General features: G+C 62.4%; 100 protein-coding genes and 1 tRNA gene (1 of these 101 running past the window's edge). 47 read left to right on the top strand and 54 right to left on the bottom strand.

Annotated features, from left to right (window positions below; translation table 11 throughout):
* Positions 1–1,212 carry the 5' portion of an NADP-dependent malic enzyme gene (locus tag KHO23_RS20175; RefSeq protein ID WP_211613020.1) on the bottom strand. It extends 1,128 nt beyond the left edge of the window, so 1,212 of the gene's 2,340 nt are visible here — the first part of the coding sequence; the start codon lies at positions 1,210–1,212; the stop codon falls past the left edge of the window.
* Between the two features lie 207 nt (positions 1,213–1,419).
* Between KHO23_RS20175 and thiL the strand changes: the two genes are divergently transcribed.
* From thiL to KHO23_RS20155, 4 genes are all read left to right on the top strand, one after another.
* On the top strand, positions 1,420–2,418 hold the full coding sequence (thiL, locus tag KHO23_RS20170; protein WP_211613019.1) for a thiamine-phosphate kinase: 999 nt from the start codon (positions 1,420–1,422) through the stop codon (positions 2,416–2,418).
* A complete protein-coding gene (locus KHO23_RS20165; protein WP_211613018.1) occupies positions 2,408–2,980 on the top strand; it encodes a phosphatidylglycerophosphatase A family protein in 573 nt (190 codons plus the stop codon). Before thiL ends, KHO23_RS20165 begins: the two co-directional genes overlap by 11 nt.
* An 84-nt stretch (positions 2,981–3,064) precedes the next feature.
* Entirely contained in the window at positions 3,065–3,565 is a 501-nt protein-coding gene (locus tag KHO23_RS20160; protein ID WP_211613017.1) for a CinA family protein, read from the top strand.
* Between the two features lie 32 nt (positions 3,566–3,597).
* Entirely contained in the window at positions 3,598–4,119 is a 522-nt protein-coding gene (locus KHO23_RS20155) for a cupin domain-containing protein (RefSeq protein WP_211613016.1), read from the top strand.
* 133 nt (positions 4,120–4,252) lie between these two features.
* Here the strand turns inward: KHO23_RS20155 and pyrF are convergent, their stop codons facing one another.
* The 16 genes from pyrF to mpl all read right to left on the bottom strand — a co-directional run bounded on the left by pyrF (position 4,253) and on the right by mpl (position 23,012).
* Positions 4,253–5,068, bottom strand: a complete 816-nt coding sequence (gene pyrF, locus KHO23_RS20150) for an orotidine-5'-phosphate decarboxylase (protein WP_211613015.1) — start codon at positions 5,066–5,068, stop codon at positions 4,253–4,255.
* Between the two features lie 136 nt (positions 5,069–5,204).
* The gene (locus KHO23_RS20145) at positions 5,205–6,254 is read right to left on the bottom strand and encodes an aldose 1-epimerase (protein ID WP_211613014.1); all 1,050 of its coding nucleotides are present in this window, start codon (positions 6,252–6,254) and stop codon (positions 5,205–5,207) included.
* A 209-nt stretch (positions 6,255–6,463) separates the two neighbouring features.
* Complete coding sequence (locus KHO23_RS20140) at positions 6,464–7,396, bottom strand: SMP-30/gluconolactonase/LRE family protein (RefSeq protein WP_211613013.1); 933 nt, start codon at positions 7,394–7,396, stop codon at positions 6,464–6,466.
* Positions 7,393–8,193 (bottom strand): SDR family NAD(P)-dependent oxidoreductase, encoded by an 801-nt coding sequence (locus KHO23_RS20135; RefSeq protein WP_211613012.1) that lies wholly within the window; start codon positions 8,191–8,193, stop codon positions 7,393–7,395. The genes KHO23_RS20140 and KHO23_RS20135 overlap by 4 nt, the downstream gene beginning before the upstream one ends.
* A gap of 64 nt (positions 8,194–8,257) precedes the next feature.
* A complete protein-coding gene (araH, locus tag KHO23_RS20130) occupies positions 8,258–9,274 on the bottom strand; it encodes an L-arabinose ABC transporter permease AraH (protein WP_211613011.1) in 1,017 nt (338 codons plus the stop codon).
* A gap of 54 nt (positions 9,275–9,328) precedes the next feature.
* Entirely contained in the window at positions 9,329–10,864 is a 1,536-nt protein-coding gene (araG, locus tag KHO23_RS20125) for an L-arabinose ABC transporter ATP-binding protein AraG (protein WP_211613010.1), read from the bottom strand.
* Between the two features lie 222 nt (positions 10,865–11,086).
* Entirely contained in the window at positions 11,087–12,085 is a 999-nt protein-coding gene (locus tag KHO23_RS20120; RefSeq protein ID WP_211613009.1) for an arabinose ABC transporter substrate-binding protein, read from the bottom strand.
* A gap of 164 nt (positions 12,086–12,249) precedes the next feature.
* Positions 12,250–13,026, bottom strand: coding sequence for an SDR family oxidoreductase (locus tag KHO23_RS20115; RefSeq protein WP_211613008.1), 777 nt, complete (start codon positions 13,024–13,026; stop codon positions 12,250–12,252).
* Positions 13,023–13,703 carry a 2-dehydro-3-deoxy-6-phosphogalactonate aldolase gene (locus KHO23_RS20110; RefSeq protein WP_211613007.1) on the bottom strand — a complete coding sequence of 227 codons (681 nt, stop codon included), beginning with the start codon at positions 13,701–13,703 and terminating at the stop codon, positions 13,023–13,025. Before KHO23_RS20110 ends, KHO23_RS20115 begins: the two co-directional genes overlap by 4 nt.
* 36 nt (positions 13,704–13,739) lie before the next feature.
* Complete coding sequence (locus tag KHO23_RS20105; RefSeq protein ID WP_211613006.1) at positions 13,740–14,819, bottom strand: 2-dehydro-3-deoxygalactonokinase; 1,080 nt, start codon at positions 14,817–14,819, stop codon at positions 13,740–13,742.
* The gene (locus KHO23_RS20100; RefSeq protein ID WP_211613005.1) at positions 14,816–15,796 is read right to left on the bottom strand and encodes an IclR family transcriptional regulator; all 981 of its coding nucleotides are present in this window, start codon (positions 15,794–15,796) and stop codon (positions 14,816–14,818) included. Before KHO23_RS20100 ends, KHO23_RS20105 begins: the two co-directional genes overlap by 4 nt.
* Positions 15,797–17,078: 1,282 nt before the next feature.
* Positions 17,079–17,801 (bottom strand): monofunctional biosynthetic peptidoglycan transglycosylase, encoded by a 723-nt coding sequence (gene mtgA, locus KHO23_RS20095; RefSeq protein ID WP_211613004.1) that lies wholly within the window; start codon positions 17,799–17,801, stop codon positions 17,079–17,081.
* 61 nt (positions 17,802–17,862) lie between these two features.
* Positions 17,863–18,726: a shikimate dehydrogenase gene (gene aroE, locus KHO23_RS20090; protein WP_211613003.1), complete on the bottom strand. Its 864-nt coding sequence runs from the start codon at positions 18,724–18,726 to the stop codon at positions 17,863–17,865.
* The gene (locus tag KHO23_RS20085; protein WP_211613002.1) at positions 18,723–20,843 is read right to left on the bottom strand and encodes a ribonuclease catalytic domain-containing protein; all 2,121 of its coding nucleotides are present in this window, start codon (positions 20,841–20,843) and stop codon (positions 18,723–18,725) included. The genes aroE and KHO23_RS20085 overlap by 4 nt, the downstream gene beginning before the upstream one ends.
* 175 nt (positions 20,844–21,018) lie before the next feature.
* Positions 21,019–21,621, bottom strand: coding sequence for a YqiA/YcfP family alpha/beta fold hydrolase (locus tag KHO23_RS20080; RefSeq protein ID WP_211613001.1), 603 nt, complete (start codon positions 21,619–21,621; stop codon positions 21,019–21,021).
* Positions 21,618–23,012, bottom strand: a complete 1,395-nt coding sequence (gene mpl, locus KHO23_RS20075; protein ID WP_211613000.1) for a UDP-N-acetylmuramate:L-alanyl-gamma-D-glutamyl-meso-diaminopimelate ligase — start codon at positions 23,010–23,012, stop codon at positions 21,618–21,620. The genes KHO23_RS20080 and mpl overlap by 4 nt, the downstream gene beginning before the upstream one ends.
* Positions 23,013–23,226: 214 nt before the next feature.
* Between mpl and KHO23_RS20070 the strand changes: the two genes are divergently transcribed.
* From KHO23_RS20070 to KHO23_RS20025, 10 genes are all read left to right on the top strand, one after another.
* Positions 23,227–23,880 carry a UDP-N-acetylmuramate--alanine ligase gene (locus tag KHO23_RS20070; RefSeq protein WP_211612999.1) on the top strand — a complete coding sequence of 218 codons (654 nt, stop codon included), beginning with the start codon at positions 23,227–23,229 and terminating at the stop codon, positions 23,878–23,880.
* A gap of 11 nt (positions 23,881–23,891) precedes the next feature.
* Positions 23,892–24,440, top strand: coding sequence for a TlpA family protein disulfide reductase (locus KHO23_RS20065; RefSeq protein WP_211612998.1), 549 nt, complete (start codon positions 23,892–23,894; stop codon positions 24,438–24,440).
* A 194-nt stretch (positions 24,441–24,634) separates the two neighbouring features.
* Positions 24,635–25,090: a type II 3-dehydroquinate dehydratase gene (gene aroQ, locus KHO23_RS20060; protein ID WP_211612997.1), complete on the top strand. Its 456-nt coding sequence runs from the start codon at positions 24,635–24,637 to the stop codon at positions 25,088–25,090.
* Positions 25,091–25,159: 69 nt separating this feature from the next.
* Positions 25,160–25,630: an acetyl-CoA carboxylase biotin carboxyl carrier protein gene (gene accB / locus KHO23_RS20055; RefSeq protein ID WP_211612996.1), complete on the top strand. Its 471-nt coding sequence runs from the start codon at positions 25,160–25,162 to the stop codon at positions 25,628–25,630.
* Positions 25,631–25,759: 129 nt separating this feature from the next.
* On the top strand, positions 25,760–27,127 hold the full coding sequence (gene accC, locus KHO23_RS20050) for an acetyl-CoA carboxylase biotin carboxylase subunit (protein WP_211612995.1): 1,368 nt from the start codon (positions 25,760–25,762) through the stop codon (positions 27,125–27,127).
* A gap of 3 nt (positions 27,128–27,130) precedes the next feature.
* Positions 27,131–28,033 carry a 50S ribosomal protein L11 methyltransferase gene (gene prmA / locus KHO23_RS20045; RefSeq protein WP_211612994.1) on the top strand — a complete coding sequence of 301 codons (903 nt, stop codon included), beginning with the start codon at positions 27,131–27,133 and terminating at the stop codon, positions 28,031–28,033.
* A 48-nt stretch (positions 28,034–28,081) separates the two neighbouring features.
* On the top strand, positions 28,082–29,449 hold the full coding sequence (locus tag KHO23_RS20040) for a zinc-ribbon and DUF3426 domain-containing protein (RefSeq protein WP_211612993.1): 1,368 nt from the start codon (positions 28,082–28,084) through the stop codon (positions 29,447–29,449).
* A gap of 73 nt (positions 29,450–29,522) precedes the next feature.
* A complete protein-coding gene (gene tpx, locus KHO23_RS20035) occupies positions 29,523–30,023 on the top strand; it encodes a thiol peroxidase (protein WP_211612992.1) in 501 nt (166 codons plus the stop codon).
* Between the two features lie 94 nt (positions 30,024–30,117).
* Positions 30,118–31,056, top strand: coding sequence for a carbohydrate kinase family protein (locus tag KHO23_RS20030; protein WP_211612991.1), 939 nt, complete (start codon positions 30,118–30,120; stop codon positions 31,054–31,056).
* A 25-nt stretch (positions 31,057–31,081) separates the two neighbouring features.
* Complete coding sequence (locus KHO23_RS20025) at positions 31,082–31,558, top strand: outer membrane lipoprotein (protein ID WP_054040737.1); 477 nt, start codon at positions 31,082–31,084, stop codon at positions 31,556–31,558.
* Between the two features lie 261 nt (positions 31,559–31,819).
* On the opposite strand, the gene KHO23_RS20020 is transcribed toward KHO23_RS20025, so the two are convergent.
* The 7 genes from KHO23_RS20020 to KHO23_RS19990 form a co-directional block, all read right to left on the bottom strand.
* Positions 31,820–32,452 (bottom strand): histone H1-like DNA-binding protein, encoded by a 633-nt coding sequence (locus tag KHO23_RS20020; RefSeq protein ID WP_211613088.1) that lies wholly within the window; start codon positions 32,450–32,452, stop codon positions 31,820–31,822.
* Positions 32,453–32,482: 30 nt separating this feature from the next.
* Entirely contained in the window at positions 32,483–32,809 is a 327-nt protein-coding gene (locus tag KHO23_RS20015) for a hypothetical protein (RefSeq protein ID WP_120347518.1), read from the bottom strand.
* 85 nt (positions 32,810–32,894) lie between these two features.
* Complete coding sequence (locus KHO23_RS20010) at positions 32,895–34,127, bottom strand: ribonucleotide-diphosphate reductase subunit beta (RefSeq protein WP_211612990.1); 1,233 nt, start codon at positions 34,125–34,127, stop codon at positions 32,895–32,897.
* Between the two features lie 680 nt (positions 34,128–34,807).
* On the bottom strand, positions 34,808–37,804 hold the full coding sequence (locus KHO23_RS20005; RefSeq protein ID WP_211612989.1) for a ribonucleoside-diphosphate reductase subunit alpha: 2,997 nt from the start codon (positions 37,802–37,804) through the stop codon (positions 34,808–34,810).
* A 541-nt stretch (positions 37,805–38,345) separates the two neighbouring features.
* The gene (gene ampD / locus KHO23_RS20000) at positions 38,346–38,942 is read right to left on the bottom strand and encodes a 1,6-anhydro-N-acetylmuramyl-L-alanine amidase AmpD (protein WP_211612988.1); all 597 of its coding nucleotides are present in this window, start codon (positions 38,940–38,942) and stop codon (positions 38,346–38,348) included.
* Positions 38,939–39,271: a PP0621 family protein gene (locus KHO23_RS19995; RefSeq protein ID WP_211612987.1), complete on the bottom strand. Its 333-nt coding sequence runs from the start codon at positions 39,269–39,271 to the stop codon at positions 38,939–38,941. The genes ampD and KHO23_RS19995 overlap by 4 nt, the downstream gene beginning before the upstream one ends.
* 10 nt (positions 39,272–39,281) lie before the next feature.
* Positions 39,282–40,208, bottom strand: coding sequence for a cytochrome C assembly family protein (locus KHO23_RS19990; protein WP_211612986.1), 927 nt, complete (start codon positions 40,206–40,208; stop codon positions 39,282–39,284).
* Positions 40,209–40,289: 81 nt separating this feature from the next.
* Between KHO23_RS19990 and ffh the strand changes: the two genes are divergently transcribed.
* Positions 40,290–41,657 carry a signal recognition particle protein gene (ffh, locus tag KHO23_RS19985; RefSeq protein WP_211612985.1) on the top strand — a complete coding sequence of 456 codons (1,368 nt, stop codon included), beginning with the start codon at positions 40,290–40,292 and terminating at the stop codon, positions 41,655–41,657.
* Positions 41,658–41,800: 143 nt separating this feature from the next.
* A complete protein-coding gene (locus KHO23_RS19980) occupies positions 41,801–42,352 on the top strand; it encodes a hypoxanthine-guanine phosphoribosyltransferase (RefSeq protein ID WP_211612984.1) in 552 nt (183 codons plus the stop codon).
* A gap of 136 nt (positions 42,353–42,488) precedes the next feature.
* Here the strand turns inward: KHO23_RS19980 and KHO23_RS19975 are convergent, their stop codons facing one another.
* Together KHO23_RS19975 and KHO23_RS19970 are read right to left on the bottom strand one after the other, a co-directional pair.
* Complete coding sequence (locus KHO23_RS19975; protein ID WP_211612983.1) at positions 42,489–43,088, bottom strand: MarC family protein; 600 nt, start codon at positions 43,086–43,088, stop codon at positions 42,489–42,491.
* Between the two features lie 12 nt (positions 43,089–43,100).
* Positions 43,101–44,837, bottom strand: coding sequence for a proline--tRNA ligase (locus KHO23_RS19970; RefSeq protein WP_211612982.1), 1,737 nt, complete (start codon positions 44,835–44,837; stop codon positions 43,101–43,103).
* Positions 44,838–45,210: 373 nt separating this feature from the next.
* On the opposite strand from KHO23_RS19970, the gene KHO23_RS19965 reads away from it, so the two are divergent.
* Both KHO23_RS19965 and KHO23_RS19960 read left to right on the top strand, forming a co-directional pair.
* On the top strand, positions 45,211–45,957 hold the full coding sequence (locus tag KHO23_RS19965) for an RNA pyrophosphohydrolase (RefSeq protein WP_211613087.1): 747 nt from the start codon (positions 45,211–45,213) through the stop codon (positions 45,955–45,957).
* Between the two features lie 76 nt (positions 45,958–46,033).
* Positions 46,034–46,591, top strand: coding sequence for a CNP1-like family protein (locus tag KHO23_RS19960; protein WP_211612981.1), 558 nt, complete (start codon positions 46,034–46,036; stop codon positions 46,589–46,591).
* A 113-nt stretch (positions 46,592–46,704) separates the two neighbouring features.
* Here KHO23_RS19960 and proB read toward each other — a convergent pair whose 3' ends face one another.
* The 4 genes from proB to rplU all read right to left on the bottom strand — a co-directional run bounded on the left by proB (position 46,705) and on the right by rplU (position 49,849).
* On the bottom strand, positions 46,705–47,823 hold the full coding sequence (proB, locus tag KHO23_RS19955) for a glutamate 5-kinase (RefSeq protein ID WP_211612980.1): 1,119 nt from the start codon (positions 47,821–47,823) through the stop codon (positions 46,705–46,707).
* A gap of 74 nt (positions 47,824–47,897) precedes the next feature.
* The gene (cgtA, locus tag KHO23_RS19950; protein ID WP_211612979.1) at positions 47,898–49,019 is read right to left on the bottom strand and encodes an Obg family GTPase CgtA; all 1,122 of its coding nucleotides are present in this window, start codon (positions 49,017–49,019) and stop codon (positions 47,898–47,900) included.
* Positions 49,020–49,248: 229 nt separating this feature from the next.
* The gene (gene rpmA, locus KHO23_RS19945; protein WP_007180330.1) at positions 49,249–49,512 is read right to left on the bottom strand and encodes a 50S ribosomal protein L27; all 264 of its coding nucleotides are present in this window, start codon (positions 49,510–49,512) and stop codon (positions 49,249–49,251) included.
* Between the two features lie 25 nt (positions 49,513–49,537).
* Complete coding sequence (gene rplU / locus KHO23_RS19940; protein WP_007180329.1) at positions 49,538–49,849, bottom strand: 50S ribosomal protein L21; 312 nt, start codon at positions 49,847–49,849, stop codon at positions 49,538–49,540.
* A gap of 239 nt (positions 49,850–50,088) precedes the next feature.
* Here rplU and KHO23_RS19935 point away from each other — a divergent pair, with 239 nt between their 5' ends.
* The 26 genes from KHO23_RS19935 to yacG all read left to right on the top strand — a co-directional run bounded on the left by KHO23_RS19935 (position 50,089) and on the right by yacG (position 81,104).
* Entirely contained in the window at positions 50,089–51,081 is a 993-nt protein-coding gene (locus KHO23_RS19935) for a polyprenyl synthetase family protein (protein ID WP_120289437.1), read from the top strand.
* Positions 51,082–51,119: 38 nt separating this feature from the next.
* Positions 51,120–51,196, top strand: a tRNA-Pro gene (locus KHO23_RS19930).
* Positions 51,197–51,969: 773 nt separating this feature from the next.
* Positions 51,970–53,037, top strand: coding sequence for a type VI secretion system protein TssA (tssA, locus tag KHO23_RS19925; RefSeq protein WP_211612978.1), 1,068 nt, complete (start codon positions 51,970–51,972; stop codon positions 53,035–53,037).
* A gap of 51 nt (positions 53,038–53,088) precedes the next feature.
* Positions 53,089–53,655, top strand: a complete 567-nt coding sequence (gene tssB, locus KHO23_RS19920; RefSeq protein WP_211612977.1) for a type VI secretion system contractile sheath small subunit — start codon at positions 53,089–53,091, stop codon at positions 53,653–53,655.
* 47 nt (positions 53,656–53,702) lie between these two features.
* Complete coding sequence (gene tssC / locus KHO23_RS19915) at positions 53,703–55,217, top strand: type VI secretion system contractile sheath large subunit (protein WP_063497396.1); 1,515 nt, start codon at positions 53,703–53,705, stop codon at positions 55,215–55,217.
* A gap of 36 nt (positions 55,218–55,253) precedes the next feature.
* Complete coding sequence (locus tag KHO23_RS19910) at positions 55,254–55,736, top strand: Hcp family type VI secretion system effector (protein ID WP_063497397.1); 483 nt, start codon at positions 55,254–55,256, stop codon at positions 55,734–55,736.
* A gap of 77 nt (positions 55,737–55,813) precedes the next feature.
* The gene (gene tssE, locus KHO23_RS19905) at positions 55,814–56,365 is read left to right on the top strand and encodes a type VI secretion system baseplate subunit TssE (RefSeq protein WP_211612976.1); all 552 of its coding nucleotides are present in this window, start codon (positions 55,814–55,816) and stop codon (positions 56,363–56,365) included.
* Positions 56,365–58,236: a type VI secretion system baseplate subunit TssF gene (gene tssF, locus KHO23_RS19900; RefSeq protein ID WP_211612975.1), complete on the top strand. Its 1,872-nt coding sequence runs from the start codon at positions 56,365–56,367 to the stop codon at positions 58,234–58,236. The genes tssE and tssF overlap by 1 nt, the downstream gene beginning before the upstream one ends.
* Positions 58,233–59,285 carry a type VI secretion system baseplate subunit TssG gene (gene tssG / locus KHO23_RS19895; RefSeq protein WP_236066932.1) on the top strand — a complete coding sequence of 351 codons (1,053 nt, stop codon included), beginning with the start codon at positions 58,233–58,235 and terminating at the stop codon, positions 59,283–59,285. Before tssF ends, tssG begins: the two co-directional genes overlap by 4 nt.
* A 54-nt stretch (positions 59,286–59,339) precedes the next feature.
* Complete coding sequence (locus KHO23_RS19890) at positions 59,340–61,568, top strand: type VI secretion system Vgr family protein (RefSeq protein ID WP_211612973.1); 2,229 nt, start codon at positions 59,340–59,342, stop codon at positions 61,566–61,568.
* A gap of 24 nt (positions 61,569–61,592) precedes the next feature.
* On the top strand, positions 61,593–64,145 hold the full coding sequence (locus KHO23_RS19885; protein ID WP_211612972.1) for a DUF2169 family type VI secretion system accessory protein: 2,553 nt from the start codon (positions 61,593–61,595) through the stop codon (positions 64,143–64,145).
* Entirely contained in the window at positions 64,142–65,224 is a 1,083-nt protein-coding gene (locus KHO23_RS19880) for a pentapeptide repeat-containing protein (protein WP_211612971.1), read from the top strand. Before KHO23_RS19885 ends, KHO23_RS19880 begins: the two co-directional genes overlap by 4 nt.
* Positions 65,225–65,250: 26 nt before the next feature.
* Positions 65,251–65,910 (top strand): DUF3540 domain-containing protein, encoded by a 660-nt coding sequence (locus tag KHO23_RS19875; RefSeq protein WP_211612970.1) that lies wholly within the window; start codon positions 65,251–65,253, stop codon positions 65,908–65,910.
* 9 nt (positions 65,911–65,919) lie between these two features.
* Positions 65,920–66,309, top strand: coding sequence for a DUF4150 domain-containing protein (locus KHO23_RS19870; protein ID WP_211612969.1), 390 nt, complete (start codon positions 65,920–65,922; stop codon positions 66,307–66,309).
* Between the two features lie 18 nt (positions 66,310–66,327).
* The gene (tssJ, locus tag KHO23_RS19865) at positions 66,328–66,846 is read left to right on the top strand and encodes a type VI secretion system lipoprotein TssJ (RefSeq protein ID WP_211612968.1); all 519 of its coding nucleotides are present in this window, start codon (positions 66,328–66,330) and stop codon (positions 66,844–66,846) included.
* Positions 66,846–68,213 carry a type VI secretion system baseplate subunit TssK gene (gene tssK / locus KHO23_RS19860; RefSeq protein WP_211612967.1) on the top strand — a complete coding sequence of 456 codons (1,368 nt, stop codon included), beginning with the start codon at positions 66,846–66,848 and terminating at the stop codon, positions 68,211–68,213. The genes tssJ and tssK overlap by 1 nt, the downstream gene beginning before the upstream one ends.
* 4 nt (positions 68,214–68,217) lie before the next feature.
* Positions 68,218–69,420 (top strand): type VI secretion system protein TssL, long form, encoded by a 1,203-nt coding sequence (gene tssL, locus KHO23_RS19855; protein WP_211612966.1) that lies wholly within the window; start codon positions 68,218–68,220, stop codon positions 69,418–69,420.
* Entirely contained in the window at positions 69,417–73,001 is a 3,585-nt protein-coding gene (gene tssM, locus KHO23_RS19850) for a type VI secretion system membrane subunit TssM (protein ID WP_211612965.1), read from the top strand. Before tssL ends, tssM begins: the two co-directional genes overlap by 4 nt.
* Before the next feature lie 29 nt (positions 73,002–73,030).
* Positions 73,031–74,251: an FHA domain-containing protein gene (locus tag KHO23_RS19845; protein ID WP_211612964.1), complete on the top strand. Its 1,221-nt coding sequence runs from the start codon at positions 73,031–73,033 to the stop codon at positions 74,249–74,251.
* Between the two features lie 94 nt (positions 74,252–74,345).
* On the top strand, positions 74,346–75,650 hold the full coding sequence (locus tag KHO23_RS19840; RefSeq protein WP_211612963.1) for an HlyC/CorC family transporter: 1,305 nt from the start codon (positions 74,346–74,348) through the stop codon (positions 75,648–75,650).
* Positions 75,651–75,780: 130 nt separating this feature from the next.
* Positions 75,781–77,088 (top strand): GspE/PulE family protein, encoded by a 1,308-nt coding sequence (locus KHO23_RS19835; RefSeq protein WP_211612962.1) that lies wholly within the window; start codon positions 75,781–75,783, stop codon positions 77,086–77,088.
* The gene (locus KHO23_RS19830) at positions 77,085–78,314 is read left to right on the top strand and encodes a type II secretion system F family protein (RefSeq protein WP_211612961.1); all 1,230 of its coding nucleotides are present in this window, start codon (positions 77,085–77,087) and stop codon (positions 78,312–78,314) included. Before KHO23_RS19835 ends, KHO23_RS19830 begins: the two co-directional genes overlap by 4 nt.
* Positions 78,315–78,342: 28 nt before the next feature.
* Entirely contained in the window at positions 78,343–79,284 is a 942-nt protein-coding gene (locus KHO23_RS19825) for a prepilin peptidase (RefSeq protein ID WP_211612960.1), read from the top strand.
* Positions 79,285–79,287: 3 nt separating this feature from the next.
* A complete protein-coding gene (gene coaE / locus KHO23_RS19820) occupies positions 79,288–79,890 on the top strand; it encodes a dephospho-CoA kinase (protein ID WP_211612959.1) in 603 nt (200 codons plus the stop codon).
* A gap of 152 nt (positions 79,891–80,042) precedes the next feature.
* Positions 80,043–80,798, top strand: a complete 756-nt coding sequence (zapD, locus tag KHO23_RS19815) for a cell division protein ZapD (protein ID WP_030100922.1) — start codon at positions 80,043–80,045, stop codon at positions 80,796–80,798.
* A gap of 108 nt (positions 80,799–80,906) precedes the next feature.
* On the top strand, positions 80,907–81,104 hold the full coding sequence (gene yacG, locus KHO23_RS19810) for a DNA gyrase inhibitor YacG (RefSeq protein WP_211612958.1): 198 nt from the start codon (positions 80,907–80,909) through the stop codon (positions 81,102–81,104).
* Positions 81,105–81,196: 92 nt separating this feature from the next.
* On the opposite strand, the gene KHO23_RS19805 is transcribed toward yacG, so the two are convergent.
* From KHO23_RS19805 to secA, 4 genes are all read right to left on the bottom strand, one after another.
* On the bottom strand, positions 81,197–81,619 hold the full coding sequence (locus KHO23_RS19805; protein ID WP_211612957.1) for an NUDIX domain-containing protein: 423 nt from the start codon (positions 81,617–81,619) through the stop codon (positions 81,197–81,199).
* Entirely contained in the window at positions 81,616–82,485 is an 870-nt protein-coding gene (locus KHO23_RS19800) for an ATP-binding protein (protein WP_211612956.1), read from the bottom strand. Before KHO23_RS19800 ends, KHO23_RS19805 begins: the two co-directional genes overlap by 4 nt.
* Before the next feature lie 42 nt (positions 82,486–82,527).
* Complete coding sequence (gene argJ, locus KHO23_RS19795; RefSeq protein WP_211612955.1) at positions 82,528–83,769, bottom strand: bifunctional glutamate N-acetyltransferase/amino-acid acetyltransferase ArgJ; 1,242 nt, start codon at positions 83,767–83,769, stop codon at positions 82,528–82,530.
* 151 nt (positions 83,770–83,920) lie between these two features.
* Positions 83,921–86,731, bottom strand: a complete 2,811-nt coding sequence (secA, locus tag KHO23_RS19790) for a preprotein translocase subunit SecA (RefSeq protein WP_211612954.1) — start codon at positions 86,729–86,731, stop codon at positions 83,921–83,923.
* A 290-nt stretch (positions 86,732–87,021) separates the two neighbouring features.
* On the opposite strand from secA, the gene KHO23_RS19785 reads away from it, so the two are divergent.
* Positions 87,022–87,507 (top strand): DciA family protein, encoded by a 486-nt coding sequence (locus KHO23_RS19785; RefSeq protein ID WP_211612953.1) that lies wholly within the window; start codon positions 87,022–87,024, stop codon positions 87,505–87,507.
* An 80-nt stretch (positions 87,508–87,587) separates the two neighbouring features.
* Here the strand turns inward: KHO23_RS19785 and lpxC are convergent, their stop codons facing one another.
* The 18 genes from lpxC to coq7 all read right to left on the bottom strand — a co-directional run bounded on the left by lpxC (position 87,588) and on the right by coq7 (position 108,036).
* Positions 87,588–88,505 carry a UDP-3-O-acyl-N-acetylglucosamine deacetylase gene (gene lpxC / locus KHO23_RS19780; protein WP_211612952.1) on the bottom strand — a complete coding sequence of 306 codons (918 nt, stop codon included), beginning with the start codon at positions 88,503–88,505 and terminating at the stop codon, positions 87,588–87,590.
* A gap of 289 nt (positions 88,506–88,794) precedes the next feature.
* Entirely contained in the window at positions 88,795–89,298 is a 504-nt protein-coding gene (locus tag KHO23_RS19775) for a peroxiredoxin (RefSeq protein WP_074282120.1), read from the bottom strand.
* Positions 89,299–89,557: 259 nt separating this feature from the next.
* Positions 89,558–90,760, bottom strand: a complete 1,203-nt coding sequence (ftsZ, locus tag KHO23_RS19770) for a cell division protein FtsZ (RefSeq protein ID WP_211612951.1) — start codon at positions 90,758–90,760, stop codon at positions 89,558–89,560.
* 121 nt (positions 90,761–90,881) lie between these two features.
* Entirely contained in the window at positions 90,882–92,114 is a 1,233-nt protein-coding gene (gene ftsA / locus KHO23_RS19765) for a cell division protein FtsA (RefSeq protein ID WP_007180311.1), read from the bottom strand.
* Between the two features lie 27 nt (positions 92,115–92,141).
* Positions 92,142–92,894 (bottom strand): cell division protein FtsQ/DivIB, encoded by a 753-nt coding sequence (locus KHO23_RS19760; protein ID WP_211612950.1) that lies wholly within the window; start codon positions 92,892–92,894, stop codon positions 92,142–92,144.
* A gap of 35 nt (positions 92,895–92,929) precedes the next feature.
* On the bottom strand, positions 92,930–93,871 hold the full coding sequence (locus KHO23_RS19755) for a D-alanine--D-alanine ligase (RefSeq protein ID WP_211612949.1): 942 nt from the start codon (positions 93,869–93,871) through the stop codon (positions 92,930–92,932).
* Between the two features lie 5 nt (positions 93,872–93,876).
* A complete protein-coding gene (murC, locus tag KHO23_RS19750; protein WP_211612948.1) occupies positions 93,877–95,280 on the bottom strand; it encodes a UDP-N-acetylmuramate--L-alanine ligase in 1,404 nt (467 codons plus the stop codon).
* Positions 95,277–96,395: an undecaprenyldiphospho-muramoylpentapeptide beta-N-acetylglucosaminyltransferase gene (gene murG / locus KHO23_RS19745; protein ID WP_211612947.1), complete on the bottom strand. Its 1,119-nt coding sequence runs from the start codon at positions 96,393–96,395 to the stop codon at positions 95,277–95,279. The genes murC and murG overlap by 4 nt, the downstream gene beginning before the upstream one ends.
* Positions 96,392–97,669, bottom strand: coding sequence for a putative lipid II flippase FtsW (ftsW, locus tag KHO23_RS19740; protein ID WP_211612946.1), 1,278 nt, complete (start codon positions 97,667–97,669; stop codon positions 96,392–96,394). The genes murG and ftsW overlap by 4 nt, the downstream gene beginning before the upstream one ends.
* Entirely contained in the window at positions 97,666–99,180 is a 1,515-nt protein-coding gene (gene murD / locus KHO23_RS19735; RefSeq protein ID WP_211612945.1) for a UDP-N-acetylmuramoyl-L-alanine--D-glutamate ligase, read from the bottom strand. The genes ftsW and murD overlap by 4 nt, the downstream gene beginning before the upstream one ends.
* A gap of 23 nt (positions 99,181–99,203) precedes the next feature.
* A complete protein-coding gene (gene mraY, locus KHO23_RS19730) occupies positions 99,204–100,373 on the bottom strand; it encodes a phospho-N-acetylmuramoyl-pentapeptide-transferase (protein ID WP_120289387.1) in 1,170 nt (389 codons plus the stop codon).
* A 17-nt stretch (positions 100,374–100,390) separates the two neighbouring features.
* Entirely contained in the window at positions 100,391–101,797 is a 1,407-nt protein-coding gene (locus KHO23_RS19725) for a UDP-N-acetylmuramoyl-tripeptide--D-alanyl-D-alanine ligase (RefSeq protein ID WP_236066931.1), read from the bottom strand.
* A gap of 17 nt (positions 101,798–101,814) precedes the next feature.
* Positions 101,815–103,392: a UDP-N-acetylmuramoyl-L-alanyl-D-glutamate--2,6-diaminopimelate ligase gene (locus tag KHO23_RS19720; protein WP_211612943.1), complete on the bottom strand. Its 1,578-nt coding sequence runs from the start codon at positions 103,390–103,392 to the stop codon at positions 101,815–101,817.
* Positions 103,389–105,254 (bottom strand): peptidoglycan D,D-transpeptidase FtsI family protein, encoded by a 1,866-nt coding sequence (locus KHO23_RS19715; protein ID WP_211612942.1) that lies wholly within the window; start codon positions 105,252–105,254, stop codon positions 103,389–103,391. Before KHO23_RS19715 ends, KHO23_RS19720 begins: the two co-directional genes overlap by 4 nt.
* Complete coding sequence (ftsL, locus tag KHO23_RS19710) at positions 105,251–105,601, bottom strand: cell division protein FtsL (RefSeq protein WP_211612941.1); 351 nt, start codon at positions 105,599–105,601, stop codon at positions 105,251–105,253. The genes KHO23_RS19715 and ftsL overlap by 4 nt, the downstream gene beginning before the upstream one ends.
* Positions 105,598–106,551, bottom strand: a complete 954-nt coding sequence (rsmH, locus tag KHO23_RS19705; protein ID WP_120289377.1) for a 16S rRNA (cytosine(1402)-N(4))-methyltransferase RsmH — start codon at positions 106,549–106,551, stop codon at positions 105,598–105,600. The genes ftsL and rsmH overlap by 4 nt, the downstream gene beginning before the upstream one ends.
* 15 nt (positions 106,552–106,566) lie before the next feature.
* A complete protein-coding gene (mraZ, locus tag KHO23_RS19700) occupies positions 106,567–106,995 on the bottom strand; it encodes a division/cell wall cluster transcriptional repressor MraZ (RefSeq protein ID WP_211612940.1) in 429 nt (142 codons plus the stop codon).
* 408 nt (positions 106,996–107,403) lie between these two features.
* Positions 107,404–108,036, bottom strand: coding sequence for a 2-polyprenyl-3-methyl-6-methoxy-1,4-benzoquinone monooxygenase (coq7, locus tag KHO23_RS19695; RefSeq protein ID WP_211612939.1), 633 nt, complete (start codon positions 108,034–108,036; stop codon positions 107,404–107,406).
* Between the two features lie 302 nt (positions 108,037–108,338).
* Here coq7 and KHO23_RS19690 point away from each other — a divergent pair, with 302 nt between their 5' ends.
* Positions 108,339–109,535, top strand: a complete 1,197-nt coding sequence (locus tag KHO23_RS19690) for a porin (protein WP_211612938.1) — start codon at positions 108,339–108,341, stop codon at positions 109,533–109,535.
* A gap of 221 nt (positions 109,536–109,756) precedes the next feature.
* On the opposite strand, the gene KHO23_RS19685 is transcribed toward KHO23_RS19690, so the two are convergent.
* Both KHO23_RS19685 and KHO23_RS19680 read right to left on the bottom strand, forming a co-directional pair.
* On the bottom strand, positions 109,757–111,430 hold the full coding sequence (locus KHO23_RS19685) for a long-chain fatty acid--CoA ligase (protein WP_211612937.1): 1,674 nt from the start codon (positions 111,428–111,430) through the stop codon (positions 109,757–109,759).
* 147 nt (positions 111,431–111,577) lie between these two features.
* Positions 111,578–113,656, bottom strand: a complete 2,079-nt coding sequence (locus KHO23_RS19680; RefSeq protein ID WP_211612936.1) for a molybdopterin-containing oxidoreductase family protein — start codon at positions 113,654–113,656, stop codon at positions 111,578–111,580.
* A 178-nt stretch (positions 113,657–113,834) separates the two neighbouring features.
* Between KHO23_RS19680 and KHO23_RS19675 the strand changes: the two genes are divergently transcribed.
* Positions 113,835–115,031: a M20 aminoacylase family protein gene (locus tag KHO23_RS19675; RefSeq protein ID WP_211612935.1), complete on the top strand. Its 1,197-nt coding sequence runs from the start codon at positions 113,835–113,837 to the stop codon at positions 115,029–115,031.
* Positions 115,032–115,343 lie beyond the last annotated feature (312 nt).

Genomic DNA, 115,343 nt, shown 5'->3' with positions numbered 1-115,343 from the left:
CGGGTCGAACGGCTTCGGAATCAGATAGGCCGGGCCAAACGAGAGATCCTGGATGCCGTACGCCGTCGCGACGATATCGCTCTGCTCCTGGCGTGCCAGTTCGGCAATTGCATTGACCGCGGCGATTTCCATTTCACGCGTGACCGTTGTCGCGCCCGCATCCAGCGCGCCGCGGAACAGGAACGGGAACACCAGAACGTTGTTCACCTGGTTCGGGTAGTCCGTGCGGCCCGTGCACAGCACCGCGTCCGGACGCACTTCGAGTGCCAGTTCAGGCAGGATTTCCGGGGTCGGATTGGCCAGCGCCAGGATCAACGGCTTGTCCGCCATCTGCTTGACCATGTCCTGCTTCAGCACGCCGCCGGCCGAAAGACCGAGGAAAATGTCCGCGCCGCCGATCGCCTCAGCGAGCGAGCGAGCGTCGGTTTCACGCGCAAAGCGTTCCTTGTCCGGGTCCATCAGCTCGACGCGGCCCTTGTACACCACGCCGGCCAGATCGGTGACGGTGATGTTCTCGAGCGGCAGGCCGATGTCGACCAGCAGATCCAGACACGCCAGCGCCGCCGCGCCCGCGCCCGACGCCACCAGCTTGACCTGCTTGATGTCCTTGCCGACCACCTTCAAACCGTTGGTGATAGCCGCCGCGACAACGATCGCCGTGCCATGCTGGTCGTCGTGGAAAACCGGAATCTTCATGCGCTTGCGGCATTCACGCTCAACGATGAAGCAGTCCGGCGCCTTGATGTCTTCGAGGTTGATACCGCCGAAGGTCGGCTCCAGCGCGGCGATCACCTCGACCAGCTTGTGCGGATCGGACTCGTTCAGCTCGATATCGAACACGTCGATGCCGGCGAACTTCTTGAACAGGACGGCCTTGCCTTCCATGACCGGCTTCGAGGCGAGCGGGCCGATGTTGCCCAGACCCAGCACCGCGGTGCCGTTCGTGACGACGCCGACGAGGTTGCTGCGCGCCGTGAAACGGGCGGCGTTCAGCGGGTTCTCGACGATTTCCTCACACGCGAACGCGACGCCCGGCGAGTACGCCAGCGCGAGGTCGCGCTGGTTGATCATCTGCTTGGTCGGGGCGATCGCGATCTTCCCAGGGGTCGGGAACTCGTGATAATCGAGGGCGGCTTCGCGGAGTTTGCTATTGACGGGAGTCGACATAAGGCGGGCTTCGAAGTGCGGATTAGAATAGATGTTCGACGGCATTGTAGCCCCAATTGCCGGCTCAATTCCTTCAATACGGGTACAACTGCCGCGACTGAAACAATGCGAAAGTCAGACGTAGCGCGTTTCAGGCCAACCACTCGTCGAATCGGAATTGAATGCAGATAGGGTGTCGACCCGCGCGCATTTCCATACAATGCGCGCCGTTAGCGGTTTTTCGTTGCACTTATCCGTTCACCCATTGCCACCATGCTCTCCGAGTTCTCGCTGATCGATCGCTTCTTTGCCCGCCGCGCCGCCGCTGCGGCGTCCCGTGCTGATGAAGGCACGCTCGGCATCGGCGACGACTGCGCCCTGCTCGCGCCGCGCCCCGGGGAAATGCTGGCAATATCGACGGACATGCTGGTAGAAGGCCGTCACTTCTTTCCCGATATCGATCCCGAGGCGCTCGGCCACAAGGCGCTCGCGGTGAACCTGTCGGACCTGGCCGCGATGGGCGCCAGACCGCAAGCGTTCACCCTTGCGTTCTCCTTGCCAAAAGCCGACGAAGCATGGCTTGCCGCCTTTAGCGCGGGCCTCTTCGCGCTGGCCGAGCGCTACGGCTGCGATCTGATCGGTGGCGACACGACGGGCGGCCCGTTGAACCTATGCATTACCGTGTTCGGCAGCGTGCGTCCGCAAGTTGCGCTGCGCCGCGACGCCGCGCAGCCCGGCGACGACATCTGGATTTCCGGTACGCTCGGCGACGCCCGCGCGGGGCTGGGCGTGCAGCGCGGTGAGTGGTCGGCGGATACCGGCGACGCTGCGACGTTTCGTCGCGCCCTCGAACGCCCGGAGCCGCGCGTCTTCCTCGGGCTTGCGTTGCGGGGCATCGCGCATGCAGCGCTCGATCTATCGGACGGGCTCGCCGGGGACCTGCAGCACATTCTGGAACGCTCGAACGTACGGGCGACGGTCGACGTCGACGCCGTGCCGCGTTCGGCCGCGCTGCGCCGCCTCTCGCCGGAGATCCAGCGGCGTTGCACGCTAGCCGGCGGCGACGATTACGAGCTGTGCTTTACCGCACCGGTCGCGGCGCGCGCCAAAGTCGAAGCAGCCGGCCGCGACGTAGCGATTCCGGTCACTCGCATCGGTACAATAAGCGCTCTTCAATCGGCGGGCGACCGCCCGGCGATCGGCTGGCGCAATGCCGCCGGCGCGCCGCTCACTCTGACGTTGCAAGGCTTCGACCACTTCCATGCAGACTGATCCCCCGCTGGTCCCCGCCGACGATCTCATCGGCAATTCGCAGCCCAACGCCTCCGGCCCGCGTGCGCCACGCCCCCAGCCGCGCCGCGCCACCGCGCGCTTTATGCTGTCGCACCCGCTGCACATTCTGTCGCTAGGTTTTGGCAGCGGCCTGTCGCCGATTGCGCCGGGCACGGTCGGCACGCTGTTCGCGTGGGCATCGTTCGCCGTCTTGAGCCGTTACCTGACTGTGGTCGAGTGGGGCGTGCTGATCGTCGTCGGCTTTTTCGCCGGCATTGCGATTTGCGGCTTCACCGCAAAAAAACTGGGCACCGAGGATCCGTCGCCGGTCGTCTGGGACGAAATCATCGCGTTCTGGCTGGTGCTGCTGATGGTCACGCCGGTCACGCTGACCGGCCAGATCTGGGCGTTCATCGTGTTCCGCTTCTTCGACATGGTGAAACCGCCGCCGATCGGCTATTTCGACCGCCGACTGAAAGGTGGCTTTGGCATCATGTTCGATGACCTGGTCGCCGCGTTTTTCACGCTGCTCGTGGTTGCGCTCTGGCGCATGTCGGTTTAACCGTCGCCCGTCGGCCGGTGTCGGCCAACGCGCTACCCGTCGGCCGGCCGCCCTCCGCAGTTCCTCGTTTTCCGGATTGACGTCATGCCTACCGATTCCGTGGTTCACCAGCTCGCGATTCGCGTGAGCAACCGCCTGCGCGACGAGCGCCTGATGCTCGTCACCGCAGAATCCTGCACAGGCGGCATGGTAGCGACCGCGATCACCGATATTTCCGGCAGCAGCGGCTGGTTCGAACGCGGCTTCGTCACCTATTCGAATCAGGCGAAGTCCGAAATGATCGGCGTGCCAGCCGACCTGATCGAAAAGCACGGCGCGGTCAGCGAGCAAGTCGCACGCGCGATGGCCGAGGGCGCGCTGCGCAACAGTCGCGCGCAGGTGTCCGTCGCGATTACCGGCGTTGCCGGCCCGGGCGGCGGCACTGAAACCAAGCCGGTCGGCATGGTTTCATTCGGCTGGAGCAATCGGCTGCATACGTCGGTGGAGACCAAGACCTTCAAGGGCGACCGCGAAAAGATCCGCGTGCAGGCCGCCGCGCACGCATTGCGCGGCGTGCTGGCCCTGCTCGACGAGCGCGAACATTAACCCCCGGTTCAAAACCTGAGGCGCCGCCCACGATGCCCACCACGTCTACTTCACCCGCAGCCAAAGACGCGTTGATCCGCCGCTTCGATCTGAAGCCGCATCCGGAAGGTGGATTTTTCAGCGAGACGTATCGGTCCGCCGAGGCCGTCCGTCGCGACGACGGTTCAACGCAGTCGCACTCGGCGTCCACCGCGATCTACTACCTGCTCTGTGACGGCGCGCATTCGGCGTGGCATCGGATTAAATCCGACGAGGTCTGGCATTTCTATGCCGGCGAGCCGCTGAACGTCCACGTACTCGACGAAGCGGGCTCGCTGATTACGCATAAGTTGGGCAATGCGCTGACGCATCCGGATGCCGTGTTTCAGGCAGTGGTGCCTGCGGGTCTGTGGTTTGCCGCGGAATGCGCGAACCCAGCAACGTTCGCGCTAGTGGGCTGCACGGTGGCGCCGGGTTTCGAATTCAGCGAGTTCGAACTGGCGGATGTCGAGGCACTGAAGGCGCGACATCCGCAGCACGCAGCGTTGATTGAGCGGCTGGGACCAGGCGCTTAGCCCGTCTGCACAGACGCAGTTGGGGCAGGTTGCCTGACCGGCCTCGACAAAAGCGACAGTTCGGGCAAGTTGGCCCAGCCGAACAAAAGCAGAAACCGATTCAAAGGCCGTCGCTCACGACGGCCGTCCTCCATCACCGGAACGCATTGATCCGGTCACGCGTTTCCATGGCGGCTTTTGCTGCGGCCTCGGCGAAATCGTCGTCCTTGCTGGCGTAACTAATCGCCCGCGACGAGTTGATCAGCATGCCTGCGCCGTTCGCCGTGCGGCCGGCATTGACCGTCGCCTGAACATCGCCGCCTTGCGCGCCGATGCCCGGAATCAGCAGCGGCATATCGCCGACGATTCCACGCACCACTTCAATCTCTTTCGGGAAGGTCGCGCCGACCACGAGGCCCAGTTGGCCGCTCGCGTTCCACTTGTCCGCCGCCAGTTGCGCGACGACCTGATACAGCGGACGCCCACCCGTCTCCAGAAACTGCAGATCCGAGCCGCCCGCGTTCGAGGTCCGGCAGAGCACGATCACGCCCTTGCCCGCGTGCTCCAGATACGGCTCGATCGAGTCGAAGCCCATATAGGGATTCACCGTCACCGCATCCGCCTGATAGCGCTCGAACGCCTCGCGCGCGTATTGCTCGGCGGTGCTGCCGATATCGCCGCGCTTCGCGTCCAGAATCACCGGCAGGCCCGGATGGTTCGCATGAATGTGCGCGATCAGTTGCTCGAGCTGGTCTTCCGCGCGATGAGCGGCGAAGTACGCGATTTGCGGTTTGAACGACGACGCATACGGCGCGGTCGCATCGACGATGGTGCGGCAGAAGTCGAAAATCGCTTCGGGACGGCCCGCGAGCGCGCCCGGGAATTTGTTGGGCTCGGGATCGAGGCCGACACACAGCAGCGAATTCGTGCGCTGCCAGGCGTCGTTGAGTGTCTGGATGAAATTGGACATGGTGGGTCTCGCGGCGAGCCAATAACGGAAGAGACGCGTATTTTACCCGTCCTGCGCGGCAGACCGCGGTCAAGCGTCATACCGGCTCGGGCCCGAGCGTGACGGGTACGTCGTGCCGCTCCGCCCGGCTCAGCGGCTACTGCCGCCGCGTGCCACGCGCACCCGGCATCGAGCGCAAACCGGTGCGCTCGACGCTGAAGCGGAACGTGCGCGTCAGGCGCTCGCCGCGTCCCAGCATCGTCATGCCGTTCTCGCACGCGCCGCCCGCCAGATTCATCGCGTTGATCGGGTGATCGACCGGCTCGAAGCAGAAGAAGTCTTCACCCGGTGGCGTGTACAGCACGTAGTAGTCGGTGTCGGCGGCAATATTCAGCGACAGGCGACGCTTCGGCCACACCACCGCTGCCTGCCCGCTCCAGCCCGTGAACGCGTGATTGACGATGGTTTCCGGCAGCGGATACGCCACGCCGAATTGCCACGCGGGCGGCGCCGGCACGTGACGCACCGGCAGCCAGTCATCACCGGAGAGCCACAGGCCGCCGGCCGCCGCGGACAGTTCGGTGTGCCCGTCGCGCACGAAAAAAGGATGCACGCCCAACCCGAAAGGCAGCGCCTCGCGGCCGGCGTTCTCGATTTCCAGCGTAATGACGAGCGCGGGGCCGTCCAGCGCATAAGTTTGCGATGCGTGGAAAGCGTACGGTTTGCCGTCACGGCGATCGAGCGTCAGCCGGACATTCTCCCGGTCCGACTCCGCCACCTGCCAGGCGGAGAGCCAACCGTCGCCATGAATCGGCAGGGGTTCGTCGGCGCGATTCTGCGGCACCTCGACACGGCGCCCCGCCACATTGAAATGACCGCCGCCAATCCGGTTCGAATACGGCAGCAGCGGATAGCAGGCTAGCTGGTTCGGCTGGGTATCGGCCGCGACATTGCGGCAGCGCCGGAAGATCGGCGTGAGCGCGCCGTCGTTGCGCCAGTCGAAACGGGTGACGCCGCCGCCGAGCGTCGGCGCGACGTCGAGGCGCAAATGCGCGTTGGCCAGCGTGACGCATGCAAGCTCGCCGCCACTCGTTTCACCGACCGCAACCGCTGACGTACTGGGACCCGGAAGCACCGGATTGGCCGCCGCGTTGAGTCGCGCGCGTCGGCTTTGCGAAGAAGCGGAAACAGGATTCGCAACAGTCATATCTGGCTCCATCGAGAGGCGTGGGACATTGCCGTCATTGCTGACGGATGGTGTTGGGCGAATTTTTTGAACCGCTCGCCTCTGGGTCCGAACTGCATGCTGCCGATTTGCTGCCACTGGTTTTGCGACATCAACGCCTGATGCACTTTCTCAATCACGGCTCGACTACCCGCTGCTGCCGCCTCGACGCCGAGCTGCGTCATTTTGCGCTAGGCGGGCGCGCCTTGAAACACCGGCTCCGGCAAACCTTGTCGCCCGGGCGTTGCGATAAACACGCCGCCCGCATGCGAATCGCTCGCGAGCGCGCTTGCGTCGAGATCGATGCGTGCGCTCGTGATGTATAGCGTGTCCAATTCCACGAAGCCCTGCGCGGGAAGTCCGCTTGGCGGACCGCCAAACGCAACGCAACTCGGCTGCGCGGTCGGCACATCGACGCGCTCGGTTTCCACGCCGTCGGGGCCATATCGCACCACTCGCCTGCCACCCCATTGCGCGTTCCACAATCCACCGTCGCGGTCGATGGTCGAGCCGTCGGGCTCGCCGGTCGCGTCGGTCAATGTCGTGAACACGCGGTCGTTGGCGATGCTGCCGTCCGCGCGATAGTCGCAGACACGAATTTCACGCGTCGGCGAATCGCAGTAGTACATTGTCGCGCCGTCAGGGCTGAACGCGATGCTGTTCGAGATCGCAGGCGCGGGCAGCGGCAAACGCTCCAGCGACAAATCGTGATTCAGGCGATAAAACCCGCCAACCGCCTGCAGCGGCGAGCCTTCGTCTTTCGTACCGAACACGAAACGCCCCTGACGGTCGCAGCGGCCATCGTTCACGCGCGTATTCAAACCAGGTTCGACGTCGGCGATACGCTGCGTCTCGCCGGTTGCCAGATCGAAGAACGCCAGATGGGTCGCCAATCCAAGCAGCAGATAGCGCGGATTGGCGCACAGCGCAAACGTGGCGAGCCGCTCCGGCATGCGCCAGGACGTGCTGCCCCCTTCGCTCGGGTCATAGCGCCACAGGCGCGCGCCTTCGATATCGGTCCAGTAGAAGCGGCCGGTCTCCGCGCACCACGTCGCGCCTTCGCCGAGCGTGCATTTCGTGTCGAGCAGCAGCGCCGCGCTATGTGCGCGCAAACCCGCACTCACGCCCAGCCTCCGTCGACGACGATGTCCTGCGCGGTGATCATCCGGCTGTCGTCGGCGGCGAGAAACAACGCCATGCGGGCGAGATCGGCGGGTTGCAGTTCAGCGTCGATGCACTGGCCTTCCTTGATCGAGCGGCGGCCCGCGTCGTCGAGCCACAAACGCTTCTGCTTTTCCGTCATCACCCAGCCCGGCACCAGCGTATTGACGCGGATATTGAAGTGACCGAGGTCGCGCGCGAGACCCCGCGTCAAACCCTGCACCGCCGATTTCGACATCACATACACCGGATAGCCGCCGTTCTTCAGCATCCAGCTGATCGAGCCGAGGTTGATGATCGAGCCGCTGTTGGCGGCTTTCATGTCTTCCATCACCGCTTGCGCCGCGAAGAACTGATGACGGATATTCACCGCGATGCCGGCGTCGAAAGACTCGCGCGTCACTTCGCCGATCGTGTGGCGTTTGTCGTTCGCCGCGTTGTTCACCAGCACCTGAATCGGGCCGAGCGCGGCCTTCACGTCGGCGATCGCTTTTTGCAGCGCGTCGACGTCGGTCAGATCGCAAGGCAAAAACAGCGGTTTGTGTTTCGAATCGCCGAGCTCGTCGGCGAGCACTTCGCCCGCGGCCGCGTCGATATCGAAGAACGCGACGCGCGCGCCCTGCGCCGCGAAATGCTCGACGAACGACGCGCCGATACCGGTCGCGCCGCCCGTAATCAACACGGTTCGGTCGACGAGACTCGGATAGCGGGCAAACGTGTTATCCGCGAGACGGTCGTTTGCATTGGCCGGAGACGACATCGTTCGATTCCTTTAAGAGCAAAGTGAGTAAGTCGCGAACTGAGTCGCGACTCGGGTCGCGGATTTAGTCCCGTGAGCCGCGGTTCTTCAACTGGTCGAGCAGCACGGCGGCAAGCAGAATCGCGCCGCGTACGAGGTACTGATAGAACGCGTCGATGTTCATCAGGTTCATCACGTTCTCGACCGTGCCCATGATCAGCACGCCGATCACGACACCGGAAATCGTCGCGCGACCGCCGAGCAGCGACACGCCGCCCAGCACGCACGCCGAAATCACGTTCAGCTCGAAGCCTTCCGCCGCATTCGGCTGACCCGACGTAATCCGCGAAGCCAGAATCACACCGGCCAGCGCAGTAACTGCGCCCTGAATCAGGAAGATATAAACGCGCGTGCGTTCGACGTTGATACCGGCAAGCCGCGAGGCTTCCGGATTACCGCCGATGGCCAGCGTATTGCGACCGTACACGGTCTGATTGAGCATCACGCCGAACACGATGAAGCACAACAGCGTGACCCAGATCGGCAGCGAAACGCCGAAGAAGCTCAAACCGCCCAGCGCGATAAACGTATCCGACGACACGCCCACGGCCTGCCCGTGCGACACGATAAAGCCGAGACCGCGGACGATTTCCATCGTCGCGAGCGTCGTAATCAGCGCGTTGATGCGCAGATACGCGATCACCGCGCCGTTGACGAAACCGATCACAGCGCCTGCCGCCACCGCGGCGATGATCGCAATGAACGTGTTACCGGTTGCGTTGAGAACCATCGCGCAAAGCACGCCCGCGAACGCGACCGTCGAGCCCACCGACAAGTCGAAATCGCGCGAGGCCAGGCAGAACATCATCGTGCACGCGACCATGCCGATCTGCGAAATCGACAGCGCGAGGCCAAGCATGTTCTCGATCGAAAAGAAGTGATCGACCGTCAGCGACATCGTGATGAACATCACGACGAAGATCAGAATCAGGCTGTACTCGGTGATCTGCTGCCACCATTTCGCCTTGTCGTTCGACTGCGGAATCAGCGCTTCGGCCGCGCTTTTCGCGGCTTGTTGCGCGAGGTTTTCTCTGGCTTGCATTTTGAAGACTCCTCCCGTTCCCCACGGGTTGCCGGACTTTCGTCCAAATAATGTTCAGGCCGCTTGCTCGGTGGCTGCGGTTCCGGGCAGCGCGGTCGAGCTTTGCGGCAACGCGAGGCCCAACACCGCTTGTTCCGTTGCTTCCTTGCGCGACAGCTCACCGGAAATCCGGCCCTGACGCATCACGACGATCCGGTCGGACACACCGAGCACCTCCGGCAATTCCGACGAAATCATCACGATCGCGCAGCCGCGCTCGGCGAGCTGATAAATCACGTTATAGATCTCGTGCTTCGCACCGACGTCGATCCCGCGCGTCGGTTCGTCGAGAATCACCACTTTCAGATCCGGTTCGGCGAGCCAGCGCGACAGAATCGCCTTCTGCTGGTTACCACCCGACAGGAAGCGAATTTTCTGGCGGCGGCTCGGCGTCTTGATCTTCAGCAGCTTGATAAAACGGTCGGCGGTTTCCGCTTCCTTCTTGCGGTCGAGGAACATCCCCGCGCGCAGATAGTGACGGCGGCAACTGATATTGATGTTCTCCGACACGGTCGCCATCGCGACAATGCCCTCTTCCTTGCGGTCTTCCGGGCACAGCACGATGCCGTGCCTGATCGCCTCACCCGCACTGCGCACCTTGATCGGCTTGCCGTCGAGCACGATTTCGCCGCCCTTCTTGTGATCGGCGCCGTACACGAGGTGCATCAGTTCGCTGCGGCCCGCGCCCACCAGACCGAAGAAGCCGAGAATCTCGCCGCGCCGCACTTCGAAGCTGGCCGGTTGCGCGAGCGCATGGCCTTCGATCGCTTTCGCCGCGAAGCGCACGTCACCCAGCGGACGCGCTGAATAGTTATAGATGTCGGCGATTTCACGTCCCACCATCTCGCTCACGATGGTGTCGCGCGACACGCCTTCGAGCGTCGGATGCGAGGCGATCTTGCGGCCGTCGCGGAAAATCGTGCAGGCGTCGCAGAGCTCGTAGATCTCGTCCATGCGGTGCGAGATGTAGATCATCGCGCGGTTGTCGGCACGCAGATCGCGCACCAGCTTGAACAGCACTTCGGTCTCGCGATGCGACAGCGAGCTGGTCGGTTCATCCAGTGCGATCACACGCGCGTTGCGCAGCAGCGCCTTGCAGATTTCCACCATCTGCCGTTGCGCGATCGAGAGCTTCCTCAGCTTCGCGTTTGGATCGAGCGCCACGCCCATCGCTTCGAGGCGTTCACTCACGAAGCGTTTTGCCTCGCGCTTGTTGACCCAGCCAAGTGAGTTCGGCAACTGACCGAGCAACAGGTTTTCCGCGACCGTCAGATCGGGCACGTATTGCAGTTCCTGGTGAATCACCGCGATCCCCGCCGCGATCGACGACGCCGCGCTCGAAAAGCGCACCTCGTTACCATCGATCATCACGCGACCGGAGTCGGGCTGGTATTCACCGCCGAGAATCTTCAGCAGGGTCGATTTCCCTGCGCCGTTTTCGCCCATCAGGCCGTGCACCTGGCCGACGTTGACGTCGAAGGACACACCGTCGAGCGCGCGCACGCCTGGAAAGACTTTGCCGATATTGTCAAAACGTAGCGTCGCTGACACTTCGCCTCCTTTGTCGACCGGAGTGAGTGCTTCAACACTTACTCCGGTCCCATGCAATTAATTGCTGCTTCGTGTGAACCGTGCTTCTTTGGCGCCGCATGGGCGCAAAGCGTGGCCTGTCTCAACTGCTCATCTTCTATTGCTATTGCCGGCGCGCCCAATCCTTGGAGAAACGACGCGCCGGCAATTCACTTCATGTCACCGCGTGCTGAATCAAACCGCTTAATTTGCCGCGAGGCCCATCTTCTGGCGCACATCGGCGACGTTGTCACGCGTGGCCAGCATGCCGCTCGTCAGCGTAAGCATCGGCGGTTCCTTGCCTTGCGTGATCCAGTCGTACATGAGCGTCGAGGTTTCTTCGCCGTGACGCTTCGGGCTGATGATGACCGTGCCGAAGAAGCCGGTCGGCGTCGGCTTCTTGAACTCGTTCAATGCCGATTCCGAACCGCCGATGCCGATACCGATCATGTTGTCCGCCTTGAAGCCGCGGCCTTCCGCTGCGCGCACGGCGCCGAGCACGCCTTCGTCGTTCAGCGCGTAAGCCACCCAGTGCTTGAACTGCGGGTTCTTGGTGAACGCGATGTTGGCTGCGTTGAAGGCGTTTTCCGTGTCGGTCTTCGCTTGCGGCGCTTCAATCACGTTGGCCTTCGGGAAACCGGCGGCGACGAGCGCAGCGGTTGCACCGGTGGTGCGGTCAACTGCGGTGGGCAACTGGTTGTAGGTCACGTCGATCGCGCCGACGTCCTTCATGTCCCAGCCGCGCTTCTTGATTTCCGCAGCCAGGCCGTCACCCACCTGCTTGCCGATGTTGTACGCCGAGATGCCCATATGCGGCACCGAGGCGATCGGCTTGCCCGCGCCGTCGACGAGGCGGTCGTCGACCGTCATCATCTTCAGGCCGTCGGCCTTCGCCTTGGCGACGATGCCCGGTCCGAGCTTGACGTCAGGCGTGCAGATCACAAAGCCTTGCGCTTTCTGAGCCGACAGGTTGTCGATAGCGCTCATCACCTTCTCGCCCGACGGCGCACCGATCTTCACCAGCGTGAAGCCCTTCTCCTTGGCGGCCATTTCCGCGAACTTCCACTCGTCCTGGAACCATGGCTCTTCCGGCTGCTTCACGAGGAAACCGATCTTGACCGGATCCGCGGCTTGCGCCACCGGCGCGTTGAAGAGCACACCCGCCGCCGCTGCTGCCAGCGTGAGGAAAATTCTTCGTTTCATGATGCGTGTCTCCTGACTAATTGATAACGAGAAGGTATCGGCCGCGTCTTCTTGTACCGGTTGTGACACACGCGGCCAGCGCGTCGTCCGGTGAAACCTGGCTATCGGTTATGACTCGTTCTTGCTGCGGGTCCTGCTTGCTGTTGCGTGGCGGTTCGCTACGGTCAGTCGTGATAGAGCGCCGAGCGGCCGCCATCCACGGTGATGCAAGTGGCGTTGATGAACGGCGCTTCATCCGAGGCGAGGAACACGGCCGTCATCGCCACTTCTTCCGGGCGGCCGATGCGCTTCATCGGTTGCAGATCGAGCGTGGCCTGTTTCGCGGCGGCCGGATCGGCTTGTTCGTTCCACCAGTTGTGTGTCAATTGCGTTTCGATATACCCCGGCGCGATTGCGTTGACCCGCACATTGCGCGGCGCGTATTCGATGCCAAGCGCACGGGTCAAGCCAATCACGCCGTGCTTCGCGACCGGGTACGGAAAACAGCCCGGAATGATCTTGAATGCATGCGTCGACGCGATATTCACGATGCTGCCCGCGCCGCGTTCGACCATGCCCGGCAACACCGCGCGGCAGCCGTTCCACACGCCATCGAGATCGACCGCGAAGCAACGGCGCCAGTCGTCGTCGGTCATGGTCAGCGGATCGCAGAACACGTTGATGCCGGCGTTGTTGACCAGCACGTCGAGCGCGCCGAACGCGTGTTCCGCCTCGCTGACCGCGTGCTGAACCGAGGCCGATTGCGTCACATCCGTCTGCACCGCCAGCGCGCGTCCACCGGTTTGCGCCTTGATCTGCTCGGCTGTCTGGCGCGCCGTTTCGATATCGAGTTCCGCCAACACGACCGCCGCACCTTCGCGCGCGAACGCGAATGCGATCGCCGCGCCGATGCCGCGCCCGGCGCCGGTGATCAACGCGACTTTGTCGGCGAGGCGCTTCATTTCTTCGCGCCTGCGCGGGCGATGCGCAAGCCATTGATGAACGCCTTCGCATGCGAGGCCGTTACCGCCGCGCTCTGCCCCGGCTTATACAGCGCCGAACCGAGACCGAAACCGTTCGCACCCGCAGTCAGAAACGGGCCCATGTTGTCCGGCGTGATCCCACCGACCGGCACCAGCGGCACTTCCGCCGCGATCACCGCGCGCCATGCCTTCACGACCTGGCAGCCGAGTTGTTCCGCAGGGAACATCTTCAATACATCCGCGCCGTTTTTCAGCGCGATGAAGGCTTCGTTCGGCGTCGCGACGCCCGGCGCGCAGGCCATGCCTTGCGCTTTTGCTGCGCCGACGACCTCCGGATCGCTATGCGGCATCACGATCAATTCGCCCCCCGCCGACTTCACGTCGCTGACAAAACTCGGATGCAGCACCGTGCCCGCACCGACGATCGCATCGGCCGGCAACGCCTTGCGGATTGCCGCGATGCTGTCGAACGGCTGCGGCGAATTCAACGGCACTTCGACGATGCGAAAGCCGGCTTCGTATAACGCCTGACCATGCTCGGCGGCATCCGCGGGCGTCACGCCACGCATGATCGCGATCAGTGGGCAGACCTCGAACGCCGCGATCAGACCCGCGTGCGGCATGTACGGGGCGGGCAGATTGATGTGAGGTTGCATGTCGGTTCCTTGTTTCGTGAGCGACGGCGCTGCCGGTTAGCCGGCGTGCGCCGTTTGCGGCGTGGGATTGACGAGCCCCGCCTGGGTCGCGACTCGCCACAAGCCGCGCTCGGTGGCGTGCTTCACCAGTTCTGCGCGAGTGCAGCCGAATTGCGCCAGCGCCACGCGATAGCGCTCGCACAGCGCTTCATTGCCGATCAGGCGCAAGTGCTGCCCGGCGAGCGAGTTTTGCTGTTGTGCGAGCACGGCTTCGAGACCGGCCAGTTCGTGCCCGATCAGCAAGCCCGACAGATAGTCCGGCTGCTGTTCACGCGAGAGTTCTCCCGTGAGCCCGAGCGTGCGAGCGCTGAACACGGTGGCCAGCATTCCCGCCTGACCTTTGTCGCGGGCGATGTTCACGCCGTGAAGGAATGCATCGGTATCCGGACGATCGGGCGTGACCATCGTGCGACCGAGGATGGTGTGCTCGCGCAATGCCGCGAACACTTCACCGGTCATGAAGGTATGAAAACGTTCGATGCGGCCCGCCTGCACGACAGCCCATTTCGCGTGGGTGCCAGGCAAGCCGATCAGCGCGCGCTTGCTGCTGTCTTTATCGTCAGGTTTTCCACTATCTGTCGCGCTTGCGTCCTCGCTGAGCGCGCCGAAAATCTGCGTTTCTTCGCCGCGCATCACATTCGGCAATTCGCCGCGTTGCAGGACGCCCGGCACGATATGCAACGTCACGCCGCACGCTGCCTTTACGCGCACAATGCCGGCGACGAGCGCTTCGGCATTCGCCGGCGCGTCGATATACGGCACTTCGACCCAGCCTTGCGCGCTGCCGACCATGCCTGCTGCGATGACTGGCAAGCCCGGCGTCTGGTCGAGCCAGGCACGGCATGTATCGTCGAAAGCGGCGTCGAAGCCGCCTTGCTCGGCGCTACGCGGCAGATTCATGATGCCGGCCGTCGAGGCGCGCGTGTCCAGCACGTTGCCCGCGGCGTCGAACAGATAGGCGCGCAGCGATGTCGTGCCCCAGTCGAGCGCGATCAGCGCTGCGTACTCTAGGTTCGTTTCGACGGCACCGGCTGCGGCGTAGTTGACTGCCGGCGTGGGAGAACCCGCATGCTTCATCGCTTGATCCTGCGCGTGGCCGGCTGCGGGGCGCGCCAACCGAGTTCTTCCGAGATCGAGCGCGCTTCGCGCTGCACGACCGGGATCAGTTCATCCATGCGTTCGAGCGACATATAAGGAATCGTGCTCGCCACCGATAGCGCCGCCACGACCGCGCCGGACGCATCTCGCACTGGCGCTGCGACGCAACGGATCGACGCTTCGTTTTCTTCGAGGTCGAAGGTGTAGCCGCCGGCGGCGTAGTTGGTCATGCGTTGCATGAAGGTCTGTGCGTCGGGACGGTTATCCGGCTTGAAACTGACGCTGGCGAGCGCGCGCCGCGATGCGTCGAACAGCGACTGCCAGACGTCGGGCATGAGGTCGAGCATCATGGCTTTGCCGATACCCGTCGACGCGAGCGGCATCCGGTGACCAACGCGCGAGCGCATTTCCAGACCGCGGGTGCCGGGAATCTTGTCGATGTACAGGACGTCGTCTCCGTCGCGCACGCCGAGGTGGATCGTGTCGAGCGTTTGTTCGGCTAGCGATTCGAGATGCGGGCGAGCGACCGCGGTGAGCGGCATCTGTTCGAGCGCGATGGTGCCGAGTTCGATCAGCTTCGGGCCGAGCAGATAGCCGCCTTGCACCTGACGCAGATAGCGCGCTTGCACGAGGCTGCTCACCAGCCGGTGCGTGGTGCTGCGGGTCGTGCCGAGCGCGGCGCCGAAGGTGCGCAGATCGCGCACGCCGGCGGCGGCGGCTTCCAGAATCGCCAGCCCGCGCAACAGGGTTTGGGTGCCGGCTTGTTGCGGTGTGATGTCGAGCAGCGTGCTCGGCAAGGCGATTTCGTCGGACACAGTCGGTTGCTGAACGCTGGCGCGTAAAACCTTCGCAGCGTTGGCAGCCTGCCGCGGCGCGGCGCTGGAAGCGTGATCGACCTGCGGCGCAAGATCGGCGTCAGATTCGCTTACGGCGTGAGTGGGCATCGCTTTGTTCATGGCGATTCGCTTTCAGGTAGTTTTTTGCGCTTACAGCGCGGGGCCGGAGAGGAGGCCTGTTTTGCTCGCGGCGCAGTGCGTGTTGCCACTGGCGCAGGCATACGGTTGCTGCCTTTGGGTCTTAGGCATGGTTTGGCTTGTCTCCGGTTTTTTTCTTGCTGCTGATCGCGGCCGGTTTTTTTCGGCTAGCGATGCGTGTTGGCTGGATTGTAGGGCGGTTTTTGAGAAAGCTCCAATATGTGAGTGTTGAATTCATATAATGGGATTTGTGCCTTGCCAGGGGGCTGGGTTTGGGTTGTTTGCTTGGGGTGTTGGCCTTTCCTTGATGTGTTTGCCTGCGCGGCGCTTTTGGGTTGTTCGCCTTGGGGTGTTGGCCTTTCCTTGCTTTGTTAGTGGTTTATTAGCGTCGCCCCTGTGCGGGGCGGCACTCACTTCTCTTTGCCTGCCGCAAAGAGAAGTAAGCAAGAGAAAGCGGCTCAAACCGCTAATTCTTAAGCGGGGCCCCCGCGCAGCCACGGTAGTGGTGCATCTGGAATCCGTGTCTTCGCACATTAGGCGTGAGTGACTAAGCGCTCATCAGCTCCCACTCCGCACGGCGTGCGTCGCGGATGGGTGTGCTTGGGAAACCAAGGCTTCGTTTGGGCGTGGTGGGGGCCATCGTCTTCGCCTCGGCGCGCTCGGGTCTACGTTGGAAACTCGGGACTTCGGTTGAGGTGCGTGGCGACCATCGGCTTTGTCTGAGCGAGACAAAAAAAATACATCGGTTTCGGGAGCGACGCTCCGCGCGCCGAGCGACGACAAACCGTAGTAGCGCCTGCAGGTGTGAATTCGTACTTCGAATGAAGCGCCAGCGCATTGCAGAAACGTTGAGATGCCCCGGTCAGCCGCGGCGTTGAGCGATGCGCGAGAAACCGAACAGATGGGTTTTATGAAGTAGGTGTCGGCGCGCGGAGCGCCGCCGGAGGTATGACTGCTGTGTCACTCACGCCGAATGTGCGAGGACACGGATTCCAGATGCACCACTACCGTGGCTGCGCGGGGGACCCGCTTAAGAATTAGCGGTGTGAGCCGCTTTCTCTTGCTTACTTCTCTTTGCGGCAGGCAAAGAGAAGTGAGTGCCGCCCCGCACAGGGGCAACGCTAATAAACCACTAACAAATCAAGGAAAGGCCAACGCCCCAAGGCGAACAACCCAAAAGCGCCGAGCAGGCAAACACATCAAGAAAAACCCACCGCCGCAGGCATACAAACGAACAACCGCCGAACAGGCAAAAACCCAAACCTCAGTCAGGCAACTCAGCCGCCCCCATCCGCCGCGCAATCACACGCGAACGTTGAGCCAGATACCCCGAGCCCCTGTGCTCGTCAAAATACTTAGGCTGCGGCAGCATCACCGCCAATCGGGCCGACTGCCCCGCAGTCAACCTGGCAGCAGAAGTCTTGTAGTAATAATGCGCGGCCGCCTCAGCGCCATAAACCCCATTCCCCCACTCAACGGAGTTGAGATAAATCTCAAAGATCCGCTGCTTATCCATCAGGGTCTCGAGCATCCACGTAATGATCAATTCCTGACCTTTGCGGATATAACTCTTCTCCCGGGATAAAAACAGATTCCGCGCCAGCTGCTGGGTAATCGTCGAACCGCCGCGAACAATCTTGCCCTTGGCCTTATTGCGCTCCCACGCCTGCAAAATGGCGTCCGTCTCGTAACCATTGTTGTTCACGAAGTTCGCGTCTTCGGAAGCAATAATCGCCCGCTTCAGATTGTGCGAAATCTGCTCATACGGCACCCACGTATGCTGCACCGAAAGATCAGGCCGATCCTGCGACAGCCGCCATGCATCCGAGCGCATGAAAGCCGTCGACTGAGGATTCACATAATTCCACACGGCGATCTGCGCGAAGTAAAACACCTGCGTCGCAAGCCACGCGATCGCCACCACAGCGCTCATATAAAACACCCATCGCCCTAGACCGGGCCGGCTCGCGCGCCGCGTTGCTGTCATCGTGCGTGAAGTCCTCAAGTCGGTGAATCGGTGAGTTGGCGTATTCCGGAAAAAAGACAGTCTAGCCGTGCGACGGCGCCGTCAACAACGCTCGCAATTCGGCCAGCACCGGTGCGCCGTCAGGCCGCACGCCTCGCCACACATAGAACGATTCGGCCGCCTGCTCGACCAGCATGCCAAGACCATCGGCGCCGCGCGCACCCAGCTTCCGCGCGTGCTCCATGAACACCGTCGGATGCGCGCCGTACATCATGTCGTAAGCGAGCGTGCCGCTACCGAACGCGCGATCGTCGCACTCGGGCAACGAAGCATCCAGACTGCCCGCCGTCGCGTTGACGATCACGTCGTATGCGCCAGCTTCGATCGCTCGCGCGCTGCCGCCGGTCAGCCGGCAAGCGGCGTCGCGCGCGGCTTGCGCGAACTGGTCGACGAGCGCGTCCGCCTTCGCCGCCGTACGGTTGACGACGGTCAGCGTGTGCGGCGCACGGTCCAGCATCGGCAGCACGACGCCGCGCGCGGCACCACCCGCGCCAAGCAGCAAAATTCGCGCGCCCTTCAGCGAAACGCCGAGATTCACCTCGATATCGCGCACGAGGCCGAAGCCGTCCGTGTTGTCGCCGTAGACACCACTCGCATCGAATCGCAGTGTGTTCACCGCGCCCGCTGCCGCTGCTCGCGGCGACAGGGTATCGGCGAACGCGTGGGCGTCGAGCTTGAACGGGACAGTGACGTTCATGCCGCGTCCGCCCGCTTCGATAAAAGCCTTCACGTGGGGCACGAAAGCATCGACCGGTGCGAGCAAGTGGCCGTACTCGATCGGCTCACCAGTCTGCGCGGCAAAGCGGCCGTGAATGAACGGCGATTTGCTATGCCCGACCGGGTTCCCGATAACCGCGTAGCAGTCACGTGACTCATTCGCGCTCATCGTCCTGGCTCCGCGACATGCTGCTGATCGGCTGCGGCATCGTCGGCGCCCGCGCCCGCGCCGTTTTCGGCGTCGCCCTGCTCAGCCGCACCGCCGTCGAGGTCGGCTTCCGCCTGAGCCTCGGCTTCGCCTTCGGCACTTTCATCCGCCACGTCGATGATTTCCTCTTCGCCCTCGTCGGCTTCTTCAGCCTCGCTGCCGCTCGTCACCGTCGGCGCGTCGAGCACGTGCAACAGACGCACAGACGCTTCGACGGTCAGTTCGTCGATCGACATCACTTCCATCTGCAAGCGCGTGCCGCGTGCGTGCACGCCGAGACCCGGCACGTGCAGCAGCAGCGGAATTTCTTCCAGGCGCACGAGATCACCCTTCACCACCGACGCCACCACCTGCTTCCGGTTCTCCTGCTTCAACCAGCGCAGGCACCAGAAGTACTCCATGCGGCGCTGGTGATCGGCATACGCGCTGTAGGTGTCGTCGAAACCTTGCACGACGGCGAACAGATCGGCGTCTTTAGGCTTGAACGGCGCGGCCAGTTTTGCGGTCACGCCATGCTGCACACAGGCGATCAACTGCCACTGGTTCACGAGGTCGACATAGCGGCGCAGCGGCGACGTGCTCCACGCGTATTGCGTGACGCCGAGACCTTCGTGCGGCGCGGCGTTAGTCTGCATGCGGGTGCGCTTCGGGCCGGTCGGCGCGCCGAACGCGCGTTGCGAGCGATAGATGCCCGGCACGCCGTGATCGTGCAGGAACGCGCCCCACGACGAGTTGGCGAGAATCGCAAGCTCGGCAACGATCGTGTCGAGCGGCGACCCGCGCCGGCGCGGCGTGATCGTGATCTGCTCGCCTTCCACGTAGAAATTGAAATCGGTGTTGCGCTGCACTTCGCGCCGCAGGCCGTAACCGGCGCGCGCGGTTTGACGCTTTTCGAACAACGCCTGCGCGAACGGCCACAGCACGGCGATGTCTTCCTTGTGCGGATAATCGCCCGTGCCGGCGGCCAGCGCCTCTTCGGTAACCAGTTCGTCCAGCGTGTTGTGGCGCAAATTATTCTTCACGAACACGCGCTCCGCGCGCGTTTCGCTCGCCACGATTTCCTGCGTTTCGCGATTGATGATCACATACAGCGACAACGCCGGCCGCAAGCCGCCTTCAGCCAGGGTGAACGCCTCGACGACGCTATCGGGCAGCATCGTGATCTTGTCGCCCGGCATATAGACGGTCGACAAACGCGTGCGGGCAATCGCATCGATATCGTCACCACGCGCGATGCCGAGCGCCGGCGCGGCGATGTGCACGCCGATCCGCACGCGGCCGTCGGCCAGATGCTCGACGGAGAACGCGTCGTCGATTTCCGTGGTGGTGATGTCGTCGATCGAGAACGCCTCGACCTCGGCTTCCGGCAGATCTTCCGGCAACGTGCCAACCGTCACCGGCGGAAAACCAGTGCCGTGCGGGAAAAACTCGGAGAGGAATTTTGCCTCGTGCAACGCGCGTGCCGACGGAATACCGCCGCACTCGAGCATCAGCCGCGCCTGCGAAATGCCGCGCGCCGCAGCCGCGCCTTCGAGCGCCTTGTATTCGATCGTGTTCTTGTCGGGCCTCGTGAGCAAAGCCAGCGCCTTGCTGCCGCTGAAGCCTTCCGGCAGGCGGCCCGCTTTCAATTCATCTTCGTAACCGGCCTGCACCAGCGCCTGCTGACGTTTGCGCTCCAGCCCGGCAAGCGCCATCTTGAGCTGCTCTTGCGGCGCGCGCTGGTACATGCCGCGGCCCTTGCGGCGAAAGTACACCGGCGAGCCGTGCATGCGCAGCACCAGCGCCGCGCGCTCGATGGAGCCATACGCATCGCCGAAGTACTCGGCGCCCAGCGTGGCAAACGGGAATTCGTCATCCGGCGCGCATTCCCACAGGAAATCGAGATCGATGTCCTGTGCGGCGGCGTCAGCCTGCTGCATCAACTCGGCCGCGCTGGGTTTTTCGAATTCGATCAGCACGTCTTTCGCGCGCACCTTGGCGCGCCGCCCGCCCGGCAACTCGACCTGAAAAGCATCGCCCTGGCGCGACAGCACGCTGCCCGCCTTGAAACTGCCCGATTCCTCGAAGAAAACGTTCACTCAATACTCTCGTTCTGACTTGCATCCGCCGGCGCGCCCGATTGGGTTCAGCTATCGGTCACTGCGTGCGCGGCACGGCAACGTGTTCGTGGTAGTGGATCCGCGGCACGATTCGCGCGCCCGCGGGTTGAATCTGGCGATCCGCAACGGCCTCGCTGCTGGATCGTCGGCGTTGTCAGGCCGCTTCGCGCGGCGCCGGCGGCTCGACGTCTTCGGCGTCGCAAAAGGCCAGCACCTCGTCGACGTATTGCGCGAACTCGCTGATCGCGTGGTCACTCCCTTCGATCAGCGTAGTGCGCGCACCCGGATAGTGCCCAAGCATTTCGCGGTAATCGAGCACTTCGTCGCCGGTGGCGGCCATCAAATAATAGCGTTCGGGCCGCGTGATTGAAGCGACACCGAGGGCGCGCAGCTCGTCCAGATGATGCGGCTCGACCGTAATGCTGCCGCCGCCGTGCCACAACGGCTGCTCGCCGAGATAGGCGCTCAGGTCGCGCTGCGGCACCACCGCCGGGTTCAGCAACACCGCCGGCCAGCCATGTTTCTCGGCGAGATACGTGGCGAAATAACCGCCGAGTGAACTGCCGATCACCGTCACGTTGTTCGGTTTCGCGGCCGCCACCAGCGATTCGGCGAGCGCCACGGTCTCGAACGGCGAGACCGGCAGCATCGGGCAGCACCATTCGTCGCTACGGCCGAGTTCGACCAGACGTGCGGCCAGCACGCGCGCCTTGAACGAATTCGGCGACGAGCGGAAACCGTGCAGATAAAGGATCACGAAGTGCCTCGTTTGGACAGGGCGTCGAGCAGCTTCTGATGCACGCCGCCGAAGCCGCCGTTGCTCATCACCAGAATCTGATCGCCGGGGCGCGCTGCGTGAACCACCGCTTTGACCAGGGCGTCGAGATTGTCGAAAGCCTGCGCCTTGCCGCCGAGCGGCGCGAGCGCCTCGCCGAGATTCCAGCCGAGTGCGTCGCGGCCGGCCGGCGCACCGTAGCCGAACACCAGGTCGGCGTCGGCCAGACTCGCCGGCAGTTGCGCTTTCATCACGCCGAGCTTCATGGTGTTCGAGCGCGGTTCCAGCACGGCCAGGATGCGCGTGTTTTCGTGGCCAACGCGTGCGCGCAGTCCGGCCACCGTGGTCTCGATGGCCGTGGGGTGATGGGCAAAATCGTCGTAGACGGTCACGCCGTCGACGCTGCCGCGCACTTCCATGCGGCGCTTCACATTGCGGAAGCTCGCCAGCGACTTCGCGGCTTGCGCCGGCGGCACGCCGACATGGCGCGCGGCGGCGATCGCGGCCAGCGCGTTCATGCGGTTGTGCTCGCCCTGCACCTGCCACTCGACCACGCCAACGCGCTCGCCGTTGTGATAGACGGCGAAACGCTCGTCAACCGGCACGCCGTCTTCCGCCGGCAACGTCTCCCAGCCGCCCTGCACGCCGAAACGCTCGACTTCGCTCCAGCAACCGCGCGTCAGCACGCGCTCCAGCGCGTCTTCACGACCGTTCGTCACGATTCGACCGATGCCCGGCACGGTTCGAATCAGGTGATGAAACTGCGTTTCGATCGCCGCCAGATCCGGAAAAATGTCGGCGTGATCGAACTCGAGGTTGTTGAGAACCGCGGTTTTAGGCCGGTAGTGAACAAACTTGGAACGCTTGTCGAAGAAAGCCGTGTCGTATTCGTCGGCTTCGATCACGAAGAAGCTCGAATCGGTCAGCCGCGCCGACACCCCGAAATTCAGCGGCACGCCGCCGATCAGGAAGCCCGGATTGAGACCCGCGTCTTCGAGCAGCCAGGTCAGCATCGAACTGGTGGTGGTCTTGCCGTGCGTGCCGGCCACCGCCAGCACCCACTTGCCGTTCAGCACATGCTCGCCGAGCCACTGCGGACCGGAAACATAAGGCAGGCCGCGATCCAGGATGGCTTCCATCAGCGGGTTACCCCGCGAGACCACATTGCCGATCACGAACAGATCGGCATTGAGGCCGTTCAACTGCTCGGCGTCATAACCTTCGATCAGACGAATGCCTTGCGCCTCGAGTTGCGTGCTCATCGGCGGATAGACGCCGGCGTCGCAGCCCGTCACGGTATGACCCGCGCCTCGCGCGAGAACCGCGAGTCCGCCCATGAACGTGCCGCAGATACCGAGGATGTGGATGTGCATAAGCCTGTCGTGCCGCGCGGGCGTATTTTTTGCGAGAGTTGGGAGCGCAGAGGAGCGGTCGAAACGACCGTCTGCAAAGGACGCTATTGTAACCGACGCCTCTGAATCGCCCTATGAACGGGGCCGCCAGGGTGGCCGGCTGCCCCACTCGGGCGACGCACCCGGCCCGAACCGGCCGGAAAGGGCTGTCATCATTCTCTAGTATGATTGAGAGATGGTTCGCAAATCACATTTCGATCCGCAGCGCGTGCGCGAGGAAATCGCCATCGCGGCTGCCCGGATGATCGCTGAAGACGGTCTGGACTACGCAACGGCCAAGCGTAAAGCGGCACGGCAGGTAGTCGGCGAGAGCCGTATTGCCGGCGAATGGCTGCCGGATAATGACCAGATCGAAGAAGAAATCCGCGAATATCAGTCGCTTTTCCAGGGCGACAGCCAGCCGGCGCTGTTACGGCGGCTTCGCCGCATTGCGATCGACTGGATGGAGCGGCTCGCGGCGTTCAATCCATATCTGACCGGCGCGGTGCTCGGCGGCACGGCCGGCGAGCACTCGGATATTCACCTTCAGGTGTTCTGCGACAACCCGAAAGAGGTCGCGATCTACTTTCTGAACGCCAACATTCAGTACGACGTTTCAGAGACGCGGCATTTTGCCGGCCGTGGCTACGTCGAGACACTGAGCTTTCTCTGGCGCCCCACCCATGAAGGGCGCGACGCGGAACCGGTCGGGATCCACGTCGCGCTGTACGAAACGGACGACCTGCGCGGCGCGGTACGGGCCGACGCGCGCGGCCGCACTGCCCGGGCGAATCAGCAGGCGGTTCAGGCGCTGCTCGACAGCAGCAGCGTCACACCCTCAACTAATTAGACAGACCTGGAATGAATACGAGTCGGATTCTGGCAGGCGCGCTTGTCGCAATCGCCGCAGCGGGCGGCGGGGTGCTGGCCAATCATTGGCTGAACGGCAGCCAGGAAGTCGCCCATGCGGCGCAACCCGCGTCCACACAAAGCGCGGTCGAACAACTTTGGACCGCGCCCGTCACGAACGTGGACGGCAAGCCGCAATCGCTAAGTTTGCTCAAAGGCCACCCAATCGTCGTCAACTTCTGGGCGTCGTGGTGCGGGCCGTGCGTCGAAGAGATGCCGGCTCTTTCGCAGCTTCAGCGCGACTATGCAAAAAAAGGCATCCAGTTCGTCGGACTTGGCGTCGATTCGGAAAAAAATGTGCAGGCGTTCCTGCAGAAGGTGAAAGTAGCCTACCCCATCTATGTGACCGGGTTCGGCGGCGCCGACCTCGCGCGCGCGTTCGGCAATACCGCGGGCGGCCTGCCCTTTACCGTCGTCATTGACGCAAAAGGCAACATCCGCTCGACAAAATTAGGCCAAATCGACCCGCAAGCGCTGAAACAGACGCTCGACGCGCTCTAATTTTCACATTCTTTTGACGATCGAATAGGGACAAAAGGCGCGAAATTACGCGCAAATCGCTCAAATTTGAGAGAAGATGGGCGCCCGGAGAGGCCGCGAAAGGTCGCCGAGATCAATCCTAACGCGCAGGAAACTAGACAAGTTTCTCTAATCAGCGCTAAAGTGCGCCCAATTCCACGGAAAAAGAAGCGACCATGACGCGACTGCTGGTACTGCACGGCCCCAATCTCAACCTTCTCGGCACCCGGGAACCCGAGGTCTACGGCCACGTCACGTTACCGCAGATCGATCAGGCACTGGCGGACCGCGCAGCGGACGCTGGCGTCGAACTCGCGTCGTTCCAGAGCAATCATGAAGGCGCTCTTGTCGATCGCATCCAATCCGCACGGACTGAAACAACCGATTTCATACTGATCAATCCCGCCGCGTACACGCACACCAGCGTGGCTATTCGGGACGCACTGGCGGGGGTCGGCATCCCGTTCGTCGAGATTCATCTGTCGAACGTACATCGCCGCGAACCGTTCCGGCATCACTCGTATTTTTCCGACCAGGCGGAGGGCGTCATTTGCGGCCTCGGCTGGAAGGGATACCTGTACGCGCTCGAATTCGCGCTCGACCGGCTGTCCGCCGGTTCGTCGCGCGGCTGATTCCAAACACGTCTAATTTGAGCCGGCTGCGTATGCGCCGGCACTTTACGCATTGAAAGGGGCTTCCTGATGGATCTACGTAAACTGAAAACTCTGATCGACCTCGTCTCGGAGTCCGGTATTTCCGAACTCGAAGTGACCGAAGGCGAAGGCAAGGTCCGCATCGTCAAGAATGCGCCGCCGGTTTACGTGCAACCGTCCGCTTCGTACGCTCCGCAATATGCCCAGCCGCTGCCGTTCCAAGGTGGTGAAGCGCCTGCTGCTGCAGCGGGCGCCCCGGCTGCGCCGGCCGTCGCCGCGCCGCAAGGCCACGTGGTGACCTCACCGATGGTCGGCACTTTCTACCGTGCGCCGTCGCCGGGCGCCGAACCGTTCGTCCAGGTGGGCGACACGGTCAAGGAAGGCCAGACGATCTGCATCATCGAAGCGATGAAGCTGCTCAACGAAATCGAGTCGGACAAGTCCGGCGTGGTGACGGAAATCCTCGTCGAAAACGGCCAGGCGGTCGAGTACGGCCAACCGTTGTTCGTGGTCGGCTAACGCGGCACGCTTTGCGCTTTTTTTGCGCTCGCCGCCCGCGCGCCTGCCCTCCCGGGGCGCGCGACCGATCCTCTGAGGCAGCCTGTGTTGTGATCAACCGGGCGCCCATTGATGAGTCGAAAACCCGCTATGTTTGAAAAAATTCTCATTGCCAACCGTGGCGAGATCGCGCTTCGTATCCAGCGCGCCTGCCGCGAACTCGGCGTCAAGACGGTCGTCGTCTATTCGGAAGCCGACAAGGAAGCCAAGTACGTGAAGCTCGCCGACGAGGCGGTCTGTATCGGCCCGGCACCTTCGAATCTGAGCTACCTGAACATGCCGGCGCTGATCAGCGCGGCAGAAGTGACGGACGCCGAAGCGATCCACCCCGGCTACGGCTTCCTGTCGGAAAACGCCGACTTTGCCGAACGCGTCGAGCAGTCCGGCTTCACCTTCATCGGCCCGCGCCCGGATACCATCCGGATGATGGGCGACAAGGTGACCGCCAAGCAAACCATGATCAAGACCGGCGTGCCCTGCGTGCCGGGTTCTGAAGGCGCGTTGCCCGACGATCCGAAAGAAATCGTGAAAATTGCCCGCCAGGTCGGCTACCCGGTGATCATCAAAGCCGCCGGCGGTGGCGGTGGCCGCGGCATGCGCGTGGTCCACACCGAAGCGGCGCTGGTCAACGCAGTCAACATGACGCGCGAAGAAGCCGGCCGTGCCTTCGGCAACCCGCAGGTCTACATGGAGAAATTCCTGGAGAACCCGCGGCACATCGAAATCCAGATCCTGTCCGATTCGTTCAAGAACGCGGTCTGGCTGGGCGAGCGCGATTGCTCGATGCAGCGCCGCCACCAGAAAGTGATCGAAGAAGCGCCGGCGCCGGGTATCGCACGCCGCCTGATCGACCGGATCGGCGATCGTTGCGCGGACGCCTGCAAGAAGATGGGCTATCTTGGCGCGGGTACGTTCGAGTTCCTGTACGAAAACGGCGAGTTCTACTTCATTGAAATGAACACGCGCGTCCAGGTCGAGCATCCGGTGACCGAATTGATCACCGGCGTCGACATCGTGCAGGAGCAGATCCGCATCGCGGCCGGCGAGAAGCTTGCCTTCCGTCAGCGCGACATCGTGTTCAAGGGTCATGCGATCGAATGCCGGATCAACGCGGAAGATCCGTTCAAGTTCACGCCGTCGCCGGGACGTTTGACGTCGTGGCACATGCCGGGCGGCCCCGGCATCCGCGTCGATTCGCACGCCTACAATGGCTATTTCGTGCCGCCGAACTATGATTCGATGATCGGCAAGCTGATCGCTTACGGCGCGACGCGCGAGCAGGCGATCAAGCGGATGCGCATCGCGTTGTCGGAAATGGTGGTTGAAGGCATTTCGACCAACATCCCGCTGCACCGCGAACTGATGCTGGACGCGAAATTCGTCGAAGGCGGCACCAGCATTCATTATCTGGAAAACCGGTTGGCCGCGAAGCAGCAGGCCGCGCCGGAAGAAGCGTAAGTCATGAGCTACCGGGAACTGATCGCCGAGCTGGCACGCGAGCACGCGGAAGAATTCTCCGACGCGCTGCTCGAGTTGGGTGCGCTGTCCGTGTCGGTTGAAGATGCGGACGCCGACACGCCCGACGAACAGCCGCTGTTCGGCGAGCCCGGACTCACGCCGGATCGCACGGCGTGGCAGCGTTCGCGAGTGATCGCACTACTAGCGCCGGAACACGACCCGGCGGTGCTCCTCGCTGCCGCGGCCAATGAAGTGGGGCTGGAAACTGCACCCACGTTCACCGTGCGTGAAGTCGAGGACCAGGATTGGGTACGTCTCACACAATCTCAATTCGATCCGATTCCAATCGGCGAGCGCATCTGGGTTGTGCCCTCATGGCATGACGCACCGGACCCTGACGCACTCGTACTGGAACTCGATCCGGGCCTCGCATTCGGCACCGGCAGCCATCCCACTACGCGTCTGTGCATGGAATGGCTGGAGCAATCGGTCAAGGCTGAGCAATCCGTGCTCGATTACGGCTGCGGCTCGGGCATCCTCGCGATTCTCGCGAAGAAGTGCGGCGCCAATCCGGTGTACGGCATCGATATCGATCCGCAAGCGGTCGAATCGGCGCGTCACAACAGCGAGCGCAACCGGGCGGAAGTCACGTACGGTTTGCCCGACGAATGCCCCACCGGCGCGTTCGATATCGTGGTCGCCAATATCCTCTCCAACCCGCTGAAGCTGATGGCGTCGATGCTGTCGTCGAAGGTCAAGCCGGGTGGCCGGATCGCGCTGTCAGGCATTCTGGCTCGCCAGGCAGACGAAGTGGCGCAGGTCTATGCACAGTGGATCGACATCGGCGTATGGCGCGAACACGAAGGTTGGGTATGTCTCACGGGAACACGCCGCGAAAGCCATTAGAATAAGGCGTATTGTCCAACCAACAGCCTCTCGGCTTACCGTCTCAATATGCTCCTGGCAACACGTTGCCCCTTCTGCGAAACCGTCTTCCGCCTGCAACCGGCGCAGCTCGCGCTGCGCCGCGGTCTCGTGCGCTGCGGGCATTGCCAAGAAGTTTTCGATGCGTCGAGCAGCCTGTTCGAACTGAACGAGGACGGCGACTTCTCCAGAGCCAAACCGGTCGCCGCAGCGGCGGCGATCGAGGCGTTATCCGGTGTGCGCCCCAAGGACCCTGATTTCAGCGCCGAAGCGTGGAATCCGTGGGCGCCGGCGCCCGACGCCGCGATCGACGACCGCCTGCTTCACAACGCCCGCAATCTGCCACTTGCACCGGTCTCCACCGGCGCGGGCGTCGCGGTCACGCCGCGTCATGCTACCGAGCCGGAACTGCCAGCGAGCGCGTTCACCACGCCGCTTCCGGCCGACCACGAACCCACGCTTGCGGACACGCCACGCGAACCCTTCACGCACGAGGCCGACGCCCCTGCTGACGTCCCGCGCGAGCCATTCGCCCAGCCGGCCAATACGCCTGCGGAGGCTGCGCCGCGGGTCTGGCACAAGACCGAGCGCCCTTCTGAACATCTTGCTGATACTGACGAACCGGTTCTGAACGAGCCGGCCACCTTGCATGGCATTCCCGACAATGAACCGCATTTTGGTGCGGCCGGCGTAGGTGCGGCCGGCTTCGGTGCCGCCGGCTCTGCCGCAGCTGCCTCTGCCGCGACCGGCGCGGGTGGCCGCGGCGCACGCAGCGGCAGCGGCTCAGACACCGGAGGCCCAAGTGGCCCGGGCATAGCCACATTTGGATCGAGCGGCGAACCCTTCGCGGTCCAACCTGTGAATGACGGCGCCGATCCCTTCCCGGTGATGCGTGAAACACGCCCGGCCGAACCGCGCCGCCTCGGCTGGATCATCGCCGGCTCGGTGGTCGCAGCCCTGCTGGTTATCGCTTTGCTCGCGCAACTCGCCTGGTGGCAGCGCGAAACGGTCCAGGTCTACTTCCCGCGCTCGCAGACGCTCTATGTCAAAGCCTGCGCGCAGCTCGGCTGCCAGATTACGCCACCGCACGACATTGACGGTTTGCAGGTCGAGCCGTCCGATCTGCGGCAGATCGACGGCCCGCACAAGCTCGAACTGAAGATGCCGCTGCGCAACCGCTTCAATATCGCGCTGGCCTACCCGGCCATCGAACTCACGCTGCTCGACGACCAGAACAACGTCGCCGTGCGCCGCGTGCTGTGGCCGCAAGACTACGTCGCACCCGGCACGCCGATCGCGGCAGGCCTGCCGGCCCACACGACCCAGACCATGATCGTCCACCTCGACACGGGCAATGCGGTCGCTTCCAATTTCCGCGTGCAGATTTTTTATCCGTAACGCATCCTCGCGCGCCCGGCACTGACCGGGCGTATTCACCGTCAATACTGACGAATTTTCGGAGCGCAACAACATGAGTCAAGTCACGCTGGGTGGCAACCCGATCGAAGTAGCCGGCACGTTCCCGACCGTGGGCCAGAACGCCCCCGCCTTCTCGCTCGTGGGCCAGGATCTGAAGCCGGTGTCGCTGGCCGACTTCGCCGGCAAGCGCAAGGTGCTCAATATCGTCCCGAGCCTCGACACGCCGACCTGCGCCACGTCGACGCGCAAGTTCAACGAAGCCGCAGCCAAGCTGAGCAACACGGCTGTGATCGTCGTCTCGGGCGACCTGCCGTTCGCCGCATCGCGCTTCTGCACGACCGAAGGCATCGAGAACGTCGTCACGGCGTCCACGTTCCGCGGCCATGAGTTCGCGCAAGCCTACGGCGTCGACGTGACGAGCGGCCCGCTGACGGGTCTGACGGCACGCGCCGTGGTGGTCGTCGACGAAAACGACAAGGTCGTGCACGCCGAGCTGGTCGGCGAAATCAAGAACGAACCGAACTACGACGCAGCACTCGCCGCGCTGAAGTAAAACCTTCGCGCGACATACCGGCGCCGCGCTTCATGCGCGGCGCTGTCACGTCATCGCGCCCATTTTTCTACTGATTTTTACAGGAACGCTCGCCTTGGCTACGCTGATTTGCGGTTCGCTCGCCTACGACAACATCATGACCTTCGAAGGCCGCTTTCGGGATCACATCCTGCCGGAGCAGGTCCACATCCTGAACGTGAGCTTCCTCGTGCCGACGATGCGCCGCGAGTTCGGCGGCTGCGCGGGCAACATCGCCTACTCGCTGCATCTGCTCGGCGGTAACGCGCGCATCATGGGGTCGCTCGGCGCGATCGACGCGCAGCTCTACATGGACCGCTTCAAGCAGCTCGGCCTCTCGACGGAGAACGTGCTGGTGGTGCCGGACACCTATTCGGCCCAGGCGATGATCACCACCGACCTCGAAAACAATCAGATCACCGCGTTCCACCCGGGCGCGATGATGCAGTCGCATCTGAATCGCGCCGACCAGGCAAAAGGCATCACGCTCGGCATCGTCGCCCCTGATGGCTACGACGGCATGATCCAGCATTCCGAGCATCTGGCAGCAGCGGGCGTGCCATTTATCTTCGATCCGGGCCAAGGTTTGCCGCTGTTCGACGGTGAGTCGCTGCGCCGCATGATTGAACTTGCTACTTACGTAGCTGTCAACGATTACGAAGCCAAACTGGTGAGCAACAAAACGGGTTGGTCGATCGAAGAAATCGCCGGCAAGGTCGACGCGCTGATCATCACGCTCGGCGATCAAGGCGCGCAGATCCATCACGCGGGCGGCATCGAGGCGATTCCGGCGGTCAAGGCACAGCAGGTGCTCGATCCTACCGGCTGCGGAGACGCCTTCCGCGGCGGTTTGTTGTACGGTATCGAGAACAAACTTGGCTGGGCGACCACCGGGCGTCTGGCAAGCCTGATGGGCGCGCTGAAGATCGAACACCAGGGCCCACAAAACTACACGCCCAACCGGGCGGAGATCAACGAACGGTTCAAGCAGGCGTTCGGATACGACCTGCCGTAATACCGCAAGCTATTGGAGTTAGGGAATGAGAACAACGAGTCGCCTGGTCGTGGCCGCCTTGATCGCCGGTTCACTGGCCATGTCGGGGTGTGCGTACAACAGCAGCTCTGCCGACGTTTACACGGCGTCGCAGGCACAGCGCGAAGAAACGGTCCGCATGGGCACGGTCGACAGCGTTCGCGCCGTTAAGATCAGTTCGAACAACGGCCAGCCGAGCGGCTTGGGCGCAATCGGCGGCGGCGCCTTAGGTGCGGTGGCCGGCAGTGCCATCGGCGGCGGCCGTGGTTCGATCGTGACGGGCATCATCGGCGGTCTGGCCGGTGCAGTGGCAGGCAATGCGGTCGAGAACGGCGTCGCGGTTCACGACGGTCTCGAGATCACCGTGCGACTCGATAACGGCGACATGCGCGCCATCACACAAAGCGCCACCGGCGAAATCTTCCGCGCCGGCGAGCGCGTCCGCCTGCTTTCCAGCGGCGGCGTCACGCGCGTCACGCACTAAAAAGTTTCCCCTCTCGCGCGGTCGCGCTTCACGCGCCGCCGCGGCGACCTCAAACGCATGCCCTCCCCTGTGCATGCGTTTTTTTTCGCCTGCCGGTTTTGAAGTCGTTCGTTGAAGCAGGCGCGTTCGCGAGATGCCAAAAAAAAATCCCGTCGCCAGAAACCCGGCAACGGGACCCTGACCGAGTAGCGCTCGGTCATGCTACTTAAGTGCTACTCGATCATCGACACATGGTACGACGTGTCGAAGTACTTCAACAGCTTACGGACGGCTGCCCGTCGGGAACGGCCATGCCGCTGCCGGGTTCAGCGCGGTCTTCACCGTCGCCGCCGGTGCGCTCGAGACAGAAGTCGCAGCGGGTGCAGGAGCCGCCTTCTTGGCAACAGCCTTCTTCGCAGGAGCAGCCTTCTTGGCAGGAGCAGCGGCCTTCTTCGCGGCAGCCTTCTTGGCAGGCGCAGCCTTTTTAGCGGCAGCCTTTTTCGCAGGCGCAGCTTTCTTGGCAGCAGCCTTCTTAGCAGGCGCAGCCTTCTTGGCAGCAGCCTTCTTAGCCGGTGCGGCCTTCTTTGCTGCGGCCTTCTTCGCCGGCGCTGCCTTCTTCGCTGCAACCTTCTTCACTGCAGCTTTCTTGGCCGGTGCTGCCTTCTTTGCTGCAACCTTCTTCACTGCGACTTTCTTTGCAGCGACTTTCTTCGCCGGAGCAGCTTTCTTCGCAGCAACCTTCTTAGCCGGTGCTGCCTTCTTCGCCGCAACCTTCTTCACTGCAACCTTCTTCACTGCGACTTTCTTTGCAGCGACTTTCTTCGCCGGAGCAGCCTTCTTAGCCGGCGCAGCCTTCTTTGCTACAACCTTCTTGGCTGCGGGTTTCTTAGCTGCCGCTTTCTTTGCAGTTGCCATCATTTTCTCCTTCAGGTTTTCAGATGAGAGTCAGTTCAAACTACACCCTTCGTCAAAACCCGCTTCCCGCGGACGCTTCTCAGGGCGCGCGCTACGAAGCGGGCTATTCATCGGCGTACGCAGGTGCTGCGCGCTTACGCTAATGAATGCGGTAAGGCGCGCCGTGCCCTTGGGCACCGCGCGCCAGATCTGGTCGGCGCTGGATCTCAGCGCCGGCAATTGCTTGATCGGGCCGCTGGCGGCGACGCCAGCGGCTTTTTCCGGGGGGAAGTTTGCCCATCCCACTGAAGGGTTCGCAAAGTGCCAGCCATGTTTGTGGGCCGCGAAGGCACGCGGCGCACCGGGCACAATTTGCATCAGGCGGTTCTGCTCCTAACTAAATTGCCGCGGCCGAAGCTCGACGGCATCCCCAAAATGAATGCATCTGCGACTCGAACCCGGATCACTCCCAGGTCAGCGCGCCGCCAGTCTGATATTCGATCACTCGCGTCTCGAAGAAGTTGCGTTCCTTCTTCAGGTCGATCATCTCGCTCATCCACGGGAACGGGTTTTCCTCGTTCGGGTACAGCGGATCGAGACCGATCTGCTGGCAACGGCGGTTGCAGATGAAGCGCAGATAGCTCTTGAACATCGACGCATTGAGGCCGAGCACCCCGCGCGGCATCGTGTCTTCTGCGTAACGATATTCAAGTTCGACCGCTTGCTGGAAGATTTCGCGGATTTCCGCGCGGAACTCAGCCGTCCAGAGTTGCGGGTTTTCGAGTTTGATCTGGTTGATCAGGTCGATGCCGAAGTTACAGTGCATCGACTCGTCGCGCAGAATGTATTGGTACTGTTCCGCCGCGCCGGTCATCTTGTTCTGACGGCCGAGCGCCAGGATTTGCGTAAAGCCGACGTAGAAGAACAGGCCTTCCATCACACAGGCGAACACGATCAGCGAGCGCAGCAGGGTCTGGTCTGCCTCGAGCGTGCCGGTCTTGAAGGCCGGATCGGTCAGCACGTTGATGTACGGAATCAGGAATTCGTCTTTTGCGCGAATCGAGGCGACCTCGTGATACGCGTTGAAGATTTCGCCTTCGTCGAGGCCCAGCGATTCGACGATGTACTGGTAAGCGTGCGTGTGGATCGCCTCTTCGAACGCCTGGCGAAGCAGGAACTGGCGGCATTCGGGCGCCGTGATGTGGCGGTAGGTGCCCAGCACGATGTTATTGGCGGCCAGCGAATCGGCCGTCACGAAGAAGCCCAGGTTGCGCTTGACGATGCGGCGCTCGTCTTCGGTCAGACCGTTCGGGTCTTTCCAGAGGGCGATGTCGCGCGACATGTTCACTTCTTGCGGCATCCAGTGGTTGGCACAACCCGCCAGATACTTTTCCCAGGCCCACTTGTATTTGAACGGCACCAACTGATTGACGTCGGTCTGGCCGTTGATGATGCGCTTGTCGGCGACATTCACGCGCGTTTCGGAGACCGCTGCGGTTCCCGCAGCATGAGCCGCGGCGATGTCTTTTTCGAAAACGTCTTGCGACGCGAAGACGTTTCGAGCCGAGGGAGCGTGGGGAGCGGAACGCGTTCCGACTTGCGAACCGACAGCCGATCCCGCAGCGTTGCGCAACACATTCTGTTGCGTAGCGCTCGAGGGAGTTACGGCAGTGATCTCGTCATCCCAGTTGAGCATAAATGTCACCATCAATTTAGAACGGTTTGTACCATCTTTTCACGAGCGATAAAAGAGTTCGCTGATGAAAAATCCTGTTTTCGATTCGCGTTGCTACGTTCATACAACACTTTGTTCAACAGACTGTGTGCGTCGCCTCATGTGAAGCGTGTTGAACGTGTGTCGTCGAGGTGCTTCGCGAGCTCGAAGAGCAACGTGTCGAAGCGACATTTCGCTGCTCTATCTATCTGTATTGCGGAGTGTGCTTGCGGCGTTTTGCGATTGCTTCCTGCTGCCTCGCGCTGACGTCGCGGATGTCCCGCGTTCGCCTGTTCGTCAGTGCCAGCGAGGTGAAGTTCAATGCAATGTCGAGCGATGCATGTGGCCGGCTACGTTGATCGACCATCGACCGGAGCGTTTGCTGAGCGCTTCATGTCGAGCGCTTCGTCTGTGCTGCCGACTGCTGACTGCTTCATCTACCACTTGCTTACCGCTTGCCTACCGCTTCACGACTTCAGTTGCTTGCCGTGCTTCGCTGCTTTTCGACGAGCGGCGCAACATCGATTTCGTTTCGCCGCGCCGCTCATCTACTTCACGTCTACTTCACTTCTAGCAGGCTCGCTGATCGCTGCATGCGGGTCTTTACCTACAACCCTCAGCCAGGCAGCGATCCTGCCGCCTGCTTCGTGCTCGCCTGGCGCTTACTGGCAAGCCTCGCACTCGTCGAAACCAGCATCACCCGGACGCATCATGCACACCGGACCATCCGCTTCCGGCGCTGCTTCGACGACTGCTGACGTGGCCGCTGCAGCCTGAAAGCCGCCCGGCGTTGCGCCGCCTCCGTTCGCGCCGAAGCCACCCGCTGCGCCGCCTGCCGCGCCACCCGAACCTTCGCCGCCGCCCGAACTCACCGCGTTCAGTTGACCGTGCGCCACCGTCGACTTCTCGACGTGCGTCGCCGCCATCGTGCGGAGGTAGTAGGTCGTCTTCAGGCCGCGCACCCATGCGAGCTTGTAGATCTCGTCGAGCTTCTTGCCCGACGCGCCGCCCATGTAAATGTTCAGCGACTGCGCCTGGTCGATCCACTTCTGACGACGCGAAGCCGCCTCGACCAGCCACACCGGATCGAGTTCGAACGCGGTCGCGTAGATCGCGCGCAGGTCGGCCGGGATGCGGTCGATGCGCGACAGCGTGCCGTCGAAGTACTTCAGGTCGGCGACCATCACTTCGTCCCACAGACCGCGTTCCTTCAGGTCGCGCACCAGGTAGTCGTTGACCACCGTGAATTCGCCCGACAGATTCGACTTCACATACAGATTCTGGAACGTCGGTTCGATACAGGCCGACACGCCGATGATGTTCGAGATCGTCGCCGTCGGCGCGATTGCGACGCAGTTCGAGTTACGCATGCCGTAGGTGGCGATGCGCGAACGCAGTTCGGTCCAGTCCATCGATTCGCTCGAATCGACTTCCACATAGCCGCCGCGTGCGTCGGCCAGCAGCTTCACCGAGTCTTGCGGGAGGATGCCGCGATCCCACAGCGAGCCGCGGTAGCTGGAGTAACGGCCGCGCTCCTGCGCCAGTTCGGTCGACGCGTAGTAAGCGTAGTAGCAGACCGCTTCCATCGACGTATCGGCGAACTGAACCGCTTCTTGCGACGCGTACGGCGTGCGCAGCAGGTGCAGGCAGTCCTGGAAGCCCATGATGCCCATGCCGACCGGACGGTGCTTCAGGTTCGAGTTACGTGCCTTGGCAACCGCGTAGTAGTTGATGTCGATCACGTTGTCGAGCATGCGCATTGCGACGCTGACGGTGCGCTTCAACTTGTCGTGGTCGAGTACCAGGGTGCCGTCGGCCTGTTCCTTCAGGTGGGCGACGAGGTTCACCGAGCCCAGGTTGCAGACGGCGATTTCGGCGTCGCTGGTGTTCAGCGTGATTTCCGTGCACAGGTTCGACGAGTGGACGACGCCGACGTGCTGTTGCGGCGAGCGCACATTGCACGGATCCTTGAACGTGATCCACGGGTGGCCGGTTTCGAACAGCATGCCCAGCATCTTGCGCCACAGTTGCGCCGCCGGCAGCGTCTTGAACAGCTTGATCTCGCCGCGCGCGACCTTGTCTTCGTAAGCCGTGTAAGCCGTTTCGAATTCCGCGCCGAACTTGTCGTGCAGGTCCGGGCAGGTGGACGGCGAGAACAGCGTCCAGTTGCCGCCTTCCATCACGCGCTTCATGAACAGGTCGGGAATCCAGTTCGCCGTGTTCATATCGTGGGTACGACGACGGTCGTCACCGGTGTTCTTGCGCAGCTCGAGGAATTCCTCGATGTCCAGGTGCCACGTTTCCAGGTACGCGCAGACCGCACCCTTGCGCTTGCCACCCTGGTTGACCGCCACCGCTGTGTCGTTGACGACCTTCAGGAACGGAACCACGCCTTGCGACTTGCCGTTGGTGCCCTTGATGTGCGAACCGAGCGCACGCACGCGCGTCCAGTCGTTACCCAGCCCACCGGCGAACTTCGACAGCAGCGCGTTTTCCTTCAGCGCTTCGTAGATGCCGTCGAGGTCGTCGTCGACCGTGGTCAGGTAGCACGACGACAGTTGCGAGCGATGCGTGCCCGAGTTGAACAGCGTCGGCGTGGACGACATGAAATCGAAGCTCGACAGGATGTTGTAGAACTCGATGGCGCGCGCTTCGCGGTCGATCTCGTTCAGCGACAGGCCCATTGCGACACGCATAAAGAATGCCTGCGGCATTTCGATGCGCACGCCGTCGTGATGCAGGAAGTAGCGGTCATACAGCGTTTGCAGGCCGAGGTAGCCGAATTGCAGGTCGCGGCTGTTGTCGAGCGCGGCGCCCAGGCGCTTCAGGTCGAACTGCTGGAGCTTGTCATCGAGCAGGCCGGCGCCGATACCGCGCTTGATGAACTTCGGGAAGTACTCGGCATAACGCTCGGCCATTTCGCCTTGCGTGACTTCCTCTTCGAGGATCTCGCGGCGGATCGTGTGCAGCAGGATACGGGCGGTGACCTGGCTGTATGCCGGGTCCTTTTCGATCATCGTGCGCGCAGCCAGAATCGCCGAGTCGTAGACCTGGGTCATCGGCACGCCGTCGTACAGGTTCTTCACCGTTTCAGCGATGATCGGATCAGCACTCACGGCGTCGCCCAGGTTCGCGCAGGCGGATTCGATGATGCCGCGCAGCGCTGCCATGTCGAGCGGACGCGTCACGCCGTTGTCGGTGACGTTCAGACCCGGCGTGTTGGCGACGATCTGCTCGTCGTGACCGCGCGCCTGGGTGCGCTTCTCGCGATACAGCACGTACGCACGCGCGACGTTGTGCTCGCCGCCGCGCATCAGCGCGAGTTCGACCTGATCCTGGATGTCTTCGATATGGAACGTGCCGCCGTTCGGACGGCTGCGCACGAGTGCGCGCACCACGTTCTGCGTGAGTTGCTCGACCAGTTCGCGCACGCGTGCCGACGCCGCGCCTTGACCACCGTTGACGGCCAGAAATGCCTTCGTCACGGCGATGGCGATTTTCGACGGCTCGAACGACACCACGCTGCCGTTACGGCGGATCACCTTGTAGTCGGCGAAGGTCGCTTGCGGCGCGAGCGCCTGGGCGCCTTGTGCCTGGCCGAAAGCCTGGCCAGTCGGTGAGCCCTCGTACCGGGTCGTCACGTTGTCGGTGGTTTGCATGTGCAAAGCTCCTGGTCTTGGAAATGTTGCGGGAGAAAGCCGCGGATTAAAACGAACGCTGCGCCGCCGCGTGCGCAAGCGATGAGGTGCAGGAAAAAGGCTGGCTCGCCAAGGTGGCGGGATGCGACAGCGATGAAGCCTGGTTCGAATTGATAACGGTCTTCATCATGTGTGTCGCGATCACTTGCTGGCCCTTTTCCTGAATGCTTCTGGACGTTGCCGGTTCTCGCTACCGGCGCCGCCGCAGGAATTTTTTCGCTGCCCGGAATGCTTGCGGCGCCATGCTCGGAGAGTGGGGCGCCGCTGACTTATGCACCCAGTTGTGCACTCGGTTATTCACATGGTTATGCACAGCACAACACAAGATCTAGTGCAAAACTGAATTTCTGGCACCAAGTATAGTGGAGTTTCAAGACAGGTCAAATCGATTTATTTGCTTTCGAAGGCTTGACATTCGCATCGCGCGACGCAAAGCCGCCTCCCCGGAGAACAAGGCAGCGCCTGGTTCTCCTCGCATCACGCCAAGTCGCGCGAAGGGTCGTTACGGCGTTCTGAAAAACTTGAGATAGGGGAAGTACTGATCCGCCAACGCGGTGTCGCGCTGCAGACGCTGCCACTCGAAATGGGGCCCTGGATCGGTCTTGCGGCCGGGTGCGATGTCCGAGTGACCGGCAAGCCCTTCGACCGGATAGCGAGCCTTGAGCGCCGTCACAAGTGCGCCGAGCGTGCGGTATTGCGCCGCTTCGAAAGCAGTCGTGTCACTGCCCTCCAGCTCGATGCCAATCGAAAAATCGTTGCAACGCTCGCGGCCGAAAAAGTTCGACGGGCCGGCGTGCCATGCGCGCTCGTTGCAGGACACGAATTGCTCGAGCGCGCCATCGCGATGGATCACGAAGTGCGCCGACACCCGCACGCCGCGCAGATGCGTGTCGTAGTACGGGTGGGCGTCGCAGTCGAGCGTGTTCAGGAAAAGTTCGGCGATCGCCGTGCCGCCAAACTCGTTCGGCGGCAAGCTGATGTTATGGACGACGATCAGCGTCGGCACAGCCCCATCGGGCCGCGCTTCGAAATTCGGCGATGGCGATTTGCGTGCGGCGGCGACCCAACCGTCTGCGTCGGCGGTAAACGCGACGCTCATCGAGCGTCGCGGCCTGAGGGACGCGCGCCATGACGCTGCGCATGCGCGGCGCTGCAGAACGGCTGCCCCGCCACCACCACGGAGTCGCTCTTCGGCGCGTGCACGCCGCACTCGGCACAGCGGATCATCGGTTCGGCGAGCTGCGGCTGCGCTTGCGGCGCATTCGGCCCACGCGCGGCGCCGTTCGGGCCTTTTGCACCACTGGCACCACCGGCGCCATTCGCGCCAGCGCCCGTGCGCTGCGACGCTTGCGCGTCATGACGACGCAGCGCCTTGACCAGCCATTGGCCGACGATGAACAACAGGATCAGCAGAAAAATTTGTCGCATGGCAGAACACTCACACTACAGCACGGTGCAACAGCACCTCGAATACGAAACGGCTGCCGACGTACGCCAGCAACAGCGCGACGAACGACGCCAGCACCCAGCGCAATGCCGCACGGCCGCGCCAGCCGGACACCTTGCGCGCGGTCAGCAGCGCGCCGAACATCACCCAGGAAAGAATCGCGAAGACGGTCTTGTGATCGAGCCGCAATGCGCGATCGACCAGTTGCTCGCTGAACATGATGCCCGAGAGCAACGTCAGCGTGAGCAGCACGAAGCCGGCGCCGATCAGGCGGAACAGCAGCTTTTCCAGTGTCAGCAGCGGCGGCAAGGTATCGAGCCAGCTCGACAACCAGCCGTTGCCCGCCGCGGCCGCATTCCGTTGCGACACACCGCCGCGCATTGCGTGCAAACGACGCTCGACCAGCAGCATCAGAATCGCGTGCAGCGCCGCGATCGCGAACAAACCGTACGCGATATTGGCGATCAGGAAGTGCAGCTTGAACATCGGCGCGGCCGAATATGGCAGCACGCGCACGCCGTTGAACGCCAGCGGCAATAGAGAAGCGACGAAGGCGAGCGGCAGCACCAGGAGGCGCAGGCCGTCTAGCGGAAAGAAAAAACTCTCGATCCAGTAAATGCCCGCGCCCAGCCAGAACATCGCCGACAGCGCAAACGCGAAACCGAACACCATCGCGTTCTGGGGAAAGATGGTGGTATGCAGCAGCACGCCGTGGGCGAGCAGCGCGACAAACAGCAGCGCGCGGCCCGAGGCGCTCATGCCCGAGGCGGCCGACGAAGCCGCCATGCCCGCGGCAACGGGTACCGGCGGCACGCTCTCGAGCATGGGGCGCACGGCGGCGTGCCGGTGCGAGCGCCAGCCGGCCACAGCAAGACCGCCGTAGAGGAGCGCAGTGAGGGCATACAGTACAATATCCATATTCGAAGTTTACACTAGGCCCCTGCTCCGCGACGTCTCCCGCATCGCGCCCCGCTCCGGCCGCACTGTTCATCGCTCCCCATGCTCGACAATCTGACTCAACGGATGGCGCGCGTCGTCAAGACGCTGCGCGGCGAAGCCCGGCTCACCGAGGCGAACACCCAGGAAATGCTGCGCGAAGTGCGCCTCGCGCTTCTCGAGGCGGACGTGGCGCTGCCCGTCGTGCGCGAATTCATCGCCAAGGTGAAGGAAAAGGCGCTCGGCGAGGAGGTGATCAGCAGCCTGTCGCCGGGCCAGGCGCTGGTCGGCGTGGTGCAGCGCGAGCTGACCGCGATCATCGGCGGCGACTATGAAGGCAAAGCGGTCGAGCTCAATCTCGCCGTCACGCCGCCGGCCGTCATCCTGATGGCGGGTCTGCAAGGCGCAGGTAAGACGACCACGGTCGGCAAGCTCGCCAAGCTTCTGCGCGAAAAATACAAGAAGAAGGTCCTGACCGTTTCGTGCGACGTTTACCGCCCGGCTGCAATTGCGCAGTTGAAGATGGTGACCGAGCAGGTCGGCGCAGACTTCTTCCCGTCGGAACCGGATCAAAAACCGGTCGATATCGCGATCGCCGCGGTGGATTGGGCCAAGCGCCACTACCACGACGTGCTGCTGGTCGACACGGCCGGCCGTCTGGGTATCGACGAAGCGATGATGGCCGAAATCACCGCGCTGCACGGCACGCTGAAGCCGGCGGAAACGCTGTTCGTGGTCGACGCGATGCTCGGTCAGGACGCGGTCAACACCGCGAAGGCCTTTAGCGACGCATTGCCGCTCACCGGCGTGGTCCTCACCAAGCTCGACGGCGACTCGCGCGGCGGTGCCGCGCTCTCCGTACGCCACGTGACCGGCAAGCCGATCAAGTTCGTCGGTGTCGCCGAAAAGCTCGACGGTCTCGAAGTCTTCTATCCGGATCGCATGGCGAACCGGATTCTCGGCATGGGCGACATTCTCGCACTCGTCGAAGAAGCGCAGAAAGGCGTGGACGTACAAGCCGCGCAGAAGCTCGCCGACAAGGTCAAGAAAGGCGGCGACTTCGACCTCAACGATTTCCGCGCGCAACTTACGCAAATGAAGGGCATGGGCGGCCTGTCGTCGCTGATGGACAAACTGCCCGCGCAATTCCAGCAGGCGGCCGCTGGCGCCAACATGGGCCAGGCCGAAAAGCAGATGCGCCGCATGGAAGGCATCATCAATTCGATGACGCCGCTCGAGCGTGCCAAGCCCGACCTCATCAAGGCCACCCGCAAACGCCGCATCGCCGCCGGCGCGGGCGTGCAGGTGCAGGAAGTCAACCGCATGCTGAATCAGTACGACCAGATGCGCACGATGATGAAGAAACTGAAGGGCGGCAATCTGCAGAAGATGATGCGCGGCATGAAGGGCATGATGCCCGGCATGCGCTAAGCTTTAGCAACACGGCGGCGCGCATGCTTCCGTGCATGAACAACAGCATGCGCGGCTGACTCCGGATTTGTGCGGGTTTATTCTGTACCGCACACCGCCGTTCTCACCCACACTATGTATACAGTTACCGCCCGTCAGACGTCATGAACCGCGAAGAAGCTCTCCACATTTTTAGCCACTCCGAAGAAATCGTTTCGGCCGACGACGTCAACGCGTCGATCAGCGGCATGGCTACCGCCATCCGCAACGAGATGAGCGAGGACTTCCCGCTCGTGCTGTCGGTAATGGGCGGCGCGGCGGTGTTCACCGGCATGCTGCTGCCGCACCTCGATTTCCCGCTCGAGTTCGACTACATCCACCTGACCCGCTATCGCAACACCACCAAGGGCGGCAATGAGATGCAGTGGCGTGTGGCGCCGGCCGAGTCGGTGAAGGATCGCGTCGTGCTGGTGCTCGACGACATCCTTGACGAAGGCGAGACAATGGCCGCGATCCGCGACCGCATTCTCGCCATGGGCGCGAAGCGCTTCATGAGCGCGGTGCTGTGCGAGAAGATCATCCCGAAAGCGAAGCCGCTGCGCCCGGACTACTGTGGTTTCGAAGTGCCGGACCGTTATGTGTTCGGCTGCGGGATGGACGCCAAGGGCTACTGGCGCAACCTGCCGACTATTCGCGCGTTGACGGAAGGCGCTTAAAGCCCGACTGTTTTTACGGCGCCATTTATGGCGCGCGCTTCGGCGAAAAGAAAGCGGCCCGCGGGCCGCTTTCTTGTTTGTCAGGCGGTTGATAGCACTACCGCCCCAGCGTGTTGAACCGTGCACCGGACCTTACTCAGAGTTGATGCACAAAAGACCGGATCCCGCCGAGCATCATTTCGACTGAGATCGCCACCAGCACCAATCCCATCAGCCGTTCGAAAGCCATCATCGCGCGCTCGCCTAGCCACGCCTGAATCCGCTCCGCCATCATCAGCACGATCGCGCAGACGACCATCGTGACCGTCAGTGCGCCGATCCACTCGAACATCTTGCCTGGCGCCTGCGATGTCAGCAGCATCACCGTCGCGAGCGCAGAGGGACCCGCCAGTGCCGGAATGGCCAGCGGCACAATGAGCGGCTCGCCGCCACGCGTGTCGCCGCCAAACGGACCGTCCGGATGCGGAAACACCATCCTGAGCGCAATCAGGAACAGCACGATTCCACCACCGATGCGCAACGACTGGTCGGTCAGACTCATCATGCGCAAGAAGCGGTCGCCGACCACCATGAACACCAGCAGGATCGCGAAGGCGATCGCCACCTCACGGAGGATGACGATCGTGCGCCGCTTCGGCGACACGGCCCGCAGGCAACTGACAAAAAGCGGAATGTTGCCGAGCGGGTCAGTGATCAGAATCAGCAGGACGGTCGCGGACAGGAAGGTGTACTCCACCGTCCGCTCCGCTTATTGCGCCAACGCGGCGCGAACTTTGCCGATCACGGTTTGCGCCGCGTCTTCAACCGGCAGCAGTGTCGCTTCAGCTTCACGGCGGCCTTGATACTCGAGCTTGCCGTCCTTGAGACCACGATCGCCGATCACGAGACGATGCGGCACGCCGATCAGCTCCCAGTCGGCGAACATCACGCCCGGGCGTTCACCGCGGTCGTCGAGGATCACGTCGATGCCCGCTTCGACCAACTCCGCATATAGCTTGTCGGCCTGCTCACGCACCGCTTCGCTGCGGTCGTAACCCATCGGGCACAGCACGACCTCGAACGGCGCGATCGATTCCGGCCAGATGATGCCCTTGTCGTCGAAATTCTGTTCGATCGCCGCGCCCAGAATACGCGTGACGCCAATGCCGTAGCAGCCCATTTCCATCGGCTGCGGCTTGCCGGTCTCGTCGAGACAGGTCGCGTTCATCGCTTCAGAATACTTCTTGCCGAGCTGGAACACGTGGCCGACTTCGATGCCGCGGCAGATGTCGATCACGCCCTTGCCGTCCGGCGACGGATCGCCCTTCTTCACATTGCGGATATCGGCAACGACCGGCTCCGGCAGATCGCGGCCCCAGTTCACGCCGGTGGTGTGGTAATCCACTTCGTTCGTGCCCACCACAAAATCGCTCATGTTCGCGACCGTGCGATCCGCGACGACCTTGATCGGCTTCTTCGTGTTGATCGGGCCGAGGTAACCCGGCGGCGTGCCGAAGGTCTCGATGATCTCGGCTTCGGTCGCCATGCGGAAGTCCGCCAGACCCGGCAGCTTGCTCGCCTTGATCTCGTTCAGGTCGTGATCGCCGCGCAGCATCAGCAACCAGATGGTCGGTTCGGCGCCTTCGTTTTCCGTGGCGAGGATGATCGACTTGATGGTTCGCTCGAGCGGAATGTTCAGCAGCTCGGCCACGGCCTCGCACTTTGCTTTGCCCGGCGTTGCGGTCTTCTTCATTTCCTCGGTCGGCGCGGCACGTTCCGCGTACAGCGGCAGCGCTTCGGTCGCTTCAACGTTCGCGGCGAAATCCGAGGTCGGGCAATAGGCAATCGCGTCTTCGCCGGTGTCGGCGATCACGTGGAATTCATGCGAGCCGCTGCCGCCGATCGAACCGTTGTCCGCCACCACGGCGCGGAAATCCAGACCAAGGCGCGTGAAGATACGCACGTACGCGTCGTACATCTTGCGATACGACTCACGCAGGCCTTCCGCGTCTTTGTCGAACGAGTACGCGTCTTTCATGATGAACTCGCGGCCACGCATCACGCCGAAACGCGGGCGGATCTCGTCGCGGAACTTCGTCTGGATCTGATAGAAATTCACCGGCAACTGGCGGTAGCTCTTGATCTGGCCGCGCGCGATATCCGTGACCACTTCTTCATGAGTCGGTCCGATCACGAAATCGGATTGTTTGCGATCCTTGAAGCGCAGCAGCTCAGGGCCGTACTTTTCCCAACGGCCCGACTCCTGCCAAAGTTCCGCCGGCTGCACAGCCGGCATCAGCAGCTCGATCCCGCCTGCCCGGTTCATTTCTTCACGCACGATGGCTTCCACCTTGCGGATCGAACGCAGGCCGATCGGCAGGTAGTTATAGATGCCACCGGCAACGCGGCGGATCATGCCGGCGCGCACCATGAGCTTGTGGCTGACGATCTCGGCGTCGGCGGGCGCTTCTTTCAGCGTGCCGATAAAGAAACGGGAAGCTTTCATTCAGATTTTCCAAAAGCGGCGGCTCCGGAGGGACCGCCCGAAAGGTGAAAACGGTAGGGAAATCGATACAGACCCGGCCTGGAACCGGCACGGACTTGCCGAGCACCCAGCCAAAATCTGGCCAGGACGCGGCTCAGCCCCGGCGAACGGCCCGCACATATACCAGGCAAAACCCCGGCAAAACCGGCCCGATCGCGGCACTGAAGCCGCCGCGCAAAGCCTTTGCAGCAAGGGGTAAGGCACGGAAAGACTGACAGGCTACCGCAAACGCGGGCGTTTTGCGGCGAATCGTTCCAATCTGGTGCGAATCGGTGCGTCGGGTCCGTTATCTGTTTATAATCAAAGCAATTTTAAAGGATTCGAAGGTGGTTGTATGCTGGATCGTGAAGGCTTTCGCCCGAACGTCGGCATCATCCTCTTGAACGCGCACAACGAGGTGTTTTGGGGCAAACGGCTCCGTGAACATTCCTGGCAGTTTCCGCAAGGGGGCATCAAGTACGGAGAGACCCCCGTGCAAGCGATGTATCGGGAGTTACACGAAGAAACCGGGCTGCATCCTGAGCACGTCAAGGTGATCGGTCGCACGCGCGACTGGTTGCGTTACGAGGTGCCTGACAAGTTCATCAAGCGCGAAGTACGCGGTCATTACCGCGGCCAGAAACAAATCTGGTTTTTACTCCGGATGGTTGGACGCGATTGCGATATATGCTTGCGCGCCACCGACCACCCTGAGTTTGATGCGTGGCGCTGGAACGAGTATTGGGTGCCTCTCGACTGTGTGATCGAGTTCAAGCGGGATGTGTATCAGTTGGCGCTGACGGAGCTATCCCGTTTCATGCGCCGGGCTGCGCCGCGTGCGGAAAAACCTGTCGGGCACCATGGGCCCCGCTATCCCCGGATAGCGTCGTCAATGGAAGGTCCGCCGGATTCGACGATGATGACGGTCACCACCTCGGTGACCACGCTCAGCATCGAAACGTCGATTCACACGACGATCGCGTCTGATTGCGGTCAGAGTTCCGGGTCGGTAGCCGAGGTTGGCTCCGAGTCGGAACACGAAGGCGAATCGGATCGCGAAACCGCCGCCGGCTCGCTGTTCCGCCCCGGCGTACGCAATTAACAACTCTGTGCGGCTGTCCACGCCGCCTCCGCTGGCGCGGCTCAATGAGCCGCGCCAGTCTTTCGAGGAAACCATATTGAAAGCACTTGCTCTCGTCGTGGCGTGCGTCGCCACCGGCGCCCTGCTGGCTGGTTGTTCGAGCGCCGGCAAACCCACCAATAAAGACGACAGCGCGTTTACCTACTTGCTGGACCGGCCGACCAATTGGGTTGAAAACAAGGTGGACACGTTGCCGCCGCTGCCGCAAGACTCGAATCTGCTGCCGTTCGAGGTCTCCGGCAACACGCCGCTGCAGTTCGCGATCGATAAAAATTCGCTTAGCGTCGGCACCGACGGGGTGGTGCGCTACACCGTCGTCGTAACAAGCCCAAGCGGCGCGCGCAACGTGAACTACGAAGGGATTCGCTGCGACACGTACGAATGGCGCCAGTATGCGGGGCTGAACGCCGACCACGATGGCTGGGACCAAACCGTCGCCAACGACTTCAGGCGCATCGAGAATGGCGCGCTGAACGCCTATCAGGCAACGCTGTATCAGGATTATCTGTGTACGAGCAAGATGCCTACGGGCAGCGCAAAGCAGATTGTCGAGAACATCCGCTACAAGCGCACACAGACCTCACTGATTCACTAAGCCGGTTTTCGCGAGCGTGCTTCAAATCTGGAAGCCGCCGCGAACGTGAAAAAGCCGTTCCAGTTCACGCTGGAACGGCTTTTTTTGTCTGTCCTGCGAGCCCTGCCCGGGAGTCAGACCAGCACAAGATTGTCGCGGTGGATCACCTCAGGCTCCAGCATATAGCCGAGCACCGATTCAATCTCGCCGCTCGGACGCCGCTGAATCAACTTGGTTTCGGCGCTGCTGTAGTTCGTCAGGCCGCGCGCAACTTCACGCCCTGTCGCGCTCAGGCAAGCGATCACTTCGCCGCGCGCAAACGCGCCCTGCACACCGACGATGCCGATGGGCAGCAAACTCTTGCCGCCTTCAGTCAGCTTTTCGACCGCGCCGTCGTCGATCACCACGTGACCGCGCACTTGCAGGTGATCGGCCATCCATTGCTTGCGCGCCGCCATGCGTGCAGTGCGCGCGATCAACTGCGTGCCGATGGCCTCGCCCGAGGCCAGCCGTGACAGCACATCCGCTTCACGCCCGCTCGCGATCACGGTATTTGCGCCGCTGTGTGCCGCGCGTTTGGCGGCAAGAATCTTGGTCAGCATGCCGCCGCGGCCCAAGCTCGAACCCGCGCCGCCCGCCATCGCCTCGAGTTCCGGCGCACCGGCGTCGGCCTGCTGGACGAGCGTTGCGTTCGGATCCTTGCGCGGGTCGGCGGTAAAAAGACCTTGCTGATCGGTAAGGATAACGAGCGCATCGCCTTCGATCAGATTGGCGACCAATGCGCCCAACGTGTCGTTGTCGCCGAACTTGATTTCGTCGGTGACGACCGTGTCGTTCTCGTTGATGATCGGCACAACGCCCAGACGCAGCAGCGTCAACAACGTGGAACGCGCGTTCAGATAGCGTTCGCGGTCGGCCAGATCGGCGTGGGTTAGCAGAATCTGCGCAGTCTGGATCGAATGCTCGGCAAAGCGGCTTTCATAGACTTGCGCGAGGCCCATTTGACCGACAGCCGCGGCCGCCTGCAATTCGTCGATTTCCCGAGGCCGTTTGGTCCAGCCGAGCCGCTGCATCCCTTCGGCAATGGCGCCCGAACTGACCAGCACCACTTCCTTGCCTTGCGCGCGCAATGCGGCAATCTGCGCGGCCCACCGGCCGATCGCAGCATGATCGAGGCCGCGCCCGTCATTGGTGACGAGGCTCGAGCCGACTTTCACTACCAATCGCCGGGAATCTGCGATGACGGAACGCATTGTGCGCGGTCTCCAAGATGACGCGTGATGCATTGCCGGCTGCCCTTTGCGAGCGCCGGCGCTCAGGCTTGTTATTACTGCGGGTCGACGCCGGCGTCGTCCGAAGCAGGAGCCGGTGCTTCCGGTTTCTCGCGGAAGCGCACGTCAGCGGCGAGATCTTCGGCTTCAGCCGCGCGCTGCGCGTCTGAATGCGCCGCGATGTGGTCGAACACCGCGTAGCAAAGATTCTCGCAACCCTGGCCGGTCAGCGCCGAGATTTCGAACACCGGGCCGTCCCAGCCGAAGCCTTCGAGGAATGCCGCAACGCGCGCTTCGCGCTCGTCTTCGGGCACCATGTCGAGCTTGTTCAGCACGAGCCAGCGGGTTTTCTCATACAGCAGTTCGTCGTACTTGCGCAGCTCGTTGACGATCGCCTTGGCTTCCGCAACCGGGTCAACTGCTTCGTCGAACGGTGCGAGGTCGACGATATGCAGCAGCAGCCCGGTACGCTGCAGGTGACGCAGGAACTGGTGACCGAGACCGGCGCCTTCCGCCGCGCCTTCGATCAAGCCAGGAATGTCGGCAATCACGAAGCTGCGGCTCGGCCCGACACGCACCACGCCGAGATTCGGCGCGAGCGTCGTGAACGGGTAATCCGCAATCTTCGGCCGCGCGTTCGACACCGACGAGATGAAGGTCGACTTGCCGGCGTTCGGCATGCCGAGCAGACCGACGTCGGCCAGCACCTTCAGTTCGAGGCGCACCATGCGGCGCTCGCCGGGCTTGCCGTCGGTTTTTTGACGCGGCGCGCGGTTCGTACTGGATTTGAAATGCAGGTTACCGAGACCGCCCGCGCCGCCCTGCGCGATCTGCACGCTCTGGTTGTGCTCGGTCAAGTCGGCGATCAGCTCGCCGGTTTCCATATCGGAAATGGTCGTGCCGACCGGCATGCGCAGCGTGATGTCGTCACCGCCCTTGCCGTAGCAGTCCGCGCCGCGGCCGTTTTCGCCGTTGCGCGCCAAATGTTTTTTCGCGTAGCGGTAGTCGATCAGCGTGTTGATGTTGCGGTCCGCGACCGCGATCACGCTGCCGCCCCGGCCGCCGTCGCCGCCATCCGGGCCGCCGAACGGAACGAATTTCTCGCGGCGCATCGACGCGCTGCCATCCCCTCCGTCGCCGGCGATGACTTCAATCCTCGCTTCGTCAATGAACTTCATGCGTAACTCCGTCCCGTGGTGTGCTGCTAGATGGTGCTGCTGGGTTGATGCTTTCCGATGATGCTATTTTGCCGCGCCCGCCGTGCGGTGAGCAATCAGCCGATCGGCTAGCCGCGCCGATATGGCCATTCGATCCGCCCATTCTTCGGACAAAAAGCGCTGCAATAAAAAAGGCCCCGCGAACTTCGCGGGGCCTTTTTCCGGTCCTGAAGCCCGTGCCTGATTAAACTCAGACTGCTGCCGGGACGACGTTGACCATGTGCTTCTTCGCTGCGCCCTTCGTCGAGAAATTGACGTGGCCGTCCGTCAGCGCGAACAAGGTGTGATCCTTGCCGATACCGACGTTTTCGCCCGGGTGCATACGCGTGCCGCGTTGGCGAACGATGATGCCGCCAGCGTTGATAGCCTGGCCACCGTAAACCTTGACGCCGAGGCGCTTCGATTCAGAGTCGCGGCCGTTGCGGGATGATCCGCCTGCCTTTTTGTGTGCCATTTGATTTGCTCCTTAACCGTTGCGCTTACGCGTTGATCGCGTCGATGCGCAGTTCGGTATAGTTCTGGCGGTGGCCGCCATGCTTCTGGTAGTGCTTCCGGCGACGCATCTTGAAGATGGTCACTTTTGCGTGACGACCTTGCGACACGACGGTAGCCTTGACGGAAGCCCCACTGACCAGCGGCGTACCGAACTTAATCGATTCGCCTTCGCCCACTGCGAGAACCTGGTCGAGCGTGATTTCAGCGTCAATGTCTGCCGGTATCTGTTCTACTTTAAGTTTTTCGCCGACAGCAACTTTATACTGCTTGCCACCGGTTTTTATGACCGCGTACATTGAGAACCTCACTCTGTGTTCATTTTTCCCACGCACCGCGCGCGGAAACCCGTGATTATACATAGAGTTAGCTGCTCGGTCAAAACTCATTGAGCGTCACCGCGCGCGCCGCCCGGCGCCTTGCCGTTCAGCCCCGGCACGCGGCCTTGTCGCCGCCTTCGTCGCGCCGTGCCGCAGCCCGCGGCCCGGAACTGTCGCGATTCGCCTTATAATTCGCGGCACTACCCAATTCAGCCATCATGTCGTCGACTGCCACCCCCTCCTCCAACGCCGCCAGCCTGCTCGCTCCGATCGCCGAAGACATGCAGCAGGTCAATCGCGTCATACGGCACCGTCTGGCTTCCGACGTGATGCTGATCAATCAGATCTCCGAGTACATCATCAGCGCCGGGGGCAAACGGCTGCGGCCCGCGCTGCTGCTGCTGGTGGCGGGTGCGCTGGGTGAAACCACCGGGCATCGGCACGAACTGGCCGCCGTGGTGGAATTCATCCACACGGCCACGCTGCTGCACGACGACGTGGTCGACGAATCCGATCTGCGGCGCGGCCGCCAGACCGCCAACGCGCTATTCGGCAACGCCGCGAGCGTGCTGGTCGGCGACTTCCTGTACTCGCGCTCGTTCCAGATGATGGTCGGCGTGGGCAAAATGCGGGTGATGGAAATCCTGTCGGAGGCGACCAACATCATCTCCGAGGGCGAAGTGCTGCAGTTGCTGAACATGCACGACGCCGATGTGGACGAAGCGCGCTACATGCAGGTGATCCGCTACAAAACCGCCAAGCTGTTCGAAGCAGCGGCCCAGCTCGGCGCGGTGCTGGCCGGTTCGGATGCAAAAACCGAAGCCGCGGCGGCGGAATTCGGCCGCCGCATCGGCACCGCGTTCCAGATCATGGACGACTGGCTCGACTACACGGGCACGGCTGAATCGATGGGCAAGAACGCCGGCGACGATCTGCGTGAAGGCAAGCCCACGCTCCCGCTGATTTACCTGATCGAACGCGGCACGCCCGAGCAATCGGCGCTCGCGCGGGAAGCCATCGAACAAGGCGGCACGGACCGTTTCGACACTATTTTCGAAGCGATCACGCGCTCCGGCGCGCTGGATCACACCCTCGAGTGCGCGAAGCAGGAAGCGCTTGCCGCAGCTGCAGCAATTTCTTCATTTCCCGATTCCATTTTCAAAGATAGCCTGCTAGAATTATGTTCTTACTCGACGGCAAGACAGTCTTGAACGAGACTGAAACACCGTAAGAGTCCAGCAGTACAGATCGGGGTGTAGCTTAGCCTGGTAGAGCGCTACGTTCGGGACGTAGAGGCCGGAGGTTCGAATCCTCTCACCCCGACCAGATTTGCCTTGTTAGTTCAAGGCTCGAAAAACCGCCCAGCTTGCTAGGCGGTTTTTTTGTTTTGGGTCGCATTTTTTGCACAGGCCCACCCTCAACGGGATGCCGCCTCTCGCGGGCAAGGATCGGTTGCTTGATGCAGAAGCGAGCCACGCAGCGTCGGCCCCGCCCCCCCCACCTTGCGACATTTACTCAAGTAAAGCGCCCGACATCACATGGCTTGCCCGGCCATACCTCTATCGGCTGGGGTCGTCTACAGTCCGAACCATTCCGATCGAACCGGACAGACTGCTGCGCCAATTCCCTTGTCGTCCCATATTTATCGCAGCCTCAAATAGCCATCAATACCGGACGACGAATCACGCGCTTAATATCTACGCCAAGCTAACTTTTGCCTATCCTAATAAATTCATAAAATCCGCCTTATGAAATAATAAAAATTAGCTTGCCATATTGGCAAAGCCGCAATAACATCAGCCCCAACACATTTAATCGCACACACCATTTCGGCATCCTGATTAAATTGACCTTTTGCAATCGCTACCCCTATGCTTCGCCTGCCAGCTGAGCCTGGCCGCGCCGCTCGGCGGGGAAACGTCCCCAAGCGGCCCAGCGGGTTTTAAGAAGATTCCAATCCATTCTTAAAAGAGACGCAGAAAATTGCGCTTAATTAAGAAATTATCTTAACAATTCCTAATAACCAATTTATCAATCAGATTAGTTCCAAATACGCGCCCACCTCAAATTAGTCAGGATCCAGACCCGAGCAAACAGAGATGAATACCGTACTGAGCAATCAAATCGGACCCATCAGTCTTGAACAGCCGTGTGGTGCCGATCTAGAATATGACGCAGCGTTCACCACGTTGCAGCAGGTTGCAACCGGCAGTCGCGAGCAGCAATTTGGCGAAGCCCTGATTCCAGCTGTCGCGCCGGATTGGCCGCATGTGGAGACATTGGCCGTTGCATTGCTCAGCCGCACCGTGGATTTGCGCGTCATCGCGTTATTGACGCTTGCCTGGACGAAGATGACCGGCCTTGCCGGATATGCCCGAGGCCTGTCGCTCGCCGCCTATGTCCTCGATCAATACTGGGAGCATGTCCACCCCCAACTTGAAACAGCGGGCGAATTCGATCCGTTGCCGCGGCTAAACGCAATCGCGGCGCTGACTGACCAGCAGGCACTTGGCCGCAGTGCACGCGGCGCCCCGCTGCTACTCTGGCGGTTCGGTCAACTCTCCCTGCGCGACGCCGCTGCGATTCTCGAACGGAAACAATCGGCAACCGTGTGCGGATTTCCTGCGTCGGACGTCACCCTGCAAACGGAGTTGCGGGCCACGCTCAAAGGCGCGCGCGAGGAATCCATGGTGATTCAACAACTGCTGTACGCGATCGAACGCATCCAGCGGCAGATCTCCGCACACCTCGATTCCTCCTGGGTACCCGACCCAATCGCGGTAGAGGGTCCGTTGCGTGTTGTCTATCAGGCGATCGGCGAACCATCCGACATTGCCTCGTCCTCGCGGTGTGCCGAATCGCCGCTGCCAGTGCCGGCGATCGCCACGCCCACCGAGCGCCCACATGCCGGCAACGTTCACACAGCGGCTGCCGGATCGATGTCGATACGAACGCGTGAAGATGTCATCGCCGCACTGGAAAACGCGTGCGTGTATCTGGAGCGAGCGGAACCCGGCCATCCGGTCCCCCTCCTGTTGCGACGGGCTCAGCGTCTGATGCATATGACTTTTTATGAAATCGTGCGCGAGTTGGCGCCGGCCGCGTTGCCGCAACTTGATGTTCTGACAGGCCAGCCGGAGCGGCTATCAGGTGTTGCGGTCAATTGAGCGGCGCCCACGCAGCGCAAATCACAGCCAGTGAAAACAGTGGAGCTTGAAATGGCCATTTCGAACGGATCGAAAGCAACCCCAGCAAACGCAACTGGACAGAAGTTCATTGCCCGTAATCGCGCACCTCGCGTCCAGATCGAGTATGACGTCGAGCTCTACGGCAGCGAGCGCAAAGTCGAAATCCCGTTCGTCATGGGCGTCGTCGCCGATCTGGCAGGTCAATCCACCACGCTTCTGCCGGACCTGGAAGCGCGCAAATTCATGGAAATCGATATCGATAACTTCGACGACCGGCTCAAGTCGATCCAGCCGCGCGTCGCGCTTCGCGTGCCAAACGACATCTCCGGAGAAGGCATGCTGGCAGTCGATCTGACCTTCCGGAGCATGGAGGATTTCTCGCCAGCCACAATCGCGAGGCAGGTACCGGCACTCGATCAACTGTTGCAAGCGCGCTCGCAATTGTCGAACCTGCTTTCCTATATGGATGGCAAGAGCGGCGCGGAAGAACTGATCACCCAGGCGCTCAGGAATCCGGCCCTGCTCAAGACGCTCGCCGCTCCGTCCGGTCCCGTCGAGCCGGAAGCCGCCGGCAACGAAACGGCCGACAAGCAGTAGTCGCGCCGGCACGAACGCATTCATCCAGGTACGTTCCGGGAATCCTTATGAACTACGCAGAATCCATCGAGCAGCAATCGTCCACCACGGCCTTTTCGGCAGATACTTTTTCAGCTGTACTGATGAAGCAGTTCAATCCGCGCACCGAACAAACGCAGACAGCGATCGACGGGGCCGTCAGAACGCTTGCCCTGCAGGCATTGGAAAACGCGGTGGTTATCTCGAACGACGCTTACCAGACAATCCAGGCCATCATTGCCGAGATCGATCGCAAGCTGTCCCAGCAGATCAACACCATCATTCACGACGAGGCTTTCCAGCAGCTCGAATCATCATGGCGCGGACTACACTATCTGGTGAACAACACCGAGACCGACGAACTGCTGAAGATCCGCTGCATGCCGGTCACGAAGACGGAACTGCGGCGCGTGCTCAAGCGCTACAAAGGCGTCGCGTGGGATCAAAGTCCAATCTTCAAGAAAGTCTATGAAGAAGAATACGGCCAGTTCGGCGGCGAGCCGCTAGGCTGTCTGGTGGGCGACTACTATTTCGACCATAGTCCGCCTGACGTCGAAACGCTCGGCGAAATAGCGAAGATCGCCGCTGCCGCACACTGCCCGTTTATCACCGGCGCGTCGCCGGCGGTCATGCAAATGGAGTCGTGGCAGGAACTGTCGAACCCGCGCGACCTGACCAAAATCTTCCAGAACAGTGAGTACGCCGCATGGCGCCATCTCCGCGAGTCGGACGATTCCCGCTATCTCGGGCTGACCATGCCGCGCTTTCTTGCGCGTCTGCCGTATAGCGCCCGCGCCAATCCGGTCGATGCCTTCAATTTCGAGGAAGACACGGACGGCGCCAACCACCGGCGCTACGCGTGGATCAACTCGGCCTATGCCATGGCAACGAATATCAACCGGTCGTTCAAGCACTACGGCTGGTGCACTTCGATTCGCGGCGTGGAGTCGGGCGGCGCCGTGCAGGATCTGCCCACCCACGCGTTTCCGACCGACGACGGCGGCGTCGACATGAAGTGCCCAACCGAAATTGCCATCAGTGACCGACGCGAAGCCGAACTGGCAAAGAACGGCTTCATGCCGTTCGTGCACCGGAAGAACTCCGACTTCGCCGCCTTTATCGGTGCGCAATCGCTGCAGCGGCCGGCGCAATACCACGATTCAACGGCCACCGACAACGCGAAACTCGCCGCCCGCCTGCCTTATCTGTTTGCGTGCTGCCGCTTCGCGCATTACCTCAAGTGCATCGTGCGCGACAAAGTCGGTTCGTTCAAGGAACGCGGCGAAATGGAATCGTGGCTGAACAACTGGATCATGACTTATGTCGACGGCGATCCGGTCAACTCGTCCCAGGATACCAAGGCGCGAAAACCGCTGGCGGCCGCGCACGTCGTCGTGGAAGACATTGAAGACAATCCCGGCTATTACGGCGCGAAATTCTTTTTGCGTCCGCACTATCAATTAGAGGGACTAACCGTCTCACTGAGACTGGTTTCAAAACTGCCGGCGCTGAAAGACGGCGACATGCCTGCGCACCGGCCTTAACCATCGAGTTCGATTCATTCACAAGGAGGCTGAAAAATGTCAGTGGATATGTACATGCGGGTAGACGGGGTGACGGGCGAATCCAAAGACGCCAATCACAAGGGATGGACCGACATCCAATCTTATTCATGGGGGGCAGCCCAGCCCGGCAGCATGGCAACGGGCAGTGGCGGCGGCATCGGCAAGGTCAGCTTCAACGATCTGCTGGTCGAAACCTTCATCGACAAGGCGGCGCCCGCAGTGCTCAAATTTTGCGCCAATGGCAAGCACTTGCCGAAGGTCGAGATTTCCGTGTGCAAGGCAGGCGGTTCGCAAATCGAGTATCTGCGCATCACGCTGTCCGAGGTCCTTGTGACGTCGGTCCAGCAGGGTGCGGCAAAAGGCTCCGAAGCGGTCAACGTAACCTATGCGTTCCAGGCCGCCAAGGTGAGGAAGCAATACTGGGAGCAGACCGACCAGGGCACCCGCGGAGGCGAAAGCGTGCTCGCGTGGGACATCAAGGAAAACCGGGAAGTTTAAGCAACATTTCATCCTGAGTGGGCGGCGCGGTCAAGTGGACAACGTTGCCTGCACCGACTGAAGCCGACGAGAACCCAGTGAATAAGCCACATTCCTTGCGCCTGCAACGAGACCCGGCGGCAACACCGCGCGACTCCCGATTGGAAGTCTCCCCGTGCTTGCTCGACCGCCTGAGCGGCGAACATTCGCCGATAGCGGCCGGTGCCGACAGCGGGTTCGCGTCGCCGCGCGCGCGCTTGCGCGAATCGCTTTTGCGCGACCTGAACTGGCTCCTGAACAGCACCAACCTCGAAGCCACGGACGACCTTGCCGCCTATCCGCACGTGAGGCGCTCGGTCGTCAACTTCGGTTTGGGCGCGTTGGCCGGTGCGCGAGTGTCGGCGCTGGACTGGGTCAGCCTCGAAAGCGCGATTCGCGAGGCGATTGTCCAATTCGAGCCACGCATTCTTGCAGAAAGCGTTGAAGTACGCTGCATCGCAGGGTCTTCCGCAGAGCCCCAGCGGAGTACGCTGTCGCTCGAGATCCACGGGCAACTGTGCTCGAGCCTGGCGCCGCAGACCCTCCTTCTCCGTTCCGAAATCGACCTCGAAAGCGGTCATATCGCGCTGCGCTCACAGGGGAACGGGTGATGGACCCGCGCCTGCTCGACTACTACAACCGCGAGCTCGTCTATCTACGCGAGCTTGGCGCCGAGTTCGCCAAGACTTTCCCGAAGACGGCCGGCCACCTCGGCATGCACGGCACCGAGGTGAACGATCCGTATGTGGAGCGGCTTCTCGAGGGCTTCAGCTTTCTGACCGCCCGTATTCAACTGAAGATGGACGCCGAGTTCCCACGCTTCTCACAGCGGCTGCTGGACGTCGTCTACCCGAACTACCTGGCTCCTCTCCCCTCCATGACGATCGCCGCCGTACAGCCGAACCTGCGCGAAGGCAGCTTGCATGAAGGCTATACGCTCGCGGCAGGCACACCGCTGCGCGCCCACCTGGCGCAGGGTGAGCAGACAGCGTGCGAATTTCGCACCGCGCACGCGGTCACGCTCTGGCCACTACGCGTCGCCGACGTCAAGTTGGGCGGCGAGCCCGGTGATCTGCCGCTGTCCCTTCTCAGTCCAGACGTCACGGTGCGCGGCGCGTTGCGTGTGCGGATAGAAGTCTGCGGGGCCGCGAGCCTGAAGAACCTGCCGCTCGACAAGCTGACGTTTTTCCTGAGCGGCGCCGAGAGCCAGGCGCTGCAACTGCTGGAACTGGTGCTCGCACGTAGCGTCGGCGTGGTGTGCCATTCCGTGTCGAACCCCGAACACAGCTGCTCGTTGCTCGATCACGAGGCAATCCGCCATGAGGGATTCGACGCCGCACAGGCACTTCTGCCCCACAGCACGCGCTCGTTCCATGGTCACCGGCTGCTGCATGAGTATTTCGCCTTTCCGGCGCGTTTTCTGTTTTTCAGTATCGGCAATCTGCGGCGTGCGCTGCAAACGATCGAGGGCAATGCGTTCTCGCTGACCATCCTGCTCGACCAGACGGTGCCCGACCTCGAACGTTCGGTCGATAGCCGTAGTCTTGCGCTCTTCTGCACGCCGGCTATCAATCTGTTTCCCAAACAGGCGGATCGCGTCGCGGTCTCCACGCGACACCACGAGCATCACGTGGTGGTGGACCGCACGCGCCCGCTCGACTACGAGGTCCATAGCATCGAGAAGGTCACGGGCCACTTGCAGCCTGACGGCAGGCGTTGCCGGTTTCGGCCGTTCTACGGCATGGTCGCGGATGACCCCGAGAGCCACGGCCGCTACTTCTCGGTGCGCCGCGAACCGCGCCTCGCCAGTGCCGCAAACCGGCGCAGCGGCTTGCCAAATGGCTATAGCGGCGGCGAAGTGTTCCTGTCGCTGGTCGACCAGCACGAGGCTCCGTTTTCCGACGACCTGCGCAATCTCGCCGTGGAGGCGCTCTGCACCAACCGCGATCTCGCTGCATTGATACCGCTCGAGGGCAGCAGCGATTTCAGCTTGCGCATTTCGGCGCCAGTCACGGCCATCAAGGTGCTGCGCGGACCGACACCGCCGCGCCCGGCGCTTGCCGATAACGCGCTGACCTGGCGGCTGATCAGCCACCTGAGTCTCAACTATCTGACCCTCACCGATCTGGACGGAGGCCAAGGCGCGCAAGCGCTGCGTGAGTTGCTCGAACTCTATGCCGGTGCGGCACAGGCCGATATTACGCCGCAGATCCACGGCATTCGCAGCGTGCAGATCGATGCCGTCTATAACCAGCTGCCGCAGCCGGGCCCACTCATGTTCGGCCGCGGCGTCTGCGTGTCACTGCTGCTCGACGAACTGGCGTTCGCGGGCGCCAGCACCTATCTGTTCGGCGCGGTGCTGGAACAGTTCTTCGCTCGACACGTGTCATTGAACAGCTTCAGCGAACTCGCAGTCGCGACGCTGCAGCGCGGACACATCAACCGATGGCAACCGCGGATCGGATGCCGCCCGACAGCATGAACACCTCTGCCATCCCATCGCTGCAACGCTTCTGGCAGCAGGTCGCCGCTGCGCCGCACGCCTACGACCTCTACACGCTGTTACGCTGGCTCGACGCCCGCGCCGGCATGCCTGTGCGCATGGGGCGCGCAATCCATCCGGGCGACGAACCACTGCGGATCGGTCAGGAGCCCTCGCTGGCCTTCGCCCCCGCGACCTTGGCCTCGGCTAACCCGGCACCTGAAGGACCTGAAAGCGCCCCGCCGCGCGTGTCGATTTATAGCTTCGGCCTGTTCGGTCCAAACGGTCCATTGCCGTTGCATCTGACCGAATATGCCCGCGACCGCGCGCGCAATCACGACGATCCCGCGCTAACGGCGTTCGCCGACCTGTTCCACCATCGGTTGATTCTGTTGTTCTACCGCGCGTGGGCCGACGCTCAGCCGACCGTCAGTCTTGACCGCGGGCAAGGCGCACGCTTCGACGCTTATGTCGCAAGCCTGATTCATTGCGGCCAGCCGTCGCAACTTCAGCGCGACGAGCTTGCCGCGCATGCGCGCTACTTCATGGCCGGACATCTGGTCCGACAGACGCGCAATCCGGAAGGCCTGCAGCAGATTCTGCGCATGCATCTCGGCGTGCCGGTGGAGATCGTCGAGCTTGTTCCGCACTGGATGACGATCGAACCGGAGCAGCGCCTCCGGCTGGGCGCACGACGCACCACGCGCACGCTCGGCGGCGGCGCGATGCTCGGCATGGCCGTGCGCGGTGTGCAGTCGAAGTTCGAGTTGAGGCTCGGGCCGCTCGCGCGCGAGCAGTACCTGGACCTGTTGCCCGGCACGCGCCGCGCATGGCAATTAGTGCAGTGGGTGCGCCATTACCTTGGCTTCGAATGGAGGTGGGACGCGCGGCTGGTCATGGCCGCCGGCCAGGTCGCCGGCAACACGCTGGGCCGCGGCCAGCAACTGGGCTGGGGCAGCTGGCTCGGCGCGCGCGCGAGCGTGCGCGACGCCGACGACTTCGTCTATTCGCCCGAAGCCTATCCGCCGCGGCAAACCGCCCCGTGCTAAGCGCTACCCGTTCCGCTTCTTCGCGCCGCGCGCCCATCGCTAACAAGGCCCGTCATGAACCACATCATTACCGCTCACACGCCGCTCGATCCGCAGGCGCTCAGGTTCCGTTCGCTGGACGGCCAGGAAACGTTGTCGTCGCTGTACGAATTCAATGTGGAGCTGATCAGTCAATCGGCCTCGCTCGACATGAACAGTCTGCTCGGCAAGCCACTGACGCTGGAAATCGTCACGCCCGACGGCGGTGTGCGCCATCTCGGCGGACACATCGCGCGATGCGCATTCCGCGGCCGCGAGACTGACACGCCCCGCACGTATGTCTATACGGTCACGCTGCGGCCGTGGTTGTGGTACCTGACAAGGACGGTCGACTGCCGCATCTTCCAGAATCTGTCGGTGGTGGACATTCTTCGGCAAGTGCTGGCCAGATACGGCTTCCCGGTCGACGAGCGTTTGCTCGCGAGCTACCGCGAATGGGACTACTGCGTGCAATACCAGGAGAGCGACTTTGCGTTCATCAGCAGGCTAATGGAGCAGGAAGGCATCTATTATTATTTTCGCCACGAAGCGGACCAGCAGGTCTTGGTGCTCGCCGACGACATGAGCGCTCACGACACGCTGCCTAACTACGCGACGCTGCCCTACCTGCCGCCCGACCGGTTGGCCCTGCCGGCTGAAGAAGGTGTCGACCAATGGTATCCGGAGACGGAACTCCGCTCAGGTGCCTATGCCGTCAATGACTACGACTTCAGGAAACCGCAAGCCGATCTGTCCCAGGTGCGCGTCAATCCGCTGAACGCGGAGCACGGCGGCTACGGCAAATACCAATGGCAAGGCCGCTATATCGAAGCCGAGCAGGGCGAACACTATGCGCGCGTGCGGCTCGAAGAAGAGCAGGCTTCCCACGCCCGCATTCGCGCGCACACTCGTCTGCGCGCCATCGCGCCAGGCTATCTGTTCACGTTGAACAACTGCCCGCGAGAGGCGGAGAACCGTTCTTATCTGATCGTCGGCGTCGGCTATCGTTTGCAGGAAGGCGGCTATGCCACGGGCAGCAGCGAAGCTCGCTATGACTTCGATTTCATTGCGCAGCCAGCGGCGCTGCCTTATCGCGCGCCAAGCGCCACGCCGGTGCCGAAAGCAAGCGGTCCGCAAACCGCTGTTGTGGTGGGGCCGGCCGGCCAGGAGATATGGACCGACCGGTATGGTCGAGTGAAACTGCAATTCCGTTGGGACCGCTACGGAACGCGCGACGAAAACAGCTCCTGCTGGGTACGCGTATCCGAGGCCTGGGCGGGCGCCAACTTCGGCAGCATCCATGTCCCACGGATAGGCCAGGAAGTAGTGGTCGATTTCATCAACGGCGAACTTGACCGCCCGCTCATCACCGGACGCATCTACAACGCCGACCAGATGCCGCCGTTCGGTTTGCCGGAAGCCGCCACGCAAAGCGGCCTCGTGACGCGCACACCGGGCGGCACCGGCGCCAACGCCAACATGTTGCGTTTCGAGGACAGGCAAGGCGCCGAACAGGTGAGCCTGCACGCCGAGCGCGACTACGAGGTTTCGGTCGAAAACGACGCGACGCATGACATCGGCCGCAATGAGGCGATCACGATCGCCAACGACGCAAAGCGCAGCGTCGGACGCAACTACGACACGTCGGTCGCAAACAACGAGACGCGCAACGTCGGCAACGACTATCAGGCGAGGATTGCCAACGACGAAAGGCGCAGTGTCGGCAGGAACTACAGCATGAAGGTCGCCAACGACGTGACCCAGAGCGTCGGCGGCAATTCGGATGCTTCAGTTGCCAACAATACGAGCACCACCGTCGGCGGCAATACGAGCAGCACGGTCAGCGGCAATACGAGCACCACTGTCAGCGGCAATACCAGCACCACCGTCAGCGGCAATACCAGCACCACCGTCAGCGGCAATACCAGCACCACGGTCGGCGGCAATACGCACAGCACGGTCGGCGGCAGTTCGGTCAACGTGGTCAACGGCAATTCCACCTCCGCGGTCCTTGGAACAAGCGAATTGTTGGTTTTGAACCAGGTCAACGTGGTTGGCACAGCGTTCGGCATCACGGGATCGGTGATGAACGCGACCGGTTCGAATGTCGCCGCGACCGGCTCGAACGTGACCGCCACGGGCAGCACTGTCAACGCGATCGGTTCTTCGGTCAACACGACCGGTTCCTCGGTCACCAGCACCGGCTCGAGCGTCGCGGCGACGGGCGTGTCGTACACCACAGTCGGCCTGTCGGTCACGTTCTGAGGGCGGCGACGCGCGCGAATCCAATTGAAAATCATCAAACCCACGCCACTCGGCATTCTGACCCGCGCTTACCGGTCGGATGGCCGCGAATATCTCGGCATCGCCATTCCGATGATGGCGACGCTCGGCGAAACACCGCGACTGGTGGGCGAAACGGAACTATGGGACACGGTCGGTGACGCGCTGTCAGGCTACACGCTGGATGCGGCATTGCCGAAGCCGCATGCCGAATTCCTCGTCTCCGGGCATGCCTACGGCAAGTACTGCGGACGCTCCCATGTGTGCCACGTCGGCATCCGCTTCGCGGGCATCGACAAGCAGTTGCGGGTCTCAGGCGACCGCTACTGGACCGGCGGCATGAGCCGGGCGGGAGACGAGGCCACGGCCGCTGAACCGTTCGAGTCCCTGCCGATCGACTGGCCGCTCGCCTACGGTGGCGCAGGCTATGCGGACAATCCGCGCGGACGGGGATTCGCGACCGCATCTGGCGATCGCGCGACGCCGCGGCTACTGCCCAATATCGAATATGCGGCAGATCTGATCCACCGGCGCGAACAGCGCATCGAGCCAGCCAGCTTTACACCGATCGCGCCGGACTGGCCGCCACGCAGCGCGCTCCTTGGCCAATTCGACCAGCCATGGCGCGAAGCGGATTGCCCCGGCTTCCCCCGCACGATAGACCATCGCTATTTCAACGTCGCGCCGCTGGATCAGCAGTTATCGGCGTATACGGCCCTGCCCGACGGCGCCGCCTATGAAATCACGCACATGCACCCCGAGCGCGCCGTAATCGCCGGCAGGTTGCCAGCGTTGCGCGCCCGCTGCTTCGTGCAACGTCAACGCGAAGACGCACTCGCCGAGGTCCCGATGCGTCTGACCACGGCATGGTTCATCCCTCATCGGGAGCGAGTCGTGATGATTTTCCATGGCGCGGCCGAAGTCGAAGAATTCGATGCGCAAGACATCGCCTGTTTGATGATCGGAGCGGAACTGAACGAGCAGCCGCTGTCCGCCATGGATTACCGGCGCGTTTTCGACCTGCGCATGGATAGCAAACGCGGCGCGTTACACGCGTTGCGCGATCGAGACCTCGTGCCCGTGTCGATGCTCGTGCACGCCGGCGGGGAAGATGAAACCACCCACGCGCCATCGCAGAGCGCCGTGCAGCGCAATCTTCTGCGCCGCGCCCAACTGCGAGCCGAACAGGCCGCGGCGTCGGCGCACGGCCCGGCCGCCCAACTCGCGCTCGATGCTATCGCCACAGCGGCCGAGCCGAAGCGCCCACCCCGGCTCGACGAATTGGCGGAGTTCGTTCAGCAGCAGGAACAGCAGGCGGAAGAACAGCGCGCCACCCTCGAAACAATGCGCCAGCAGATCGAAGCAAAGCATGCCGCGTCGCTCTCAATGGCACCGGCTCGACGCGGACCGCCGCCGTCCTCTATCACGAGCGCATGCCTCGCACGTACCGAGCAGCCGGCGCTGCTCGAAATGGCGCGCGCCGCCGACCACAAACTGCGCGAGGCGTACCTGCACGCCGCTCACTATCAGGACGCTGCGCCGCGACTCGATCCGGCGGCAGCGGATACCGCACGCCGGCGCGTCGCGGCCATGTATGCCAATGGCGAATCGCTGGCCGGCCTCGACCTGACCGGCGCGGATCTGAGCGGGATGAATCTGCGCGGCGCGCAACTGTCGGGCGTGCTGCTGGAAAGCGCAAACCTGACCGGCGCCGATTTCAGCGAAGCCACGCTGACGAGCGCCGTGCTGGTACGCGCGACGCTGCTTCGTGCACGCTTCGCGCGCGCGCAGTTGACTCAGGCCAATCTGTCGCTCGCACAGTGTGAGGACACCGACTTCAGCGAAGCCACACTCGATCGCAGTCTGTTCGAGCACACGCATTTTCTGCGCTGCCGCTTGCCGCGAGCGTCGATACACCGCGCTCAATTCAGACATTGCCGCTTCGACGCGGTCGATTTCAACGAAGCTAAGCTGGCCGATCTGGTGTTCATGGAGCAGACTTTCCACGACGTCAGTTTCAACCAGGCGCATATCCGCAAACTGGCCTTCATACAGTGCCGTCTCGAACGAGCCAGCTTTACGGAGGCTGACATCGTCGGGCTGGGATTCGTCGAAACCGACGCCAAGGGTGTCCATTTCGATCGCGCCAGTTTGCGCAAAGCCTGCTTCGTGAAAGACAGCGTGCTAACCGATGCGGACTTTACGCAAGCGCGGCTTACGGAAGTCAATTTGCGTCAGGTGAGCGCACAGCGCGCCAATTTCAGCGGTGCCCGAATCAGCCAGTGCGATTTTTCCGATGCGTGTCTGGAAGCCGCCAATCTGCAAGGTGTGAAGCTCGATAACGGCTACATGGTGCGCACCGATTTAAGCGCCGCCAATCTGGCGCGCGCCGACCTGATCGGCGGCTATTTGAGGCGTGCGAATCTTCGCGGCACAAACTTGCGCGAAGCCAACCTGTTCCGCGCCAATCTCGCGGAAACGTCGATGGATCGCGGCACCCAGCTTGACGGTGCGTATCTCGAGCAAACCGTCCTTTGTCCGTTGTCGAGGTCGGCATGAGTCTCACGCGCGAACAACTTCAGCAAATGATCCACCATGGCGAAATCATCGAGAAGCAGTCGCTCGGGCCGCTCGCGCTGGAGCAATGCGATCTTTCAGGCGCAATCTTTGCAAACGTCACCTTCAACGGCACACGGCTCGCGCAGGCAACGCTTGGCGAATGCGTGTTCGACGCGTGCACGTTCATCGACGTCGATCTGGCGGGTGCGGACCTGTCGAAAAGCGCCTTCCTGACGTGCGAACTGCATCATGCAAGCTTCCTCGACAGCACGCTCGACGATTGCCGAATGCTCCAGACGCGCGCCGGCGGTACGCGCTTTTCAGCCATACGGGCGGCACGGCTCGCTTTTCTGAAATGCGATCTGAGCGGCTGCCGGTTCGATGCCGCGGATATCGAGTTCGGTGTCTTCGACGAGACGCCCATGCCCGGCGCCGATTTCTCGGCGGCGGGCATCCGCAAAAGCCTTTTCTATCGACTGGATTTGCGCGAGGTGAGTTTCGCGCGGACACAGTTTGACAGCACGGTATTCACCGAATCGAATCTGGCGCGGCAAGCGCTTCGCGGGCACACACTGAACCGTTGCCAGTTCATCGACACCGATCTGCGCCACGTCGACTTCACGTCTGCGAAGCTGGCGCAATGCAACTTCCAGGGCGCCACGCTCGAAGCCGCTGTGCTGGACGATGTCGACGCGCCGCTCGCCAACTTTTTCGGCGCGAATGTCAGCGGCGCGCAGTGCCGTGGCGGCCGCTTTCCTGACAGCATCTGGGTCGAAGCGCGGGTCCGGGAGACGGATTTCACCGCGGCGAATCTATCCGGCGCCATGTTCCAGCGCGCCGACGCTCGCCAATCACGTTTCATTCGAGCGCGCCTCGAAGGCGCCGATCTGTCGTATGCCGAACTCGCCGGCGCGGACTTCCACGAGGCGCGGTTCGAGCGAACCCGGATTTGCCATGCCGACGCCGACGCCCGCCGCGGCGCCGGTGACGCAGCCTGGCAAGGGCGCGCCGGCGTGATCGGCAACGACACGGCATTACGCGCGGCTGAAGCCTGGTCCGCACAACGGGATACCCACTGACTGCACACATGAACCACGGAGTCGCCATGAATTCGACCGTAGCCGAATTGAGAAGACCCTCACCCACAGCGGCCGGCGAAACCCTCGGCACCGTGCTTGCGATCCTCGAGGAGGACAGCTTGCTGGTGGAGTACGGCGGCGCCAGGCGGCCATGCCGCCGCGCCTTCAGTTGCCTGGTCGCGCCGGAGCCGGGCGATCGTGTGCTGGTCAGCCATGCCGATCCCGAACACGCGTACGTGCTGGCGATCTTCGAACGGTCTGCCACAGGCGGCGCACGCATTCGCATCGACGGCGACCTGCTGCTGGAATCGACCTGCAGCGTCCGGCTTCGGGCCGCGCAGCACATTCATCTGCATGGCGAACGCGAACTGCAATTGCACGGCAGCCGGCTCGAACTGGCGGCCAACGAAGCGGAACTCACCGCCGACACAGCGTCGTTCCACGGCGGCGAACTGCAAGGACGATTCGGCGCGCTGCGCCTGATCGGCAAGACCCTCGAATCCGTATTCGACCGCGTCGTGCAGATCAGCAAGACGAGCTTTCGCACGATCGAGGCCGTCGACCATCTGCGCGCGGCGCATATCGACTACGCCGCCGACGAGAGCGTCCGGCTGCATGGCAAGCATGCACTGCTGACTGCCGAACGTCTGTCGAAGATCGACGCCCAGCAAATTCATCTCGGCTAGGAGAACCTCATGGTCATGGTCAACTCGAGCGCCAACGGCGCCAACGGCGCCATCAGCGTCAACCTGACACCCCCACTCGGCGTGCCGGTTGCGTACGGCAACACGGCGCAACGTCCGCAGGCGATTCCCAACGTCAGCAACATCCTGATCGCCGCAGCCCCCGCCCACAATCTGGCGACCGTCATTCCCGTCACCAGTGGCGACGCGCCCGGCTCGATGGGGGGTGTCATGTCAGGCACCGTCTGCTCGACGTCACGCAACATCAACGGCGCCAACACCGTGCTGCTGCACGGCATGCCGACCACCCGCATGACCGACCCGACCCAGCAGAACTCGACGAATGCGCAGGGCACGGGCACCTCGCCGAGCCAGACGCATATTCTGAATCTGGCCGGGTGATACACGGATGAGCCACGCATGATCCATACACGACGGCGCGTGTTGCTTGCGCTGACTCCGGCGATCCTGGCGGCTGGCTGCGTAGCGACGCCAAAGACAGCGGAAACTTCTTGCGATGTTTATCTCCACGCCAGTTCGCGAGTCAATCCGGACAGCCGCGGACTGCCTTCGCCGATTCTCGTCGGCATCTACAGCCTGAAGTCGACGGCCGCATTCGAAGCGAGCAGCTTCTCCTCCTTGCAGGACCACGCGAGGACGGCCTTGGGCGACGACCTCGTGTCGCTTGAGCAGTTGATCCTGTTACCTGGTGAGCGCAAGTTGATCTCGAAGCCGGACGATCCGGCCGTCCGGCAATTCGGCGTGGTCGCCGGCTATCGGGAATTGAACAAATACGTCTGGAAGGCCACTTTCGCGCCGCCAGCCGACGCGGACCGCGGTTTCTTTTCGTTCTGGCCGTTCGCGTCATCGCGGGTCGCCATGCGAGTGGAACTGGGCGAAGGCGGCCTGGTGGTCAGAACCATGAATCGGACACATTGATGAAGCACTCATATTTGCCGCAGAAAGACTCGGGCGCATCCCGCAGCAAAGTCGTCTGGTCGGAAGGCATGTACCTGCGACCGCAGCATTTCCAGCAGTTCGAGCGTTACATCGAAGACTATGTCCAACAGCGCAGCCTCGGATTGCAGGGGGCATTCTGGGGGTTTCTGAGTCTCGATATCGATCCCGGTGCGCTCACGTTGGGCAAGGTCGCGTTGTCGACGGCGCAAGGCGTATTCCCAGACGGTACGCCCTTCCTTCTGAGCGGTCCCGACAACCTGCCCGCGCCACTCGACATCCCCGCTCACGCAAAAGACGAGCTCGTCGTGCTCGCGTTGCCAATCCGTCGTGCGGACGGCGAAGACACGATCTTCGAAGAACAGGTCGAATCGCTCGCCCGGTACAGCGCACACACGCGCGAAATCGCCGACAGCAATGCGGTCGCGCTGGGACCCGCAACCGTGCAGATCGCCCGGGCGCGCCTGAAGCTGGTACTCGCGTCCGAACTGCGCAGCGAATGGCAGGCGCTCGGCCTGCTGCGGGTGGTGGAGCGGCGCAGCGATAACCATCTGGTGCTCGACAAGCAATACATCCCGCCGATGCTGATAGCCGGACAGCATTCGGTGCTCGGCCATTACCTCAGCGAACTGCATGGCCTGCTTGAACAGCGCGGCGACGCGCTGGCACAGCGTCTGTCACGCCCAGGGCGCGGCGGCGTCGCCGAGGTCAGCGACTTTCTGCTGCTGGCGCTGATCAACCGCGCTCAAGCCGATACTTCGCATGCCCAGGCGTTCGGCCACGTGCATCCCGAGCAGCTCTTTCGTCAATGGCTGCGGCTCGCGTTCGATCTCTGCACTTACACGAGCAGCGAGCGCCGGCCGACGGTCCGTCCTGACTACCGGCACGACGATCTGCAAGGCAGTTTCGCACCGTTGATGGTTGAATTGCGGCGGGCGTTGTCGACGGTACTCGAACAGAACGCCGTTGCGATCGAATTGGAGGAGCGCGCGCATCGCGTGTGGGTTGCACGGATTCCGAGCTCCGAACTGATTCGCAGCGCCGGCTTCGTGCTGTCGGTACACGCCGATCTCCCCGCCGAGACCATGCGCACGCGCTATCCCGCGCAGGTCAAGATCGGGCCCGCCGAGCGGCTGGCCGATCTGGTCAATCTGCATCTTCCCGGCATTGCGCTGCGCCTGCTCCCGGTCGCGCCGCGACAGATTCCGTATCACGCCGGCCGCCATTACTTCGAACTGGATACGAGCGGCGAACTCTGGAAGCAACTGGAGAAATCCAGCGGCCTCGCTTTGCACGTCGCCGGCGATCTGCCGGGCCTGACGATGGAGTTTTGGGCCATTCGCGGCTGAGCCTATGCGGACAAACCAACAAACCTCTAGCGCCGGCAACCCGCTCGTCGCCGCAGCAAATCCGCTGCTCGCTACGCTTACGCAGATCCGCACCAGCACGACGTTGACGCCGGAGCGGCTGCGCGAATATCTGGTCGATGAAATCAGGTGTTTCCAGGCGCGCGCGCAGCAGGCGGCCGTCGCCATCGAAACCATCGTCGGTGCGCGCTATTGCCTGTGCACGGCCCTCGACGAAGCCGCAGCACTCGCGCCGTGGAGCGGCGGCAGCGCATGGTCGACGCACAGCCTGCTGGTCGCGTTTCATAACGAAACCTGGGGCGGTGAGAAGTTCTTCCAGCTGCTCGCGCGCTTGTCGGGCAGTCCTCGCGAACATCGCGACATCATCGAGCTTCAGTACCTCTGCCTCATGCTGGGTTTCCAGGGACGCTATCGCGTGGTTCAGAACGGCGCTGCGCAGCTTGAAACGCTCACGCGCCGGCTGCATAAACTGCTTCACGAAACGGGCGGCGGTTATGCACAACCCCTGTCGCCAGATTGGCGTGCCGCCGACCGCACGCAGGGGTTCAGCGCGCGCCGCTGGTTGCCGCCGTGGACGTGGTTGCTGTTCGCCGGCCTGATCGGCTGCGCGAGTTTCATCGGCTTCCTGCTGGCATCCAACGCACAAGCCGATCGAACCTACGCGGCGATCAACGCGATTCATCTTCCGGAAAGCGAGTTTCGCGCGGCCGCCGCGCCGCCCGTCAACCTTACCCGCCTGCTCGACGCAGACATACGCAGCGGCTCGCTTGTCGTGCGCGAAGATGCGGATCGCAGTGTGATCGCGCTGCGCGGCGACGGCCTGTTCGATTCCGGCTCGGCCACCGCCAATGACGCTTACCTGCCCGTGCTCGCGCGTGTCGCCGGGGTCCTGAGCCGGCTTCGCTCAGATGTGGTGATTACCGGCTATACGGATAACCAGCCGATCCGCGACCGGCGATTCGCATCGAACCTCGCGCTCTCGCAAGCCCGCGCCGCCGCGGTCAGGCAATCGCTCCTCGCAGCGGGCTTCGACAAAACCCGTGCGCTCACCGTAGCGGGGCGCGGCGACGAACAGCCGGTCGACACCAACCGCACGGCCGCAGGCCGCGCCCACAATCGGCGAGTGGAAATCGTGCTGTTTCACGGCGCTGCAAGCAGACAGGACTTTTCGCAAGCGACCAACCGATGAATTCTTTAAAGCGTTTGTGGGGACTTCTGTGGTCCAGGGCGTTATGGCTGTTGGTGGGCGTGATCGTCATCGCCGCACTGATCTGGATGATCGGGCCATTGCTATCGATCGGAGAACTGCGGCCGCTGGAAAGCGACATCTCACGCCTCGTGCTGATCGCGTTCCTGTTATTCGTCTGGTGGGCAAGGTTTGCCTGGCGTTGGCGACAACACGCGGACAGTGAGGATCTGCGCAAGCTTTTGCGCCGACGCAAGGCTAGCCAGCCCGACCACCCTGCCTCCGACGACCGCACCGAACCGCTTGCTGAACTGCGTGCCCGCTTTCGCGAGGCGCTGCACCTGTTGCGTCACGCGGGCGCCCCCACAGGCCGCTTTGCCGCGTGGCTGGACAGACTCACTGGTCAGTATGTCTACCGGCTGCCGTGGTATCTCGTAGTTGGCAGCGCCGGTTCGGGCAAAACCACGGCGCTCGCCAATAGCGGACTTGAACTGTCGATCGCAGAACAAGCCGCGCGCGCCGCCAGCGGCCGCATTGAACCGACGCCCCACTGCGAGTGGTGGTTCAGCAACCATGCCGTGCTCGTCGATACGCCCGGTCACTATCTGGAAGCGGCCGACGCCGACGCACGGCGCGGCGCCGAATGGGGCGAGCTGCTGGGGCTGTTGCGCAAATACCGGCCGCGCCAGCCCGTCAACGGCGCGTTGTTGATGGTCGGCGTCGACGAACTGCTGGCGATGAGCGAGTCCGATCGGGCAGCCTACGCGACGCGGCTGCGCAAGCCGTTGCAATTGATGCAGGCCAAGTTCGACGTCCGCGTGCCGGTCTATCTATGCTTCACCCGGATGGACCGCATCAGCGGCTTTACCGAGTACTTTTCCGGCCTTAACCGCGACGGTCGCGCGCAGGTATGGGGCACGACCTTTGCGGCGGGTGACCCGGCATCGAGCGACGCCGCCGGTTTTGCCCCCGGCGGCGCGTTCGACCGTTTGGCGCAGCGGCTGAACGCCGCCTTGCACGATGTGCTGATCGCGGATCCCGATCCCGACAGCCGTGCACTCGCCTATCTGTTTCCGCAGCAGTTCGCGAGCCTCAAGGAAACGTTGGACGACTTCCTCGTGGCGCTATTTCGGCCGTCGCGCCTGGAAACCAACCTGGTGGCGCGCGGCATCTACTTCACCAGCGCGCTGCAGAGCGGCCCGGCAATCGACGGTGTGCTAACGCCGATCCGACAGCAATTGCAGATGGCGGCTGCGCCGCCGGCACGCGTCGCGCCGAAACACAGCCAAAGCTACTTTCTGAAACAACTGCTGCAAGACGCCGTATTCGCCGACGCAGGATTTGCCGGCGTGAGCCGCGCGTTGCGACGCCGCCGCCTGATGGCACACGCCGCAGTGGCTACCTTGACCGGCGGCGTTCTGCTGGCGCTCCTCACCGGCTGGACGATCAGCTATCTGAACAACCGCGCCTATCTCGACGAAGTGAATGCGCATGTGGCCGCCTTCAATCTGTACGCCAACCGGCCCGTCGTATCCCATCCGGACGCCGTGGCCCCGCTTTCGCCGATGCTCGATGCGTTGCACAGCCTGCCGCACAGCGAGCAATTCGATGTCGACGCGCCACCGCTGTGGCGGTATGGGCTGGGCTTGTATCAAGGCAAACGAATCAGCGATGCAGGCGAGGCCGTCTATCATCGTGCGCTCGACGAAAAACTGTTGCCGCAGGCGGCTGCCCGCATCGAATCGATACTCGCCGATGCACCGGTCACCGACCTCGAGTATTCGTACGATGCGTTGAAAGCCTATCTGATGCTCCACGACGCGACGCGATACGACGCCGGCTTCCTCGCGGCATGGCTAATCCTCGATACCGAGCAGGCGTTGCCGTCGAATACGACGCAGGACGAGCGCGCACGACTCGAAGCGCACATCGCCAATCTGTTCGAGTCGCGCAGGGTCGCTTCGCCGTTCGCGCGCAATGCGCCGCTGGTGGAAAGCGTGCGCGAACGTCTCGGACACGCTTCGCCCGCGCTGCGTGCTTACCACCAGCTCCGCCGCGAACTATTGGCGACGATGCAAGGCGCGCCGGTCAGCGTCGCGAGCGCCGGCGGTCCCCAGGCCGCGCTCGTCTTCAGACGTCGAAGCGGCAGGCCGCTCACCGACGGCGTCAGCAGCCTGTACACCTACCATGGCTACTGGAACACTTTTGAAAAACGCGTGGACGGCGCCGCCGCGAAACTCAAGGACGAAGATCCATGGGTGCTAGGCATCCCTGCAAACGCCACGAGCGACAGCGCACGCCTCGCCCGGGAAATCAGACGCGCCTATTTCAATGACTACATCGATGTCTGGGACAGCTACCTCAACGATCTGGCCTTGATGGACAGCACGTCCATTGCACAGAGCATGCAGATCGCACGCACACTGTCGGCGCCCGATTCGCCGCTCAGACAATTTCTGCTGGTCGCGGCGAATGAGACGAATCTACTGCGCGCGGGCGCGGTGCAGGAGCCGACTGCAAACAGATTGCAAAAGCGCATCGGCGAAGCAAGGCAATCGCTCACTGCGTTGTTCGGCAGCGGTGCACGCGGCGCGCCGCCGCCCTCCGGCGACGACAAACCCGAAGCCATCGTCGACGAACATTTCGAACCGCTGAGACGTCTGGCGGCCTCGACCGCAGGCGGGCCGCTCGACAGCAACCTGCGGGTGATCGACGAGTTCTACAGCTATCTGAGCTCCGCGAGCGCTGCGTTAAGCAGCGGCAACACGCCTCCGCAAACGGATGTATTCAACAGACTCCAGGCGGACGCGGGGCGCCTGCCCATGCCCCTGCGCAAGATGTTCAGCGATCTGTCGCAAACCGGTTCAGCGCAGGTCAGCGGCGCCGCACGGGCCAACATCGCACAGGACGCGCAAGGCGGCATCGGCCGCCAATGCCGGCACATGATCGCCGGGCGCTACCCATTCGAGCGCGGCTCGCCTCGCGACGTCGCGCTCGACGATTTTGCGAGGCTGTTCGCCGCCGGCGGATTGATGGACAGCTTCTTTCAGAAGAACCTGGCCTCGCAAATCGACGTCAGCCGTAGCCGCTGGACCTTCAGGGGTGACGCGGCCGGCGGCGCGCCGGGCGATGCGCGCCTTGCCGGCTCGTTTCAGAACGCCGATACGATCCGCACCGTGTTCTTCCCCGGCAACGCGATGGCGCCGTCGCTGCAAATCGAATTGACGCCGCTCGAAATGGATCCCGGCATCACGCAGTACGTGCTGGACGTCGATGGCCAGACAATCCGCTATGCACACGGCCCGCAGATCCCGGCGACCGTGAAGTGGCCCAACGCGGGCGGCGCCAATCTGGTCAGCTTGCTGGTCAATACGCAAAGCGGCAGCAACAGCCTGCAAACCCACGGCCCGTGGGCTTTGCACCGCCTGTTTGACAAGGCGCGCATCACGCCGGGCGCGGCGCCCGAGAGCTTTGTCGCGAGTTTCGACGTCAACGGAAAAACGCTGGCGCTGCGCGTCACCGCCAGCAACAGCTATAACCCATTCCAGCTGGCGCAAATGAACGCATTTTCGTGTCCGTCATGAGCGCCGCTTGCCATCAGGAGCCTCTCTTCGTGCCCTCCTTCAGCCTCAAATTGACCCTCATTGCCTGTCACGGCAAAGCGCTCGCAAGTGGCGCGAGCGCAGTCTTCGACGCATCCGGCGGGACGATCGGCCGCGACGCCGGCAACACCTTGGTCCTGCCCGACGACGACGGCGTGGTGGCGCCACGCCACGCGGCCGTACAGGCGCTCGCGGGCGGTTGGCAACTGCTGAACACGAGCGAACATGCCGCAATTGCGCTTAACGGCAAGATGCTCGCGCCGGGCGCGCAGGCCAGCCTGAACGCCGGCGATATCCTCAATATCGGTGCGTGCATCCTGCAGACCGAGGCGAGTGCTTTGACGCCAGGCTGGAGTCCACCGGCCGACGCGGCTTGCCCGATTGGGTCATCGTTTGGATCATCTCCAGCCGCCGCTGGTCCCGATCTTCTGCAGAAGTCGCTGCACACGAAGTCGCTGCCCGCCGGCCATTCCGCCGATCCGCTGAGCGGCGCAGCCCTATTGGCCGGCCATCCCGCCGATCCGCTGAGCGGTGCAGCCCTATCCACCAGCCTCCACGACCTTCTCGATACGCCGCTCGACCCACTTGCGCTATTCGGCATGCCTGGCCCAACAACGGCCGACTCGGGCTGGAACGACGCGGGCTGGAACAAATCGGCCAACGGGGGGTTATTCGCCGACCTGGTGGAGGCGCCTCCCAGCAACGGCTTCACGGCGCTGCAACCCGATCGCTCGCCGGGCAATGCAATCCGCGACAACGTGCCGGAGTTCGGCGGCCACCTGCGTTTGAAGATTGCGTCGCCACCGGATAGTGCGCAGACGCCGGAGCCGACCGAGCTGGAGGCCGCGGCTTCGCCTCCCGCGGAATCACCCTCGCTGCCTGCATCCCCAAACCAGCCCGCCGCGTATCGGGACGCCTTTGGCGAAACGCACGAAGCACCCGCCCGCGTCATGCGAACAGCCGTACCGGACTACAGCGGAAGATTTCATACAGAAAACACCCTCCGCAACGACGGACCGGTCAAGTTGCGGGAGCCCTTCGCGCTGCCTGTCCATTCCGCCCCGCCCTCGACGCCGGCAGAAGAATCATCGATAGAGCCCGCCGCGCTCATCAAGGCCTTTCTCGAAGGCGCCGGCGCGACGCCCGACGCGATAGCCGACACAGAATTGTCGCCTGAATTGATGCACACGCTCGGCACGCTGGTCCGCGTTCTCAAACGGCAAGTCACGTGATTCGAGGCTTTTCAATCCCGGGACTGCCTGCGCGGCGGCTCGCCCAGCCTGCTCTGCTATATTCTCTCCATCCCGTCCCCTACTTTCACAACGCGTGGAACAACTTCCCTTATGGGCGCAGATCGGCGCCGTCTTTCTGCTGCTTATCTGCTCCAGCTTCTTTTCGATTTCCGAAACGGCGATGATGGCGATCAACCGCCATCGCCTGAAACACCTCGCCAACCAGAACGCGCTCGGCGCGAAGACCACTCAGGGGCTGCTGGCGCATACCGACCAGCTGCTGAGCGTGGTCCTGATCGGCAACAATCTGTTCAACACGATCATCCCGGTACTCACCACCTCGATCGCGCTGCATACCTTCGGCCGTAACAACGTCGTGCTGTCGATCGCGACAGGTATCGTCGCGTTTCTGATCATCGTTTTCGCAGAAATCACGCCGAAGATTGTCGGCGCGACGTTCCCGGAGAAGATCGCGCTGCCGGCCAGCCTCTTGATCGCACCGATGATGCGAGTCGGCAAGCCGCTCGTCTGGTTCGTCAATCTGTTCGCGAACACGATCTTGCGCGTCCTGCATATCAATACCAAAGGCGCGCACGATCAGCGGCTTTCCACCGAAGAGTTGCGCACCATCGTGCTCGAATCGGGCAGCTTCATGCCGACCAAGCACCGCAGCATTCTGCTGAATCTGTTCGACCTCGAAAATATTTCCGTCGACGACGTGATGATCCCGCGCCGCCGCATTGAAGCGCTCGACTTCGACGCGCCGTTCGAACAGATCCTGCATCAGCTGGAAACCTGTTATCACAACAAGCTGATCGTCTATCAAGGCGACATCGACCGCGTGCTCGGCGTGCTGCACGTGCGCAAAACACTGGCTGCGCTGCACAACCAGGAGCTGGAGCGCGAGACGTTGCGAGAGTTGCTGGCCGAGCCGTATTTCGTGCCGACCGGTACGCCGGTGTTCCAGCAACTGCAGTACTTCCAGGAAAGCCGTCACCGCACGGCGCTAGTCGTGAACGAATACGGCGAATTGCAAGGGCTGGTCACGCCGGAAGACATCATCGAAGAGCTGATCGGTGAATTCACCACGTCGATTCCGCGTGGCGCCAATTCGCGCGGCGGCTGGAACGAGAAGGGAGAATGCATCGTCGCGGGCAGCATGCCGCTGCGCGAACTGAACCGCTGGCTGCATCTCGCGCTGCCGACCGACGGACCGAAAACGCTCAACGGGTTGATTCTCGAAATACTCGAAGAGATTCCCGATGGCGACGTGTGCGTGCAGATCGGCGAGGTGAAACTCGAAGTGATGCGCAGCGACGACCAGGCGATTCGCACTGTCAAACTGTTCAAACCGCCGACTCGCGCGGGCGCGAAAGCCGTCAAGACTGCGCGCGGCTAGGCCCTGCACGCCGAAGCATCGCACAAGGGCGCAGCGCGCGCCATTAGCCGATTGGCTGAATGGCGGTGTCGGCGCACTGACCGGATGATGGAACCGTCGTGTTCTACAGGCGGCTCATCACCGGTTTCTCATGCAAGATTCTTTTCAACGCGCGGCGTCGTTGCGGCCGGTCGCCGTCGACGGCGAAAGCTCGCCCAAACCGAGGCACAACGCCTTTACGGCCGACACCAGTGTCAGTGCCAACCTCAACTCGAGTCTGACCGATTCCGACAACACCCCGGCCGTACGCCTGCTGACCGACACGTTGCTGGAGGCAACCCGCCGCAATGCGTCGGACCTGCACATCGAACCGGAGGAGCATGGCTGGCGCGTGCGTTTGCGCATCGACGGCGTACTGCATGAAATTCCTCGGCCCCCCGCACATCTGCGCGACGCATTCATCACGCGCGTGAAGGTGCTGGCGCGCATGGATATCGCCGAGCGGCGCGTGCCGCAAGACGGCCGGCTGCGAATTGCGACGTCGCCCGGCCGTGTCGAAGACTATCGCGTCAACTCGCTGCCTACCCTGTTCGGCGAGAAGCTGGTCTTGCGCAGGCTCGACGCGTTGCCCACCGATCTTTCTCTCGACTCGCTCGGCCTGGATCCACAACAGCGTGTTGCAGTCAATGCCGCGATTCGTGCGCCGCACGGCCTGGTGCTGGTCACCGGGCCCACCGGTAGCGGCAAGACGCTATCGCTGTACTGCTTCCTTCACATGCTCAACGACGAGGCGCGCAATCTGTGCTCGGTGGAAGATCCCGCGGAAATTCAATTGGCGGGGATCAACCAGGTGAGTGTGCGCGAAAAGGCCGGCCTGACCTTCGCCGTGGCGCTGCGTGCATTTCTCCGTCAGGACCCCGATGTGATCATGGTTGGCGAAATCCGCGACGACGAGACCGCCGACGTTGCCGTTAAAGCCGCGCAAACAGGCCACCTCGTCCTTTCGACTTTACACACGAACGACGCACCTGCCGCCGTCGCGCGCCTGATCGATATCGGCGTGGAGCCGTACAACCTCGCCGCCGCGCTAAGGATGGTGACGGCACAACGGCTGGTGCGGCGGCTCTGCGTGGCATGCCGCGCACCAGCGCCCCAATCGGCGGCAGCGCTGCGAGCAGCAGGCTTTGCCGACGCTCACCTCCGCGGCTGGCATCCATTCGGCGCCACCGGATGTGCAGCGTGCCACGGCATCGGCTACCGCGGGCGCGTCGGGGTTCACCAGGTGATGCCCGTCTCCGATGCGATGCGCGAGTTGATCGTGGCACGCACAGGCACCCATGAACTGGCCCGGCTCGCGCAAACTGAACAGGTCGCCACCTTGCGCGATGCGGCCTTGGCGCGTGTGCGCGACGGCACGACGAGCCTTGCCGAAGCGCTTGCCGCAACCGAGGTCACATGAACCCCTCCACACCGCCTCAATCAGCAGCAACCGATTTGCGCTTCAGATGGCGCGGCGTCGACGTCGACGGCGTGCTTAAGAAAGGCGCGCTCATCGCGCCGGATCCCGGCGCCGCGCGAGCAATCCTCAAGCGCGACAATCTGTTCATCATCGAACTGGCGTCCCGCGGGCCGGCGCCACGCCCCAAAACCCGCACCATCGACGTGACGATATTCACCCGCCAGCTTGCCAGTCTGCTGCGCGCCGGCTTGCCGCTTGCACCCGCGCTCGATCTTCTCGCTCAAGCGCAGAGTTCGCGCCGACCCGGCATGCCGCGAATCGTCGGCGTGCTGGCGCGTGATATCACCAGCGGCCTGCGTTTTTCGGCGGCATTGCAGCGGCATCCTGCGCAATTCAATGCGCTGTACTGCCAGCTCGTCGAGGTTGGCGAAGCGGCCGGCGCATTGCCGACGGTCCTCGCCCGACTCGCCGACGACCGCGAACGCGCCGCTGCGCAGCGTGCCAAGGTGCGCGCAGCGCTGACCTATCCAGTCGCGATCCTGTTGCTTGCGATTGCCATTACCGCGGCATTGCTGATCTGGGTTGTCCCCACTTTCAAACAGATTTTCGACGGCTTCGGGGCGAAGCTGCCCGCACCGACGCGGTTCGTACTGGCTTTGTCCGCCGGAGCCGCGCAATGGAGCATTCCTCTGGCTGTAATGACCTTCTCAGCGAGCTCGGCTGTGACATTTCTGCTACGACGTTCCGAAGCAGCGCGCATCCGGTTCGCGCGTATATCGCTGACAATGCCGGTCGCCGGTCCATTGCTGCGCACCTTATGCGCGGCGCGTTGGAGCCGCGCGCTCGGCACCTTGCTGTCGGCAGGCACACCGCTCGCGGACGCGTTCGATTCACTGACCCACGCCACTGGCAACGCTTTCTTCGACCGCGCCACCGTGGAGATTGCCACCCGGCTGCGGCGTGGCGAGCGGCTCGCCGCAGCAATGCGCGCCGCGCACTGTTTTCCACCCGAGGTCGTCCAGCCGGTTGCCGTTGCCGAGGAGTCCGGCGCGCTCGACGCGATGCTGATCGACATAGCGTCGCTCGCCGATCGTCAGGTAGACGAAAAGATCGGCACGCTCTCGAGCTTGTGCGAGCCGCTTGTCATCATCGTGCTGGGCACGCTGGTCGGCGGCCTGGTGATCGCGATGTATCTTCCCATTATTCAACTCGGCAACGTGGTGTAGCATCGCAGCCGAATCTCACCCTTTAACTATGCAGGCCACCATTCCGCTCGTGTCAGATACCTCCTCCAGCCTGCTGTCGGGTCTGCTGCCCGGCCACGTCGAAACCGGTCTTGGGCTCGCGTTCGGCAGCTTGCCCGGCAGCCTGCAGATCGCATTCGCGGTTGTTTTCGGCCTGGTGATCGGCAGCTTCCTGAACGTGGTCGTGCATCGCGTGCCGATCATGCTGGAACGTGCGTGGCGTGAGGAGGTCAGCGAGGCCACCGAACAACCGCTTGAAAACGACGGCTTGCCCGCCCGCTACAACCTGTGGGCGCCGCGTAGCGCCTGCCCTCACTGCGGCCACGTGCTGAGCGCGTGGGAAAACCTGCCGGTGCTGAGCTATCTGCTCCTGCGCGGCCGCTGCTCCGCGTGCAAGACACGTATCAGCGTGCGCTACCCGCTGCTCGAAATCGCCAGCGCCGCCTTTGCGGCAGGGGCGCTCGCGCTGTACGGGCCGACCGGCATGGCCCTCGCCGCCTTCGGACTATGCGCCGCACTGCTCGCCATGAGCGCGATCGACATCGACACCCATCTGCTGCCCGACTCCATGACGCTGCCGCTCCTGTGGGCCGGCCTGATCGTGAACTTCAACGGCATGTTCGCGAGCCTCCACGATGCCGTGCTGGGCGCCATCTTCGGCTATCTGGTGCTGTGGGCCGTACATTGGCTGTTCCGGCTGGTACGCGGCATTGAAGGCATGGGTTATGGCGATTTCAAACTGCTGGCCGCGCTCGGCGCATGGCTCGGCTGGGCGGCACTACCGCAGATCGTACTGATCGCAGCGGTCGCCGGCGCGGTGGTCGGTCTCCTGGCGACGTGGCGCGGCCGCATGCGCTTCGAAGAGCCGCTGCCGTTCGGGCCATTCCTCGCAGCGGGCGGTGCTGTTACGCTATTTCTCGGCACACCGCTGTATCTGGCGTTGGGAGGCTGAAGCATGTTTGCTGTGGGATTGACCGGTGGCATCGGCAGCGGCAAATCGACCGTGGCCGACCTGTTCGCCGCGCGCGGTGTGCCGCTTGTCGACACGGACCTGATTGCGCACCGCATCACAGCGCCGCATGGCATTGCGATGCCGCAGATCGCCGCGGAGTTCGGTGATTCGTTCGTTGCGGCAGACGGCTCGCTCGACCGCGTCCGCATGCGCACGCTGGTGTTCAGCGACGACGGCGCGCGCAAACGCCTCGAAAGCATCACGCATCCACTGATTCGTGCGGAGACAGAGCGAGAGCAGCGTGAGGCGCACGGGCCGTACGTCATCATCGTGGTACCGCTGCTGGTGGAGTCGGGTAGCTGGAAAACGCGCGTGAATCGTGTGCTGACGGTCGATTGCAGCGTCGAGACACAAATTTCGCGCGTGATGAGTCGCAACGGGTTCAGCCGCGAACAGGTGCTGGCAATCATCGCCCGTCAGGCGACGCGTGAAGCCCGCCTCGCCGCAGCCGACGACGTCATCGACAACGACAACGCGCCGCTCGAAGCGCTCACGGCGCAAGTCGATGCGCAACATCGTGCCTATCTGTCGCTAGCGGGCACATGAGAATCCGCGGACCGAAGCACGCGCAAAAACCGCTCGAAACACGTGAAAAAAGTTGCAAAAGTGCCCTGAAAAAGTGCGTGATTGCTAGGGTAGTCTCACGGCATTAGAATGTTCTGCATTCCCGTCACCGACCACGCCCGAGGCGAGCCCGCTTGATCCTTTACGAGTATCCCTTCAACGAGCGAATCCGGACGCTATTGCGCCTCGAAGATCTGTTCGAGCGCTTCACGTTCTTCCTGACCCAGGAAGACGCCAGGGAACATCACGTCGCACTGACCACGTTGTTCGAAATCTCTGAGGTTGCGGGTCGCGCGGATCTGAAGTCCGACCTGATGAAGGAGCTCGAGCGCCAAAGGCAAACACTGGCGCCGTTCCGGGGCAATCCGGGTATCGAGCAGAACGCGCTGGAGGCGGTGCTGGGAGAAATCGAGCAAACCTTGTCGGGGCTTTCACAGATGCAGGGCAAGACCGGCCAGCATCTGGCCGACAACGAGTGGCTCGCCAGTATCCGCAGCCGCGCGATCATCCCGGGCGGCACCTGCAAGTTCGATTTGCCTTCGTACTACGCATGGCAGCAGATTCATCCCGATCAGCGCCGGCAGGACATCGCCAAATGGGTCACACCGCTATTGCCGTTGCGCGATGCGGCAACGATCGTGCTGCGCCTCGCGCGCGAATCGGGCCAGGCGTCCAAGGTCATGGCAATGCAGGGCAGCTATCAGCAAATGCTGTCAGGCCGTTCATACCAGTTGATGCAGGTACGGGTGGCGCCTGAATTGCGGGTAATTCCAGAGGCCAGCGCTAACAAGTACATGCTCTGGGTGCGATTCACGGTGCAGGACGGCGATCTGCGTCCGCGCGCGGTGGATGTCGACGTACCGTTCCAACTTACGTTGTGCAGCCTGTAAGAGCCACCTCACAGTCGTAGAACTGAAGCACGGGGCAACGCCTTTAAAGCGGCGAAAAATGCCCCTATATTCATTACTTGTTCCGTTTCCGATCGCCTGCCTGACCGTATGCCTACCGTCGTCAAATGCCCCACTTGCGGCAAGGATGTCCGCTGGACCCCTGAAAACCGCTTCCGCCCGTTCTGCTCCGATCGCTGTAAGCAGATCGACCTCGGCGCCTGGGCCGCTGAGAAGTACAAGATAGGCGGCACTGATCAGGAAACGCCGTCGGATGAATCGCCTGGAGAGGATTACAACCCGCATTGAATGCGGCGGCTGCAGACGCACGCAGCAGTGCGCCGCAGTCGCGCGGGACGACGCTGCTCACGCAGCACCGTCGGCAACCGCGCACCATTTTTCTAATTTTTCTCAGCCGCGAGCCATTCCAGCACGGGGATGGTCGCCGGCAACAACGGCGAGACATCCGCCGGCAGCGTCTGCCAGACAAATGCCTGGCCTTCGCGGCCATGCGGCTCGCCGGCCCACTCCGTCACCTTGCAGAAGAACAGCCGCACATAGGCATGTGGGTAATCGTGCTCGAGCGTGTGCCAAAGATGGCTCGACTTGACGTCGATACCCAGTTCCTCGTGCAACTCACGGGCTAGTGCGGCCTCGACCGACTCGCCCGCTTCCAGCTTGCCGCCCGGAAACTCCCAGTACCCTTCGTAGGGCTTGCCGGCCGGGCGCTGCGCCAGCAGATAGTGTCCGTCCGGTTGAATCAGCACGCCGACGGCCACCTCGGTCACCGGGCGGCCAGCCGTGTTCTTCAGCGCGTCGCTCATGCCGGGGCCTTCCGGCCAGACCAGTCGCGAGCGAATTGCCACGCGACGCGTCCCGAACGCGAACCGCGCTCCAACGCCCACACCAGCGCATCACCACGCGCCGCTTCGACTTCCGCGTCGTCGCAGCCGAAATAGCGCAGCCAGTGGCCGATGATCGACAGGTAGTCGTCCTGCTTGAACGGGTAGAAGCTGACCCATAGCCCGAAGCGCTCGGACAGTGAGATCTTTTCTTCGACCAGTTCGCCCGGATGAATCTCGCCGTCGGAAGTGTGCTTGTACGTCTCGTTGTCGCTCATGTATTCGGGCAACAGATGGCGACGATTCGACGTTGCGTAAATCAACACGTTGTCTGACTGCGCCGCGATCGAGCCATCCAGCGCGACCTTCAGCGCCTTATAGCCCGACTCGCCGTCTTCGAACGAGAGGTCGTCGCAGAACACCACAAAGCGCTCCGGCCGTTGCGCGATCAGATCGACGATGTCGCCCAGATCGTGCAAATCGTCTTTGTCCACTTCGATCAGACGCAGGCCGTCTTTCGCATAGGCGTTCAGGCAAGCCTTGATCAGCGACGACTTGCCCGTGCCGCGCGCGCCCGTCAGCAACACGTTGTTGGCCGGCTGCTTATGCACGAACTGGCGCGTGTTCTGCTCGATCAACCCTTTCTGGCGATCGATGTTTTGCAGGTCGTCGAGCGTGATCGACGAAATGGCGTGCACTGGCTGCAGATAGCCGCGCCCCTGCCGCTTGCGCCAGCGAAAGGCAACCGCCGCCGACCAGTCGATCACCGGTTCGGCGGGCGGAAGCATTGCTTCGAGGCGGACGAGGACGGCTTCGGCCCGGGTCAAAAACTGTTCGAGTTTATCCATGGCGGTGAAATAAGCGGCCAAAGCGCCGCGTAATGAACCTGGTTACGAACGATAGTCGGCGTTGATGCTCACGTAGTCGTGCGACAGATCGCAAGTCCAGATCGTGGCTTGCGCATTGCCGCGGCCGAGCACGACACGAATGCCGATCTCGCTCTTTTTCATGACGCGCTGGCCGTCTTCCTCACGATAGGCCGGATTGCGGCCGCCGGAAGTGGCAACCAGCACGTCGTCCAGATACAGGTCGATCTTGCCGACGTCGAGATCGTCCACGCCGGCATAGCCAATGGCCGCGAGAATGCGGCCGAGATTCGGGTCCGATGCATAGAAGGCCGTCTTCACGAGGGGCGAGTGGCCGATCGCGTAGGCGATCTGGCGGCATTCGCCGACGCTCGAGCCGCCTTCGACATGCACGGTCATGAATTTGGTCGCGCCTTCGCCGTCGCGCACGATCAATTGCGCCAGGCTTTGTGCGACTTCGGTCACTGCGTCGCGCAGCGCTGTGTAAGCGGGCGAATCGGTGGACGTGATCGCCGGCAGGCTCGATTTGCCCGACGCGATCAGGATGAAAGAATCGTTGGTCGACGTATCGCCATCGATCGTGATGCAGTTGAACGAACGGTCCGCCACGTGCTTGACCAGCGCGTCGAGCACGGGCTGTGCGACGGCGGCGTCGAACGCGAGGAAACCGAGCATGGTCGCCATGTTCGGCTTGATCATGCCGGCGCCCTTGCTGATGCCGGTGAGCGTGACCGTATGACCGTCGATCGTCACCTGGCGCGAGGCGGCTTTCGGCAGCGTGTCCGTGGTCATGATCGCCTGGGCGGCGTCATACCAGTTCGCTTCCTTGCGGTTCGCCAGCGCGGCCGGCAGACCCGCCTTCAGACGATCGACCGGCAGCGGTTCCAGAATCACGCCCGTTGAAAACGGCAGAACTTGCTCCGGCGCGATGTCCGCGAGGCGCGCGAGTTCCGCGCAGGTTTCGCGAGCTGCAACGAGGCCCGGTTCGCCGGTGCCCGCGTTCGCATTACCGGTGTTGATCACGAGCGCGCGAATCGGCTTGCCGCCCGCACGCACGCGCTCCAGATTCTCACGGCACACCGTGACGGGTGCGGCGCAAAAGCGGTTCTGCGTGAACACGCCGCCTACCGTCGCGCCAACGCCGACGGAAATAACCAGCACGTCCTTGCGGTTCGGTTTGCGGATATTCGCCTCCGCCCAGCCCAGCGTGACGCCGGCGACAGGGTGAAGTTGAGCGGGATCGATCGAGGGGAAATTGACAGCCATGGTCGCGACCTGTCGAAGAAAATGCCGGCAGGCGCCGGCATCGATGGAAACGGAAACGGATGGTTCGAGCGCGTTGCCGAACCACCGCGAAATCACCAGCAAAGCACTGTGTAAAGCGAAGCGGCGCGCTTAAAGCGCGCCGCTTTCGTCATTATGCAATCCTACCGTGACACTGCTTGTACTTCTTGCCGCTGCCGCACGGGCACGGGTCGTTGCGGCCGACCTTCGGCACGCTGTCCGCGCTCACGTCCGACGCGACGGCGTGCGACGAGCCATGGCTCATCGCCTCGCCGATCATGGCGGCGGTGGCCGCTTCCGCCGCGGCAGGCGCTGCTGCTGCCGCTTCGGCGAATTCGGCGTGACGGAACTCGACGTTTTCGAGGTGGCTGCCTTGCTCTTCGTACTGCTCGGCGGCCTGTTCCAGCTGTTCCGGCGACTGGATCTGCACATTCATCACCACGCGGGTGACTTCGAGCTTCACGGCGTCGAGCATCGCAGCGAACAGCTCGAACGCCTCGCGCTTGTATTCCTGCTTCGGATTCTTCTGCGCGTAACCGCGCAGATGGATACCCTGGCGCAGGTGATCGAGCGCGGCCAGATGTTCGCGCCAGCTGCGGTCCAGCGTTTGCAGCATGATCGAGCGTTCGAACGCGCTGAACGATTCGCGGCCGACCTGTTCGACCTTCGATTCATACGCTTCGTCCCCGGCGGCTTCTACCGCTTCGAGAATCTCGTCCGCGCTGATCGAGTTCGACTCGTTGATCATTTCCTGAACCGCGAGGTCGAGCTGCCATTCGTTGCGCAGCACTTCTTCCAGTTCAGGGACGTCCCACTGCTCTTCAATGCTGCCGGCCGGCACGAACTGGTGAACGATATCGGCGATCACGCCATGGCGCATGGCGCCAATGGTTTCAGTGATGTCGTTCGCTTCGAGCAATTCATTGCGCTGCTGGTAGATCACCTTGCGCTGATCGTTCGACACATCGTCGTATTCGAGCAATTGCTTGCGAACGTCGAAGTTGCGCGCTTCAACCTTGCGCTGCGCCGATTCGATCGAACGCGACACGATGCCCGCCTCGATCGCCTCGCCTTCCGGCATTTTCAGGCGGTCCATGATCGCGCGCACGCGATCGCCCGCGAAAATGCGCAGCAGCGGATCTTCCAGCGACAGATAGAAGCGCGACGAACCCGGGTCGCCCTGACGGCCGGCACGGCCGCGCAACTGGTTGTCGATCCGGCGCGATTCATGACGTTCGGTGCCGATGATGTGCAGGCCGCCCGCGGCCTTCACCTGATCGTGCAGGGCTTGCCATTCGTCGTGCAGCTTCTGGATGCGACGCTGCTTGTCGTCCTCAGCGAGCGTTTCGTCCTGCTCGATGAACGACGCCTGCTTCTCAGCGTTGCCGCCGAGCACGATATCGGTACCGCGACCGGCCATGTTCGTGGCGATCGTGACACGCTGGGGACGGCCGGCTTCGGCGACGATCTCGGCTTCACGCGCGTGCTGCTTGGCGTTCAGCACTTCGTGCGGCAACCCGGCCTGCTTCAGCAGATGCGACAGCAGTTCCGAGTTTTCGATCGACGTCGTGCCGACCAGTACCGGCTGACCCCGCTCATGGCAATCGCGGATGTCGCGGATCACCGCGTCATAACGCTCCTTGGCGGTCTTGTAGATCTGATCCTGCTTGTCGATCCGCTTCGGCGGACGGTTGGTCGGGATCACGACCGTTTCGAGACCGTAAATCTCGTTGAATTCGTACGCTTCGGTATCGGCCGTACCGGTCATGCCGGACAGCTTCGCGTACATACGGAAGTAGTTCTGGAACGTGATCGATGCGAGCGTCTGGTTCTCGCTCTGGATCTTGACGTGTTCCTTCGCCTCAACCGCCTGGTGCAAGCCATCCGACCAGCGGCGGCCCGACATCAGACGGCCGGTGAATTCGTCGACGATCACGACTTCGCCGTTCTGCACGACGTAGTGCTGATCCTTGAAGAACAGCGTGTGTGCGCGCAGCGCGGCGTACACGTGGTGCATCAGCGTGATGTTCTGCGGCGCGTACAGGCTTTCGCCGTCGCCGATCAGGCCCCATTCGGCGAGCAGACGCTCGGCCTTTTCGTGACCCGATTCCGTCAGGAAGACCTGACGGCCCTTCTCGTCGAGCGTGTAGTCGCCCGGTTTTTCGACGCCGGTGCCGTCTGCCTTCTCTTCGCCGATCTGGCGTTCGAGCAGCGGTGGCAGTGCATTCATCCGCACGTAGAGTTCGGTGTGATCTTCAGCCTGGCCGGAGATGATCAGCGGCGTGCGGGCTTCGTCGATCAGGATCGAGTCGACCTCGTCGACCACCGCGAAATTCAGGGCTCGCTGCACGCGCGCGTCGGTCTCGTAGACCATGTTGTCGCGCAGGTAGTCGAAGCCGAATTCGTTGTTGGTGCCGTAAGTGATGTCAGCGGCGTACGCTTCCTGCTTCGTGTCATGATCCATCTGCGACAGATTGATGCCGACCGACAGACCGAGAAAGTTGTACAGACGCGCCATCCATTCGGCGTCGCGCTGGGCGAGATAGTCATTGACCGTGACGACGTGCACGCCGCGGCCTGACAGTGCATTCAGGTACACCGGCAGCGTAGCGACGAGGGTCTTGCCTTCGCCGGTGCGCATTTCGCCGATCTTGCCGTAATGCAGGACCATGCCGCCAATCAGCTGCACGTCGAAGTGGCGCATTTTCAGCGTCCGCTTGCTGGCCTCGCGGCATACCGCGAAGGCCTCCGGCAGGAGCTTGTCGAGCGACTCGCCACTCGCGACGCGCTGGCGGAATTCACCCGTTTTGGCGCGCAGTTGGTCGTCCGTCAATTGCTCGATCTGCGGCTCGAGCGCATTGATCGCCGTGACGGTCTTTTGATATTGCTTGACTAGCCGCTGGTTGCGGCTGCCAAAAATCTTCTGTAGAAAACCGGTGGTCATCGGATCGGTGTCTGCGTCGCGGCTTCGGCTGGTTCGCGCGTGCGGTTCTCGTGCACGTGCGCTCCGGGGTCGGAAGGGCCTCGGCGGCTTAGTCCAAGAGTGAATTCGAATCGGGCATTTTAGCACGCGCCCCCGCCCGCGCCTGTGTCAGCAGTGCGACGGCGGCAAGGCACAGGACGCCCGCCGCAGCGACCTCCGACAGTACACGTTGAGGCGGTTCCTCGTGCATCCCGCGCGGTACAATCGCGGCGTGAGCGTACATCGGGTACGACACGCCGTCACAATCAAACATGAGCCGTTTTTCGTCCTTTTCAAGGCCGCCGCCCCAGCAGTTCAAAGCGCGCCGCCCGCAGCCAGTCGCCGAAGTGCTGAATCGCACCGACGCGTTCGTGGCCCTGCGCGCGGGCGTCGAGCAGATTGCGGCGCTGGAAAAGGATTTGCGCCAGCTGCTGCCGGACTATCTGGCAACAAGCGTGGAACCGAGCTTCATCAAGGAAGGCGTGCTGGCCCTGTTTGCCGGGCATAACGCACTGGCCGCCCGCCTGCGCCAGATTGAGCCGCGGTTATTGTCGGATCTGCAGCAGCGCGGCTGGCCGGTCAATGCGCTGCGGATTCGCGTACGGCCGCAGCCCCTGAAGGAGCCGCCACCCGTCAAGCAGGCGCGCATGACGCCGGTCGGCGCGGACGCGCTGCACGCGCTCTCCGAATCGCTCGCGCCCTCGCCGCTGCAGGAAGCATTGGCGAAAATGGCGGCGCGACATCGGAGAAATCGCTGAACAAAAAATAAGCGGCCCATCTGGGCCGCTTATTTTTCATCCATTTGCTTCGGAAATTTCATCCGAAGCGGCTACGCACATTACGCAAACGCCGTCTGCGTTTCGTACGCAAAGCCGCGCGGTGCCTTCTGCGTGTCGTCGAACGTGACGACTTCGTACGAATCCTCGTGTGCAAGCAACTCGCGCAGCAGCGCGTTGTTCAGACCGTGGCCCGACTTGTACGCCGTGTACGAAGCCAGCAACGGATGGCCGACCACGTACAGATCGCCGATCGCGTCGAGCATCTTGTGCTTCACGAATTCGTCGTCGTAACGCAGTCCGTCGTTGTTCAGAATGCGGTACTCGTCCAGCACGATGGCGTTATCCATGCTGCCGCCGCGCGCCAAACCGAGTTCGCGCATCATTTCCACTTCATGCGCAAAGCCGAACGTACGCGCACGGGCGATTTCCCGCACATACGAGGTATTGGCGAAATCCACTTCCAGCGCCTGGCCGGTTTTATCCACAGCCGGGTGACGGAAATCGATGGTGAATTTGAGCTTGAAACCGAAATACGGATCGAGACGAGCGAACTTATCGCCGTCACGAATCTCCACGGGCTTGGTGACCTTGATGAATTTCTTCGCTGCGCCCTGCTCTTCAATGCCAGCCGACTGGATCAGAAACACGAATGAACCCGCACTGCCGTCCATGATCGGAATTTCTTCAGCCGTGACGTCGATATAAAGGTTATCGATGCCGAGGCCTGCGCATGCGGACATCAAATGCTCGATGGTCGACACGCGCGCGCCGTCTTTCTGCAACACGGAAGCCAGGCGCGTATCGCCAATCGCCATTGCCGACGCGGGAATATCCACCGGCGTGGGCAAATCCACGCGCGAAAACACGATGCCGGTGTTTGCCGCCGCCGGGCGGAGTGTCAGTTCGACTTTGCGGCCGGAGTGCAGGCCGATGCCGACTGTCTTGACGATTGATTTGATAGTGCGCTGCTTCAGCATGGTGATCTTCTATTCGATTGAAAATCCCAATCGGGACTTTTTATTCCATAGCGCGAATTATACTCCAATACCCTAAGAAGCGTCGTTGCACGGAACGTATCAATCTGTTTCGGTGCATTACCCACTAAGCGCCCGTCAGGGAAGCGTGACGGGCCGATGTCCGGAACGGAGGCGTTTCCGGTCATCGGCCCGCGTAACGGCCTGTCACAAAAGCGTCTTATACGCCGTTGCCCTGATACAACGCGATACCCGCGCAGGCTCGGGGCGAAAGCATAGAACGCAAGCGTAACTAGCTCAACGTAGCGAGGATACTCCCTGCATCGCTGACTTCGAATTTGCCGGCAGCCTCGACGTTCAACGTCTTGACCACGCCGTCGTCGACAACCATCGCGTAGCGCTGGGAACGGATTCCCATGCCGCGCGCCGACAAATCCTGCTCAAGACCGAGCGCCCGCGTGAAAGCCGCACTGCCATCCGCCATCATGCGCACCTTGCCCGAGGCGTGCTGATCGCGTCCCCACGCGCCCATTACGAACGCGTCGTTGACGGACACACACCAGATCTCGTCGATACCGAGCGCGCGCAACTGCTCGGCGTGCTCGACGTAACCCGGTACATGTTTGGCCGAACAGGTCGGCGTGAAGGCACCCGGCAACCCGAAGATCACCACGCGCTTACCCGCCGTCTGCTCACGCACGTCGAAGCTGTTAGGCCCCAGCGTGCAACCCGCCCGCGCGTCTTCAACGAATTCGAAGAGCGTCGCGTCGGGCAGCTTCTCACCTGTTTGAATCATGCTCAGTCCTTTGCATCGATGCGAAGCACGCTCGCACGTTGTCGTGTCGCAGTGAATTCAGCGTTTGCCCAACAAGGGCTTCGCCACCCGGCGACAGTTGCCCCATCCGCTTCGCGAATCCGAAGAGGGTACTTGTCCTTGCCGCGAATCTGACGATACGCGACTTGTTCGCCGGTCACTCGCCACGCTCGTGCATTCGTCCGCCGGCGCTGCACTGCTTGACAACCCGCAGCGCGGCAACGAAAGCCTGCTCGTGCGCTCAGTCCGCCTGCTTGCGCAGGAATGCCGGAATGTCGTACGTATCGACGCCCTTTTCCTGCAGCGCCTGCACGTGCGAAGCGGCCGTATCGCGCGAGGTGCGCCACACAGCCGGCGTGTCCAGCGCGCCGTAATCGGCCGTGCTTGCATGCGAGGACGCCCCTGCGTAAGCAGCGTGCTGCATCGTGCTGATCGGCTGGTTGTCGGTGCCGGTGCGCAGCAGCGTCATCGGTGCCGATTGCTGCTTCTTCGCCGCACGGCCCAGACCCGTTGCCACGACCGTCACGCGCAGCGCGTCGCCCATTGCATCGTCGTACACCGCGCCGAAGATCACCGTTGCGTCTTCTGCCGCATAGCTCTTGATGGTGTTCATCACTTCGCGCGTTTCCGACAGACGCAGCGAACGGCTCGACGTGATGTTGACCAGCACGCCACGCGCGCCCGACAGATCCACCCCTTCCAGCAGCGGGCTGGCCACAGCCTGCTCAGCCGCCAGACGTGCGCGATCGACGCCGGCAACGGTCGCCGTGCCCATCATCGCCTTGCCCTGCTCGCCCATCACCGTCTTCACGTCTTCAAAGTCGACGTTCACCAGACCGTCGACATTGATGATTTCCGCGATGCCGGCAACTGCGTTGTTCAGAACGTCGTCTGCGCACTGGAAGCACTTGTCCATCTCGGCGTCATCGCCCATCACCTCGAACAGCTTGTCGTTCAGAACGACGATCAGCGAGTCGACGTGATCCTCCAGTTGCTGCGATCCCGCTTCTGCGACGCGCATCCGCTTGCCGCCTTCGAATTCGAACGGCTTGCTGACCACGCCAACAGTCAAGATACCCATTTCCTTGGCGATCTGCGCGACCACGGGTGCTGCGCCCGTACCCGTGCCACCACCCATACCAGCGGTGATGAACACCATGTGCGCGCCACGCAGTGCGTCGGCGATGCGCTCACGTGCTTCTTCTGCTGCCGCGCGGCCCATTTCCGGCTTGGCGCCAGCGCCAAGACCCGTGTTGCCGAGCTGGATCACCGCAGAAGCGCGCGAACGTGACAGAGCCTGCGCGTCCGTGTTCATCACGATGAAGTCGACGCCTTGCACGCCTTTGTTGATCATGTGCTGAACGGCATTGCCGCCAGCGCCACCTACTCCGATCACCTTGATGATGGTGCCGTTCGTTTCGGTTTCCAGCATCTGGAATTCCATGTTGCCTCCGTCAAGATAAAAAATTACAGCCACTCGGCCGTTATTCGGCAGGAGATCGGGCAACCCCCTGTCGCGCGCCAGCCGCCGGCACCAGCGCGAGTTTTCATAAAAAGCGAATTCGTTAGAAGTTGCCGAGGAACCAGTCTTTCATTCGCGTGAAGACCTGGCCCATCGACCCCGACTGCACTGCGACCTTGCGGCCGCGCATCCGTTGCGAGCGTCCTTCGACGAGCAGGCCCATCGCCGTCGAATAACGCGGGTTACGCACGACATCGGCGAGACCGCCCGCATATTCCGGCACGCCAATGCGCACCGGCTTCAGGAAAATGTCCTCGCCGAGTTCGACCATGCCGAGCATCATCGACGCGCCGCCGGTCAGCACCACGCCGGAGCTCAGCAGTTCCTCGTAACCCGACTCGCGCACCACCTGCTGCACGAGCGAAAACAGTTCTTCGACACGCGGCTCGACCACCGCCGCCAATGCCTGGCGCGACAGCGTGCGCGGCCCGCGCTCGCCGAGACCCGGCACTTCGATCATTTCGTCCGGATCGGCGAGAGCCTGCTTCGCAATGCCGTAGTCGACCTTGATGTCTTCCGCGTCCGGCGTCGGCGTGCGCAGCGCCATCGCGATGTCGCTGGTGATCTGGTCGCCGGCAATCGGAATCACCGCCGTGTGGCGAATCGCACCTTCACTGAAAATCGCGATATCCGTCGTGCCGCCGCCGATATCGACCAGCACCACGCCGAGTTCCTTTTCGTCTTCCGTCAGCACCGCCAGCGACGAAGCGAGCGGCTGCAGGATCAGATCGTTCACTTCGAGCCCGCAGCGGCGCACGCACTTCACGATGTTCTGCGCCGCGCTCACCGCACCGGTGACGATATGCACCTTCACTTCCAGACGGATGCCGCTCATGCCGATCGGCTCGCGCACATCTTCCTGGCCGTCGATGATGAATTCCTGCGTCAGGATGTGCAGCACCTGCTGATCGGTCGGGATGTTGATCGCCTTCGCCGTCTCGATCACGCGCGCGACGTCCGTCTGCGTGACTTCCTTTTCCTTGATTGCCACCATGCCGCTCGAATTGAAGCTGCGGATATGGCTGCCGGCGATCCCGGTAAATACGTTCGTGATCTTGCAGTCGGCCATCAGCTCGGCTTCTTCGAGCGCGCGCTGAATGGACTGCACGGTGGCCTCGATGTTCACCACCACGCCCTTCTTGAGCCCCTTCGATTCGCTCTGGCCGAGGCCGATCACCTCGTAGTGACCCTCGCCCTTCAACTCGGCGACGATAGCCACTACCTTCGACGTCCCAATGTCGAGGGCGACCAGCAGATCTTTATAGTCTTTACTCATAGCGTGCTCATTGCGTGTGATGTCCGTTTACTTCTTGCCCTTGTCGGGTTCGCTGATAAAGCGCATGCCAGCGGCACGAATCGCGAAACCGTTCGGATAGCGCAAGTCCGCATACTCGATATCCTTTCCCCAACGTTGCGTCACTGCGTTCCACGCCGCGGTCAGGCGGCGGCTCCGATCGAGCAGTGTGTCCTGATTGCGTTCGCGCCCAAGTTCCACCTGCATGCCGTTCGACAGCTTCACCGTCCACGCGTAACGCGGCGACAGCGTGACTTCTTCGGGCGTTGCGCCCAACGGCGCAAACCATTTCTTGAAGTCGCTATACCGCGCGACGACTTCTTTGGCCGTACCGTCCGGGCCGTCGAACGCGGGTAGCTCGTCTTCAAGCTCACCCTGGTTAGCGGTGAACAGATCGCCGTCCACGCTCACCAGCTGATCGCTGCCCCACGTCCCAAGCGGTTTGTACTCTTCAAGCGTGACAGCCAGTGCATTCGGCCAGACCCGCCGTACGCTCGCGTGACGTACCCACGGCATCTGCTCGAACGCCTGCCGTGCAACGTCCAGATCCACCGTAAAAAAGTTGCCCTTCAACCGCCCTACTACGCCGGCGCGCACCGTCGGTGAATTGATGTGCTCGGTATCGCCGTCGATCTGGATTTCGCGCAGCGCGAAATTCGGACGCTGGATCAGCCAGTAACCGCCAGCCGCCAGCAGCACGAGCACCAGCACCGCATGCAATGCGTTGGCGGCGAGATTGAGCTGGCGAACGTTGTTCCACATGGTGTTGCTTTCGGGTTGCCCCGGTTAGTCCTTTGTTAGTCCTTAAGCGTCAGCGCCAACACGCCGACAACCAGTTCCTGATAGCTGATGCCCACCGCGCGCGCCGCTTTCGGCGGCAGCGAGTGATCGGTCATGCCAGGCGCCGTGTTCACTTCCAGGAAGTACGGATTGCCGTCGGCGTCGAGCATGAAATCTGCGCGGCCCCAATCGGTGCAACCGAGTACGTCGAACGCGCGGCGCGCCAGCACTTTCAGACGCTTCTCTTCGTCAGCGGCAAGGCCGCACGGAATCAGATACTGCGTGTCGTTGGCGATGTACTTCGCGTGGTAGTCGTAAAACTCGCCGGCCGGCACGATGCGGATCACCGGCAGATCCAGATCGCCCGCGATGCATGCCGTGTATTCGCCGCCACCTTCAATGCTCTTTTCCACCACGACGATCTTGTCGTACTTGACCGCTTCGAGCAGCGCTGCCGGCAATGCGTCGGCGCTTTTCACCTTGATCACCGCGACGCTCGAACCTTCGCTGGCCGGCTTCACGAACAGCGGCAAGCCGAGCTTCGCGACGATGTCTTTCGCACGCGCTTCGTAGTCGTCGCCGCGCAGCACGGCTTCGAACGGCGGCGTCGGAATGCCGAGTTGCTGCCACACGAGCTTGGTGCGGAACTTGTCCAGACCGAGCGCCGAGCCGAGCACGCCGCTGCCGGTATATCGGATGCCGTAGAAATCCAGCGCGCCCTGAATCTGGCCGTTCTCGCCGTAGCCGCCATGCAGCGCGTTGAACGCGCGCACAAAGCCTTCGTCCTTCAACGCGGCGAGCGGACGCTCGGCCGGGTCGAACGGATGCGCGTCGATACCGGCGTCGCGCAGACCTTGCAGCACGAGGCGGCCGGAATTGAGCGACACCTCGCGCTCGGCGGAGTCCCCACCGAGCAGCACTGCCACTTTGCCGAATTGTTTAGGGTCGATACCGCTCATTTCACTCACACCTTCGTTTCTTGCGCGAGGCGTCCCGGCACACCGCCGATCGAACCCGCGCCCATCGTGATCACCACATCGCCGTCGCGCACCACTGCTGAGAGCGCGTCCGGCACCTCATCCACCGTATCGACAAATACCGGTTCGACCTTGCCCACCACGCGCAGCGCGCGCGCCAACGCGCGGCCATCCGCGGCGACAATCGGCGCTTCGCCAGCCGAATAGACTTCCGTCAGCACGAGTGCGTCGACGGTCGACAGCACCTTCACAAAATCTTCGAAGCAATCGCGCGTGCGTGTGAAGCGGTGCGGCTGGAATGCCAGCACCAGACGCCGCCCAGGAAATGCGCCGCGCGCCGCCGCCACCGTTGCCGCCATTTCGACCGGGTGATGGCCGTAGTCGTCGACCAGCGTGTACGCGCCGGCCGCTTTACCTTCCGACACGACAGGCACTTCGCCGTAGCGCTGGAAGCGTCGGCCCACGCCGTTGAAATCCGCCAGCGCTCGCTGGATATCGGCATCTTTCACTTCAAGTTCAGTCGCAATTGCGATTGCGGCCAACGCGTTCTGCACGTTGTGCTCGCCAGGCAGGTTCAAAACGATGTCGATCGGCGCCGCGTCTTCGCGCATTGCCGTGAAATGCATCTTGCCGCCGCGCGCTTCGACGTTGACCGCGCGCACCTGGGCATCCGGCGCAAAACCGTAACGGATAATCGGCTTCGACACGAACGGCAGGATCTCTTTCACGTTCGGATCGTCGACGCACAGCACCGCGATTCCATAGAACGGCAGACGATGCGTGAATTCAATAAACGCCTGCTTGAGCCGCGCGAAGTCGTGGCCGTAGGTGTCCATATGATCGGCGTCGATGTTCGTGATGACTTCGATCACCGGGAACAGATTCAGGAACGACGCATCCGACTCGTCCGCTTCGGCGACGATGAAGTCGCCCGTACCGAGACGCGCATTCGCGCCCGCGCTGATCAGACGGCCGCCAATCACGAACGTCGGATCGAGCCCGCCCGCTGCCAGCACGCTCGCCACCAGCGAGGTGGTGGTGGTCTTGCCGTGTGTGCCGGCAATCGCGATGCCCTGCTTCAGGCGCATCAGTTCCGCGAGCATCACCGCGCGCGGCACGATCGGAATGCGGCGATGACGCGCGGCCAGCACTTCCGGGTTGTCGCTGCGCACTGCGGTGGAAACGACCACGGCATTCGCACCTTCGATGTTCTCCGCCGCGTGACCGATCGCGATCCGCGCGCCAAGTGCGGCAAGCCGATCAGTCACGGCGTTGCTCGTCAGGTCCGAGCCGCTCACCTGATAGCCGAGGTTGACCAGCACCTCCGCGATGCCGCTCATGCCGACACCGCCGATGCCGACAAAGTGAATATGTTTGACGATGTGTTTCATTGCTTTCCTTCTGGGCTCGCGCCCGAAATCGAACCCGCCACAGTCGCGCAAATCTTCGCGACCTGTTCCGTGGCGTCGGGTTTCGCGAGCGAGCGCGAACGCTCTGCCATCTCTGCGAGGGTCTCTCGCGTCTGGCTGCGCAACCAGTCGGCGAGCATTTCCGCCGACAGATCGCGTTGCTGCACGACCAGCGCCGCGCCGTTATCGGCGAGGAACGCTGCATTAGTGGTTTGGTGATCGTCTACTGCAAATGGGAACGGCACGAAGAACGCCGCCACCCCTACCGCTGAAATCTCCGACACGGTCATCGCACCCGAACGGCAGATCACCAGATCCGCGTTCGCGTACGCGCTCGTCATGTCGTCGATGAACGGCACGAGCTCGGCATCGGCGCCCGCTTGCAGGCCCGCCGCCGCGTAGTTTTCACGCAGCGCTTCGATATGCTTCGCGCCCGCCTGATGCACGATGCGCGGACGTTCATTCGGCGCCAGCAGCGCAACCGCGCGCGGCACCACTTCATTCAATGCCGCCGCGCCCAGACTGCCGCCCACCACCAGCAGATTCAGCGGACCGCTGCGCGCTGCGTAGCGTGCTTTGGGTGCAATTGCGCGCGCAAGTTCCGCACGAATTGGGTTTCCGGTCCATTCGCCGTGCGGCAGCGCATTCGGGAATGCAACCAGCACGCGTTTGGCGACTTTTGCGAGCACCTTGTTGGCGAGACCCGCGATCGAATTCTGTTCATGCAGCACGAGCGGACGGCCGCTCAGCGCTGTCATCAAACCCGCCGGGAACGTGATGTAACCGCCCATGCCGAGCACGACGTCAGGCTTCACGCGACGCAGCACGCTCAAACTCTGCGAGCAGGCCCGCAGCAGATTCAGCGGCAACATCAGCTTGGTCTTCAGGCCCTTGCCGCGCAGTCCGCCGAAACGCACGTATTCCATCGGGATGCCGTGCTTCGGCACCAGCGTGGCTTCCATGCCTGCGGGATTGCCGAGCCATACGACCTTCCAGCCCCACGCCTGCATCAGGTGCGCGACCGCGAGCCCCGGGAACACGTGTCCTCCGGTGCCACCGGCCATCACCATCAGCGTGCGTTGCGGCACAGCGGTCATACTTTGCCCCCGCGCATGAGTACCCGATTCTCGTAGTCCACACGCATCAGTACGGCCACCGCGACACAATTCAGCACGATGCCCGACCCGCCGTAGCTGACGAGCGGCAATGTGAGACCTTTGGTCGGCAGCAAGCCAAGATTCACGCCCATGTTGATGAAGGTCTGCGCGCCGAACCAGATGCCGATGCCCTTTGCCACCAGACCCGCGAACGTGCGGTCGAGTGCGAGTGCCTGACGGCCGATCTCGAACGAGCGGCGCACGATCCAGTAGAACATCAGGATCACGACGAGCACGCCGACAAAGCCGAGCTCCTCGCCAATCACCGCGAGGATGAAGTCGGTATGCGCTTCCGGCAGATAGTTGAGCTTCTCGACGCTGCCGCCCAAACCCACGCCAAACCACTCGCCGCGCCCGAAAGCGATCAGCGAGTGCGTCAATTGATACGCCTTGCCCTGCGCGTAGCGGTCGTCCCACGGATCGAGGTAGGCGAAGATCCGCTCACGACGCCACGGCGACGCCCACACCAGCAAGCTGAACGTGCCGACCGCGGTGGCCACCAGGCCACCGAACAGCTTGCCGTTCACGCCGCCGAGGAACAGCACGCCCATCGCGATCGCTGCGATCACCATGAACGCGCCCATGTCCGGCTCGAGCAGCAGCAACGCGCCGACGAGACCCACCGCCACCGCCATCGGCAGAAAGCCCTTGGCGAAGCTGTGCATGTATTCCTGCTTGCGCACCGTGTAGTTCGCCGCGTAAATCGTCACGGCCAGCTTCATGATTTCCGACGGCTGCATGTTCGTGATGCCGAGTGGAATCCAGCGACGCGCACCGTTCACGCCCTTACCGACGTGCGGGATCAGCACGATCACCAGCGCGACCAGCGAAATCAGGAAGAGCTTCGGCGCGTACTTATCCCACGTCGAGATCGGGATGCGGAACGATACGACGCCAATCACCGAGCCCATCACCACAAAAATGGTCTGGCGCACGAGGAATGCGTAATCGCGGTACGACGCGTACTTCGGCGAATCGGGCATCGCGATCGACGCCGAATACACCATCACGACGCCGAGGCCGAGCAACGCCACGACCACCCACAGCAGCGAGTGATCGTAGTCGAGCATCCGCGAGCGCAGCGGACGCACGCCATTCACGGCGCTCGCGAGGCCACTGCCGCCGGTGCGGGAGGTGCGACCCGCGCTGCCCGAATCGCCATCGCCGGCGCGGGAGCCGGCAAGGCGCGAACCGAAGCGTTCCGACCAGCTCATATCATCGTCCCCCGTTCGGCTGCGATGTCTTCCACCGTACTGCGGAACACCGCCGCGCGATGTGCGTAACCCTTGAACATGTCGAAGCTCGCGCAAGCCGGCGACAGCAGCACCGCGTCCCCGGGTTGTGCCAATGCTGTGGCGGCCCGCGTCGCTTCTTCGAGCGTCGCGTGGTCGGTCATCGCAATGCCGGTGTCCTCCAGCGCCGCGCGAATCTGCGGTGCGTCGCGGCCGATCAGCATCACGGCGCGGCACCACCGCATCACCGGTGCGGCGAGCGGTTCGAAGTCCTGGCCCTTGCCGTCGCCGCCGGCGATCAGCACCGCACGTTGCGCGAGACCGTCGAGCGCGGCAACCGTCGCGCCGACATTGGTGCCCTTGCTGTCGTCGACGTAATCGACGCCTTCAATCGACGCGATCAATTCCACGCGATGCGGCTCGCCATGGTATTCGCGCAGGCCGTGCAGGAGCGGCGCGCCAGGCAGGCCGATCGCGCGCGCCAGTGCATACGCCGCCAATGCGTTTGCGGCGTTGTGCAGGCCGCGAATGCGCAGTGCGTCCGCGGGCATCAGGCGTTTGAGCGCGATGTTCTTCGGTGTTGCCACTTCGTTCTTGCGACGGCGTGTCGGCGCAGGCTCGTCGCTGGCGTCACGATCGTGCGCTTCGACCAGCCAGATCATGCCGTTGTCGCGCAGCAGACCATAGTCGCCGTCGTTCTTCGGCTCGGTCACGCCGAAGGTGATCACCGCGGCATCAGCGTCAGTCGAAGGCACGAGCGCCATCACGCGCGAGTCGTCGCGGTTCAGCACGCGCACGGTTTGTGGTCCGAAGATGCGTCCCTTCGCGGCGGCGTAGGCATCGAGGCCGCCATGCCAATCCAGATGATCCTGCGTGATGTTCAGCACAACGGCTGCATCCGGAGAAAACGTGTGAGCGGTTTCCAGCTGGAAGCTCGACAGTTCGAGCACCCACACATCGGGCAACGCGGTGTGGTCGATCGCTTCGCTGAGCTTGTCCAGTGCGGCCGGGCTGATGTTGCCCGCCACCGCGACCTTCTTGCCGGCGCGTTCGCACAGCAGGCCGGTGAGGCTCGTCGTCGTAGTCTTGCCGTTGGTGCCGGTGATCGCGATCACCTTCGGCGCGTAGCCGCTTTCTCCGAGCGTCTTCAACGCTTGCGCGAAGAATTCGAGCTCGCCCCACACGGGGATGGCCTGCTCACTCGCCGCCGAGATCAGCGGCAGCAAGTCGGCGGCGAGCGGCGACAAACCCGGGCTGATCGCCACGAGTTCGACACCTTCAAGCAACGAGAGCGAGAACGGGCCGCCGACAAACTCGGCATCGACGCCGTGCGCTTCCATTGCGGACAGATTCGGTGGGACCTCGCGCGTATCGGCCACACGCAGCCGACAGCCGTGCCGCGCGCACCAGCGCGCCATCGCGAGACCGGATTCACCGAGTCCCAGCACGAGCACCATCGGCTTTTGCCGATCCCGAAACTTCTCGCCAAACATCGCCTGCTTCCCCTAAAACCGACTTAACGCAACTTGAGCGTGGACAAACCGAACAGACACAACATCAGCGTGATGATCCAGAAACGCACGACCACCTGCGTTTCCTTCCAACCCGACAATTCGAAATGGTGATGCAGCGGCGCCATCTTGAAGAGACGCCGCCCTTCGCCGAAGCGGCGCTTGGTGAACTTGAACCACGTAACCTGCAACATCACGGAGAGCGTCTCCGCGACGAAAATGCCGCCCATGATGAAGAGCACGATTTCCTGACGCACGATCACCGCGACCGTGCCGAGTGCGCCGCCCAGCGCCAGTGCGCCGACGTCGCCCATGAACATCTGCGCCGGGTGCGTGTTGAACCAGAGGAACGCGAGCCCTGCCCCGCCCATTGCGGAACAGAAGATCAGCAATTCGCCCGCCCCGGCGATATGCGGAAACAGCAGGTACTTCGAATAGACCGAGCTGCCCATCACGTAAGCGAACACACCAAGCGAAGCGCCGACCAGCACGACCGGCATGATCACGAGGCCGTCGAGGCCGTCGGTGAGATTCACCGCGTTGCTCGCGCCGACGATCACCAGATACGTCAGCACGATGAAACCCCACACGCCGAGCGGATAGCTGATCGATTTGACGAACGGCAGCATCAGGTCGGCACGCGCCGGTAAGCCCATCGACAAACCGCTGCGCACCCACGCCATGAACAGGTCGAACACGCGCACGTTGCTCGCTTCGGACACACTGAATGCGAGATACACGGCCGCGAACAGGCCGATCACCGACTGCCAGAAATACTTTTCACGCGACGACATGCCGCGCGGGTCTTTGTAGACCACCTTGCGGTAATCGTCGACCCAGCCGATCACGCCGAAACCGAACGTCACCAGCATCACGATCCAGATGAAACGATTGGTCAGATCGGCCCACAGCAGCGTTGCCACGGCGATGCCGAGCAGGATCAGCACGCCGCCCATGGTCGGCGTACCGGATTTCACGAGATGCGATTGCGGCCCGTCTTTACGAACGGCTTGGCCGACCTTCATCGCGGTCAGCTTGCGGATCACCGCCGGGCCGCAGACGAGCCCGATCAGCAGCGCGGTGATGGTGGCCATCACCGCACGGAATGTCAGATAACTGAACACGCGCAAGAAGCTTGCGTCATTCTGCAGCCATTGCGCCAGCGCCAGTAGCATGCTTCGGTCCTTCTAGTTCAATGTGCGGCGGGCGTACTGCCCGCTGCGTTGGGTTGTGGACTCGTTACGGCGTCCACCACGCGTTCCATTTGCATGAAGCGCGAACCTTTCACGAGAAGCGTTGCAGCAGCGCCGAAACCCGCCTGCTGCAATTGCGCGACCAGCGTGCCGACATCGGCGACGTGATGCGCGTCTGCACCGTACGCGGTGCAGGCGTCGCGCGAGGCGTCGCCCATGGCGTACAGCGCGTCGATACCGCGTTCCTTTGCGTAAGCACCGATTTCGCGGTGAAACGCCGGGCCGTTGTCGCCGACTTCGCCCATGTCGCCCATCACCAGCACGCGCGGCGATTCGCGCGACGCGAGCACGTCGATCGCCGCACGCATCGAGTCGGGATTCGCGTTGTAGGTGTCGTCGATCACGGTTGCGCCGGCGAGTGTGCCGAGCGCGGCGCGCTTCACTTGCAAACGGCCTTTCACAGCGCCGAACGATTCGAGGCCGCGCCTGATCGCGTCGAGCGGCACGCCTGCGGCGAGCGCGGCCGACGTTGCGGCCAACGCGTTATGCGCGTTGTGGTTGCCGAGCACTTGCAGCGTGACGTCGATGTGGCCTTCCGGCGTGTCGATGCTCAGCACGTTGCTTTCGAACGAGCCTGTGACGGCGGCTTCGATCACGCGCTCAGCGGTGTTCAAAGCGAAGTCGATGATGCGGTTGCCTGTTGCCGCGACGCGCCAGATGCTCGCGTAGGCGTCGTCGGCGGGGAACACGGCGATGCCTTCCGGGGATAGCGCATGAATCACGCTGGCGTGTTCGAGCGCGACCGCTTCGACCGTCGCCATGAATTCCTGATGCTCGCGCTGTGCGTTGTTCACCACCGCGACCGTCGGCTCGGCGATCTTCGCGAGCAGCGAGGTTTCTCCCGGATGGTTCATGCCGAGTTCGACCACCGCCAGTTGATGCGCGGCCTGCAGACGGAACAGCGTCAGCGGTAAGCCGATATCGTTGTTGAGGTTGCCAGCAGTCGCGAGGCGTGCGTCGGCGCCGACCGCAGCGGCGAAGATCGACGCGATCATTTCCTTGACCGTCGTCTTGCCGTTGCTGCCGGTTACGGCGACGAGCGGCATGCTGAATTTGCGCCGCCAGCCGCGCGCAAGCGCACCGAGCGCGACACGCGTATCGGCCACGCGCAGCGCGGGCACATGCCAGTCGCCTGGCGTGCGCGTCAGCAGCACAGCCGTCACGTTGCGCGAGGCGACTTCCGGCAGGAAGTCATGTGCGTCGAAACGATCACCCTTGATCGCGACGAACAGATCGCCCGGACCGGCAGTCCGGCTATCGGTCGAAACGCGTTCGAACGTGACGCCATCGTCGCCCAGCACCGATGCGCCGGGGATCAGCGCAGCAGCTTCGCGCAGTGAAAACATGGTGGTACTCCGCCCGGTCATTCGCCACCTCCGCGTGCGTGCGTCGCCCGTGCGGCGAGCGCAAGGCGAGCGTGATCCTGATCGGAGAAAGCGCGTTTCTTACCCATGATTTCCTGTGTTGCTTCGTGCCCCTTGCCGGCCAGCACAATGACGTCTTCGCGCGCGGCGCCGCGGATCGCCTGCAGGATTGCGCTTGCGCGGTCTTCAACGCGACGGGCCTTCGACGCGTCTTTCATGCCTGCAACGATCTGCTCGATGATCGATTGCGGATCTTCGCTACGCGGGTTGTCGCTGGTCACGACGACGCTGTCGGCGATCTTCTCGGCAATCGCGCCCATCAGCGGACGCTTGGTCGCGTCACGGTCGCCGCCGCAACCGAACATGCAGATCAGTTCGCCACCGCGTGCGGCCGCCATCGGGCGCAGCGCTTCGAGCGTCTTTTCCAGCGCGTCCGGCGTGTGTGCATAGTCGATCACGACGAGCGGCTCGTCGTTCTGCAAGCGCCCGCCGAGACGCTGCATGCGTCCATTGACCGGTTCGAGCTTCGCCAGTTCGGCAAGCGCGGCGCCAAAAGGCACGTCGGCGGCGAGCAATGCGCCGAGCACGCCGAGCAGATTGCTGACGTTGAATGCGCCGAGCGTTTGCACTTCGACTTCAGCGTTGCCCCAATCTGATGTGGTCAGATGAAACGCCGTGCCGGTCGCGGTTGCGCGCACGTTCGAGGCGAGCAGCAACGCATCGGCGTCCGACGCAGCGGCGCCCGCCGCATCGGCTTGCGGCGCATCTTTGAGCGCTTCGTCGAGACCGTAGGCGATCGCGCGGACATGTCCCTTTGTGCTCGCGAGCAGACGGCGACCGGCGGCATCGTCGCGGTTGATCACTGCGGCGCGCAGTTCCGGCCAGGCGAACAGACGCGCTTTGGCGGCTTCGTAAGCGTCGAACGTGCCGTGATAGTCGAGATGGTCTTGCGTGAGATTTGTGAACACGGCGATGTCGAACGCCGTGCCGTTCACGCGGCCTTGGTGCAACGCGTGGGACGACACTTCCATCGCCACCGCTTGAGCACCCGCATCGCGCAACTGCGCGAGACTGCGTTGCAATTGCGGCGCGTCAGGCGTCGTGAAGCCGGTATGTACGAGTTGACCCGGCAGACCGGTGCCGAGCGTACCGATAATCGCGCAACGTTTGCCGAGCGCAGTCAGCGCCGCGGAAATCCATTGGCTGCACGAAGTCTTGCCGTTTGTCCCCGTGATGCCGACCGCCAGCATGCCGTCGCTCGGATCGTTATACCAGGCGCTCGCAATCGAACCGGCGAGTTCGTTCAATGCCGGCACGGCCAGCGTCATGGATGGATCAATCGCACCGCTAAAACCCTCGGGCTGAACCAGCACGGCTGCTGCGCCACGCTCGATCGCGCCGTCAATGAAGGAACGGTTGTCCGCACCGTCGACCGCATAGGCGAAAAACGCGTCGCCCGCCGCGAGCGAGCGCGTGTCGGCGTGCAGATGCGCGCCTGGCTGCACGCGAGCGTGCAGCCAGTCAAGTGCGTCGGCGATTTGCCGGTGCGCTGGATGCTTCTTACGCAGCGCGCTCATCGCACAACTCCGGGATGGCTTTTCGCATTGGCGGAGATCGTCATCTTCTTCGCGCCAGTGCTGGTGGAGAGTTTCTTGACCGTCGCGGGCGAAGGCGGTGCGCTCGGTGCGGCAGGCGCCGAATCGTCCGACACGACCATCTGCTTGACCGGCATATCCGGCGGCACATTCAGCGAACGCAGCGTATCGCCGACAATCGCCGAGAACACCGGACCGGACACCTGACCGCCGAAGTGGCTACCCGCCGTCGGTTCGTCGACCGAGACCGCAACGACAATGCGCGGATTCGGCATAGGCGCCATACCGACGAACGACGCGCGGTACTTGGAATGGTCGTAGCCGTGAGCGCCGTGCTTGTATGCGGTGCCGCTCTTGCCGCCGACACGATAGCCCGGCACGGCTGCATCCGGCGACGTGCCGCCCGGCGCCGTGACGGTCTCGAGCATCGCGCGCACTTCGCGAGCGGTGGTGGGTGCGAAAATTTGCGGCCCCGTGGCCGGCTGATCGCCAGGCGTGCGGAAAATCGACACCGGCATGATCTCGCCGTCATGCGCGATCGCGGTGTAGGCGCGGCCCAACTGGAACAACGACACCGACAAGCCGTAGCCGTACGACATGGTCGCCTGCTCGATGCGCCGCCAGCCCTTCCACGGACGCAGACGGCCCGCCGCCGCGCCCGGGAAGCCGACCTTCGGCGCCTGGCCGAGACCGATACTGGTATACATGTTCCACATCTCTTCGGGCTTGAGCTGCATGGCGATCTTCGTCGCACCGATGTTGCTCGACTTCTGGATCACGCCGCCCACCGTCAACACGCCAAACGCGCTGTCGTCGGTAATCGGCGCACCGTCGAGCACAAAGCGGCCCGGCCCCGTATCTACCAGTGTAGTCGGCGTCACGCGGTGCAGATCGAGTGCGAGCGACACCGTGAACGGCTTCATGATCGAGCCCGGCTCGAAGGTGTCCGTGAGAATGCGGTTGCGCAACTGGTCGCCCGTAAGGTGCGAACGGTCGTTCGGGTTGTACGTCGGGTAGTTAACCAGTGCGAGCACCTCGCCGGTCCGCACGTCGATCACCATTGCCGCACCGGCCTTCGCCTTGAATTTCTCGACGGCCGCTTTCAGGTTCGTATAAGCGATGTACTGGATCTTGCTGTCGATCGAGAGGTCGACGTCCTGCCCGTTATGCGGCACGACCTGTTCGTCCACGTCCTCGATGATGTGGCCCATACGGTCTTTAATGACGCGGCGGCTGCCCGACATACCGGCGAGCAACTTCTGGTCGCCGAGTTCGACGCCTTCCTGGCCTTCGTCTTCCACATTGGTAAAGCCGATCAGGTGAGCCGTGATCTCGCCTTCCGGATAGAAGCGCTTGTATTCGTCGCGTGCGTATATGCCGGGGATGTCCAGCGCGGTGACTTTCGCGGCGACGTCGACCGGCACCTGGCGCTTCACGTAGACGAAGTTCTTGTCCTCCGACAGCTTGGCGCGCAACTCCTTGTTCGTCATGCCGAGCAACTTGCCGAGCGAGGTCAGCTTGTCAGCGCCGAGATCGTCCGGCACCGACTCGGGAATCGCCCAAATGGCGCGCACCGGCAGACTCGTGGCGAGCACGAGGCCGTTGCGGTCGAGAATCTTGCCACGCGTGGCCTGCAGTTCGAGCCGGCGCTGATAGCGGATCTCACCCTGCTTCAGATAAAAGGCGTTGCCCGGCCCCTGAATCCAGAAGGCGCGCGCGGTCAGCGCGACGAACGCCATGAACAGCATGAACACGACGAGTTTCGAGCGCCACATGGGCAGGCGCACCGACAGAATCGGGTTTGCCGAAAAGGCGACGCTCTTGCGGGTGGACGATTTTTTCATCGCACGCCTCCGCGACGAGTCGCAAGCGGGGCCGAGGCCGGCCCGGAAGTCGGGATCGGCGCGTCCGCAGCCTTGGCGGCGCCCGGATCGAGCGTCAGATACTGGGTGCGCCCGGTCGTGACCGATTGCATCTTCAGGGAATCAGTGGCGATCTGCTCGATGCGCGAAGTCTTCGACAACGCGCTCTGCTGATATTGAAGCTGCGAATAGTCCTGCTGCAGCTGACGCTCCTGCGATTGCGCGCGCTGCAACTGGATAAAAATCTGACGCTGCTGATTGGTTGCGTTGACGACAGACAAAGCGCAGCCCATCACGATCATCAGCAGGAAGATATTGAGGCGGCTCATGGCGCGATCCGCTCCGCCACACGCATCACGGCAGAACGGGCGCGCGGGTTCGCGGCGACTTCAGCGTCGCTGGCGAACACGCGGCCGATGATTTTGAGCGGAGGGCTCGGCAGATCGACTGCACGGATCGGCAGGCGGCGATCCACCGCAGGCGTACTGGCGTGCGCCTGCATGAATCGTTTAACGATCCGGTCCTCGAGCGAATGAAAGCTGATGACCACCAGCCGCCCCCCTTGCTCCAACAGCGACAACGCTGCTTCTAAAACGACTTGCAGCTCCGCAAGCTCTTGATTGATGTGAATCCGTATAGCTTGAAAGGTGCGGGTTGCCGGATCCTTGCCCTTCTCACGGGTTTTGACGACGTTAGCCACGATTTGGGCAAGCTCGCCCGTGCTGACGAGAGGCCCAAGACGGTCGGACTCTGCCCGGCGAGCAACAAGCGCCTTTGCAATCTGAAAAGCAAACCGTTCTTCCCCATAATCTCGTATCACCTCCGTCAGTTCCTGCACCGTGGCCCGCGCCAACCAGTCAGCCGCGGACTCGCCGCGCGTCGGGTCCATCCGCATGTCGAGCGGGCCGTCGGCGCGGAAACTGAAACCCCGCTCCGGATCGTCGACTTGCGGCGACGACACGCCCAGATCCAGCAAAACGCCCGACACCCGCCCTACTCCGCGCTCCGCAATCGCGTCGCGCAGCGAAGCAAAGCTCTCGTGCACGATGCCAAAGCGCGGATCGGCGATTTGCTGCGCCGTGGCAATGGCGAGCGGGTCTTTGTCGAACGCAATCAGGCGCCCCGACTCACCCAGCTTCTCCAGCACCAACCGGCTATGACCGCCGCGCCCGAACGTACCATCCACGTAAACGCCGTCCGCGCGCGTAACCAACGCCTCGACCGCTTCTTCCAGCAGCACCGTGCGATGCTGCAATTCGTTTCCCATCGCAGGTGCCATATATGTAATCCGCGATCAGAACGTGAAATTCTTTAACGCTTCGGGCATGCCCTCGGCGATCGCTTCCTGTTCCTTTGCTGCGTAAGTTTGTGCGTCCCACAACTCGAAGTGACGACCCATGCCGAGCAAGGTCACTTCCTTTTCCAGTCCGCCGGCCGTGCGCAATTCCGGCGACACGAGCACGCGGCCCGCGCCATCCATATCGACGTCCATGGCATTGCCGAGAAAAATGCGCTTCCACCAGGCCGCGTTCATAGGCAGCTTGTCGACCTTGTCGCGAAAGATCTCCCACTCCGGGCGAGGAAAGAGCAACAGGCAGCCGTCCGGGTGCTTGGTGATCGTCACCCGGCCCTCTGCCTGTGTTTGCAGCGCATCCCGATAACGAGAGGGGATCGACATCCGCCCTTTCGCATCGAGTGTCAGCGCCGACGCCCCTTGGAACACTTCGCTCTCCCCTGTCGGCGTTTTTGCGCCGGTTGCCCGATTCGTGAAAATCTACCCGAAACCACTCGTGAGATCACACAAAAATACACTTTCTCACACTGTCTCCCACTTTAGAGGAACGCTAAACAGGGGTCAAGGGAGATAGGCGCTTTTCGAGCGAATTTTGTTTGTTAGAACAAGGACTTAGCGCGACTCTTTCACGTCAGACATAAAACGGAAAACCGTTATAAATGAATGAGCTAGTGAATCTTGTGAAGGTGATACGTGAAAAGTACGAGGGAAAGGCGCGGAATGTAAGAGATCGTGAAGCGGGAGCGGGGGATGTTTGTTGGTGTTCCGGGTATGCGGTGCGGACGGCGCTCGAGGCGCCGTCCCACTTTCAAGCGGTGCGTGAACAAAGGCTTGAACTTATAAGTAATAGGCGGTGCGTGTCATAACTTTCGATACCGCCCGCATCAGCGCGCGCGCGGGGAACGGTAACTCGACGCCGCCTGCGTCCATGGCCGATTTACCGTGCTCCGCCTCGTCCACCCGCATCTGCTCGACGATCGCGCGCGACTCGCGGTCTGCTGCGGGCAATTGATCCAGATGGCTATCCAGATGCTGTTCGACCTGGCGCTCGGTTTCGGCCATGAAGCCGAGACTCACCCGATCTCCCAGGCGGCCTGCCGCGAGGCCGATTGCCAACGCGCCTGTATACCAGAGCGGGTTCAACAGGCTTGGGCGCGAATCGAGCGCCGCGAGGCGTTTGGCGGTCCACGCCAGATGATCCTCTTCTTCGATGGCAGCGTGATTAAACACAGCCCGCAAAGACGGCGACCTGGTCGCGAGTTTCTGAGCCTGATAAAGCGCCTGGGCGCACACCTCGCCGACGTGATTGACACGCATCAAACCGGCCGCATGCGCGCGTTCCGCCGGGGAGAGCTCGGCCGGCTCGGCCGCAGATTCTTGCGGAACCGGCAATGGACGACTCATCCGCGACACGCCGGTCATTGAGCGTAAACCCCGATCAAACTCGCTAATCAACTCGTCCAGAAACATTCGGCACTCCCTGATTCGACAACCGCCCCGCCGCGCTGACGGGTCCGCGCGGCAAGGCTTTGCGGGGCAAAACCGGCTTCGCGAAGACCTTGAATTCAAACGATTCCGGCGGCCAATTCCTGATTTTAGACCATGTTGCGTAAACGAAACAGGACCCGCCCTGGCCATCTCCTTTTGCTTTGTGCCATGTATGCCTTTTGTTACATTACGTGCAACTTCTCGCGAAGTTGGACAAGCAAGGCCTCAACGCCAGACAAATATTCGCCTTGTACAAAAGATTCGTAATCCTTGGAGATCATTCGATGAAAAAGTCGCTTCTCGCTCTCGCAGCACTGGGCGCATTCGCAGGCGTCGCTCATGCTCAGAGCAGCGTGACCCTGTACGGTATCATTGACGAAGGCTTCAACATCAACACCAATTCGGGTGGCAAGCACCTGTACAACCTGTCCAGCGGCGTCATGCAAGGCTCGCGTTTCGGCCTGCGCGGCACGGAAGATCTGGGCGGCGGTCTGAAGGCAATCTTCGTGTTGGAAAACGGCTTTGACGTGAACAACGGCAAGCTGGGTCAAGGCGGCCTGATGTTCGGTCGTCAAGCTTACGTCGGCCTGTCGAGCCAGTTCGGCACGGTCACGCTGGGTCGTCAGTACGACTCCGTCGTCGACTACGTCGGTCCGCTGGAAGCCGGTGATCAATGGGGCGGCTACATCGCTGCTCACCCGGGCGACATCGACAACTTCAACAACGCGTACCGCACCAACAACACGGTCAAGTACACGAGCGCTGACTACAATGGCCTCAAGTTTGGCGGCACGTACAGCTTCGGCGGCATTGCTGGCAACGTTACGTCGAACCAGATCTGGTCGTTGGGCGCTGGCTATAACAATGGCCCCCTCGCTCTCGGCGTCGGTTACTTGAACGCACGCACCCCGGCAGCATCGGGTGGCCTGTTCAACAACGGCGGCACGATCGCCCCGAACACGCCTGCTACGGCCACGGCCGCAGCCAACTTCGCCGTGACGTCGCCGGTGTACGCTGGCTTCGCTTCGGCTAACACGTACCAGGTGATCGGTGCGGGCGGCGCATACACGTTCGGCGCAGCAACGATCGGTGCGACGTACTCGAACATCCGCTTCGGCAACCTGGGCATGACGTTCGCCTCGCCGTACAAGGGTCAGTCGGCTACGTTCAACAACGCGGAACTCAACTTCAAGTATCAGTTGACCCCGGCGTTGCTGATCGGCGCAGCCTATGACTACACGCGCGGCGCGGAAATCAACGGCGCATCGCGTGCTCAGTACCACCAAGGCTCGCTTGGCGTGGATTACTTCCTGTCCAAGCGTACCGACGTGTACGTGATTGGTGTGTACCAACACGCTCTGGGCGAAACGCTGAGCGCAACGGGTGCTACGGTCAACGCAACGGCTGGCATCAACGGCCTGTCGGGTTCGTCGAACCAGAACCAACTCGCAGCTCGCGTCGGTATCCGCCACAAGTTCTAATAAGTCGTAAAAAAGCAGTTTGCCTCAAAGGCGCCTTCGGGCGCCTTTTTTTATGGCCGCGCGCCGTGCTGTGCATGGTTGCGCTGACTTGCGTAGATACGACGCACCTAAAAGAAAGGCCCGGCAGACTTTCCGTCTGCCGGGCCTTTCTCTTTCTCACCGTAATGCGTTATTTCGTGCCGGTGCTGTTCTCGCCAGTGGGCTTGGTGCGCGTGATGCGCTTACGCCCGGCCGTCGCGCAATTCTCGACGCAGAATCTTGCCGACATTGCTCTTGGGCAGTTCAGTGCGGAATTCGACGATCTTCGGCCGCTTGTAGCCGGTCAACTGCGTTTTGCAGTAAGCAAAGATGTCCGCATCAGTAAGCGCCTGATCCTTTTTCACAATGAACAGCTTGACGGCCTCACCCGAATGCTGATCCGGGACGCCGACCGCGGCGACTTCGAACACGCCCGGCATCTTCGCGACCACGTCCTCGATTTCGTTCGGATAGACGTTGAAGCCGGAGACGAGAATCATGTCCTTCTTCCGGTCGACGATCTTGATGAAGCCGCCTTCGTTCATCAAGCCGACGTCGCCCGATTTGAAGAATCCGTCCGGTGTCATGACCTTGGCCGTTTCGTCCGGCAGGTTCCAGTAGCCTGCCATCACTTGCGGACCGCGGATGCAGATCTCGCCCGGCTGGCCGAGCGGCACCTCGTTACCTTCGTCGTCGCGAATCGAGATTTCGGTCGACGGCAGCGGCAAGCCGACCGTGCCGCTGTACTCCGTAACGGTAACCGGGTTGCAAGTCGCGCACGGCGACGTCTCCGACAGACCGTAACCCTCGATAATCGGCGTATGCGTATGCTCGAACCAGCGCTTGGCGACGGCTTCCTGCACCGCCATACCGCCGCCATTTGCTGCGATCAGTTTCGAAAAGTCGAGTTTGTGAAAATCCGGGCTGTTCAGCATCGCGTTGTACAACGTGTTGACGGCGGGAATCGTCGTAATCGGATAGCCTTCCAACGCTTTGATCATGCCGGGAATGTCGCGCGGATTTGGAATCAGCACGCCGAGGCCGCCGGTACGGATCGTCAGCAGCCCGCAGACCGTCAGCGCAAAGACGTGATACAGCGGCAACGCGACAACCGTGATGAACTGATCGATGTCTGTCCGGTTGACCCGAACCGGATTGAGCCAGATTTCCGACTGCAGCACGTTGGCAATCAGATTCCGATGCAAGAGCGTCGCGCCCTTGGCCACGCCGGTCGTGCCGCCTGTGTACTGTAGAAACGCGACGTCGTCCGGGCCTTGCTGAACCGGTTTGAAACTTTGACGGCCGCCCTCGGTGATCGCGGTGTTGAATTTGACGTGCCCCGGCAGACTCCACGCCGGCACCATCTTTTTCACGCGGCGCACGACGAAGTTCACCAGCGTGCCCTTCACGCCCATCAAATCGCCCATTGCGGCGACAACAATGTGCTTGACCGACGTATTGCGCACGATCGCCTGCAGCGTGACAGCGAAGTTTTCGAGCAGAATAATCGCTTCCGCGCCGCTGTCCTTGAGCTGATGCTGGAGTTCCCGCGGGGTGTAGAGCGGGTTCACGTTCACCACCACGTAGCCCGCGCGCAAGATTGCCGCAATCGCGACGGGATATTGCAGCACGTTCGGCATCATGATCGCGATACGGGCGCCGCGGGCAAGACCCTTCGACTGAAACCAGGCGGCCAGCTTGCGCGAGAGCACGTCGAGCTCGCCGTAGCTGATCTCCTTGCCCATGCAGACGAACGCCGGTTTGGCGCGGTGGTCGCGGAAGGCTTCTTCGAGCAGTTCGGCGACGGACGAATACCGAGTCGGGTCAATCTCTGCGGGAACGCCGGGTGGATAAGATTTCAGCCAGATTTTGTCCATGCAGCGTCTCCTCCTTTATTTTCGAATGGTCGTGCTAAAAACGCATCGTAGCATGGGCATCCCTTGGCTATTCGCGAAAAGCCGCTGGGTTAGACTGCAGCCTCGAACCTATTGGGGAGCGGGGCTGCAAGATTTTTGAGCGTGTTTTCAAACGCGTTCGACTTCGACAAGACAGTCATAGAAGGTGGCCGATCCGCCCAGATCGGTGAGCGCCTGGCTGGTGACCTGATTGGCGTTTCGGCCGTCGGGCGCGAGCTTCTTCCACCAGATTGACAAGCCGACCACGAGCCCTTCGCGTGCCTTGTCGGTGACGCGGGCGCGCGCCTGCATCGCGCCGCGATCGTTGAATATGCGCACCTGATCGCCGTCGACGATGTTTCGCTGCTGCGCGTCGGCCGGATGCATGTCCAGGTGCGGCTCGCCTTCCGTCGAGCGCAGGCTTTCGATGTTCACGAAGGTACTGTTCAGGAAGTTGCGAGCAGGTGGCGAGATCATTGCAAGCGGGTAACGCGCTGCAAGCTCAGGCGCACCTTCAGCGGATTCGTAAGGCGGCAGATAGTCCGGCAACGGATCGAGCCCTTGCTGCGCGAGGCGCTCGCTGAAAAACTCGCATTTACCGGACGGCGTGCGAAAACCGCCCTCGGCGAATGGCGCGTCTGGCAGATTCAGCGCTGCCCATCCGGTCTTCTTTAGCGAATCCCAGCTGACGCCTTCGAGCGTTTTATCATTCCAGCGGAATGCCGACTGCGCGATAGCTTCGTCGCTATCGTAGAGCGCCGGCTCCTGCAGGCCCATGTGGCGCGCCAGGCCGCGAAAGATCTCCGTGTTCGGGCGTGCATCGCCGACCGGTGCGATCGCCGGCAAGTTGACCATTACATGCGTGTGCCCGTACGACTTATGCACGTCGAGGTGCTCGAGTTGTGTCGTGGCAGGTAGAAGCAGATCGGCGTAGTCCGCGGTGTCGGTCTGAAAGTGCTCAAGCACAATTGTGAACAGGTCTTCGCGTGCAAAGCCTGCAGCAACCCGTTCCGAGTCCGGCGCAACCGCCACCGGATTTGAGTTATAGACGATGATCGCCTCGACTTTTGGGCCGAACGTGGCGTCGCCCTGGTGCAGCAACGCGTCGCCTATTGCGTTCATATTGATGACGCGCGATGCCTGAGCGGGCCAGCCCGGCATCAGGTCCGGGCGCTGCATGGCATGAGAATCCACCGGCGCCCATCCGCCCGAAGACAGCAGCATACCGCCTGCCCGTTCGCGCCACGCGCCTGTCAGAGAAGGCAGACAGGCGATTGCGCGCACAGCGTTGCCGCCGCCACGCACCCGCTGCAGACCATAGTTCATCCGGATCGCGGCTTTTTTCGTGCTGCCGTAAAGGCGCGCAAGATCGACGATCACCTGCTCGTCGACACCGCAAATTTGAGCGGCGCGCGAGGGCGGATACGTGAGCGCGCGTGCCTTGAGTTCATCGAAGCCCAGCGTATGCGCCGCAATGTACGCGTGATCGAGCAGATTTTCCGTGATCAGCACGTTGATCATGCCGAGCGCAAAAGCACCGTCGGTTCCCGGTTTGAGCGCAACGTGCTGGTGGCATTTTTCCGCTGTCAGCGACCGGTATGGATCGATCGCGATCAGCCGAGCACCGCGACGCTTGGCTTCCTGCGCGCGCGTCCAGAAGTGAAGATTCGACGCGATGGGATTCGAACCCCAGATCAGGATGACCTCGCTCTCGGCGAAAAACTCGGTGAGCATGCCAAGGCTGGCGCCGTAGGTGTATTTCAGCCCCGCCGCACCGGCGGCTGCACAGATCGTGCGATCAAGCTGCGATGCCCCGAGTTTATGAAAAAACCGCTGCGCAATACTGTCACCCTGAACTAAGCCCATCGTGCCGGCGTAGCTGTAGGGCACGATGGCTTCTGGCGCACGGTTCGCGATCTCCGACAAGCGTGCTGCGGCCAACTCAAACGCCTCATCCCAGCTGATCGGCGCAAAACGGCCTTCGCCTTTGCGGCCGACACGCTTCAGCGGTGTCGTCAACCGATTCGGATGATGTACCCGCTCGGCGTAGCGGGTGACTTTGGCACAGAGTGCACCTTGAGTCGGAGGATGATCGGGATCGCCGACGACCTTAACCGCCCGTCCATCTTCGATGGTTACGCGCATCGCACAAGTATCAGGGCAATCGTGCGGGCACACCGCGCGGGCGAATTCAGTTGGAGCATTCATCGGAAATCCGTCCAGGAGAGCGATAAGCGGCGGGGCGACCCCGAATCTTATTACGTCCATTGCCCGTTGACCCGTATGGCCCCGCCAAAAATGGCTTCGGCGTAGAATTGATTATCAACGTGCCCGGGCAATATAGCCCCGAGCGATTCCACGCAGAGCAAAGCACAAGCGCACCATCATGAAACTGATCCCGGAAATTCAGGCCGCCCACGGCGAAATTCAAACCCTCCGACGAACGATTCATGCTCACCCCGAGTTGCGTTATGAAGAAACGGCAACTGCGGATCTGGTTGCCAGGACCCTTGAGTCCTGGGGCATCGAGACTCATCGCGGATTGGGCAAAACAGGCGTAGTCGGCGTACTGAAGCGCGGCAACGGTTCGCGCTCGATCGGACTGCGCGCCGACATGGATGCGCTACCGATTCAGGAGCTCAACAGCTTCGACCATCGCTCACAGAACGACGGCAAAATGCACGCGTGTGGACATGACGGACATACCGCGATGCTGCTTGGCGCGGCACGACATCTGGTTAAGGATGGCGAATTCGACGGAACGATTGTATTCATCTTTCAACCGGCGGAAGAAGGAGGAGCCGGTGCACAGGCAATGATCGACGACGGCCTGTTCACCCAATTCCCCGTCGATGCGGTTTTCGGAGTCCACAATTGGCCGGGCATGCCGGCTGGCCAATTCGGCGTCACCGAAGGCCCGATCATGGCGTCCAGCAATGAATTTCGCATTGAAATCAAAGGCGTAGGCGCGCATGCTGCCATGCCGCACAATGGCCGTGACCCCGTGTTCACGGCGGTGCAGATCGCGAATGGGCTGCAGAGCATCATCACGCGAAACAAGAAGCCGCTCGATACCGCGGTACTGTCAATCACTCAGATCCACGCCGGCGACGCAGTCAATGTCGTTCCGGACGATGCTTGGATCGCGGGCACCGTACGGACTTTTACCACCGAAACGCTCGATCTAATCGAAGCACGCATGCGCAAGATCGCCGAGAGCACGGCCGAGGCTTACGATTGTTCGGTCGAAATCCACTTCCACCGCAACTATCCGCCGACCATCAACAGTCGCGAAGAGACCCGATTCGCTGCGGCAGTCATGCGGGAAATTGTCGGCACGGAAAATGTCAATGACGCAGTTGAGCCGACAATGGGCGCCGAGGACTTTTCGTTCATGCTGCTGGCGAAGCCAGGCTGTTACGCGTTTCTGGGCAATGGCGACGGTGGTCACCGGGACTCAGGGCATGGTGCCGGGCCTTGCATGCTGCATAACGCAAGCTATGACTTCAACGACGAGCTATTGCCGATCGGCTCGACGTACTGGGTTCGGCTGGCACAACAATTCCTGGCACAGGAAAAATAAGGCGGTTGAGTGTGTCTGGTCGACGGCTTACGCGTCGGCGTCACTGCATTTCCGCGCATGTCAAAGCGCGGCGCGCTACTCACAGCGGACGCACCTATCGGGAACTGACGGATTGTGCGAAGGCGCTGCGGCTTGGGAAGGAGTGACGTGCCTGTTTTTTGCCGCTGTTTTACGGCCGTAAACGCAGAAACCCCACCTTTTCGGGGTGGGGTTTCTGTCTGCTGCTAGGGAGCCTGACGATTACCTACTTTCACACGGGAATCCGCACTATCATCGGCGTGGAGTCGTTTCACGGTCCTGTTCGGGATGGGA

The organism is Paraburkholderia haematera, assembly GCF_905220975.1.
GTDB classification, from domain to species: Bacteria; Pseudomonadota; Gammaproteobacteria; order Burkholderiales; family Burkholderiaceae; genus Paraburkholderia; species Paraburkholderia haematera.
Note: the sequence above shows the minus strand (reverse complement) of the source record. Positions and strands in the feature narration are given on the sequence as shown.

Bases quoted from the DNA above. Each gene is read 5' to 3' on its own strand.
- thiL (WP_211613019.1), top strand. From the start codon at position 1,420: ATGCTCTCCGAGTTCTCGCTGATCGATCGCTTCTTTGCCCGCCGCGCC.
- KHO23_RS20165 (WP_211613018.1), top strand. From the start codon at position 2,408: ATGCAGACTGATCCCCCGCTGGTCCCCGCCGACGATCTCATCGGCAAT.
- KHO23_RS20160 (WP_211613017.1), top strand. From the start codon at position 3,065: ATGCCTACCGATTCCGTGGTTCACCAGCTCGCGATTCGCGTGAGCAAC.
- KHO23_RS20155 (WP_211613016.1), top strand. From the start codon at position 3,598: ATGCCCACCACGTCTACTTCACCCGCAGCCAAAGACGCGTTGATCCGC.
- pyrF (WP_211613015.1), bottom strand. From the start codon at position 5,068: ATGTCCAATTTCATCCAGACACTCAACGACGCCTGGCAGCGCACGAAT.
- KHO23_RS20145 (WP_211613014.1), bottom strand. From the start codon at position 6,254: ATGACTGTTGCGAATCCTGTTTCCGCTTCTTCGCAAAGCCGACGCGCG.
- KHO23_RS20135 (WP_211613012.1), bottom strand. From the start codon at position 8,193: ATGTCGTCTCCGGCCAATGCAAACGACCGTCTCGCGGATAACACGTTT.
- araH (WP_211613011.1), bottom strand. From the start codon at position 9,274: ATGCAAGCCAGAGAAAACCTCGCGCAACAAGCCGCGAAAAGCGCGGCC.
- KHO23_RS20120 (WP_211613009.1), bottom strand. From the start codon at position 12,085: ATGAAACGAAGAATTTTCCTCACGCTGGCAGCAGCGGCGGCGGGTGTG.
- KHO23_RS20115 (WP_211613008.1), bottom strand. From the start codon at position 13,026: ATGAAGCGCCTCGCCGACAAAGTCGCGTTGATCACCGGCGCCGGGCGC.
- KHO23_RS20110 (WP_211613007.1), bottom strand. From the start codon at position 13,703: ATGCAACCTCACATCAATCTGCCCGCCCCGTACATGCCGCACGCGGGT.
- KHO23_RS20105 (WP_211613006.1), bottom strand. From the start codon at position 14,819: ATGAAGCATGCGGGTTCTCCCACGCCGGCAGTCAACTACGCCGCAGCC.
- KHO23_RS20100 (WP_211613005.1), bottom strand. From the start codon at position 15,796: ATGAACAAAGCGATGCCCACTCACGCCGTAAGCGAATCTGACGCCGAT.
- mtgA (WP_211613004.1), bottom strand. From the start codon at position 17,801: ATGACAGCAACGCGGCGCGCGAGCCGGCCCGGTCTAGGGCGATGGGTG.
- aroE (WP_211613003.1), bottom strand. From the start codon at position 18,726: ATGAGCGCGAATGAGTCACGTGACTGCTACGCGGTTATCGGGAACCCG.
- mpl (WP_211613000.1), bottom strand. From the start codon at position 23,012: ATGCACATCCACATCCTCGGTATCTGCGGCACGTTCATGGGCGGACTC.
- KHO23_RS20070 (WP_211612999.1), top strand. From the start codon at position 23,227: ATGGTTCGCAAATCACATTTCGATCCGCAGCGCGTGCGCGAGGAAATC.
- KHO23_RS20065 (WP_211612998.1), top strand. From the start codon at position 23,892: ATGAATACGAGTCGGATTCTGGCAGGCGCGCTTGTCGCAATCGCCGCA.
- aroQ (WP_211612997.1), top strand. From the start codon at position 24,635: ATGACGCGACTGCTGGTACTGCACGGCCCCAATCTCAACCTTCTCGGC.
- accB (WP_211612996.1), top strand. From the start codon at position 25,160: ATGGATCTACGTAAACTGAAAACTCTGATCGACCTCGTCTCGGAGTCC.
- accC (WP_211612995.1), top strand. From the start codon at position 25,760: ATGTTTGAAAAAATTCTCATTGCCAACCGTGGCGAGATCGCGCTTCGT.
- prmA (WP_211612994.1), top strand. From the start codon at position 27,131: ATGAGCTACCGGGAACTGATCGCCGAGCTGGCACGCGAGCACGCGGAA.
- KHO23_RS20040 (WP_211612993.1), top strand. From the start codon at position 28,082: ATGCTCCTGGCAACACGTTGCCCCTTCTGCGAAACCGTCTTCCGCCTG.
- tpx (WP_211612992.1), top strand. From the start codon at position 29,523: ATGAGTCAAGTCACGCTGGGTGGCAACCCGATCGAAGTAGCCGGCACG.
- KHO23_RS20025 (WP_054040737.1), top strand. From the start codon at position 31,082: ATGAGAACAACGAGTCGCCTGGTCGTGGCCGCCTTGATCGCCGGTTCA.
- KHO23_RS20020 (WP_211613088.1), bottom strand. From the start codon at position 32,452: ATGGCAACTGCAAAGAAAGCGGCAGCTAAGAAACCCGCAGCCAAGAAG.
- KHO23_RS20015 (WP_120347518.1), bottom strand. From the start codon at position 32,809: ATGCAAATTGTGCCCGGTGCGCCGCGTGCCTTCGCGGCCCACAAACAT.
- KHO23_RS20010 (WP_211612990.1), bottom strand. From the start codon at position 34,127: ATGCTCAACTGGGATGACGAGATCACTGCCGTAACTCCCTCGAGCGCT.
- KHO23_RS20005 (WP_211612989.1), bottom strand. From the start codon at position 37,804: ATGCAAACCACCGACAACGTGACGACCCGGTACGAGGGCTCACCGACT.
- ampD (WP_211612988.1), bottom strand. From the start codon at position 38,942: ATGAGCGTCGCGTTTACCGCCGACGCAGACGGTTGGGTCGCCGCCGCA.
- KHO23_RS19995 (WP_211612987.1), bottom strand. From the start codon at position 39,271: ATGCGACAAATTTTTCTGCTGATCCTGTTGTTCATCGTCGGCCAATGG.
- KHO23_RS19990 (WP_211612986.1), bottom strand. From the start codon at position 40,208: ATGGATATTGTACTGTATGCCCTCACTGCGCTCCTCTACGGCGGTCTT.
- ffh (WP_211612985.1), top strand. From the start codon at position 40,290: ATGCTCGACAATCTGACTCAACGGATGGCGCGCGTCGTCAAGACGCTG.
- KHO23_RS19980 (WP_211612984.1), top strand. From the start codon at position 41,801: ATGAACCGCGAAGAAGCTCTCCACATTTTTAGCCACTCCGAAGAAATC.
- KHO23_RS19970 (WP_211612982.1), bottom strand. From the start codon at position 44,837: ATGAAAGCTTCCCGTTTCTTTATCGGCACGCTGAAAGAAGCGCCCGCC.
- KHO23_RS19965 (WP_211613087.1), top strand. From the start codon at position 45,211: ATGCTGGATCGTGAAGGCTTTCGCCCGAACGTCGGCATCATCCTCTTG.
- proB (WP_211612980.1), bottom strand. From the start codon at position 47,823: ATGCGTTCCGTCATCGCAGATTCCCGGCGATTGGTAGTGAAAGTCGGC.
- cgtA (WP_211612979.1), bottom strand. From the start codon at position 49,019: ATGAAGTTCATTGACGAAGCGAGGATTGAAGTCATCGCCGGCGACGGA.
- rpmA (WP_007180330.1), bottom strand. From the start codon at position 49,512: ATGGCACACAAAAAGGCAGGCGGATCATCCCGCAACGGCCGCGACTCT.
- rplU (WP_007180329.1), bottom strand. From the start codon at position 49,849: ATGTACGCGGTCATAAAAACCGGTGGCAAGCAGTATAAAGTTGCTGTC.
- KHO23_RS19935 (WP_120289437.1), top strand. From the start codon at position 50,089: ATGTCGTCGACTGCCACCCCCTCCTCCAACGCCGCCAGCCTGCTCGCT.
- tssA (WP_211612978.1), top strand. From the start codon at position 51,970: ATGAATACCGTACTGAGCAATCAAATCGGACCCATCAGTCTTGAACAG.
- tssB (WP_211612977.1), top strand. From the start codon at position 53,089: ATGGCCATTTCGAACGGATCGAAAGCAACCCCAGCAAACGCAACTGGA.
- tssC (WP_063497396.1), top strand. From the start codon at position 53,703: ATGAACTACGCAGAATCCATCGAGCAGCAATCGTCCACCACGGCCTTT.
- KHO23_RS19910 (WP_063497397.1), top strand. From the start codon at position 55,254: ATGTCAGTGGATATGTACATGCGGGTAGACGGGGTGACGGGCGAATCC.
- tssF (WP_211612975.1), top strand. From the start codon at position 56,365: ATGGACCCGCGCCTGCTCGACTACTACAACCGCGAGCTCGTCTATCTA.
- tssG (WP_236066932.1), top strand. From the start codon at position 58,233: ATGAACACCTCTGCCATCCCATCGCTGCAACGCTTCTGGCAGCAGGTC.
- KHO23_RS19890 (WP_211612973.1), top strand. From the start codon at position 59,340: ATGAACCACATCATTACCGCTCACACGCCGCTCGATCCGCAGGCGCTC.
- KHO23_RS19880 (WP_211612971.1), top strand. From the start codon at position 64,142: ATGAGTCTCACGCGCGAACAACTTCAGCAAATGATCCACCATGGCGAA.
- KHO23_RS19875 (WP_211612970.1), top strand. From the start codon at position 65,251: ATGAATTCGACCGTAGCCGAATTGAGAAGACCCTCACCCACAGCGGCC.
- KHO23_RS19870 (WP_211612969.1), top strand. From the start codon at position 65,920: ATGGTCATGGTCAACTCGAGCGCCAACGGCGCCAACGGCGCCATCAGC.
- tssJ (WP_211612968.1), top strand. From the start codon at position 66,328: ATGATCCATACACGACGGCGCGTGTTGCTTGCGCTGACTCCGGCGATC.
- tssK (WP_211612967.1), top strand. From the start codon at position 66,846: ATGAAGCACTCATATTTGCCGCAGAAAGACTCGGGCGCATCCCGCAGC.
- tssL (WP_211612966.1), top strand. From the start codon at position 68,218: ATGCGGACAAACCAACAAACCTCTAGCGCCGGCAACCCGCTCGTCGCC.
- tssM (WP_211612965.1), top strand. From the start codon at position 69,417: ATGAATTCTTTAAAGCGTTTGTGGGGACTTCTGTGGTCCAGGGCGTTA.
- KHO23_RS19835 (WP_211612962.1), top strand. From the start codon at position 75,781: ATGCAAGATTCTTTTCAACGCGCGGCGTCGTTGCGGCCGGTCGCCGTC.
- KHO23_RS19830 (WP_211612961.1), top strand. From the start codon at position 77,085: ATGAACCCCTCCACACCGCCTCAATCAGCAGCAACCGATTTGCGCTTC.
- KHO23_RS19825 (WP_211612960.1), top strand. From the start codon at position 78,343: ATGCAGGCCACCATTCCGCTCGTGTCAGATACCTCCTCCAGCCTGCTG.
- coaE (WP_211612959.1), top strand. From the start codon at position 79,288: ATGTTTGCTGTGGGATTGACCGGTGGCATCGGCAGCGGCAAATCGACC.
- yacG (WP_211612958.1), top strand. From the start codon at position 80,907: ATGCCTACCGTCGTCAAATGCCCCACTTGCGGCAAGGATGTCCGCTGG.
- KHO23_RS19805 (WP_211612957.1), bottom strand. From the start codon at position 81,619: ATGAGCGACGCGCTGAAGAACACGGCTGGCCGCCCGGTGACCGAGGTG.
- KHO23_RS19800 (WP_211612956.1), bottom strand. From the start codon at position 82,485: ATGGATAAACTCGAACAGTTTTTGACCCGGGCCGAAGCCGTCCTCGTC.
- argJ (WP_211612955.1), bottom strand. From the start codon at position 83,769: ATGGCTGTCAATTTCCCCTCGATCGATCCCGCTCAACTTCACCCTGTC.
- secA (WP_211612954.1), bottom strand. From the start codon at position 86,731: ATGACCACCGGTTTTCTACAGAAGATTTTTGGCAGCCGCAACCAGCGG.
- KHO23_RS19785 (WP_211612953.1), top strand. From the start codon at position 87,022: ATGAGCCGTTTTTCGTCCTTTTCAAGGCCGCCGCCCCAGCAGTTCAAA.
- lpxC (WP_211612952.1), bottom strand. From the start codon at position 88,505: ATGCTGAAGCAGCGCACTATCAAATCAATCGTCAAGACAGTCGGCATC.
- KHO23_RS19775 (WP_074282120.1), bottom strand. From the start codon at position 89,298: ATGATTCAAACAGGTGAGAAGCTGCCCGACGCGACGCTCTTCGAATTC.
- ftsZ (WP_211612951.1), bottom strand. From the start codon at position 90,760: ATGGAATTCCAGATGCTGGAAACCGAAACGAACGGCACCATCATCAAG.
- ftsA (WP_007180311.1), bottom strand. From the start codon at position 92,114: ATGAGTAAAGACTATAAAGATCTGCTGGTCGCCCTCGACATTGGGACG.
- KHO23_RS19760 (WP_211612950.1), bottom strand. From the start codon at position 92,894: ATGTGGAACAACGTTCGCCAGCTCAATCTCGCCGCCAACGCATTGCAT.
- KHO23_RS19755 (WP_211612949.1), bottom strand. From the start codon at position 93,871: ATGAGCGGTATCGACCCTAAACAATTCGGCAAAGTGGCAGTGCTGCTC.
- murC (WP_211612948.1), bottom strand. From the start codon at position 95,280: ATGAAACACATCGTCAAACATATTCACTTTGTCGGCATCGGCGGTGTC.
- murG (WP_211612947.1), bottom strand. From the start codon at position 96,395: ATGACCGCTGTGCCGCAACGCACGCTGATGGTGATGGCCGGTGGCACC.
- ftsW (WP_211612946.1), bottom strand. From the start codon at position 97,669: ATGAGCTGGTCGGAACGCTTCGGTTCGCGCCTTGCCGGCTCCCGCGCC.
- murD (WP_211612945.1), bottom strand. From the start codon at position 99,180: ATGTTTGGCGAGAAGTTTCGGGATCGGCAAAAGCCGATGGTGCTCGTG.
- mraY (WP_120289387.1), bottom strand. From the start codon at position 100,373: ATGCTACTGGCGCTGGCGCAATGGCTGCAGAATGACGCAAGCTTCTTG.
- KHO23_RS19725 (WP_236066931.1), bottom strand. From the start codon at position 101,797: ATGTTTTCACTGCGCGAAGCTGCTGCGCTGATCCCCGGCGCATCGGTG.
- KHO23_RS19720 (WP_211612943.1), bottom strand. From the start codon at position 103,392: ATGAGCGCGCTGCGTAAGAAGCATCCAGCGCACCGGCAAATCGCCGAC.
- KHO23_RS19715 (WP_211612942.1), bottom strand. From the start codon at position 105,254: ATGAAAAAATCGTCCACCCGCAAGAGCGTCGCCTTTTCGGCAAACCCG.
- ftsL (WP_211612941.1), bottom strand. From the start codon at position 105,601: ATGAGCCGCCTCAATATCTTCCTGCTGATGATCGTGATGGGCTGCGCT.
- rsmH (WP_120289377.1), bottom strand. From the start codon at position 106,551: ATGGCACCTGCGATGGGAAACGAATTGCAGCATCGCACGGTGCTGCTG.
- coq7 (WP_211612939.1), bottom strand. From the start codon at position 108,036: ATGTTTCTGGACGAGTTGATTAGCGAGTTTGATCGGGGTTTACGCTCA.
- KHO23_RS19690 (WP_211612938.1), top strand. From the start codon at position 108,339: ATGAAAAAGTCGCTTCTCGCTCTCGCAGCACTGGGCGCATTCGCAGGC.
- KHO23_RS19685 (WP_211612937.1), bottom strand. From the start codon at position 111,430: ATGGACAAAATCTGGCTGAAATCTTATCCACCCGGCGTTCCCGCAGAG.
- KHO23_RS19680 (WP_211612936.1), bottom strand. From the start codon at position 113,656: ATGAATGCTCCAACTGAATTCGCCCGCGCGGTGTGCCCGCACGATTGC.
- KHO23_RS19675 (WP_211612935.1), top strand. From the start codon at position 113,835: ATGAAACTGATCCCGGAAATTCAGGCCGCCCACGGCGAAATTCAAACC.